Annotated in this window: 102 protein-coding genes and 1 pseudogene (2 of these 103 only partly in view); 62 read left to right on the forward strand and 41 right to left on the reverse strand. The window is 72.2% G+C overall.

What is annotated here, in order from left to right:
• On the forward strand, positions 1 to 148 hold the 3' end of the coding sequence (locus tag D0Z67_RS00230) for a DUF4235 domain-containing protein (protein WP_031183373.1). 158 nt of this gene lie to the left of the window's left edge; only the last 148 of its 306 coding nucleotides appear in the window; the start codon falls outside the window, past its left edge; it ends in the stop codon at positions 146 to 148.
• Between the two features lie 63 nt (positions 149 to 211).
• Here D0Z67_RS00230 and D0Z67_RS00235 read toward each other — a convergent pair whose 3' ends face one another.
• Together D0Z67_RS00235 and D0Z67_RS00240 are read right to left on the reverse strand one after the other, a co-directional pair.
• Positions 212 to 604: a VOC family protein gene (locus D0Z67_RS00235; RefSeq protein ID WP_031183372.1), complete on the reverse strand. Its 393-nt coding sequence runs from the start codon at positions 602 to 604 to the stop codon at positions 212 to 214.
• Between the two features lie 90 nt (positions 605 to 694).
• Positions 695 to 1,654, reverse strand: a complete 960-nt coding sequence (locus D0Z67_RS00240; RefSeq protein WP_031183371.1) for a Dyp-type peroxidase — start codon at positions 1,652 to 1,654, stop codon at positions 695 to 697.
• 325 nt (positions 1,655 to 1,979) lie between these two features.
• Here D0Z67_RS00240 and D0Z67_RS00245 point away from each other — a divergent pair, with 325 nt between their 5' ends.
• The 8 genes from D0Z67_RS00245 to D0Z67_RS00280 all read left to right on the forward strand — a co-directional run bounded on the left by D0Z67_RS00245 (position 1,980) and on the right by D0Z67_RS00280 (position 12,519).
• Positions 1,980 to 4,565 carry a Pls/PosA family non-ribosomal peptide synthetase gene (locus tag D0Z67_RS00245; RefSeq protein ID WP_031183370.1) on the forward strand — a complete coding sequence of 862 codons (2,586 nt, stop codon included), beginning with the start codon at positions 1,980 to 1,982 and terminating at the stop codon, positions 4,563 to 4,565.
• 13 nt (positions 4,566 to 4,578) lie between these two features.
• Positions 4,579 to 7,800, forward strand: coding sequence for a non-ribosomal peptide synthetase (locus tag D0Z67_RS00250; RefSeq protein WP_031183369.1), 3,222 nt, complete (start codon positions 4,579 to 4,581; stop codon positions 7,798 to 7,800).
• Positions 7,801 to 7,847: 47 nt separating this feature from the next.
• On the forward strand, positions 7,848 to 8,852 hold the full coding sequence (locus tag D0Z67_RS00255; RefSeq protein WP_031183368.1) for a TauD/TfdA family dioxygenase: 1,005 nt from the start codon (positions 7,848 to 7,850) through the stop codon (positions 8,850 to 8,852).
• Positions 8,849 to 9,916, forward strand: coding sequence for a 2,3-diaminopropionate biosynthesis protein SbnB (sbnB, locus tag D0Z67_RS00260; RefSeq protein WP_031183367.1), 1,068 nt, complete (start codon positions 8,849 to 8,851; stop codon positions 9,914 to 9,916). Before D0Z67_RS00255 ends, sbnB begins: the two co-directional genes overlap by 4 nt.
• Before the next feature lie 35 nt (positions 9,917 to 9,951).
• A complete protein-coding gene (gene sbnA / locus D0Z67_RS00265) occupies positions 9,952 to 10,977 on the forward strand; it encodes a 2,3-diaminopropionate biosynthesis protein SbnA (protein WP_031183366.1) in 1,026 nt (341 codons plus the stop codon).
• Positions 10,978 to 11,107: 130 nt separating this feature from the next.
• The gene (locus tag D0Z67_RS00270; RefSeq protein ID WP_031183365.1) at positions 11,108 to 11,524 is read left to right on the forward strand and encodes a phage holin family protein; all 417 of its coding nucleotides are present in this window, start codon (positions 11,108 to 11,110) and stop codon (positions 11,522 to 11,524) included.
• Positions 11,521 to 11,904, forward strand: a complete 384-nt coding sequence (locus tag D0Z67_RS00275; RefSeq protein ID WP_031183364.1) for a DUF3618 domain-containing protein — start codon at positions 11,521 to 11,523, stop codon at positions 11,902 to 11,904. The genes D0Z67_RS00270 and D0Z67_RS00275 overlap by 4 nt, the downstream gene beginning before the upstream one ends.
• A gap of 189 nt (positions 11,905 to 12,093) precedes the next feature.
• Positions 12,094 to 12,519, forward strand: coding sequence for an ATP-binding protein (locus tag D0Z67_RS00280; protein ID WP_031183363.1), 426 nt, complete (start codon positions 12,094 to 12,096; stop codon positions 12,517 to 12,519).
• Positions 12,520 to 12,528: 9 nt separating this feature from the next.
• Here the strand turns inward: D0Z67_RS00280 and D0Z67_RS00285 are convergent, their stop codons facing one another.
• Complete coding sequence (locus tag D0Z67_RS00285; RefSeq protein WP_051888090.1) at positions 12,529 to 13,944, reverse strand: sugar porter family MFS transporter; 1,416 nt, start codon at positions 13,942 to 13,944, stop codon at positions 12,529 to 12,531.
• 389 nt (positions 13,945 to 14,333) lie between these two features.
• Between D0Z67_RS00285 and D0Z67_RS00290 the strand changes: the two genes are divergently transcribed.
• Complete coding sequence (locus D0Z67_RS00290) at positions 14,334 to 14,780, forward strand: hypothetical protein (RefSeq protein ID WP_031183361.1); 447 nt, start codon at positions 14,334 to 14,336, stop codon at positions 14,778 to 14,780.
• 74 nt (positions 14,781 to 14,854) lie between these two features.
• On the opposite strand, the gene D0Z67_RS00295 is transcribed toward D0Z67_RS00290, so the two are convergent.
• The 3 genes and pseudogenes from D0Z67_RS00295 to proP form a co-directional block, all read right to left on the reverse strand.
• Positions 14,855 to 16,066 carry a beta-1,3-glucanase family protein gene (locus D0Z67_RS00295; protein ID WP_031183360.1) on the reverse strand — a complete coding sequence of 404 codons (1,212 nt, stop codon included), beginning with the start codon at positions 16,064 to 16,066 and terminating at the stop codon, positions 14,855 to 14,857.
• A 103-nt stretch (positions 16,067 to 16,169) separates the two neighbouring features.
• Positions 16,170 to 17,042 (reverse strand): annotated as a pseudogene (locus tag D0Z67_RS00300) (glycoside hydrolase family 16 protein); the annotation flags it as partial.
• A gap of 379 nt (positions 17,043 to 17,421) precedes the next feature.
• A complete protein-coding gene (gene proP / locus D0Z67_RS00305; protein WP_107059647.1) occupies positions 17,422 to 18,900 on the reverse strand; it encodes a glycine betaine/L-proline transporter ProP in 1,479 nt (492 codons plus the stop codon).
• Positions 18,901 to 19,241: 341 nt separating this feature from the next.
• On the opposite strand from proP, the gene mgrA reads away from it, so the two are divergent.
• From mgrA to D0Z67_RS00335, 6 genes are all read left to right on the forward strand, one after another.
• Positions 19,242 to 20,288, forward strand: a complete 1,047-nt coding sequence (gene mgrA / locus D0Z67_RS00310; RefSeq protein ID WP_031183357.1) for an L-glyceraldehyde 3-phosphate reductase — start codon at positions 19,242 to 19,244, stop codon at positions 20,286 to 20,288.
• Positions 20,289 to 20,412: 124 nt separating this feature from the next.
• Entirely contained in the window at positions 20,413 to 20,898 is a 486-nt protein-coding gene (locus tag D0Z67_RS00315; protein ID WP_031183356.1) for a cation:proton antiporter regulatory subunit, read from the forward strand.
• Positions 20,899 to 20,903: 5 nt separating this feature from the next.
• Positions 20,904 to 22,148, forward strand: a complete 1,245-nt coding sequence (locus D0Z67_RS00320) for a cation:proton antiporter (protein WP_031183355.1) — start codon at positions 20,904 to 20,906, stop codon at positions 22,146 to 22,148.
• A gap of 57 nt (positions 22,149 to 22,205) precedes the next feature.
• The gene (locus D0Z67_RS00325; protein WP_031183354.1) at positions 22,206 to 22,835 is read left to right on the forward strand and encodes a DedA family protein; all 630 of its coding nucleotides are present in this window, start codon (positions 22,206 to 22,208) and stop codon (positions 22,833 to 22,835) included.
• Between the two features lie 94 nt (positions 22,836 to 22,929).
• On the forward strand, positions 22,930 to 23,103 hold the full coding sequence (locus D0Z67_RS00330) for a CsbD family protein (RefSeq protein ID WP_131589595.1): 174 nt from the start codon (positions 22,930 to 22,932) through the stop codon (positions 23,101 to 23,103).
• Between the two features lie 238 nt (positions 23,104 to 23,341).
• Positions 23,342 to 23,776, forward strand: a complete 435-nt coding sequence (locus D0Z67_RS00335) for an ATP-binding protein (protein WP_131589596.1) — start codon at positions 23,342 to 23,344, stop codon at positions 23,774 to 23,776.
• 158 nt (positions 23,777 to 23,934) lie between these two features.
• Here the strand turns inward: D0Z67_RS00335 and D0Z67_RS00340 are convergent, their stop codons facing one another.
• From D0Z67_RS00340 to D0Z67_RS00355, 4 genes are all read right to left on the reverse strand, one after another.
• Complete coding sequence (locus D0Z67_RS00340) at positions 23,935 to 24,960, reverse strand: MASE1 domain-containing protein (protein ID WP_051888086.1); 1,026 nt, start codon at positions 24,958 to 24,960, stop codon at positions 23,935 to 23,937.
• A 48-nt stretch (positions 24,961 to 25,008) separates the two neighbouring features.
• Positions 25,009 to 25,869, reverse strand: a complete 861-nt coding sequence (locus tag D0Z67_RS00345) for a PP2C family protein-serine/threonine phosphatase (protein WP_031183351.1) — start codon at positions 25,867 to 25,869, stop codon at positions 25,009 to 25,011.
• Between the two features lie 94 nt (positions 25,870 to 25,963).
• Positions 25,964 to 26,284 carry a hypothetical protein gene (locus tag D0Z67_RS00350; protein ID WP_031183350.1) on the reverse strand — a complete coding sequence of 107 codons (321 nt, stop codon included), beginning with the start codon at positions 26,282 to 26,284 and terminating at the stop codon, positions 25,964 to 25,966.
• 60 nt (positions 26,285 to 26,344) lie between these two features.
• Positions 26,345 to 27,553: a hypothetical protein gene (locus D0Z67_RS00355; RefSeq protein ID WP_234312905.1), complete on the reverse strand. Its 1,209-nt coding sequence runs from the start codon at positions 27,551 to 27,553 to the stop codon at positions 26,345 to 26,347.
• 173 nt (positions 27,554 to 27,726) lie between these two features.
• On the opposite strand from D0Z67_RS00355, the gene D0Z67_RS00360 reads away from it, so the two are divergent.
• The 3 genes from D0Z67_RS00360 to D0Z67_RS00370 all read left to right on the forward strand — a co-directional run bounded on the left by D0Z67_RS00360 (position 27,727) and on the right by D0Z67_RS00370 (position 31,116).
• Entirely contained in the window at positions 27,727 to 29,181 is a 1,455-nt protein-coding gene (locus D0Z67_RS00360; protein WP_031183348.1) for a glyceraldehyde-3-phosphate dehydrogenase, read from the forward strand.
• 154 nt (positions 29,182 to 29,335) lie between these two features.
• The gene (locus D0Z67_RS00365) at positions 29,336 to 29,905 is read left to right on the forward strand and encodes a TetR/AcrR family transcriptional regulator (RefSeq protein ID WP_031183347.1); all 570 of its coding nucleotides are present in this window, start codon (positions 29,336 to 29,338) and stop codon (positions 29,903 to 29,905) included.
• Between the two features lie 32 nt (positions 29,906 to 29,937).
• Positions 29,938 to 31,116, forward strand: coding sequence for a GDSL-type esterase/lipase family protein (locus tag D0Z67_RS00370; RefSeq protein ID WP_031183346.1), 1,179 nt, complete (start codon positions 29,938 to 29,940; stop codon positions 31,114 to 31,116).
• A 16-nt stretch (positions 31,117 to 31,132) separates the two neighbouring features.
• On the opposite strand, the gene D0Z67_RS00375 is transcribed toward D0Z67_RS00370, so the two are convergent.
• The gene (locus tag D0Z67_RS00375; RefSeq protein WP_031183345.1) at positions 31,133 to 31,762 is read right to left on the reverse strand and encodes a class F sortase; all 630 of its coding nucleotides are present in this window, start codon (positions 31,760 to 31,762) and stop codon (positions 31,133 to 31,135) included.
• 114 nt (positions 31,763 to 31,876) lie between these two features.
• On the reverse strand, positions 31,877 to 32,464 hold the full coding sequence (locus D0Z67_RS00380; protein ID WP_031183344.1) for a hypothetical protein: 588 nt from the start codon (positions 32,462 to 32,464) through the stop codon (positions 31,877 to 31,879).
• 337 nt (positions 32,465 to 32,801) lie between these two features.
• Between D0Z67_RS00380 and D0Z67_RS00385 the strand changes: the two genes are divergently transcribed.
• From D0Z67_RS00385 to D0Z67_RS00400, 4 genes are all read left to right on the forward strand, one after another.
• The gene (locus D0Z67_RS00385; protein WP_031183343.1) at positions 32,802 to 33,668 is read left to right on the forward strand and encodes a fructosamine kinase family protein; all 867 of its coding nucleotides are present in this window, start codon (positions 32,802 to 32,804) and stop codon (positions 33,666 to 33,668) included.
• A 203-nt stretch (positions 33,669 to 33,871) separates the two neighbouring features.
• The gene (gene tgmA / locus D0Z67_RS00390; RefSeq protein ID WP_031183342.1) at positions 33,872 to 34,063 is read left to right on the forward strand and encodes a putative ATP-grasp-modified RiPP; all 192 of its coding nucleotides are present in this window, start codon (positions 33,872 to 33,874) and stop codon (positions 34,061 to 34,063) included.
• Between the two features lie 16 nt (positions 34,064 to 34,079).
• The gene (gene tgmB, locus D0Z67_RS00395; protein WP_031183341.1) at positions 34,080 to 35,063 is read left to right on the forward strand and encodes an ATP-grasp ribosomal peptide maturase; all 984 of its coding nucleotides are present in this window, start codon (positions 34,080 to 34,082) and stop codon (positions 35,061 to 35,063) included.
• A gap of 35 nt (positions 35,064 to 35,098) precedes the next feature.
• Entirely contained in the window at positions 35,099 to 35,986 is an 888-nt protein-coding gene (locus D0Z67_RS00400) for a Gfo/Idh/MocA family protein (protein ID WP_031183340.1), read from the forward strand.
• Here the strand turns inward: D0Z67_RS00400 and D0Z67_RS00405 are convergent.
• Positions 35,983 to 36,888 carry a GNAT family N-acetyltransferase gene (locus D0Z67_RS00405; RefSeq protein WP_031183339.1) on the reverse strand — a complete coding sequence of 302 codons (906 nt, stop codon included), beginning with the start codon at positions 36,886 to 36,888 and terminating at the stop codon, positions 35,983 to 35,985. The two genes, D0Z67_RS00400 and D0Z67_RS00405, sit on opposite strands and share 4 nt — an antisense overlap.
• 228 nt (positions 36,889 to 37,116) lie before the next feature.
• Between D0Z67_RS00405 and D0Z67_RS00410 the strand changes: the two genes are divergently transcribed.
• Together D0Z67_RS00410 and D0Z67_RS00415 are read left to right on the forward strand one after the other, a co-directional pair.
• Positions 37,117 to 38,223, forward strand: coding sequence for a PP2C family protein-serine/threonine phosphatase (locus D0Z67_RS00410; protein ID WP_031183337.1), 1,107 nt, complete (start codon positions 37,117 to 37,119; stop codon positions 38,221 to 38,223).
• Between the two features lie 115 nt (positions 38,224 to 38,338).
• The gene (locus D0Z67_RS00415) at positions 38,339 to 39,574 is read left to right on the forward strand and encodes a serine hydrolase domain-containing protein (protein ID WP_031183336.1); all 1,236 of its coding nucleotides are present in this window, start codon (positions 38,339 to 38,341) and stop codon (positions 39,572 to 39,574) included.
• Here D0Z67_RS00415 and D0Z67_RS00420 read toward each other — a convergent pair.
• Positions 39,510 to 41,249 carry a helix-turn-helix domain-containing protein gene (locus D0Z67_RS00420; RefSeq protein WP_078873633.1) on the reverse strand — a complete coding sequence of 580 codons (1,740 nt, stop codon included), beginning with the start codon at positions 41,247 to 41,249 and terminating at the stop codon, positions 39,510 to 39,512. The two genes, D0Z67_RS00415 and D0Z67_RS00420, sit on opposite strands and share 65 nt — an antisense overlap.
• 260 nt (positions 41,250 to 41,509) lie before the next feature.
• On the opposite strand from D0Z67_RS00420, the gene D0Z67_RS00425 reads away from it, so the two are divergent.
• The 3 genes from D0Z67_RS00425 to D0Z67_RS00435 all read left to right on the forward strand — a co-directional run bounded on the left by D0Z67_RS00425 (position 41,510) and on the right by D0Z67_RS00435 (position 44,267).
• Positions 41,510 to 42,130, forward strand: coding sequence for an L-threonylcarbamoyladenylate synthase (locus D0Z67_RS00425; protein WP_031183334.1), 621 nt, complete (start codon positions 41,510 to 41,512; stop codon positions 42,128 to 42,130).
• Between the two features lie 49 nt (positions 42,131 to 42,179).
• Positions 42,180 to 42,935: a dienelactone hydrolase family protein gene (locus D0Z67_RS00430; RefSeq protein WP_031183333.1), complete on the forward strand. Its 756-nt coding sequence runs from the start codon at positions 42,180 to 42,182 to the stop codon at positions 42,933 to 42,935.
• A gap of 135 nt (positions 42,936 to 43,070) precedes the next feature.
• A complete protein-coding gene (locus tag D0Z67_RS00435) occupies positions 43,071 to 44,267 on the forward strand; it encodes a glycoside hydrolase family 64 protein (protein ID WP_037775953.1) in 1,197 nt (398 codons plus the stop codon).
• Positions 44,268 to 44,331: 64 nt separating this feature from the next.
• On the opposite strand, the gene D0Z67_RS00440 is transcribed toward D0Z67_RS00435, so the two are convergent.
• Complete coding sequence (locus tag D0Z67_RS00440; protein ID WP_031183331.1) at positions 44,332 to 46,749, reverse strand: M4 family metallopeptidase; 2,418 nt, start codon at positions 46,747 to 46,749, stop codon at positions 44,332 to 44,334.
• 331 nt (positions 46,750 to 47,080) lie between these two features.
• Here D0Z67_RS00440 and D0Z67_RS00445 point away from each other — a divergent pair, with 331 nt between their 5' ends.
• A complete protein-coding gene (locus D0Z67_RS00445) occupies positions 47,081 to 48,445 on the forward strand; it encodes a sensor histidine kinase (protein WP_031183330.1) in 1,365 nt (454 codons plus the stop codon).
• Positions 48,442 to 49,107, forward strand: coding sequence for a response regulator (locus tag D0Z67_RS00450; RefSeq protein ID WP_031183329.1), 666 nt, complete (start codon positions 48,442 to 48,444; stop codon positions 49,105 to 49,107). Before D0Z67_RS00445 ends, D0Z67_RS00450 begins: the two co-directional genes overlap by 4 nt.
• Before the next feature lie 13 nt (positions 49,108 to 49,120).
• Here the strand turns inward: D0Z67_RS00450 and D0Z67_RS00455 are convergent, their stop codons facing one another.
• From D0Z67_RS00455 to D0Z67_RS00465, 3 genes are all read right to left on the reverse strand, one after another.
• The gene (locus D0Z67_RS00455; RefSeq protein WP_031183328.1) at positions 49,121 to 50,095 is read right to left on the reverse strand and encodes a TauD/TfdA dioxygenase family protein; all 975 of its coding nucleotides are present in this window, start codon (positions 50,093 to 50,095) and stop codon (positions 49,121 to 49,123) included.
• 106 nt (positions 50,096 to 50,201) lie between these two features.
• Positions 50,202 to 50,663 (reverse strand): peroxiredoxin, encoded by a 462-nt coding sequence (locus D0Z67_RS00460; RefSeq protein ID WP_031183327.1) that lies wholly within the window; start codon positions 50,661 to 50,663, stop codon positions 50,202 to 50,204.
• Positions 50,660 to 51,034, reverse strand: coding sequence for a DoxX family protein (locus tag D0Z67_RS00465; RefSeq protein WP_031183326.1), 375 nt, complete (start codon positions 51,032 to 51,034; stop codon positions 50,660 to 50,662). Before D0Z67_RS00465 ends, D0Z67_RS00460 begins: the two co-directional genes overlap by 4 nt.
• Before the next feature lie 182 nt (positions 51,035 to 51,216).
• Here D0Z67_RS00465 and D0Z67_RS00470 point away from each other — a divergent pair, with 182 nt between their 5' ends.
• Together D0Z67_RS00470 and D0Z67_RS00475 are read left to right on the forward strand one after the other, a co-directional pair.
• Positions 51,217 to 52,185 (forward strand): ATP-dependent DNA ligase, encoded by a 969-nt coding sequence (locus D0Z67_RS00470; RefSeq protein ID WP_031183325.1) that lies wholly within the window; start codon positions 51,217 to 51,219, stop codon positions 52,183 to 52,185.
• Positions 52,186 to 52,294: 109 nt separating this feature from the next.
• Positions 52,295 to 53,071, forward strand: a complete 777-nt coding sequence (locus tag D0Z67_RS00475; RefSeq protein ID WP_031183324.1) for an NPP1 family protein — start codon at positions 52,295 to 52,297, stop codon at positions 53,069 to 53,071.
• A gap of 25 nt (positions 53,072 to 53,096) precedes the next feature.
• Here D0Z67_RS00475 and D0Z67_RS00480 read toward each other — a convergent pair whose 3' ends face one another.
• A complete protein-coding gene (locus D0Z67_RS00480; protein WP_031183323.1) occupies positions 53,097 to 53,618 on the reverse strand; it encodes a hypothetical protein in 522 nt (173 codons plus the stop codon).
• Between the two features lie 357 nt (positions 53,619 to 53,975).
• On the opposite strand from D0Z67_RS00480, the gene D0Z67_RS00485 reads away from it, so the two are divergent.
• Together D0Z67_RS00485 and D0Z67_RS00490 are read left to right on the forward strand one after the other, a co-directional pair.
• Positions 53,976 to 54,767, forward strand: coding sequence for an RNA polymerase sigma factor SigF (locus D0Z67_RS00485; RefSeq protein ID WP_031183322.1), 792 nt, complete (start codon positions 53,976 to 53,978; stop codon positions 54,765 to 54,767).
• Between the two features lie 210 nt (positions 54,768 to 54,977).
• Complete coding sequence (locus D0Z67_RS00490) at positions 54,978 to 55,790, forward strand: VOC family protein (protein WP_031183321.1); 813 nt, start codon at positions 54,978 to 54,980, stop codon at positions 55,788 to 55,790.
• A 58-nt stretch (positions 55,791 to 55,848) separates the two neighbouring features.
• On the opposite strand, the gene glgX is transcribed toward D0Z67_RS00490, so the two are convergent.
• Both glgX and D0Z67_RS00500 read right to left on the reverse strand, forming a co-directional pair.
• On the reverse strand, positions 55,849 to 57,990 hold the full coding sequence (gene glgX, locus D0Z67_RS00495) for a glycogen debranching protein GlgX (RefSeq protein WP_107059645.1): 2,142 nt from the start codon (positions 57,988 to 57,990) through the stop codon (positions 55,849 to 55,851).
• A complete protein-coding gene (locus D0Z67_RS00500; protein WP_031183319.1) occupies positions 57,987 to 58,490 on the reverse strand; it encodes a pep a2 in 504 nt (167 codons plus the stop codon). The genes glgX and D0Z67_RS00500 overlap by 4 nt, the downstream gene beginning before the upstream one ends.
• Positions 58,491 to 58,792: 302 nt before the next feature.
• On the opposite strand from D0Z67_RS00500, the gene D0Z67_RS00505 reads away from it, so the two are divergent.
• From D0Z67_RS00505 to D0Z67_RS00550, 10 genes are all read left to right on the forward strand, one after another.
• The gene (locus tag D0Z67_RS00505; RefSeq protein WP_031183318.1) at positions 58,793 to 59,092 is read left to right on the forward strand and encodes a DUF5133 domain-containing protein; all 300 of its coding nucleotides are present in this window, start codon (positions 58,793 to 58,795) and stop codon (positions 59,090 to 59,092) included.
• A 112-nt stretch (positions 59,093 to 59,204) separates the two neighbouring features.
• Positions 59,205 to 61,196, forward strand: coding sequence for an alpha-1,4-glucan--maltose-1-phosphate maltosyltransferase (locus D0Z67_RS00510; protein WP_131589597.1), 1,992 nt, complete (start codon positions 59,205 to 59,207; stop codon positions 61,194 to 61,196).
• Positions 61,193 to 62,911: a maltose alpha-D-glucosyltransferase gene (treS, locus tag D0Z67_RS00515; RefSeq protein ID WP_131589598.1), complete on the forward strand. Its 1,719-nt coding sequence runs from the start codon at positions 61,193 to 61,195 to the stop codon at positions 62,909 to 62,911. Before D0Z67_RS00510 ends, treS begins: the two co-directional genes overlap by 4 nt.
• Positions 62,912 to 62,942: 31 nt before the next feature.
• A complete protein-coding gene (locus tag D0Z67_RS00520) occupies positions 62,943 to 64,307 on the forward strand; it encodes a maltokinase N-terminal cap-like domain-containing protein (protein ID WP_031180680.1) in 1,365 nt (454 codons plus the stop codon).
• A 3-nt stretch (positions 64,308 to 64,310) separates the two neighbouring features.
• Positions 64,311 to 66,527, forward strand: a complete 2,217-nt coding sequence (gene glgB / locus D0Z67_RS00525) for a 1,4-alpha-glucan branching enzyme (protein ID WP_031180679.1) — start codon at positions 64,311 to 64,313, stop codon at positions 66,525 to 66,527.
• A gap of 254 nt (positions 66,528 to 66,781) precedes the next feature.
• Entirely contained in the window at positions 66,782 to 68,686 is a 1,905-nt protein-coding gene (locus tag D0Z67_RS00530) for an AMP-dependent synthetase/ligase (protein ID WP_031180678.1), read from the forward strand.
• 147 nt (positions 68,687 to 68,833) lie between these two features.
• On the forward strand, positions 68,834 to 69,268 hold the full coding sequence (locus tag D0Z67_RS00535) for an ATP-binding protein (RefSeq protein ID WP_031180677.1): 435 nt from the start codon (positions 68,834 to 68,836) through the stop codon (positions 69,266 to 69,268).
• Positions 69,269 to 69,469: 201 nt separating this feature from the next.
• Positions 69,470 to 70,864, forward strand: coding sequence for an NAD(P)/FAD-dependent oxidoreductase (locus D0Z67_RS00540; RefSeq protein ID WP_037774662.1), 1,395 nt, complete (start codon positions 69,470 to 69,472; stop codon positions 70,862 to 70,864).
• 126 nt (positions 70,865 to 70,990) lie between these two features.
• Positions 70,991 to 73,246: an FUSC family protein gene (locus tag D0Z67_RS00545; RefSeq protein WP_031180675.1), complete on the forward strand. Its 2,256-nt coding sequence runs from the start codon at positions 70,991 to 70,993 to the stop codon at positions 73,244 to 73,246.
• Between the two features lie 17 nt (positions 73,247 to 73,263).
• Positions 73,264 to 73,761 carry a GNAT family N-acetyltransferase gene (locus D0Z67_RS00550; RefSeq protein WP_234312688.1) on the forward strand — a complete coding sequence of 166 codons (498 nt, stop codon included), beginning with the start codon at positions 73,264 to 73,266 and terminating at the stop codon, positions 73,759 to 73,761.
• Here the strand turns inward: D0Z67_RS00550 and D0Z67_RS29885 are convergent.
• Together D0Z67_RS29885 and D0Z67_RS29890 are read right to left on the reverse strand one after the other, a co-directional pair.
• Complete coding sequence (locus tag D0Z67_RS29885; RefSeq protein ID WP_051887582.1) at positions 73,730 to 74,578, reverse strand: SigB/SigF/SigG family RNA polymerase sigma factor; 849 nt, start codon at positions 74,576 to 74,578, stop codon at positions 73,730 to 73,732. The two genes, D0Z67_RS00550 and D0Z67_RS29885, sit on opposite strands and share 32 nt — an antisense overlap.
• A gap of 57 nt (positions 74,579 to 74,635) precedes the next feature.
• Positions 74,636 to 75,073: an ATP-binding protein gene (locus D0Z67_RS29890; protein ID WP_031180672.1), complete on the reverse strand. Its 438-nt coding sequence runs from the start codon at positions 75,071 to 75,073 to the stop codon at positions 74,636 to 74,638.
• A gap of 151 nt (positions 75,074 to 75,224) precedes the next feature.
• On the opposite strand from D0Z67_RS29890, the gene D0Z67_RS00560 reads away from it, so the two are divergent.
• Both D0Z67_RS00560 and D0Z67_RS00565 read left to right on the forward strand, forming a co-directional pair.
• Positions 75,225 to 75,479: a hypothetical protein gene (locus tag D0Z67_RS00560; RefSeq protein WP_031180671.1), complete on the forward strand. Its 255-nt coding sequence runs from the start codon at positions 75,225 to 75,227 to the stop codon at positions 75,477 to 75,479.
• A 261-nt stretch (positions 75,480 to 75,740) separates the two neighbouring features.
• Positions 75,741 to 76,196 carry a cyclic nucleotide-binding domain-containing protein gene (locus D0Z67_RS00565; protein ID WP_031180670.1) on the forward strand — a complete coding sequence of 152 codons (456 nt, stop codon included), beginning with the start codon at positions 75,741 to 75,743 and terminating at the stop codon, positions 76,194 to 76,196.
• 6 nt (positions 76,197 to 76,202) lie between these two features.
• Here the strand turns inward: D0Z67_RS00565 and D0Z67_RS00570 are convergent, their stop codons facing one another.
• Together D0Z67_RS00570 and D0Z67_RS00575 are read right to left on the reverse strand one after the other, a co-directional pair.
• A complete protein-coding gene (locus D0Z67_RS00570) occupies positions 76,203 to 77,531 on the reverse strand; it encodes an MFS transporter (RefSeq protein ID WP_107059546.1) in 1,329 nt (442 codons plus the stop codon).
• A gap of 70 nt (positions 77,532 to 77,601) precedes the next feature.
• Complete coding sequence (locus tag D0Z67_RS00575) at positions 77,602 to 78,219, reverse strand: LysE/ArgO family amino acid transporter (RefSeq protein WP_031180668.1); 618 nt, start codon at positions 78,217 to 78,219, stop codon at positions 77,602 to 77,604.
• 66 nt (positions 78,220 to 78,285) lie between these two features.
• Here D0Z67_RS00575 and D0Z67_RS00580 point away from each other — a divergent pair, with 66 nt between their 5' ends.
• Positions 78,286 to 79,170, forward strand: coding sequence for a LysR family transcriptional regulator ArgP (locus D0Z67_RS00580; RefSeq protein ID WP_031180667.1), 885 nt, complete (start codon positions 78,286 to 78,288; stop codon positions 79,168 to 79,170).
• Here D0Z67_RS00580 and D0Z67_RS00585 read toward each other — a convergent pair.
• The gene (locus D0Z67_RS00585) at positions 79,136 to 79,858 is read right to left on the reverse strand and encodes a TetR/AcrR family transcriptional regulator (protein ID WP_037774659.1); all 723 of its coding nucleotides are present in this window, start codon (positions 79,856 to 79,858) and stop codon (positions 79,136 to 79,138) included. The two genes, D0Z67_RS00580 and D0Z67_RS00585, sit on opposite strands and share 35 nt — an antisense overlap.
• 142 nt (positions 79,859 to 80,000) lie before the next feature.
• On the opposite strand from D0Z67_RS00585, the gene D0Z67_RS00590 reads away from it, so the two are divergent.
• Positions 80,001 to 81,221, forward strand: coding sequence for a saccharopine dehydrogenase family protein (locus D0Z67_RS00590; protein WP_031180665.1), 1,221 nt, complete (start codon positions 80,001 to 80,003; stop codon positions 81,219 to 81,221).
• A 3-nt stretch (positions 81,222 to 81,224) separates the two neighbouring features.
• Here D0Z67_RS00590 and D0Z67_RS00595 read toward each other — a convergent pair whose 3' ends face one another.
• From D0Z67_RS00595 to D0Z67_RS00605, 3 genes are all read right to left on the reverse strand, one after another.
• Positions 81,225 to 82,655 (reverse strand): M1 family metallopeptidase, encoded by a 1,431-nt coding sequence (locus tag D0Z67_RS00595; RefSeq protein ID WP_031180664.1) that lies wholly within the window; start codon positions 82,653 to 82,655, stop codon positions 81,225 to 81,227.
• Between the two features lie 115 nt (positions 82,656 to 82,770).
• Positions 82,771 to 84,444 carry an FAD-binding dehydrogenase gene (locus tag D0Z67_RS00600; RefSeq protein ID WP_031180663.1) on the reverse strand — a complete coding sequence of 558 codons (1,674 nt, stop codon included), beginning with the start codon at positions 84,442 to 84,444 and terminating at the stop codon, positions 82,771 to 82,773.
• Positions 84,445 to 84,480: 36 nt separating this feature from the next.
• Positions 84,481 to 85,095 (reverse strand): TetR/AcrR family transcriptional regulator, encoded by a 615-nt coding sequence (locus D0Z67_RS00605; protein WP_031180662.1) that lies wholly within the window; start codon positions 85,093 to 85,095, stop codon positions 84,481 to 84,483.
• Between the two features lie 121 nt (positions 85,096 to 85,216).
• On the opposite strand from D0Z67_RS00605, the gene D0Z67_RS00610 reads away from it, so the two are divergent.
• Both D0Z67_RS00610 and D0Z67_RS00615 read left to right on the forward strand, forming a co-directional pair.
• Positions 85,217 to 85,846: an alpha-ketoglutarate-dependent dioxygenase AlkB gene (locus D0Z67_RS00610; RefSeq protein WP_031180661.1), complete on the forward strand. Its 630-nt coding sequence runs from the start codon at positions 85,217 to 85,219 to the stop codon at positions 85,844 to 85,846.
• Positions 85,847 to 85,902: 56 nt separating this feature from the next.
• Positions 85,903 to 86,649, forward strand: a complete 747-nt coding sequence (locus D0Z67_RS00615; RefSeq protein ID WP_031180660.1) for an MBL fold metallo-hydrolase — start codon at positions 85,903 to 85,905, stop codon at positions 86,647 to 86,649.
• Between the two features lie 4 nt (positions 86,650 to 86,653).
• On the opposite strand, the gene D0Z67_RS00620 is transcribed toward D0Z67_RS00615, so the two are convergent.
• Positions 86,654 to 87,538, reverse strand: a complete 885-nt coding sequence (locus tag D0Z67_RS00620) for a universal stress protein (RefSeq protein WP_031180659.1) — start codon at positions 87,536 to 87,538, stop codon at positions 86,654 to 86,656.
• Positions 87,539 to 87,701: 163 nt separating this feature from the next.
• Between D0Z67_RS00620 and D0Z67_RS00625 the strand changes: the two genes are divergently transcribed.
• From D0Z67_RS00625 to D0Z67_RS00635, 3 genes are read left to right on the forward strand one after another with little or no spacing between them, the layout of a single operon-like run.
• Positions 87,702 to 89,378 carry an NAD(P)/FAD-dependent oxidoreductase gene (locus D0Z67_RS00625; protein ID WP_031180658.1) on the forward strand — a complete coding sequence of 559 codons (1,677 nt, stop codon included), beginning with the start codon at positions 87,702 to 87,704 and terminating at the stop codon, positions 89,376 to 89,378.
• Positions 89,375 to 90,844, forward strand: a complete 1,470-nt coding sequence (locus tag D0Z67_RS00630) for an ATP-binding protein (protein ID WP_031180657.1) — start codon at positions 89,375 to 89,377, stop codon at positions 90,842 to 90,844. The genes D0Z67_RS00625 and D0Z67_RS00630 overlap by 4 nt, the downstream gene beginning before the upstream one ends.
• Positions 90,841 to 91,191, forward strand: a complete 351-nt coding sequence (locus tag D0Z67_RS00635; RefSeq protein WP_031180656.1) for a UBP-type zinc finger domain-containing protein — start codon at positions 90,841 to 90,843, stop codon at positions 91,189 to 91,191. The genes D0Z67_RS00630 and D0Z67_RS00635 overlap by 4 nt, the downstream gene beginning before the upstream one ends.
• Before the next feature lie 7 nt (positions 91,192 to 91,198).
• On the opposite strand, the gene D0Z67_RS00640 is transcribed toward D0Z67_RS00635, so the two are convergent.
• Positions 91,199 to 92,407 (reverse strand): SGNH/GDSL hydrolase family protein, encoded by a 1,209-nt coding sequence (locus D0Z67_RS00640; RefSeq protein WP_031180655.1) that lies wholly within the window; start codon positions 92,405 to 92,407, stop codon positions 91,199 to 91,201.
• 145 nt (positions 92,408 to 92,552) lie between these two features.
• Positions 92,553 to 94,349, reverse strand: coding sequence for a M4 family metallopeptidase (locus D0Z67_RS00645; RefSeq protein ID WP_031180654.1), 1,797 nt, complete (start codon positions 94,347 to 94,349; stop codon positions 92,553 to 92,555).
• A gap of 314 nt (positions 94,350 to 94,663) precedes the next feature.
• On the opposite strand from D0Z67_RS00645, the gene D0Z67_RS00650 reads away from it, so the two are divergent.
• The 6 genes from D0Z67_RS00650 (at position 94,664) to D0Z67_RS00675 (ending at position 100,947) form a co-directional block, all read left to right on the forward strand.
• A complete protein-coding gene (locus D0Z67_RS00650) occupies positions 94,664 to 95,878 on the forward strand; it encodes a serine hydrolase domain-containing protein (RefSeq protein ID WP_031180653.1) in 1,215 nt (404 codons plus the stop codon).
• A 72-nt stretch (positions 95,879 to 95,950) separates the two neighbouring features.
• On the forward strand, positions 95,951 to 96,628 hold the full coding sequence (locus D0Z67_RS00655; RefSeq protein ID WP_031180652.1) for an AIM24 family protein: 678 nt from the start codon (positions 95,951 to 95,953) through the stop codon (positions 96,626 to 96,628).
• Between the two features lie 176 nt (positions 96,629 to 96,804).
• Positions 96,805 to 97,845 (forward strand): tetratricopeptide repeat protein, encoded by a 1,041-nt coding sequence (locus tag D0Z67_RS00660; RefSeq protein WP_031180651.1) that lies wholly within the window; start codon positions 96,805 to 96,807, stop codon positions 97,843 to 97,845.
• Positions 97,842 to 98,840, forward strand: a complete 999-nt coding sequence (locus D0Z67_RS00665; protein ID WP_031180650.1) for a polyprenyl synthetase family protein — start codon at positions 97,842 to 97,844, stop codon at positions 98,838 to 98,840. Before D0Z67_RS00660 ends, D0Z67_RS00665 begins: the two co-directional genes overlap by 4 nt.
• A gap of 132 nt (positions 98,841 to 98,972) precedes the next feature.
• Positions 98,973 to 100,007, forward strand: coding sequence for a hypothetical protein (locus tag D0Z67_RS00670; protein ID WP_131589599.1), 1,035 nt, complete (start codon positions 98,973 to 98,975; stop codon positions 100,005 to 100,007).
• A 328-nt stretch (positions 100,008 to 100,335) separates the two neighbouring features.
• Positions 100,336 to 100,947 carry a DUF2238 domain-containing protein gene (locus D0Z67_RS00675; RefSeq protein WP_031180648.1) on the forward strand — a complete coding sequence of 204 codons (612 nt, stop codon included), beginning with the start codon at positions 100,336 to 100,338 and terminating at the stop codon, positions 100,945 to 100,947.
• On the opposite strand, the gene D0Z67_RS00680 is transcribed toward D0Z67_RS00675, so the two are convergent.
• Positions 100,944 to 101,438: a DUF6328 family protein gene (locus D0Z67_RS00680; protein WP_031180647.1), complete on the reverse strand. Its 495-nt coding sequence runs from the start codon at positions 101,436 to 101,438 to the stop codon at positions 100,944 to 100,946. The two genes, D0Z67_RS00675 and D0Z67_RS00680, sit on opposite strands and share 4 nt — an antisense overlap.
• A gap of 65 nt (positions 101,439 to 101,503) precedes the next feature.
• Positions 101,504 to 102,388: an SDR family oxidoreductase gene (locus D0Z67_RS00685; RefSeq protein ID WP_031180646.1), complete on the reverse strand. Its 885-nt coding sequence runs from the start codon at positions 102,386 to 102,388 to the stop codon at positions 101,504 to 101,506.
• A gap of 136 nt (positions 102,389 to 102,524) precedes the next feature.
• On the opposite strand from D0Z67_RS00685, the gene D0Z67_RS00690 reads away from it, so the two are divergent.
• Positions 102,525 to 103,409, forward strand: a complete 885-nt coding sequence (locus D0Z67_RS00690; protein WP_031180645.1) for a LysR family transcriptional regulator — start codon at positions 102,525 to 102,527, stop codon at positions 103,407 to 103,409.
• A gap of 1 nt (position 103,410) precedes the next feature.
• Here D0Z67_RS00690 and D0Z67_RS00695 read toward each other — a convergent pair whose 3' ends face one another.
• The 5 genes from D0Z67_RS00695 to D0Z67_RS00715 all read right to left on the reverse strand — a co-directional run bounded on the left by D0Z67_RS00695 (position 103,411) and on the right by D0Z67_RS00715 (position 108,406).
• Positions 103,411 to 103,977 (reverse strand): TetR/AcrR family transcriptional regulator, encoded by a 567-nt coding sequence (locus tag D0Z67_RS00695; protein WP_031180644.1) that lies wholly within the window; start codon positions 103,975 to 103,977, stop codon positions 103,411 to 103,413.
• Positions 103,974 to 105,461, reverse strand: a complete 1,488-nt coding sequence (locus tag D0Z67_RS00700) for an MFS transporter (protein WP_031180643.1) — start codon at positions 105,459 to 105,461, stop codon at positions 103,974 to 103,976. Before D0Z67_RS00700 ends, D0Z67_RS00695 begins: the two co-directional genes overlap by 4 nt.
• 107 nt (positions 105,462 to 105,568) lie before the next feature.
• Entirely contained in the window at positions 105,569 to 106,780 is a 1,212-nt protein-coding gene (locus tag D0Z67_RS00705) for an FAD-dependent monooxygenase (protein ID WP_199812159.1), read from the reverse strand.
• 96 nt (positions 106,781 to 106,876) lie between these two features.
• On the reverse strand, positions 106,877 to 107,578 hold the full coding sequence (locus D0Z67_RS00710; RefSeq protein ID WP_031180641.1) for a ribonuclease H family protein: 702 nt from the start codon (positions 107,576 to 107,578) through the stop codon (positions 106,877 to 106,879).
• Positions 107,579 to 107,611: 33 nt separating this feature from the next.
• The gene (locus D0Z67_RS00715) at positions 107,612 to 108,406 is read right to left on the reverse strand and encodes a VOC family protein (RefSeq protein ID WP_031180640.1); all 795 of its coding nucleotides are present in this window, start codon (positions 108,404 to 108,406) and stop codon (positions 107,612 to 107,614) included.
• Positions 108,407 to 108,529: 123 nt separating this feature from the next.
• Here D0Z67_RS00715 and D0Z67_RS00720 point away from each other — a divergent pair, with 123 nt between their 5' ends.
• On the forward strand, positions 108,530 to 109,432 hold the full coding sequence (locus D0Z67_RS00720; RefSeq protein WP_031180639.1) for an aminoglycoside phosphotransferase family protein: 903 nt from the start codon (positions 108,530 to 108,532) through the stop codon (positions 109,430 to 109,432).
• Positions 109,433 to 109,449: 17 nt separating this feature from the next.
• On the opposite strand, the gene D0Z67_RS00725 is transcribed toward D0Z67_RS00720, so the two are convergent.
• A complete protein-coding gene (locus D0Z67_RS00725; RefSeq protein WP_031180638.1) occupies positions 109,450 to 109,932 on the reverse strand; it encodes a VOC family protein in 483 nt (160 codons plus the stop codon).
• Positions 109,933 to 110,221: 289 nt separating this feature from the next.
• Here D0Z67_RS00725 and D0Z67_RS00730 point away from each other — a divergent pair, with 289 nt between their 5' ends.
• On the forward strand, positions 110,222 to 111,112 hold the full coding sequence (locus D0Z67_RS00730) for an RNA polymerase sigma factor SigF (protein WP_031180637.1): 891 nt from the start codon (positions 110,222 to 110,224) through the stop codon (positions 111,110 to 111,112).
• 215 nt (positions 111,113 to 111,327) lie between these two features.
• Here the strand turns inward: D0Z67_RS00730 and D0Z67_RS00735 are convergent, their stop codons facing one another.
• Positions 111,328 to 111,514, reverse strand: the end of a protein-coding gene (locus D0Z67_RS00735; protein ID WP_031180636.1) for an ATP-binding protein. The gene runs 272 nt beyond the window's last position; 187 of the gene's 459 nt are visible here — the last part of the coding sequence; its start codon lies beyond the right edge, outside the window — the gene reads right to left on this strand; its stop codon occupies positions 111,328 to 111,330.

A 111,514-nucleotide genomic window follows, 5' to 3' on the forward strand; every position in this document is an offset into this window, starting at 1 on the left:
CCGCGGCTGGGGCGAGGTGCTGCTCGCGGCGGCCGTGCAGGGCGCGATCTTCGCGGTGGTGCGCAGCGCCGTGGACCGTACGGGGGCCAAGGCCATCGAGCGGTCGACGGGTGTGTGGCCGGTGGCCGAGAAGGGCGGCCGGGACTGAGCACACGAAGACCGGAGGCGGCGGGCCGACGCGATGCCCGCCACCCCCGGTCTTCGTGTGTGCTCAGCCCTGCTTGGGCGCGGTCGGCGGGTTGAGCCGCACCGTGAAGGAGTGGCCCGACGGGTCGGAGTAGCCGCGCTCCTCGTGCGGACCCACCGCGTCCCGGGTCTCGATGGGGCGGCCGCCGAGCGAGACGATGCGCCGCTCGGCCGCGTCGAGGTCGTCCACCATGAACTCGACATGTGCCTGAAGGGAGTTCTCCGGGCGGGGCCAGCTCGGGGGCGTGGCGTTCACATCGCGGCGGAAGGCGATGCGGAAGCCGTCCGCACCCCGTATCTGCACCAGGTTGGCGGAGGCGACGGTCTGTTCGCCGTCCAGCAACTCCTCGTAGAACGCGGCCAGTTTCTCCGGCTCGGCACAGTCGAGCACCACCACGCCCGCTTTGACCAGCGTCATGCTTCCTCCCAGAAAGTCGCCTCACCCCTGCGACTGTCCCGGCCGCCCCGATTCAGTCCGTGCTCTCCCGGGCGGCCGGGTTCCGGGTGTTCAGTCCGCGAGGTCGACGAGGAACTTCCGGGGCGGGCAGAAGAAGGTGACGCCGGTGACCGCCCGTGAGTAGTCGAGGATGCGGTCGTGCAGCGGCGGCGGGTCCCCGATGAACATGCGCTCCAGCATCTTCTCGGTGACCCACAGGTGCCGGGAGTAGCCGATGAAGTAGGTTCCGTACTCGCCCTTGCCGGGGGTGGCGAACGGCATGTTGTCGCGGAGGATGTCGTGCTCGCCCTCGGCGTCCTGGATGGTGCACAGCGTCTTGTGCGACTTCTGGCCCTCGGTCGCGTCGGGGAGTTCGATGTTGTCGAACTTGGTGCGGCCGATGATCTGTTCCTGCGTCTCGGTGGTCTGGGCGCGCCAGTCCTTGAGGTCGTGCAGGTATTTCTGGATGACGACGTAGCTTCCGCCCGTGTACGCCGGGTCCTCCTCGCCGACCAGGGTGGCGGCGGGCAGGGAGAGGCCGATCGGATTGGCGGTGCCGTCCACGAATTCCAGGAGGTCGCGGCCGTTGTAGTAACGGAATCCGGTGACGTCGTCCACGGCCGTCACGGAATCACCGAACGCCTCCAGGAGGATTTTCTCGAATTCCACGACGAGATCGACCGAATCGGCGCGGATGTGGTAAAAGAGATCGCCCTCGGTGGCGACCGCCGTGTGCTGGGCGCCCCGGATCTCCTGGAAAGGCTTGAGTTCCTTCGGCAGCGGTTTCCGGGTCAGCGGTTCCCAGGCGTGGTGCGAGATACCGAGATTCGCGGTGAAGATCCCGGTGTTCACCTGGATCTTGATGTCTTTCAGCAGGTCCTCGATGCTCGCCACCACCGACCGCGCCTTGTCCATGGCCTCGTCGCCGTCGTTGATGTTCAGCACCAGGAAGGCGGCCGCGGAGGTCAGCGGCGCGTCGATGTACTGCGGCTCGGTCTTCAGGTCGTGCTTGGCGACGGCGCTGTAATCCATGGCCTCTCCCGGTGGGCGGCCCGCGGGATCACGCGGGCAGGGCGGTGCGTGGCAGGCGGAATCCGGCCCGTCCAGCATCCGACACACCGGGGCGGTCCGCCACCGGCGCCGGGTTCGTAAAAGTCCGCCAAACAGGTGATCCCAGATGGGCCGGACACGTGCGGCTGCCCAGAAACCACGGGCCCGCCGGGTCTTTTCCGGCGCCCGGGTTGATCGATTCGAAGTGGCAGCCTCACCGCGCCGGGCCGACACTGAATCAGCAGTTCGTGATCAGAGAAGAGCACGTGGCCGAGCAAGCGATCCAGACGTTCTCGCAGGAGATCACATGGTGGAACAGTCCTCGGACGTCCATATAGAAGGAACGGACGACGAAACCCTCATAGGCCGGCGTGACGGCGGCCCGGTGGCGGTGAAGACCGAAACGCGGCTGGCGGATGTGCTGGCCGACGTCATGGGTGTGGAGAACGTTCCGGCCGATGCGCACTTCTTCGAGGCTCTCGGTGCCAATTCCCTGGTCATGGCGCAATTCTGTGCCCGGGTGCGGAAGCGGGAGGATCTGCCTTCCCCGTCCATGAAGGACATCTACCGGTATCCCACGGTCCGCGCCCTGGCGGAGGCGCTCGCACAGTCCGCCCCGGCTCCCGCCGACGCCCTCTCCCCCGCCCCCGCGGTGCTGCCGCCGGAGCCGGTGCGACGGGCGAGCACGATGTCCCACACCCTGTGCGGAACGGCCCAGTTGCTGATCTTCCTGGGATACTCGCTGGTCGCCGGTTTCGTCACCGCGAGCGGTTACGAATGGGTCGCCACCGGCAGGGGTGTGTGGGACGTGTATCTGCGCTCCCTGGTCTTCGGCGGTGTCGGGTTCGTGGCCCTGTGTGCGTTCCCGGTGGTCGCCAAGTGGGTGCTGGTCGGGCGCTGGAAACCCGGGCAGTTCCCGGTCTGGGGCCTCGCCTACCTGCGCTTCTGGGTCGTCAAGGCGCTCCTCCATGCCAATCCGATGATCCTGTTCATCGGCAACCCGCTGTATGTGTTCTATCTGCGGGCGCTCGGCGCCCGGATCGGCAAGGGCGTCACGATCCTCACCCACTCGGTGCCGGTCTGCACGGACCTGCTGACGATCGGCTCCGGCACGGTCATCCGCAAGGACTCGTTCTTCCTGGGCTACCGGGCGCACGCCGGGTACATCCAGACCGGCCGGATCAGCCTCGGCCGGGACGTGTACATCGGTGAGAAGACCATCCTGGACATCGACACCGCGATGGGCGACGGCGCCCAGCTCGGGCACTCCTCGTCGCTGCACCGGGGCCAGTCGATCCCGGCCGGTGAGCACCGGCACGGCTCCCCCGCGCAGGTCACCGACGTCGACTACCTGCGCGTCGCGCCCGCCCGGTGTGGCACCGGGCGCCGGGCCTGGTTCGGACTCGCCTCGCTGCTCCAGCTGTTCCTGCTGTACATCCCGCTCGGGGTGGGCGGCCTGTACATCCTGTTCAACGCGGTGCCGGCGGTCCGCAGACGGCTGGACCCCAAGACGGCGCTCCCCCTCGGAGAGCTGGTGACCGACGCGCTGGTCCTCTCGCTGTTGCTGTTCACCGGCTTCGTCGTCCTGGGCCTGGCCCTGCTGTGCACCCTGCCGCGCCTGCTGAACCTGGTGGTCCCGCCGGACCGGGTGTTCCCGCTCTACGGCTTCCGGTACGCGGTGCACCGGGCGTCCGCGCGGATGACCAACATCAAGTTCTTCGCCTGGCTCTTCGGCGACAGCTCGTACATCGTGCACTACCTGCGCGGCCTCGGGTACGACCTCTCGCACGTCGAGCAGACCGGGTCGAACTTCGGCACCGAGATCCAGCACGAGAACCCGCTGCTGGTCACGGTGGGCAGCGGCACGATGGTGGCCGACGGGCTGTCCGTGATCAACGCGGACTACTCGGCCACGTCGTTCCGGGTGTCGCGGACGACGATCGGGGCGCACAACTTCCTCGGCAACAACATCGCCTACCCCATCGGCGGCCGGACCGGCGAGAACTGCCTGCTGGCGACCAAGGTGATGGTGCCGCTCGACGGGGAGGTCCGCGAGGGGGTCGGGCTGCTCGGTTCGCCGTCCTTCGAGATCCCTCGGTCGGTGGAGCGCGACAGCCGGTTCGACAAGTTCCGGTCCGGCGCCGAGCTGCGCCGGAGCCTCGCCACGAAGAACCGTTTCAACCTGCGCTCGATGGCCTTCATGCTGTTCGTGCGCTGGCTGCACGTGTTCGGCCTCACCATGCTGGCCCTGGCCACGGTGGAGCTGTACGGCGTGCTCGGGCACGTGGTGATCGCCACCTACATGGCGCTGACGCTGGCCCTGTCCACGCTCTACTACGTGCTGCTGGAGCGCTGCCTCACCCGCTTCCGCCGGCTGCGCCCGATGCTGTGCTCCATCTACGACCCGGCCTTCTGGGCGCAGGAGCGCCTGTGGAAGGTGCCGGACCGGCATCTGAACATCTACAACGGCACCCCCTTCAAGGCCCTGGTCTGGCGCCTGATGGGTGTCCGCATCGGCCGCAGGGTGTTCGACGACGGCTGCTACATGACGGACCGCACGCTCGCCGTCATCGGCGACGACTGCACCCTGAACGCCGGCAGCAAGGTCCAGTGCCACTCGCAGGAGGACGGCACCTTCAAGTCCGACATCAGCATCCTCGGCACGGGCTGCACGCTCGGCGTCGCCTCGCACGTCCACTACGGCGTGACCATGGGCGACGGCGCGCGGCTGGCGCCCGACTCCTTCCTCATGAAGGGCGAGGAGGTACCCGCGCACGCGCGCTGGGGCGGCAACCCCGCCGTGGAGATGCCGGAGGAAGCGGTGCTGCCCGCCGGTGCCGGCCGCAGGACCCCACCGTCCGTCGACAGCGCCGCCACGGCGTCCGTGAACTGAGGGAGAGCATCCGATGGTTACGCGTGTGCAGGCGGACCGGGAGTTCTGGAGCGGCGTGCTGACCGCCGGCGGATTCACCGCGGTACCGCGCTGGGCCGAGGTGCCGGTCTCCGGCACGGCCGAGCACGAGGTGCCGTTGCCCGTTTCGCCGGGCGACCTGGCGCGACGGCTCGACGTGCCGGTGGACGCGCTGCTGCTGGCCGCCCACGCCAAGGTGCTCTCCGCCCTGACCGGCGAGCAGGACGTGGTCACCGGGTACGCCGCCGACGGCGAGCCCCTGCCGTGCCGCCTCACCGTGTCCCCCGGGACCTGGCGCACTCTCGCCCGGGCGGCCGGGCGCGCGAAGGCGGGGGTGCTGGCGCACCGGGACTTCACCGTGGCGGACCTGCGCCGTGAACTGGGCCTGACGGAACCGGCGTTCGAGGTGACGTGCGGCCCGGTGGACAGCCCCCTCTCCGGTGACCGTGTCCTGCACGTGCGCTGGTCCGGGGGGCGGCTGGTCCTCCGGTACCGCCGGGACGTCCTGGACGCCGAGAGCGCCGGCCGGATCGCCGGGTACCACCTGCGGGCGCTGGGGCTGATGGCGGCCGACCCGGACGCCGAGCACACGCGGGAGAGCCTGCTGTCGGCCGGGGAGCGGCACGAGCAGCTGGAGGAACTGGCTGGTCCCGAGCGGGAGTTGCCGGACATGCGGGCGCACGAGCTGTTCGAGCGGCGGGTGCGGCAGCACCCGGACGCCGTGGCGGCGGTGCACGCCGGACAGCGGTGGACGTACGGCGAACTGAACCGACGGGCCAACCGGCTGGCGCGGGCGCTGGTGGCGCGCGGGCTGGGCCGGGAGGACGTGGTGGCCGTGGTCACCGAGCGCAACCTCGACTGGCTGGCCGCCACGCTGGCCGTGTTCAAGGCGGGTGGCGCCTACCTGCCGATCGAGCCGCACTTCCCGCCCGGCCGGATCGCGGCGACCCTCTCGCGGGCCGGGTGCCGGCTGGTGCTGACGGAGTCGGGCAGCACGGGCACGCTCGACGAGGCGCTGGCCGAGGTGCCGGGCGCCGGGCGGCTGCTGGTGTCGGACGCGTACGCGGAGGGGCACGCCGAGGACGACCTCGGTGTGGCGGTGGACCCCGGCCAACTGGCCTACATCTACTTCACCTCCGGCTCCACGGGTGAGCCGAAGGGCGCGATGTGCGAGCACGCGGGGATGCTCAACCATCTGTTCGCCAAGATCGACGACCTCGGCGTCGGCGAGGGCGGGGTGGTGGCGCAGACGGCTCCGCAGTGCTTCGACATCTCGCTGTGGCAGCTCGTCTCGGCGCTGCTGGTGGGCGGACGGACCCTGCTGGTGGAGCAGGACGTGCTCATGGACGTGGAGCGGTTCGCCGACACGCTCGTGAACGACCGGGTCGGTGTCACCCAGCTGGTGCCCTCCTATCTGGAGGTCCTGGTCACCTACCTGGAGCAGCACCCGCGCGGCTTCCCGGACCTGCGCTTCGTGTCGGTGACCGGCGAGGCGCTCAAACCGGAGCTGGTGCAGCGCTGGTTCGCCGTCCAGCCGGACATCAAGCTGGTCAACGCCTACGGTCTGACCGAGACGTCGGACGACACCAACCACGAGATCATCGACGGGCCCTGCGACCGCGTCCTGCTCGGGCGCGCGGTGAACAACGTCCGCGTCCTGGTCGTGGACGAGCGGCTGGAGCTGGTGCCGCTGGGCGCGCCGGGGCTGATCGCCTTCTCCGGCGTCTGCGTAGGCCGGGGCTACGTCAACGACCCCGAGCGCACCCGTGAGGCGTACCGGGAGGACCCGTACCGGCCCGGTGAGCGGCTCTACCTGGGCGGTGACTGGGGGCGCTGGCATCCCGGCGGCAAGCTGGAGTTCCTGGGGCGCCGGGACAACCAGGTCAAGATCCGGGGCTTCCGCATCGAGATCGGCGAGATCGAGAACGCGCTGCTGCGGGTTCCGGGCGTGCGGGACGGCGCGGTGGTCGTGGCCGAACGGGCGGGACAGGGCAAGCAGTTGGTGGCCTTCTACGCGGGGCGCGAACGGTCCGTGGACGAGCTGCGGGACGCGCTGGGCGCGGGGCTGCCCGCCTACATGGTCCCCGCGGCCTTCCACTGGCACTCCGCGCTGCCGCTGACGGCCAACGGCAAGATCGACCGCAAGGCGCTCACCGCACTGGCCGAACAGAGCACGCCGGCCGCGCACGACGGCGCCAAGGAGCGGGAGCCGCGTACCCCGGCCGAGCGGCGGCTCGCGGCCGTCTGGGCCGGGCTGCTGGGCGTCCCCGAGGAGCGGATCGGCCGTACGGACCATTTCTTCGACTCCGGTGGCACCTCCCTGACGGCGGTGAAGCTGACGATCGCGCTGGAGCGCGCGGTATCCCTGAAGGACATCACCCGCAACCCGGTCCTCGCCGACCTCGCCGCCCTGCTGGACGGCGCGGCCGAGCCGGACGGGCAACTGCTCCAGCCGCTGGCGGAGGCCGGCGGGACGCCGGAGTGCGCGCTGGTCTGCTTCCCGTACGCGGGGGGCAACGCGGTCAACTTCCAGCCGATGGCGAGCGCGCTGGCGGGCGGCGGGACGTCGGTGCTCGCGGTGGAGCTGCCGGGGCACGACCTGGCCGGGCGGCAGGAGCCGTTCGCGTCGGTCACCGAGGTGGCGGAGCGGGTCGCGGCGGAGATCACCGCGCGTGGGCTGACCCGGGTAATGCTGTGGGGTCACTCGTCCGGCGCCGCGCCGGCCGTGGAGACCGCCCGCAGGCTCCAGGGGCGCGGGGTGGAGGTGACGCGGCTGTTCATCGGCGCGCAGTTGCTGGGCACCGCCGCCGAGCGGCATGCGGCCGCGGAGGCGCTGTCGGTCCGCGACGACGCCGAGGTCGCCGCGCGGCTGGCCGAGGAAGGTGGTTATGTCGAGCTGGCGGAACTGAACGCCCGGCACGCCGAGCGCGTCGGCGCCGCCTACCGTCACGACTGCCTCTCCGCGCACCGGTACTTCTCCGGCGCCCTGGAGAACCCTCCGGCCGAGCGGCTGTCGGCGCCGGTGTCGGTGGTGGTGGCCGCCGACGACCCGTACACGGCCGGGTACACCGGGGCCCACCGGGACTGGCTGCTGCTGGCCGACCACGTCGACCTGCACGAACTCCCCGACGGCGGGCACTACTTCCCGCGCCTGCGCCCCACCGAGGCGGCGAAGGCCGTACTGACCGCCGTGGAGCCGCTGGCCTCCTCCTCCTGACGTTCCTCCCTTCAGCCCAATGGCGGGCGACCGAAAGGAAATCCGAGATGTCGACCTCATCCCTGGCAGCCCCGCTCGATGTGGAGCTGCGGCCGGGCAGACCGCCGGTGGCCCGTATCGACACCCCGCCGGACGTGGCGGGCTGGGCGGCGCAGTACCGCGACGTGCTGCGCACGCTGGTCGCCGAGCACGGGTCGCTGTTGGTGCGGGGCCTGGGGCTGCGGGACCCGGAGCAGGTCGGTGCCGTGTTCGCCCGGCTGACCGGCGGGCTGATGACGGAGCGGGAGTCCTTCGCACCGCGCGAGACCTTCGGCTCGGGGCTGTACGTTTCCACCACCTGGCCGGCCAACCAGCCGATGTGCATGCACCACGAGCTGAGCTACACCCAGGAGCCGCCGTCCCTGATGCTCTTCGCCTGCCTGACCGCGCCCGAGGACGGCGGAGCGACGGCGGTCGCGGACGCGGCGGAGGTGCTGCGGGAGCTGCCCCCCGAGGTGCGGACGCGCTTCGAGCGGGAGGGCTGGCTGCTGACCCGGTCCTACAACGACGAGATCGGGGCGTCCCTGGAGGAGTCCTTCGGGACCGCCGAGCGCGCCGAAGTGGAGAGCTACTGCCGGGCGCACGGCATCGACTTCGCCTGGCAGCCGGACGGTTCGCTGCGCACCACGCAGCGGCGCCCGGCCGTGGTCCGGCACCCGGTCACGGGCGAGGCGTGCTGGTTCAACCAGATCGCCTTCCTCAACGAGTGGACGCTCGCCCCCGAGGTCCGCGAGTACCTGGTGGACATCTACGGCGCGGACGGCCTGCCGTTCAACACCCGCTTCGGGGACGGCACCCCGATCGGCGAGGACGTCGTCGAGCTGCTCAACGCGACGTACGAGAAGCACACCCGGCGTGAGCCGTGGCAGGCCGGCGACCTGCTCCTCGTCGACAACGTGCGCACCGCGCACAGCAGGGAGCCCTACACCGGGGACCGGCAGGTGCTGGTCGGCATGGCCGACCCGCGCCGACTGGACGCCGGTGCCACGAACTCGGAGGCGAGCCAGCGATGACCGACCTGTTGCCCACCACCGCGCAGCCGGCCCACCCCGACCCGGCCTCGCCGACGTTCGCGGTGATCTCCGGTGAGCAGGTGCAGAAGGCGCTCACCGGGCGCGAGCGGGAGATCACGGACCTGGTCGAGGCGACCTACCGGGTGCACGGGGCCGGGGACTCGGTGAACCCCCCGTCCTACTTCCTGCGGTTCCCCGACCGGCCCAGCTCGCGGATCATCGCGCTGCCGGCCTCGGTCGGCGGGTCCGTCGGCGTCGACGGCATGAAGTGGATCTCCAGCTTCCCGGACAACGTCCGGTCGGGGCTCCCCCGCGCCTCGGCGGTGCTGATCCTCAACGACCCCACGACGGGCTACCCGTTCGCCTGTCTGGAGAGCTCCATCATCAGCGCGACCCGGACGGCCGCGTCCGCCGCGCTGGCCGCCGACTGGTTCAGCCGCAACCGGCCGCGTCCGACCCGGGTCGGGTTCTTCGGCACCGGGCTGATCGCCCGCTACATCCACACCTTCCTCGCGGGCACGGGCTGGGACTTCGAGGCGGTCGGGGTGCACGACCTGGCCGCCGACAGCGCCGCCGGCTTCTGCGCCTACCTGCGGCAGAGCGGGACGGACGCCGAGGTCACCGTCCACGACAGCGCGGCGGACCTGATCCGCTCCAGCGATCTGGTGGTCTTCGCCACCGTCGCCGGACAGCCGCACGTCACCGACGCCTCGCTGTTCGCCCACAACCCCCTGGTCCTGCATGTGTCGTTGCGCGACCTGGCCCCCGAAGTGCTGCTGGCGTCGGCGAACTTCGTCGACGACGTCGAGCACTGTCTGAAGGCCGACACCTCCCCGCACCTGGTCGAACAGCGCACCGGCAACCGGGACTTCCTCAACGGCACGCTGAACGACGTGATGCTCGGCCGGGCCGCGCCACCGCCCGACCGGCCGATCGTCTTCTCGCCCTTCGGTCTCGGCGTCCTCGACCTCGCCGTCGGCAAGTACGTCTACGACGAGACGGCCGCCGCGGGAAACCTCGGCCTCATCGACAACTTCTTCCACGACCTGCGCCGGTACGGCTGAGAGCGCTGCCCTTCCCCGGTACCAGGAGGCCCATCGTGCCCGTCATATCCGCTCCTCATGACTTCAACGAAGGCCATCTCTTCGTCGACCTCAAGTCGGTCCTCGGCTGTCCCCTCTACCTGAAGTGCGAGGGCTTCAACTTCGCCGGCTCCATCAAGCTGAAGGCCGCGAACGAGATGGTGGAGAGCGCCGAGCGGGAGGGCATCCTCAAGCCGGACTCCGTCATCGTGGAGTCCTCCTCCGGCAACCTCGGCGTGGCGCTCAGCATGATCGCCGCGAGCAAGGGCTACACGTTCCTGTGCGTCACGGACTCGCGCTGCAACCTGTCGACCCGGCTGCTGATGGAGTCGCTCGGCAGCAAGGTGCACATCGTGGCCGACCTGGACGAGAACGGCGGGTTCCTGGGCACGCGGATCGAGTACGTCCGCTCGCTGTGCGCCTCCGACGACCGGTACGTGTGGCTCAGCCAGTACACCAACCCCGGGAACTGGCAGGCGCACTACCGCACGACCGCCCGGCAGATCGCCCGTCAGTTCCCGCGGCTGGACGTGCTGTTCGTCGGCACGGGCACCGCGGGAACGCTGATGGGGTGCGCCCGGTTCTTCCGGCAGTGGCACCGTCCGGTGCGCATCGTGGCGGTGGACAGCGTGGGCTCGGTCGCCTTCGGCGGGGAGCCCGGCCGCCGGATGATCCCGGGCCTCGGGATGAGCATGCGGCCACCGCTGCTCGACGAGTCGTACGTCAACGAGGTGATCCGGGTGGAGGAGGCCGACACCATCCGGGCCTGCCACCGGATGGCCCGGCGCGGCTTCCTGTTCGGCGGGTCCACCGGCACGGTGGTCAGCGGCGCGGCGCACTGGCTGGCCCGCCACGACACCCGCGACATGACGGCCGTCGCCATCGCCCCCGACCTCGGCGAGCGGTACCTCGACACCGTGTACCAGACCAACTGGGTCCAGGACCTGTTCGGTGACGAGATCCTCGACCCGAGCCACCCGGCCACCCCCTTCGAGACGGAGGACCCGGCCGCCCGCGAGGCGGACCGCTGGCCACAGCCGTAACACCTTCCTCACCTGCCCCGTCCATCTCGGTGCCGCCCGTGTGAGGGCCCTGTGGAACAGGGCCCTGGCAGGCGTCCCACGGCGTAACCGGGGCATCCGGATTTCCGGATACGCAGGAGGGGTGATGGTCATGTTCGAACCCGACCGCGAACAAGCGGTGGCCCGTGAGGAGCCGGTCGGCGAATTGGTGCAACGCGCCTCGCAGCAGCTCACCGAGCTGGTGCGCGGTGAACTCCGTCTCGCACAGGCGGAGATGAAGGAGAAGGGCAAGCGCTACGGCAAGGGCGGCGGGTTCTTCGGAGGCGCCGGCCTGGTCGGATTCCTCACGCTCCAGGCCCTCGTGGCCACGGCGATCGCCGGTCTTGCCGTACCGCTTCCGGTGTGGGCCGCGGCCCTCATCGTCACCGGCGTCCTCGGCGCGGTCACGGCGGTTCTCGCCCTGACCGGCAAGAAGGAGGTCGGCATGGCCGCCCCGCCCGCCCCGGAGCAGACCATCGACAGCGTGAAGGCCGATGTGGCCGAGATCAAGGAGAGTGCCAAGCGATGACACAGCAGCCGTTCGAGGAGTCCTCCTCCGCGAGCCCCCAGGAGCTTCGGGAGCAGGTCGAGCGGACCCGCCATGAGCTCGGGGAGACCGTGGAGGCGCTCACCGACAAGGCCGACGTCAAGGCCCGCGCCCAGGAGAAGGCGGCCGCGCTCAAGGTGCAGACCGCCGAGACCGCGCAGAAGCTGGCGGAGAAGGTGCCGGACCCGGTCAAGGAGAAGGCCACCCTCGCGGCGACCCAGGTGAAGGCCAAGGCCGGACAGGCCGAGCAGCTCTGGCAGGAGCGCGCGCCCGAGCAGGTGCGCGACAAGCGCAAGCTGCTGGTCGCCGGTGCGGTCGCGGTGGTCGCGCTGACCCTGCTGAGCCGCCGCAAGCGCCGCTGACGCGCGCCTTCAGCGCCCAACAGGTCCCGGTCCAGCGGTAGTTCCGCTCGGCCGGGGCCAGTTTTTCCGGCTGCGTCGGGCTGACCGGCCGGGCGTACGACGAGGGTGTGGACGCCGGCCCTGCGGCCGGGCGCGACCGGGGTTGGGGTTCGGCGGGGTGCGGGCGCGATCGCGGGGAAGGCGGGTGGCATGAGCGTCGATGAATCTTCCTTGAGCGGGTCCTCCCTGCGCGCCGTGGGCTGGGCGCGTTCGCTGCCCGTCAGCAGTGGGGTGAAGGCTGCGCGGGACTGGACGCGCGGTCATCTGGAGAGCCTGGACTGGGCGCGGAGCGCGCCGGACACGGTGGACGCGGTGCTGCTGACCGTGTCCGAGCTGGTCACCAACGCCCACGTGCACGCACGGGCCACCGCGCAGCTCGTGCTGACCTGGGACAGCGAGTGTCTGCACGTCACCGTGCACGACGCCTCGCCGGAGCTGCCCGAGCAGCGCAAGCCGTCCACCGGGGCGACCGGCGGCCGGGGCATGCTGCTGGTGGACGCGCTGGCCGACAGCTGGGGCGCGCGACCGTGTCCGCGCGGCAAGGAGGTCACGGCCTGCTTCCGGCCGGTGAGTTGAGGGCGCGGTTCAGGAGCGGGCGAAGTCCTCGGGCTGGAACTCGTCGTTCTTCAGGTGCTGTTCGATGTCCTCCAGGCTGTGCCCGGTGAGTTCCGGCATCTTCCACCAGACGAACAGCCAGGCGGCGACGTTGAAGAAGGCGTAGATCCAGAAGACCTGGCCCACGCCGAACGCGCTGATCATGCTGAGGAGTGTGAGGGTGATCAGCAGGTTGGTGCTCCACAGGGTGGCCGACTGGACGCTGGTGGCGGCGGCCCGCACGGTCAGCGGGTAGATCTCCGAGCCGGTGAGCCAGCCCATGAGCTGGAGGCCGCCGGCGTTGAAGAACATGAAGGCCAGCAGGCAGGCGATGATGGCCGGGACGTAGGCGCGGGTGCTGTGGCCGGTGATGTAGAAGCCGCCCAGTACGAACAGGCTCACGGCCGCGCCGGGCACCATGATCAGGGTGAGACGGCGGCGGCCGACCTTGTCGACGATCCACAGGCCGATGATCATCATCACCAGGTAGACCACGCCGAGCGCCACGCTGACCCGGAGCGCCGAGGAACGGGAGAAGCCGTTGTCGGTGAGGATGGTCGGGGCGTAGTAGATGATCATCTCGATGCCGGAGAGCTGGGTGAAGACGGCGATGCCGCAGCCGACGACCAGTGCCGGGCGCACCCACTTCTGCCGCAGCCCGCGCCAGCCCTGGTGGTCGCGGTCGGTGCGCTGCTGACGGCGGCCCAGGGCGCTGATCTCGTCCAGCTCGGAGTCGACGTCGTAGCCCGCGGGGCGTACCTGCTTCAGGACCTTCTCCGCCCCCTCCACGTCACTCTTGCGCAGGATCAGCCAGCGGGGGCTCTCGGGAAGCCGCAACTGGCCCAGCAGCATGAGCAGGGCCGGCGCGGCGGCCGCGCCGATGGACACCCGCCAGGACACGGCCTCGCTGGCGCCGACGATGGTGGCGATGACGATGCCCGCGCCGATGGCGAGCTGGAAGCAGAGCACCAGCCGGCCGCGGATCGCCCGGGGCGCGAGTTCGGCGACGTACATCGGCACCGTCTGGGTGGCGCCGCCGACGGCGAAGCCCAGCAGGACGCGGGCGAGGGCCAGGCCGACCGCGTTGGGGGCGACCGCGCAGGTCAGGCTGCCGGCGATGAACACGCAGCAGATCAGCAGAATGGTGCGGTGCCGCCCGTAGCGCTCGCACAGCAGGCTGCAGCTCAGCGAGCCGATGACGGCGCCCAGCAGGATTCCGGCGGCGATGGTCTCCTTCATGGTGTTCCCGATGTGGAACTCCTCGGAGATCTGCAACAGCGCGCCGGAGATGATGCCGGTGTCATAGCCGTAGAGCAGCCCACTGATCGCCGACACCACGGCCGCCATCAGCATGTGCCCGTTCAGACCCTTGGTGGTGCCGGGCGCCTGACCCGCCGTATGCGTCATCGTTCCTCCAGGGCACTCTAGACCGTTCCCGCCAGCCGAAACCGTACGTCGGAGGGGCTCCCGGAGCCGGGACGGCTCGCGTCGGCGGGGCGAGTCGACTGAACCGGTCACTCCACGGGCCCGGTTGTGGGGGATGGAGGATGCTCTGATGCGGGAGTCGTTTGCTCGGCTTTGCGGAGCAAGCTTTCTGGAGTGGGTTGCTGAAACGGTTCGTAGTGCGAAAGGACGATGGCGGGTACGCGTGTGCGCCCCCGGAGCGAGCCGGGTCGGGCTCGATGACCGGAATCGCCCTACAAGAGCAGCTGGGCCGGTCGGGACGATGGGTTCAGCCTTCGGGACCGGCGCCTTCCGCGGCGCTGGGCCGGGGCAGGATCAGGGGGAATTTCATCATGAGCGTGCGCAAAGTTCTGGCCGTGACCGTGGCCGCCGTTGCGCTGGCGGGGAGTCAGTTGCTGGTCGGGAGTGCGGCGGCGGCGGGTGGGGTGCAGGGGCGGATCGACGGCTATCTGGCCGCCCACCCCGGGGAGCGGCAGCTCTCGGCGGACAAGGTGACCATGCCCGGCGGGACGGTGACGTTCGCCGCCGCCGGCACCGCCGCGATCAGTTGCGGCTCCGGGCATCTGTGCATCCAGGACGGGAACGGCAAGCGCTACGACTACTACTACTGCGGCTACTACGACTTCTACGGAATCGGGGACGGCTACTTCAACAACAGCCAGAGCAGCGGCACCGTGGCCCGGTTCTACAACGAGAACGGCACCGAGCGGTGGAGCAGCCGGGCCCCGCAGAGCGGCACCGCGTCCTGGACGCCGGTCTGGCACATCCGCCCCTGCTGACCACCGGCGACGAAACGGCACTGCTCCCCGCCTTGAGCCGAGGCGGGGAGCAGTGCCGTCGCGGTGAGGGTGGATCAGAACGCCGTCAGGGTCAACGTGAAGCCGGAGGGCGCCGTGTCCTGGATGAAGGAGGCGAAGTCGGCGACGTCGTCGAAGGCGAACCCGTACGCCTTGCCGTCCTTGGTGGCCGCGTGGATGGCCTTGGAGTAGTGGTTGGTCAGCTCGCCCTGGTAGAAGGCGGCCGGGTCGGTGCTGGGCTGCGCGGTGTCGGTGAGCAGCGTCGACCGGTTGAACCCGGCGCCGAGGACGGCGGCGACGGGGCCCGTCGTGCCGTCGTTCGGGGCGGCGAGGTTGCCGTCGCAGAAGAGGACGTCACGGGTGGACGGCTTGGCGAAGGACACCGCGGCCGGCCCGTCGAAGGTGAAGCGGTCGCCGCGGACCCGGCCGGTGAAGGTGCCGGCGTTGGTGGTGATCTTCAGGTCCTTGCCGGTGAAGGTGGACCACACCTCGTCGATGTACGGCGCGAAGTAGTCCTTGGCGAACAGCCCGGCGTCCAGCCCGTGACCCGGCGCGATGATGCGCTTGTCGTCCACGACCAGCTTGGAGAACTCCGCGACCTCCTTGACCGCGGCGAACGCGGCGGCGCGGCCCCCGTCCCGGATGCTGCCGGTCGTCTGGTCCTTCTCACCGGTGAGCCGGATGCTCATCGGCACGCTGAACATGTCGACCATCGTGGTGTTGCAGAACATGCCGGACGCGTTGTACGTGAACTCCGCACAGTCGTGCAGCACACCGAAGTTGGGGTCGGACTCGACCCAGCCGGCCGGGAACTGCAGCGCCGCGTTGCCGTTGCCGTCGGTGACGGCCTTCATCTTCAGCTTGTCGCCGAGCGAGACGTAGATACGGCCCGACATGAACGGCAGGGACAGCTTGGTCTCGCCGCTGCCCGCGAGCGGTATCGCGTAGTCGGTGAAGCCGTCGGCGCCGTTGTCGGAGACGGCGATCGGCGCGAGGGTGCCGTCCTGCTTGAGGCGGACCTGCTTGCCGTCGACGTTGCCCACCACGTAGACGTTCACGGACCCGTTGCCGAACGAACCGCTGTTGTTGACGACGGTCACCGGCAGCGAACCCGAGGCCGCGCGGGTCTTGTTGCCGCCGCTGTCGCCCGGCTGGTCGGCGAGGGCGAAGGGCGCGATCGCGGCGCCCGCGGGGATGGCCACGGCCGCACCGCCCAGGGCGAACATCAGCTTGCGGCGGGTCAGGTTGCGCTGGTGACGAGGCGACATGCGGGGAGCTCCTTGCAGTGGGGGACGCACCCGGCCGGGGCCGGGACAACACGGGGACGGTCAGGGGGGCCAGGGGTTGGCGACTCCCGGCCCCGGGACCTCAGTTCTGGGCGGAGACGTGGACGTAGTCCACGGTCATCGTCTGCGGGAAGGACGTGCCGGCGTCGGGGCTGCCGGGCCAGTCACCGCCGACCGCGAGGTTGAGGATGATGAAGAAGGGGTGGTCGTAGACCCACTTGTTGCCGTTCACGTCGGCCGGGGTGCGGGTCTGGTAGTTCTGGCCGTCCACGGACCACGTGATGCCGGACGGGCTCCAGTCCACCGCGAAGGTGTGGAAGTCGTCGGCGAACGGCTTGCCGTCGGGCAGGTTGTACGCGGCGCCGATCCCGCCCGCGCCGGAGTAGCCGGGGCCGTGGATGGTGCCGTGGACCGTGGCGGGCTCCTTGCCGACGTTCTCCATGATGTCGATCTCACCGCTGCCCGGCCAGCCGGTACTGCCGAGGTCGTCGCCCAGCATCCAGAAGGCGGGCCAGATGCCCTGTCCGCGCGGGATCTTGATGCGGGCCTCGAAGTGGCCGTACTTCTGCGTGAAGGTCTGCGCCGTGTTCAGCCGCGCGGAGGTGAACTGGCAGGGGCCGTTCCAGCAGTTCAGGTTGGGGTCGGTGTTCTTGCGGGCGGTGATGACCAGGTTGCCGTTGCCGTCGAGGGCGGCGTTGTCGGTGCTGTTCGTGTAGTACTGCAGCTCGTTGTTGCCGTTGCCGCTGCCGCCCGTCTCCAGGGTCCAGCGGGAGCTGTCCGGCGCGCTGCCCGCGGCGCCGTCGAAGTCGTCGGACCAGCTCAGCGCGGCCGCCGGCGCGGCGTCGGCACGGTGGGCGCCGGGGCCCGTGGTGTTGAGCAGCACACCCGCGGCGAGCGCGGCGGCGCTTCCGCAGATCAGTCCGCGGTAGGACCAGCGACGTAAACGATGACCAGCCATGATCTGAACACACCCTGTTCTCTGTGGGGGGACGTACGGGGCACGCCCTCGACCGTGGGGGACGGGACGAGCGCCGGAAGAGCACACCGCACACACCGGACCCGAGGGTCTGAGAGCGCTCTCACGAATGCGGCGAGCACCACCGGCTGGCCCCGACCATACGCCTCGGCCCCACCCGCTCCAACCACCCCGACGACCTCTCAAATCGCCCATGAGCAACGGGATTCCGAACAAACGACAGCCTCACCGGGCGATGTTTAATGCTCGATTAACCTCCTCTTAAGTCCCGCCCCAGGAGCCGGAGTTGCGCCCTGACATGCGAAGACCCCCCTTCGCCACGAGGGCGACGGGGGGTCTGCGGGGGGCTGAGGAGGGGTGGCTAGCCCCGGTCCGCCGCAGGGCGGTCCTTCGCCAGGTCGTACAGCTCCTTGGACGTCGTGATCAGCTCGCGGCGTTCCTCGTTCGAGCCCACCATGGGCTGCGAGCCGCGCAGCGGGACCTGGGCGCTCTCGGGGAGGAACTTCACCGTGATCAGACCGATGACACCGGCCAGCATCAGGTAGTACGCGGGCATCAGGTCGTTGCCCGTCGCTCCCACCAGCGCGGCGGTCACCAGCGGGGTCGTACCGCCGAAGGCCGCGACGGCGAAGTTGAAGCCGATGCCCATCGCCGCGTACCGGACGGCGGTCGGGAAGAGGGCCGGCAGGGTGGCCGCGCTCGGCGCGGCGAAGCAGGCCAGCAGGGTGGAGAGGATCAGCACGCCGAGGATCGGCATCCAGGTGCCCGTCGCCTTGATCAGCAGGAACGCCGGGATCGCCAGGATGATCATGGCGACGGCGGCCCAGCCGTACAACGGGCGCCGGCCGATCCGGTCGCTGAGCCGGCCGAGGAAGGTGATCAGGATGACGATCCACACCATGCCGATGAGCACCAGCACGTCGGCCGAACTGCTGGACCGGCCGAGCGTCTCGGTCTGGTACGTCGGCAGATAGCCCGTGACCATGTAGTTGGTGACGTTGTACAGCAGCACCAGCCCCATGCAGATGAGCAGCGGGGCCCAGTGCTTCTTGATGATGTCCTTGAACTCGCTGCCCGCCGACTCCTGGGCGAGGCTCTTCTCGTGCTCGTCGAGCTGCTGCTGGAACGCCGGGGACTCCTCCAGTTTCAGCCGCATGTAGAGGCCGATCACACCGAGCGGCCCGGCGACCAGGAACGGGATGCGCCAGCCCCAGGAGAGCATCTCGGCGTCGCTCAGCAGCAGGTTCAGCACGGTGACCAGGGCGGAGCCGAGGGCGTAACCGACGAAGGTGCCGAAGTCGAGCCAGCTGGAGAGGAAGCCGCGTCGCCGGTCGGGTGAGTACTCCGCGACGAAGGTGGTCGCGCCGCCGTACTCGCCGCCGGTGGAGAAGCCCTGCACCATGCGGGCGACCAGCAGCAGGATGGGTGCCGCGATGCCGATGGTGGAGTAGCCGGGGATCACGCCGATGGCGAAGGTGCCGATGGCCATCATGATCATGGTGGTGGCCAGCACCTTCTGCCGGCCGAGCCGGTCGCCGAGCGGTCCGAAGACCAGCCCGCCGAGGGGGCGCACCACGAAGGCGGCGGCGAAGGTGGCGAAGGAGGAGATCACCTGGGCGGCCGGGGAGGCGCCGGGGAAGAACACCTTGCCGAGGGTGGCGGCAAGGTAGCTGTAGACCCCGAAGTCGAACCACTCCATGCAGTTGCCGAGCGCCGAGGCGCCGACGGCTCGCTTGAGCAGGGGGGATTCGACGACCTGGACGTCGTCCTTGCGGAAGGCGCCCCGATTGCGCCGCAGTCGGTGGGTCAGCTCCTCGCGGACCTGATGGGGAAGGTCCATCACGGCCTGCGAGGCCTTCCTCGTCTTTATGCCTGAGGGCCGCTCGCCGTCGGACAGGGCATCACTCACTGCCGCTCCTTTCGCCGTCGGTGTCACCGGGATGCGCTTTCTCCGGCCGCACCGGGCATCAGCCCCGTGTCCCATCCTGCTGCCCAACGCCCCGCACGTCACACCGGCCACGTGCACATGGGCGAATGCCGAGGTCAGCGAGGGGGTGATTAAGAAACAAGGCAACTCAATCCCATGACGTACGACGGTTGGACTTAGCGCTGCCGAGGGCGCAGGGTGGATCAGCCCCGCTTCCCGGGGGCACCCCTACGGCATCACCCGGAGATCACCCGATGAACCATGTCGCGGACCCCGCTCGTTACGACGGCACCATGCGCTACCGGCGCACCGGCCGCTCGGGACTCGACCTGCCCCTGCTGTCGCTGGGCTACTGGCACAACTTCGGTGACGACCGGCCCTTCGAGACCCAGCGCGAGATCGCGCTGCGCGCCTTCGACCTGGGGATCACCCACCACGACCTGGCGAACAACTACGGCCCGCCCTACGGCTCGGCGGAGATCAACTTCGGCCGGCTGATGAAGCAGGACCTCGCGCCGTACCGGGACGAGCTGGTGGTCTCCACCAAGGCGGGCTGGGACATGTGGCCGGGCCCCTACGGCCAGGGCGGTGGCTCGCGCAAATATGTGCTGGCCTCACTGGACCAGTCGCTGAAGCGTATGGGCCTGGACTATGTGGACATCTTCTACTCCCACCGGCTGGACGCGAGCACGCCGCTGGAGGAGACGATGGGCGCGCTCGACACCGCCGTCCGCCAGGGCAAGGCGCTCTACGTGGGCATCTCGTCCTACGACGCCGAGCGCACCCGGCAGGCCGCGGCGATCCTGCGCGAGCTGGGCACGCCGATGCTGATCCACCAGCCCTCGTACAACATGCTCAACCGCTGGATCGAGACCGAGGGTCTGCTGGACGTGGCCGAGGAGGAGGGCTTCGGTGTCATCGGCTTCACGGCGCTGGCGCAGGGCCTGCTGACCGGCCGCTACCTGGACGGCGTGCCCGAGGACTCGCGGGCGGCGGCGGGTACGTCCTTCGACCGGTCCTGGCTGACCGAGGACATGCGCGGCCGACTGCGCGCCCTGAACGACATCGCGGCCCGGCGCGGCCAGTCCCTGGCCCAGATGGCGCTGGCCTGGGCGTTGCGCGACGAGCGGGTGACCTCGCTGGTGATCGGCGCCTCGCGCACCGAGCAGCTGGAGCAGAACGTCGCTGCGCTTCAGAACCTGGAGTTCGGCGCCGAGGAGCTGGCCGAGATCGACAAGTACGCCACGGACGGCGGGGTCGACCTGTGGGCCGACGCCCGGCAGGGCAACCTCGGCGGCTGAGCGGCGTACCCGGCGTGAGGTGACCCCCCTGAGAGCCTGGCTTCCGTGTGGCCATGCACCGTCAAGCTAGGGTGTAGGCAATGGTTGCACCAAGAAACAGTCAAAAGAATCAGGGGGGGCTGCCGTGGGCGCCGCACGTACGAGTAGGACGCCGCTGCCGGGGATCGGCGTCCGGTACGACCTCACCACCCGCGAACACCGCCGTCTGTCCGTGGTGGCCCACCGGGACGGCGCGCGGACGCTGAGCGCCTACCGCGAGGACGACCCCGACGCCTGCGCGCTGTCGGTCCAGTTGACCGGCGGGGAGGCGGAGGCCATCGCCGGGGCGCTCATGCCGACGCATCAGAGCCCCACTCTGCTGTCCACGACCGAGCTGGGCCTGGTCGCCGAGCGCATCTCGCTGTCCTCCGTCTCGCACTGGAACGGACGGCTGCTCGGGGACACCCGGATGCGCACCGAGACCGGTGTGTCGATCGTGGCCGTGCTGCGCCGCGCCGACGCCATCCCCTCCCCCGGGCCGGGCTTCCGGCTCGCGGGCGGTGACACGCTCATCGTGATCGGCACCCGCGAGGGCGTGGACGCGGCCGCCGAGATCCTCGGCAGGGAGTGATCCGGATGCACTCCTCCGCGGTCTTCCTGATCGAGTTCGGCGCCATCATCCTGGCTCTCGGCCTGCTCGGCAGGCTCGCCGCGCGGCTCAGGTTCTCCCCCATCCCGCTGTATCTGCTCGCCGGGCTGGCCTTCGGCGAGGGCGGGCTGCTGCCGCTGGGCGCCAGTGAGGAGTTCGTGGCGATCGGCGCCGAGATCGGCGTCATCCTGCTGCTGCTCATGCTGGGCCTGGAGTACACAGCCGGTGACCTGGTCTCCAACCTCAAGACGCAGTACCCGGCCGGTCTGGTGGACTTCGCGCTCAACGCGGTGCCGGGCGCCGTGATGGCGCTGCTGCTGGGCTGGGGTCCCATCGCCGCCGTGGTGCTGGCCGGCATCACCTGGATCTCGTCCTCCGGTGTCATCGCCAAGGTCCTGGGCGACCTGGGCCGCATCGGCAACCGCGAGACCCCGGTGATCCTCAGCATCCTGGTGCTGGAGGACCTGTCGATGGCGGTCTACCTCCCGCTGGTCACCGCCCTGCTGGCCGGTACGGGCTTCGTCGCGGGCGGCATCACGCTCGCCATCGCGCTCGGCGTGGCCGGTCTGGTGCTGCTGCTGGCGGTGCGCTTCGGCCGGGTCATCTCCCGCTTCGTCTCCAGCGACGACCCGGAGAAGCTGCTGCTGGTGGTCCTGGGCCTCACCCTGCTGGTGGCCGGACTCGCCCAGCAGCTCCAGGTCTCGGCGGCGGTCGGTGCCTTCCTGGTGGGCATCGCGCTCTCCGGCGAGGTCGCCGAGGGCGCGCACAACCTGCTGGCACCGCTGCGGGACCTGTTCGCGGCCGTGTTCTTCGTGTTCTTCGGCCTGCACACCGACCCGGCCAGCATCCCGCCGGTCCTGCTGCCCGCGCTGGCTCTCGCGGTCGTCACCGCGCTCACCAAGATCGCCACCGGTTACTGGGCGGCACGGCGCGCGGGTGTCTCCGTGCGGGGCCGCTGGCGGGCGGGCGGCACGCTGGTGGCGCGCGGCGAGTTCTCGGTGGTCATCGCCGGTCTCGCGGTCACCTCGGGCATCGACTCCCGGCTGGGCCCGCTGGCCACCGCGTACGTGCTGATCCTGGTGGTCGTCGGCCCGCTCACCGCGCGCTACACCGACCAGATCGCCCGGGGCATCGCCACGTGGCGCCGGTCCCGTACGGCTCCCGCCGGGCCTGCGGCCGAGCCGTCCGCCCCGGCCGAGGTACGCGATCAGGACGCGGTGGGCCGGCCCTGAGGGGCCTTCACGCAGGTCACGGAGGGACGGGGAAGCGGTGCGGCGTACGGTGATGCCATGCCGCCTCCCCTCCCCGGCCCGCTGGCGCCGCTGGCCCCGCTGCTCGGTCACTACGGCTACTGGGCCGTCGGCGCGGTCGTCTTCCTGGAGGACTTCGGCGTCCCGGCGCCGGGCGAGACGATCCTGCTGGCCGCCGGGGTCTACGCCGGGGCGGGCGAGCTGAACATCGTCGCCGTGGCGGCCATCGCGTTCACGGCGGCGGTCGTCGGCGACAACGTCGGATATCTGATCGGACGCACGGGCGGCCGGGCGTTCGTGGAGCGCTGGGGCCGGTACATCCTGCTGACGCCGAAGCGCTTCGAGGCGGCGGAGGCGTTCTTCCGGCGGCACGGCGGCAAGATCGTCACGGTGGCCCGGTTCGTGGAAGGGCTGCGTCAGGCCAACGGGATCATCGCGGGCACCACCGGGATGCCCTGGCCGCGTTTCCTCGCCTTCAACGCGCTCGGCGCGGCCCTCTGGGTGGGCCTGTGGTCCTCGCTGGCATACCTGGCCGGCAGCCACATCACGGCGGTGTACGACGAGATTCTCCGCTATCAGCGATACGTGCTCATCGCCGTCGGATTGCTGGTGGCGGCGCTGGCCGTCAGGCATCTGGTGCGACGCGGGCGGGCCCGTCCGGGTGACTGAGGTCCATGAATTTCGGCTTTTCTGGTTTGGTCCGCCGCGGTGTGGATAACCGGATGGCGACCACGCACCGATAACGTTGGGATGTGAATACCCCATGGCTGGTGACCAGAAGGGCAAGGCCAAGGCGGAGCAGCTCAAGGGCAAGGTCAAGGAGACCATGGGCAAGGCCGTCGGTAATGAGGGCATGGAGGCCGAGGGCCGCGTCGAAGGCGCGAAGGGCGATGCCCGCCAGGCCAAGGAAAAGGCGAAGGACACGTTTAAACACTGAGTCGGTGCGATGCCGTACCGGGGCGGGCCCGGAAATCCCCTTCGTGGATTTCCGGGCCCGCCGCTTTGTGCCTGGTGTTTTTACCCCCCGCGCCTCGTCGTCCTCATGCGTCCGGGGGATTCCCGTAGTTACGCCCCTTGATCGGCGGTGCAGGGGGTAGCCGGGTGGAGAAGGGACGATCCTCCGCGATCGCACGACGGGGCCTTGACCGGCCACCACGGGAGAAGGGCGATTCCGCATGGACCTCCCCCTCACGACAGACACGATGACGCGGACCACGCCGGACCTGCCGCGCTACAGCCGCCGCTGGGACGCCGACACCGCGTCCCTCCCGGAGACGAGGAACGCGATCGCCGATCTGCTCGCCCGGGTCCGCCCCGCGCCGGCGGCGCGTGCCGTGCAGGACGCGCAGCTCGTCGCGAGCGAGCTGGTGACCAACGCGCTCAAGCACGCGCCGGGGCCGTTCACGCTCCACATGGAAGTGGTACCGGACCCGCCGGCGCTTCGGATCAGCGTCACGGACTCCTCGCCCCGGCCGCCCCGGCACCGCCCGGCCGACCCGGAGCGGGTGGGCGGGCACGGGCTGCGGCTGGTGAACCTGCTCTGCGGCGCCCTGGAGGTCACCCCGCTGGGCCACGGCAAGCGGGTCACGGCCTCGGTCGCGTTGACCTAGGGCCTCTCGTTTGGATCAGGCCGGGCTCGCGTGCCCCGGCACCGCGCCTCGCCGCGTTGTCGTCACTCGCCATGGCTCCGCCATGACTCCCTCCTCCGCCTTGCGATCCACGGCACCGGACCCCGCTCCCTGATCCGGCCTGATCCAAACGAAAGACCCTAGGGGGCCTCCGGGGGCCGCCGCCCGTCATCGCCGGGGAGCAAGGGGTCGGCGTCCTCCAGGGGCGGACGGGGTGGCGGGGCCTCGCCCGCCGTGAGGTGTTCCAGCACCTCGACCAGCTCCTCGCAGGCCCGCTGCACCGAGCGCCGGGTGTGCCGCTGCTCGGCGATGACGGCGGACAGCAGCAGCGCGGTCAGCGCCATGGTGCCGTTGAAGCCCTGGAGCTTGGCCATGATCTCGACGCGGCTCAGCCCCCGGAAGCCGCCCGCCTCGCTGTTGGCCGCGAGCGCGGCCAATACGGAGGTGGCCAGGGCGCAGATCATGCTGCCGACCAGCTCGAAGCGGAGCGCACCCCAGATGATCAGCGGGTACACCAGGAACAGCAGGCTGTAGTGGCTGTAGACGGCGAACGGCACGATGCCGAGGACGGCGACGGCCAGCGCTCCCGTCTCCCACCGGCGGGGTGTCGGCCGCAGCCCCCGGGCGTGGCTGAGCATGAGCAGGATCGGGGTGACCAGCAGGACCCCCATGGCGTCGCCCACCCACCAGGCGAGCCACACCGTCCAGAAGGCGTGCGCGGGCATCCGGTCGGTCACGACGAGCAGGACGACGCCCACGGTGGAGCTGATCAGCATGGCGCTCAGCGCGCCGAAGAACACCAGCGCGAGCCCGTCCCGCAGCCGCCTGAGGTCGGTGCGGAACCCGGCCCGGCGGAGCAGCGCCACCGCCACCACGGGGGCCAGGGTGTTGCCGACGAGATAGCCGAGCGAGTAGAGCACAGGCGTGTCGAGCGACAGGACGATGAGGTACGCGCCGATCGTGACGCCGGGCCAGTAGCGCACCCCGAGGATGAGCAGGGCGGCGACGGCCACGCCGGTCGGCGGCCAGATGGGTGTGACGACGGCACCGTCGACGGTGAGCTTGCACAGCAGCCCGAGGCGTCCGGCAGCGAAGTAGCAGACCGCGACGGCGAGGACCAGGGCGACATGGCCGCCCGGCCGACGCGCTTCAGGGAATGCCACCACCCGGCAACTCTCACACCGGCCGGCCGGGGGCGGCGAGGCGAACGGCCCCTATGGCGTAACGGCGCGGGGCCGCGCGGGCGGTGCCGGGGTGTTCGGGCCGTCGTGGCCGACGACGAGCACGGCCGCGTCGTCGTCGTGGCCCACGTTGTCGGCGCCCTTGATCACGGCGGCGGCGAGCGCGTGCACCTTGAGGCCGGCGACGGCGGCGATGCCCGCGAGGCGGACCACCTGGGCGAGGCCGTCCTCGACGTGCAGCGAGGGCCCCTCCACCACGCCGTCGGTGAGCAGGACGAAGACGCCGCCGGTGGAGAGCCGGTGCCGGGTGACGCGGTAGTCCATGCCGGGCTGGATGCCGAGCGGCGGGCCGCCCATGTCGTGGACGACGCCGGACTTGCCGTCGGCCGTGGCCCATACGAAGGGGATGTGCCCGGCCCGCGCGCTCTCCAGAACGCCGGTGACGGGGTCCAGCCGGAGGAAGGTGCAGGTCGCGAAGAGGTCGCTGCCGAGGGTGAGCAGCAGGTCGTTGGTACGGGCGAGAAGTTCGCCGGGTTCGCTGGTGACGGAGGCGAGCGCGCGCAGCGCGGCCCGGACCTGGCCCATGAAGGCGGCGGCCTCGATGTTGTGGCCCTGGACGTCGCCGATGGTGAGGCCGATCCTGCCGTCCGGCATGGCGAAGGCGTCGTACCAGTCCCCGCCCACGTTGAGGCCCTGGTTGGCGGGGGCGTAGCGCACCGCGAGGTGGAGGCCGGGGCGGCTGGGGAGGTCGCGCGGGAGCATGCCGCGCTGGAGGGCGATGGCCAGCTCGACCTGGCTGCGTTGCTGTTCCGCGCGCTCGCGCGCCTGGGCGGTGAGCGAGCTGAGTCTGGCCAGCAGCTCGTCGCCGTCGTCCGTGGAGCGCTTGCGGAACATCGTTCACATCCGGTGGGCGGTGATCCTGGCGGGCCGTTGTCTGGATTTTACCCATTCGGACGCTTTCGGCCTCCGGGACGGCCCGCCACACCCGTCAGTGCACCTGGGAGTCGATCCCGGTGATCACGGCGGGCCCGAGCGGCGCCGTGTTCTCGTCCAGTCCGACGGCCTTCAGAGCCTCGTCCGCGAGGCGGCGGGCCTCCTGCTCGGCGTGCTTGTTGTTGTCGGCCTCGACGGTGAGGTGCAGGGTGAAGGTACCGTCGTCGTTCACGTTGACGGTGTCGAGGTCCTCGGCGCTGCCCAGGTCGGTCTCGTGCGGGTCGGCCGGACGCAGGGCCCTGCCCAGCCGGGCGCGGGTGTCGGCCTCGATGTCCCCGGTGAAGGTGCCGGGCACGGTGATCACGTAGGTCGTCATGGTCGTCCTTTCCTCGAAGCCCCCGCCTACCCGCTTTCCGGGCCTTCGCACCGGCACCGCTCAGAGGGGTGAATGGACGAGCACCGTGACGTAGGCGCCGTACGGCACGGAGACCGCGGCCAGGGCGCCGCCGACCAGGAGGGCCGCCGCCGGACGGGTGCGCCAGGTGCGGGTGAGGGCGCGGGCGGCCGGGATGAGCAGCGGGAAGGCCGGCAGCAGGAAGCGCGGCTTGGAGGAGAAGGAGCCGGAGCCGAAGACCACCAGCAGCACCAGGACGCCGGCGAAGGCGACCAGGACCAGCGGGGCGCGCTCCAGGCAGAGCAGCGCGAACAGCACCAGGCTGATCAGCACGAGGGCGAGGGCGACCGGATAGATGACCTGGCCGCCATGGGCGAGGAGCGCCCCGACGAAGCGGGCGGCCCCGGCTCCGAAGTCGATCCGGGAGCCCCAGGCGCCCTGGACGGCGAAGTAGCCGCCAGTCAGGTCGCCCGTGCACCAGCCGACCCAGAGGACATAGCCGAGCCAGCCCAGCGGGGCGAGCAGCGCGGCCACCCATACGTCGGGGGTGACCCGTCCGCGCCGCAGCCAGAGCTCTCGCGCGACGGCGGTGACGACGGCGGCGGCCACGGCGAAGCCGGTGGGCCGGGCGAGGCCCGCCAGGAGGGCGAGCGCGCCCGCCCACAGCCAGCGGTCCCTGAGCACGCAGTACAGGGACCAGGCGGCCAGGGCGGCGAAGAGGGACTCGGTGTAGGCGATGGTCAGCTCCACCGCGTGCGGCAGCGCGGCCCACAGCGCGACGAGGGCGGTGGCGGTGGCGCGGCCGTGGAGGTGGTGACCGATGAGGTAGATGCCGTAGGCGGCGACGACGGCGGCGGCCCAGGACAGGAGCAGCGCCGCGGCGGCCGGGGTGAGCGGGAGGACGGTGTCGGCGGCCCGGACCAGGGCCGGGTAGAGCGGGAAGAACGCCCAGTCGCTCTGCACTCCCCCGGTGGGCGTGATCCAGATGAGCCGGCCGTAGCCGTGGGCGGCGATGTGGAGATACCAGCGTGAGTCCCAGGAGTGGGCGAGGTTGCGTACCAGCGGGCGGTCGGTCAGCGCGTTGGTGGCGATCACGGCGGCGATGCCCGCCGCGCGGACCGCGGCGAACAGCGCGAGGGCGAGGAGGGCGCCGTGCCGTGCGCGATGGCGGACGAGCCGGGGCAGGGCGCGGCGGCGCGGCGGACCGGGGGCGGTGGCCGCTCCGGGCCGGGGTGCGGAAGACGTGATCACGCTCCGACCATGGTCACGCGGTACGGGCGGTGCAATGCGGTGCCAGGGTGTCGCGCGTTCTTCCACCCTGATTCAGGAACGGCGCCCCGGCCGACCCCCCTGAGGGGCGGCTCTGGTGATCAAAGTAGGGTGTGCCTACCATATGAGCGCCGCCTAGCTCGAAAGATAGATCTGTGACTGTCAACGACGACTCGTTCACGAACTGGATGCACCGCGAGGAGATCGCGGAGTCGATGATCCCGCTCATCGGGAAGCTGCACCGCGAGCGGGACGTGACCGTCCTGCTGCACAGCCGCTCCCTGGTGAACAAGTCGGTGGTCAGCATCCTCAAGACCCACCGCTTCGCCCGGCAGATCGCGGGAGCGGAGCTGTCGGTCACCGAGACGATGCCGTTCCTCCAGGCGCTGACCGCCCTGGACCTCGGCCCCTCCCAGATCGACCTCGGCATGCTGGCCGCGACCTACAAGGCCGACGACCGGGGACTGAGCGTGGCGGAGTTCACCGCCGAGGCGGTCGCCGGGGCCACCGGTGCCGAGAAGATCGCGCGCCGCGCGCCGCGTGACGTCGTGCTGTACGGCTTCGGCCGCATCGGCCGGCTGGTCGCGCGCCTGCTGATCGAGAAGGCCGGTTCGGGCAACGGTCTGCGGCTGCGGGCCGTCGTGGTCCGGGGCGGTGGCGCCAAGGCCGCCGGCGACCTGGTCAAGCGGGCCTCACTGCTGCGCCGCGACTCGATCCACGGCCAGTTCCAGGGCACCATCACGGTGGACGAGGACGCGAGCACGATCATCGCCAACGGCAACGAGATCACGGTGATCTACGCCGACGACCCCTCGTCCGTGGACTACACCGAGTACGGCATCCGCGACGCCATACTGATCGACAACACCGGCAACTGGCGTGACCGCGCGGGCCTGTCGAAGCACCTGCGGCCCGGTATCGACAAGGTCGTGCTGACCGCGCCCGGCAAGGGTGACGTGCCGAACATCGTGCACGGCGTCAACCACGACACCATCAAGCCGGACGAGCAGATCCTGTCCTGCGCGTCCTGCACCACCAACGCCATCGTCCCGCCGCTGAAGGCCATGGACGACGAGTACGGGGTGCTGCGCGGCCACGTGGAGACGGTGCACTCGTTCACCAACGACCAGAATCTGCTGGACAATTACCACAAGGCCGAGCGCCGCGGCCGGTCCGCGCCGCTCAACATGGTGATCACCGAGACGGGTGCCGCCTCCGCCGTGTCGAAGGCGCTGCCGGACCTGAAGGCGCCGATCACCGGCAGCTCGATCCGGGTGCCGGTGCCGGACGTCTCGATCGCCATCCTCAACCTGCGGCTCGGCCGCGAGACCACCCGCGAGGAGGTCCACGACTACCTGCGCGAGGTCTCGCTGACCTCCCCGCTCAAGCGCCAGATCGACTTCACCACGGCGCCCGACGCGGTCTCCAGCGACTTCATCGGCTCCCGCAACGCCTCCATCGTCGACGGCGGCGCCCTCAAGGTCGACGGCGACAACGCGATCCTCTACCTCTGGTACGACAACGAGTTCGGCTACTCCTGCCAGGTCGTGCGGGTCGTCCAGCACGTCTCGGGGGTTGAGTACCCGACGTATCCGGCGCCGGAGGTCTGAGAGACCCGCTAGCCGCTGAGGACGGCCGTCGACCGCACCCCGGTCGGCGGCCGTCGGCGTTCCCGCCTCCATCTGACCACCTACGCCTGACCCACATTTGCCTAAACCTTTTAGGCAAATACATAATCGGTCAGGTAACCGAGGAGGCGGATTCATGGTGCGTGCGGGGCTGAGTACCGAGCGGCTGGTGCTGGCCGGGGCGGAGCTGGCCGATGAGGCCGGGTTCGAGCAGGTGACGGTGTCGGCGCTGGCGCGGCGGTTCGACGTGAAGACGGCGAGCCTGTACTCGCACCTGCGCAACTCGCACGACCTGCGCACCCGGATCGCGCTGCTCGCCCTGGAGGAGCTGGCCGACCGCGCCGCCGAGGCCCTCGCGGGGCGGGCCGGCAAGGACGCGCTGGTCGCCTTCGCCAACGCCTACCGCGACTACGCCCGCGCGCACCCCGGCCGCTTCGAGGCCGCCCGGTACCGGCTCGACCCGGAGACCGCCGCCGCCAGCGCGGGCGTCCGGCACGCGGCGATGACCCGGGCGATCCTGCGCGGCTACGACCTCGCCGAGCCCGACCAGACCCATGCCGTACGCCTGCTGGGCAGTGTGTTCAGCGGCTATGTCGGTCTGGAGTCGGCGGGCGGATTCGACCACAGCGCGCCCGGTTCGCAGGAGTCCTGGGACCGCGTGCTCGACGCGCTCGACGCCCTGCTGCGCAACTGGCCCGCCTCCTGAACCCCCCTGCCCCTACTGCCGACGGACCCCCGATGACCACCGACTGGACCACCACCTCCCTGACCGCCGACCTCGTCCGGGGCGCCCTGGAGCTGGAGCGCACCGGGCGCGGCCTGCTCCCCCACCGGCTGCCCGCGCGGGCCCGCGCCCAGTGCGCCGACCCGCAGCTGCACATGGTGGAGTCCCAGCCGTCCGGCGTACGGCTGGTGTTCCGCACCCGTGCCACCGCGATCGAGCTGGACACCGTGCCCACCAAGCGGGCCTACCTCGGAGCGCCGCCCCGCCCGGACGGCGTCTACGACCTGCTGGTGGACGGACGCCCGGCGGGCAGCGCCTCCGTCACCGGCGGCGACACCCTGACCGTCGACATGACCACGGGCACCGCCGAGCTGACCTCCGGCCCGGTCGGCACCGCCCGCTTCACCGGGCTGTCCGCCGAGGACAAGACGGTGGAGATCTGGCTGCCGCACAACGAGACGACCGAGCTGGTCGCCCTGCGCACCGACGCCCCCGTGGAGCCCTCCCCCTCGTCGGACCGCCCGGTGTGGCTGCACCACGGCAGCTCCATCAGCCACGGCTCGGACGCCGCGAGCCCGACCGGCGTCTGGCCCGCCGTCGCCGCCTCGCTCGGCGGGGTCGAGCTGGTCAACCTGGGCCTCGGCGGCAGCGCCCTGCTGGACCCGTTCACCGCCCGCGCGCTGCGTGACACCCCGGCCGACCTGATCAGCGTCAAGCTGGGCATCAACCTGGTCAACACCGACCTGATGCGGCTGCGCGCGTTCGGGCCCGCCGTGCACGGGTTCCTGGACACCGTGCGCGAGGGGCACCCCGACACACCGCTGCTCGTGGTCTCCCCCATCCTGTGCCCGATGCACGAGGACACCCCAGGCCCCACCATGCCGGACCTCTCCGCGCTGAGCGAGGGCCGGCTCGCGTTCCGCGCGGCCGGGGACCCGGCGGAGGCCGCCCAGGGCAAGCTGACGCTGAACGCCGTACGGGCGGAGCTGGCCCGGATCGTGGCGCGGCGCTCCGCCGAGGACCCGCGTCTGCACCTGCTCGACGGGCGCGAGCTGTACGGCGAGGCCGACTTCGCGGAGCTGCCGCTGCCCGACGGGCTCCACCCGGACGGGGCGGCGCACCGGCGGATCGGCGAGCGGTTCGCGAAGCTCGCCTTCGCGTCCGACGGACCCCTGGCGCCCCGCGCCCGCTGAGCGCGGGGCCGCCGGATCAGACGAGGTGGCCGAAGACGACCAGGTTCTCCGTGTAGTCCTTGGCCGAGTGGTCGTAGTCCCCGGCGCAGGTGATGAGCCGGACCTCGGGGCGCTTGGCGTCGGCGTACACCCGCTCGCTGGGGAAGTCGTCCTTGGCGAAGGTGTCGGCGCTGTCCACGACGAAGTTCGCGGTGCTGCCGTCGGCCCGCTCCACGGAGAAGCGGTCGCCCGGCGTCAGGTCGTCGAGGTTGGCGAAGACGGCCGCCGACGTGGTCGTGTCGACGTGGCCGGCGATGACCGAGGTGCCCTTCTCGCCGGGCGAGGCGCCCTTGCTGTACCAGCCGACGAGGTTGGTGTTGGCCGCGGGCGGGGGCTCCAGCTGGCCGGTGGAGGCGAGCACCAGGGCGGTGAAGGGCGCGTCCACGCCGATCTTGGGGATGCGGAGCCGGGTCGGCGCCGAGCGGGGCAGCGGTGCCCCCGCCTGGACCGCGCCCGCCGTCGCGCTCTTGGAGCGGTCCGTGCCGGCGCCCGCGCCCGTGCCGTGGTGGCCGCCGAAGACGCTGAGCGCCAGGATGACGATGGCCACCCCCCACAGCGTCAGCCGGCCGCCCCGGCCCGCGTTGTCACCGGAAGGGTCTGCTGCCATCGGACACCACCTCGCTCGGGCACGGCAGCACAGGGATCTGGATCAAGGGGGGGCGCGGGCCGCCGACGCGGTACGGCGTCGACGGCGGCCACGGCCCCTGGGGTTCGGGGACGGTCAGGAGGCCGAACCGGCGGCCTTCTTGCGGCGCAGCGCGTAGGCGCCGACGGCACCGGCGGCGAGGACGGCGACGCCACCCGTGGTCACGCCGCCGGAGCCGGCGAGGGCGCCGCCACCGGTGTGCATGCCGCCGCGCGGCTCGTCGGAGTCGCCCTTGCCGCCACTGTCCTTGCCACCGCTGTCCTTGCCGCCGCTGCCGCCCCCGTCGCCCTTGTCCTTGTAGCTCTCCGGGTCGAAGCGGCTGTCGTCGCCGGAGTCGGAGCTCCAGGTGTCGCTGCGGACGGCCGCGAGGGCGCCGCCGCCGGTGTGCATGCCGCCGCGCGGGCCGTCGCTGTCGGAGTCGTAGGAGTCACGGCCGGAGTCCTTGCCCCCGGAGTCCTTGCCTCCGGAGTCCTTGCCTCCGGAGTCGCGGCCACCGGACTCCTTGTCGCCGGAGCCCTTGTCCCGGTCCGAGCCGCTGTCCTGCTGCTTGTTGTAGCCGGAGTCGTCCCGGCCTCCGTCGTCCCCGGCGAGCGCGGCGCCGGGCGCCAGGGCGAGGGCGGCGGACGCGGCCGCCGTGGCGAGAAGAATGCGGGCAGAGCGCATGTCGGTGTCCTTCCGCCGCGGCCGGGCAGCGGATTCCTCATCGGCTGACATGACCCGGCCTCGACATGATCCACCGTCGGACCGCCCGCCGCCGCGCACCATCCGGGCCGTCCAGCCGGGTCAGCTCTCCACCCGTCTGTCGCAGCGACACGCCGGTACGGCCCCCGAACGGGCCAGCCGATTACTCGTCCGGCGGGCGGCCCGGGGTCCCGGCCGTACCTCGGGGGCGAAACGGATGTCACTGCCTGGCATTCCGGGCAAACTTGGCCGAAAACCGTCGTAGCAATGCTCCAAGTTCCGGCCGTGGCGGGGCTTTTGCGGGCCTTACGCTGAGGCCGTGGTCGAGCGAGTCGAAGATCCAGCGCTGACGGCGTCCCGGCTCACCGGGCGCCGGGTCACGGGCGGCCCGGTGGGGTCGGGGTCGCCCGCCGAGGTGACCCTTGAGGACGGTACGACGGTGATGGTCAAGCGCGGCGACGGTCCCGGCGCGGTGCGCGCCGAGGCGGCCGGGCTGCGCTGGCTCGGCGCCGCGCGTGCGGTGCGGGTGCCGGAGGTGCTCGGGTACGACGAGTGGTCCCTGGTCAGCGAACGGGTGCCGACCGGCGCCGCCGGCCCCGGCGCCGCGACGCGTTTCGGCCGCGCGCTGGCCGCCCTGCACGCCTCCGGCGCCCCCGCGTTCGGCGCCGCCCCGCCGGACGGCCCCGAGGAGGCGTACATCGGCCGCGCTCCGATGCGCAACGTCCGGGGCGACGACTGGCCCTCCTGGTACGCCGAGCACCGGGTGCTGCCGTACCTGCGGTCCGCCGTCGACGCGGGGACGGTCCGGCCGGGTGAGGCCGGGGTGATCGAGGCGGTGTGCGAGCGGCTGCCCGCGCTCGCCGGGCCCGCCGAGCCGCCCGCCCGGCTCCACGGCGACCTGTGGCAGGGCAACGTCCTGTGGGGCACCGACGGCGAGGTACGCGTCATCGACCCGGCCGCGCACGGCGGTCACCGGGAGACCGACCTGGCGATGCTCCGCCTCTTCGGCTGCCCGTACCTGGCGGAGCTGCTCGGCGGCTACGAGGAGGCGAGCCCCCTCGCCGACGGCTGGCAGGGCCGGGTCGGCGCGCATCAGCTCTTCCCGCTGCTGGTGCACGCGGCGCTGTTCGGCCGGGGCTATGCGGAACAGGCCCTGTCCGTCGCCCGCGCCACCTTGGCCGGGTGAAGCAGGCTCGTATCCGGCGCCTTCGGGGCAGACGAATGTGCGGTGGGGCGCAGCCACCGCGCCCCGCGCGGCGTCCTTCCTGCTGACCCATCGGTTCACGGTGCCTCCCTCCGGACCCTCCGGGCTCTGGTCACGGAGTGTGAGGAAACCAACCACTCGTTCGATTCGTATAAGGACGTGAAGGACGAAACAGGGGAGAGACCATGCAACCGTTCACGCTCAACTACGCACGGCCTGCCGGGCAGTTGGATGTCACCGCTCCGTACGCGTACGACTCCGCGCTGCAGTTGAACGTCCTGCCGGACGGGCGGATCGCCGCGACCGACCACGCGATCCTGCTCACCCTGGGGACCACCACCTCCACGGCGGGCTCCAAGACGCACTTCGACGACTGAGCGCGGGCCCCCGACGATGACCGTGCTCATCCTGACCAGCGACGAGGACGTCACGGCCGACATGGTGGTGCTGCGGCTGGGCGAGACGGGCGTGCCCGTCGTCCGGTTCGACCCCGCCGACCTCACCAACGGGGTGGCACTCACCGGCGAGTACGCCGGGGAGGACCTCGGTGGCCAGTTGTCCGTCGGCGGGCGTCTGGTCGGGATGAGCGGCCTGCGCTCCATCTGGGTGCGCAGGCCGGGCGAGGCGGCAGCCCGTGCCGCCCAGCCGTCCTCCTGGCTGACCCAGGAGTCGGCGCAGGCGCTGTACGGGATGCTGCGGTGCAGCGAAGCCCGCTGGATGAATCATCCGGACGCGGCCCGCCGGGCCCGGCACAAACCGTGGCAGCTGCGGCTCGCCCAGCGCAGCGGGCTGGCGGTGCCGCCCACGCTGATCACGACCTTCCCCGACACCGCGCGGGAGTTCGCCGAGCGGCACCGGGACGTGGTGGTCAAGCCGGTCTCCGGCGCGCATCCGCAGGAACCGCCGCGCGCGGTCCCGACCAGCCGGGTCGCGCCCGGCACCGACTTCAGCGCGGTGGCCTTCGGGCCGACGCTGCTCCAGCGCCGGGTGGCCAAGCGGGCCGACATCCGGCTGACGGCGGTCGGCGAGCGGCTGCTGGCGGCCCGCAAACCGGCCGATCCGGACGCCCACCCCGACCATGTGGACGTCCGTTTCGCCCCGTCCGTCTCCCCCTGGCTCCCCGCCGAGGTGCCCCCACAGGTGGCCGCGTCGGTACGGCGCTACCTCATGGGCGCCGAACTGGCCTACGGCGCCTTCGACTTCGCGGAGGACGCGGACGGCACCTGGTGGTTCCTGGAATGCAATCAGTCGGGCCAGTTCGGTTTCGTCGAGCTGGACACGGGTCAGCCGATCGCGGAGACGATCGCCCGCTGGCTGGCCGGAGACGACCGGCCGGTGGAGCCGTATACCCACGAGAACAGGGACGCCGTGCCCTGATGTCCTGGGGCACGGCTGGGAGAAGGGAGCGCTCGATGCGCATCGGACTGCTGGGAACGGGCCCCTGGGCGCGCGCCGCACACGCCCCGGCGCTGGCCGGTCACCCCGGAGTGGAGTTCGCCGGGGTGTGGGGACGCCATCCGGAGGCGGCGGCCGAGCTGGCCGGGGGGTACGGGGTGCGGGCGTACCCGGACGTGGACGCGCTGCTGGCCGATGTGGAGGCGGTGGCGGTGGCGCTCCCGCCGTCGGCGCAGGCGGAGCTGGCGGTGCGCGCGGCGCGGGCCGGGCGGCATCTGCTGCTGGACAAGCCGCTGGCGCTCGGCGTGACGGAGGCGCGGGCGGTGGCCGAGGCGGCGGAGCGGGCCCAGGTGGCGTCGGTCGTGTTCTTCACCACCCGGTTCCAGAAGGAGCCGGAGGCGTGGATCGAGGAACAGGCCGCCGAGGCGGGGTGGTTCACGGCGCGGGCGCAGTGGCTGGGCTCGGTGTTCACCAGCGACAGCCCGTTCGCGGCGTCGGCCTGGCGGCGGGAGAAGGGCGCGCTGTGGGACGTCGGCCCGCACGCGCTGTCGGTGCTGCTGCCGGTGCTGGGTGACGTACGGCAGGTGCTCTCGGCGGTGCACGGGCCCGCCGACACCGTGCATCTGGTGCTTGACCATGCGACGGGGGCGTCGAGCACCCTGACGCTGAGTCTGTCGGCGCCGCCCTCGGCGGCCGGGGCCGATGTGGAGCTGCGGGGCGAGTCGGGGGTGACGCTGCTGCCGAGGAGCTCGGAGGGCGCGGTGCCCGCGCTGGCCCGCGCTGTGGACGCGCTGACGGCCGCCGCCCGCACCGGCCGCCGGCACGCCTGCGACGCCGCGTTCGGACTCCGGGTGACGGAGATCCTCGCGGCGGCGCAGGCGCGGCTCGGCGAACAGGCCGACTAGGCGGCCGGTCCCCGGTCGGCCCAGAAGTTGACGCGTTCCCGGACCACGGGATAGCCGGCCTTGGTGAAGTGGGCCGCCATCGGGAAGTTGCCCTGGTCGGTGGCGGCCGCGATGAAGTCGGCGCCCTGGCCGGCGAGGAAGCGGGTGCAGTCGGCCAGCAAGTCGTAGGCGTAGCCGTGGCCGCGCTGTTCGGGGACCACGCCGATGAAGCCGACGCAGGGCCCGGAGGGGTTGCGGGCCGGGATGTGGATGCCGGCGGTCTCGCCCTCGGGGGTGCGGGCGAGACGCCACCACTCTCTCGGCGACGGGCACCAGTGGAAGAAGTCCAGCTCCTCCCGGGCGGCCAGGTCGACGCCGCCCTTCTCGATGGCTCGGCGGGCGTGGGCGTCCAGGGTGACGGAGTGGATGCGGCGCAGGACGTCGAGGAAGACGGCGTCGTCCGGCTCCGGGGTGTACTCCAGGCGGCCGGGCTGCTCGGGCAGGCCCAGGTCGGGGGTCCAGCGGTAGAGGAAGCGCTCGACGAGCGGCTCGTAACCGGCGAGGCGGGCGGCTTCGGTGCGGGTGGCGACGGCGGCGGCCAGGGCCGGGTCGTCGCGCCAGCCGGGCGGGAGGTCGAGTTCGAGTTCCTGGGTGGTCCAGGGGGCGGTGCGCAGCAGTTCGGCGCCCGCCGCCTCCTCGCCCTCGGCCACGTCGAGCCAGTTGATCAGCAGCGGGGCGGGGTCCTCGGCGCGGGCCCACCAGGCGGCGCGGGCGACGGGGCGTCCGTCGCGCAGGGCGACGCGCTGCCATTCGGGCCGGTACTCGGTGGTGCGGTGCCGCTCGCTCAGGCCGAGCGGGTCGGGCAGGTCGTGGAACAGGTGGGCGCTGCTCGGGTCGAGCGTGCGGATGACCGGTGCGGTCAAGGTGTCCTCCGGGAGATGTGCCTGCGGTGGCGGCGCTCCCGGTCCGGTCAGGGGCACACCCGGATGACGGAGTGGAGGGAGCGCGCGTGCGGGGTGATGTCCATGACGCTCGCCTCCTTCCCGGTCCGTCTCGGGGCGTGCCCGCGCCACGTTAGGGGGACGTCCGCGCGGGCGTCCAGGGGTTTTACGGGGCGGGCGGCGGGGGCGGGCGCGGCGTAGCGTGGGCGTGTGAGATCGCTGCGTGGCTGGTCGCCGGGCCGAACGCGGGAGCGGCGCGGCTGGCTGCGGGGTGCTCCCCCGCCGCCGTGGGTGCGGGTGCTTCCGGTGCTGCTGCTGATCGCGGTCACGCTGGCCACCCTCGTCACCCCGCACGCGAGCGATCTGGGTTTCCTGCTCGGCGCGATCCCGCCGCTGGCGGTGCTGTCCTACGGGCCGCTGGCCACGGCGGTGCTCGGCGTGCTGGTGATCACGTCGCTGCTGGTGCCGCTGACCCACCTCGACCGGCCGGGCGACACCGACCTGCTGACCATCGCCTTCGTGGCCCTGCTGAGCGTGTTCGTGTCCTACGTACGCAGCCACCGGGACGCCCAGCTGGACACCGAGCGGGAGATCGGGGAGGCGGTGCAGCGGGCGGTGATGCCGCCGTTGCCGGAGCGGGTCGGAGACCTGCGGTGCGTGGGGTTCAGCCGGGCCGCGCAGGACGGGACGCTGCTGGGCGGGGACTTCTTCGACGTCCGGGACGGCCCGTACGGGGTGCGGGCGGTGATGGGGGACGTGCAGGGGCACGGGCTGGCGGCGGTGCGGACGGTGGTGGCGCTGCTGGGCGCGTTCCGTGAGGCGGCGCTGGACCAGCGGGCGCTGGAGGCGGTGGCCGCCCGGATGGACCGCAGGCTGGTGGTGGACTCGTCCGGGGTCCGGCACGCGGAGCTGTTCGCCACGGCGGTGCTGCTGGAGTTCTCCGCCGACACCCGGACGGTACGCGTGGTGACCTGCGGGCATCCGCCGCCGCTGCTGCTGCGCGCGGGACGGGCCCGGGAGCTGACGGTCGCACCGGGCCCGCCCCTGGGCATCGGCCTGCTCGGGGTCGAGCCGCCGAAGGAGGTCACGGTGACGCTGGACCCGGACGACTGTCTGCTGATCGCCACCGACGGGCTGTGGGAGGCGCGGGACACGGCCGGCCGCTTCTACCCGCTGCCCGAGCGGCTGGCCGCCCTCGCGGACACCGGCACCGCCGCGCTCCCGGACGCCCTCTGGGAGGACGTACGCCACCTCGGCCACCGTGTGGACGACGACGCCAGTGTCCTGGTCCTGACCCCGGAGCGCTCGCCGCGCTGAGCCCGGCCGCTCACCCGGACGGCCGACGGGCGGGGCGGGAGGAGCGCTCCTATGCTGAGAGCCCGGGGTGTCGGCCCCGCCGCAGCTCCGGCCCTCACGTGCTTGGAGTCAGCCCATGTCCCGTTCCCCGGCACGCCTGCGCAGGAGGCTCGCCACCGCGGCCGCCCTCGGCGCACTCGTCGTCCCGCTCACCGCGGCCCCCTCTCTGGCGGCGCCGCCCGCCGCGCCTTCCCCGAGCCCCTCCCCCACGGGGGCCGACGTACGGACGCTCACGCCCGAGGTGAACCGGCAGATCGACGACGCCGTGCAGCGGGTGATGCGCGAGGCGGACGTCCCCGGGGTCACGGTCGGGATCTGGACCCCCGACAAGGGCACTTACGTCCGCTCCTTCGGCGTCGCCGACAAGAGCAGCGAGCGCCCGATGTCCCCGGACCTGTACATGCGGATCGGCAGCGAGACCAAGACCTTCACCGTCACCGCGCTGCTGCAACTGGTCGACCAGGGCAAGGTGGACCTGGACGACCCGATCGGCCGTTACATCGCCGGCGTACCGAACGGCGACAAGATCACGCTGCGCCAGCTCGCCGACATGCGCAGCGGGTTGTTCAACTACTCCCAGGACCCGGACTTCTTCAAGGCGCTCACCTCCGACCCGCAACGCGCCTTCACCCCACAGCAGTTGCTGGACTACTCCTTCAAGCACCCGGTGCAGTTCAAGCCGGGCGCGAAGTTCGAGTACTCCAACACCAACCTCATCCTGCTCGGCCTGGTCGTGGAGCAGCAGAGCGGGCAGAAGCTCGGGGGCTACATCCAGCGGCACATCCTGGACCCGGCCGGAATGAAGCACACCTCGTTCCCCGAGGGCAGCGAGTTCCCGAAGCCGCACGCGCAGGGGTACACCAACCAGACGGCGGACGGGAAGGTCGCGGAGACGGCCGGCTGGAACCCGTCCTGGGGCTGGGCGGCCGGCGCGATGGTCTCGAACCTGGACGACATGCGGGTGTGGTCCCGCACGGTGGCCACCGGTCGCCTCCCGGACGGGGCGCAGATGGTCTCCCCCGCCACCCAGCGCCAGCGCCTGCTCACCCCGCCCACCGGCTACCCCGACGCGGGCTACGGCCTGGGCATCTTCAATGTGCACGGCTGGATCGGCCACAACGGCTCACTGCCGGGGTACGAGTCGCTGACGGTGTACCTGCCCTCGGCGCGCACCTCGCTGGTGGTGCTACTGAACACCGACATCGCGCACGACGGCCAGGAGCCGAGCACCCTGTTCGGACAGGCCGTCACCAAGGTGATCTCCCCCGGCAACGTCTTCGAACTGCCGGCGCAGAACGGCGGGCAGCACTGAGCCCGTTACCGAGGCGCGGGCACGCGAGAGGGGTACGACCGGTCCCCCGCTCCGGTCGTACCCCCGCTGGACTGCCGAACTTAACCGCAGGGCCCGGCGCCGGCCATCGCAGCGGTGCCCGGTCGGTGCCGCTGAGCACGCACCCGTGCACGGGTGCGTCCGCTTGGTCCCCGTTCGCGTCCGCCCCGGGGGCCGCGAGGGTTCCGTCGGCGAGATGGGCGAGGACCACCTCGTAGAGGTCGCTGCCGCCCGCGAGGAGCTGGCGTTCCAGGACGGGCTCGGCGGCGCGGACGTGTTCGCGGACCGTCTGGGCGTGCACGCCCCGCTGTCTCGCGGCGCGTTCGGCGTTGGCGCCGGCCGCGATCCAGGCACTCAGGGTGGCGCGCAGGTCGCGCCCGTCGCCGTCCAGCCGGCCGAGCAGGTCGCGGGCCCAGTCGCGCAGCGCGGCGGAGTCCAGCAGGTCGGTGAAGCGGAGCCCGGTGTGCGCGGGCAGGGTGGTGGCCGGGTCGTACGGGCCGTGCGCCGCCTCGGTGAGCAGGGCGAGGCGGACGGCGGTGCGGGTGGTGAGGTCGGTCAGGTCGGTGCCGAGCAAGGTCTGGAGCCGGTCCATGCGGGCGCGGACCGTGTTGCGGCTGACCCCGAGCACCTTGGCGGCGCTGACCGCGGTGAAGTCCAGGCCCAGCCGGGTGGTGGCCAGCAGCTCGGCGCGGGTGTGGTGGGGCAGGGTGTCCAGCGGGCGCAGCGTCCGGGCGGACCAGACGCGCAGGGCGGCCGGGTCCAGCAGGCGTTCGGGGTGGGTGCGTTCGGCGTACACGGCGCAGCGGCGGGGGCTGAACCGGGCGACGGCGAGGGCACTGACGGCCTGTCCGTAGGCGGTGGCGGTCCGGGCGAGGCGCTGGTGGAGGCTGCCGCCGAGGTAGGTGCCGGGGCGGTCGGCGACGAGGGCGCGCAGCCGTTCCCCCGGTGCCGGGGCGGGGCTGACGACGATGACATGGCCGTCCACGGCGGGGCAGCGTACGACCAGTGCGCTGCCCTCGGTGACGTCGGCGCACTCCTCGGCCAGGGCGTCGCGTCCGGCGGGCGAGCCCTCGACGACGTAGACGCGGGCGGTGTCCCGTTCGAGCAGGCCGGGCCAGAGTCCTGCGGCGACACGGCGGGCGGAGACCACGTCCTCCACCATGAGCAGTTGCAGGATGGCGAGGCGCAGGTCGGCCGAGGCGCGGCCCAACCGGCGCGCGGAGCGGGTGAGTTCACCCTCTCTGAGCAGCAGGCCGAGGACTCCGGCGGTGCGGTGGACGATCTCGGCGGCGCGCCGGTCGAAGGGTCCGGGCCGGGCCACGGTGAGCACGGCCCCGGCCGCGCGACCCGGCCCGGGGTGGCGGATGCCGACCAGCTGGACATGGCGTCCGCCGTCCTCCAAGGCGGCGGCGGAGATCTGTCCCGTGGCCACGTCGGCGCGGACGACCGGATCGGCGGGGAGGCGGTCACCGGCGAGGAGCCGGCCGTCGGCGTCCTCCAGGCCCACGGTGGCGTGGACGGTGCGGGCGAGCCAGGCGATGATCCGGCGCGGGTGCCGTACGGCGGGCCGCAACTGGTCGAGCAGTTCTTCCGCCCAGGTGGCGGCGGTGTCGTAGGGCGGTGGGGCGTGGGTGCCCTCGCCGGCTCGGGCGGCCACGTGGTGCACCTCGTCCCCGTCTCGGCCTCGGCGTCCGGCGGCCGACGTTACCCGACGCCTCCGCCGAGCGTCCCTCGGTGAAGACGGGCAGAGCTCCGCCGGTGGCCTGGGGGGCGTTGGCCACCGGCGGAGACGGCGGGGCCCGGAGCTGGGGGGAGTGCTCCGGGTGCCTCGGTGTGCGGGTGCCCCGGTTCTCCCGTCCTACGCCCGGCCGGGTGGGGGTGCGCGAGTGACGGACGGTGACGGCTTAAGCTCGGCGGATGGCCAAGTACTTCGACGTGCACCCCGACAACCCGCAGCCCCGCGCCGTGGCGCAGATCGCGGACGCGGTCCGGTCGGGGTCGCTGATCGCATACCCCACGGACTCGTGCTACGCGCTCGGCTGCAAGCTGGGCAGCAAGGACGGCATGGAGCGCATCCGTGCCATCCGGAAGCTGGACGACCGGCACCACTTCACGCTGATGTGCCAGAACTTCGCGCAGCTCGGCCAGTTCGTGCGCATCGACAACGACGTGTTCCGCGCGGTGAAGGCGGCGACGCCCGGCAGTTACACCTTCATCCTGCCGGCCACCCGCGAGGTGCCGCGCATGCTGCTGCACCCGAAGAAGAAGACCGTGGGCGTGCGCATCCCCGACCATGTGGCGACCCAGGCGCTGCTGGCCGAGCTGGGCGAGCCGCTGGTGTCCAGCACGCTGCTGCTCCCGGACGAGGAGGAGCCGCTGACCCAGGGCTGGGAGATCAAGGACCGCCTCGACCACGTGGTGGACGCGGTGGTGGACTCCGGCGAGTGCGGCACGGAGCCGACCACGGTGGTGGACTTCTCCAGCGGCGAGGCGGAGATCGTACGGGTGGGCGCGGGCGACCCCGCGCGGTTCGAGTAGCCCCGGACCGACCCCGACCGACCAAGAGCGACCAGGAAGCATGCCGATCATGACCGACGTACAGGGAACGACCGTCACCATCCCCACGCGGGACGGCGACGCCGACGCCTATCTGACCCACCCGGCCGACGGACGGCCGTACCCCGGCGTCCTCTTCTACCAGGACGCCTACGGGCTGCGGCCCTGGCTGAACGGGATGGCCGACCGGCTGGCCGCCGAGGGGTACACCGTGCTGGTGCCCAATGTGTTCTACCGGCAGGGCACGGCCCCGGTGGTGGACCTGCCCGAGTTCATCGACCCCGAGGCCGACCCGACGATCTGGGAGCGGCTCGGCCCGCTGCTGCACTCGCTGACGCCCGAGCAGGCGGAGGTGGACGCGGACGCCTTCCTGGGCTGGCTGGAGGAGTCCCCGCTGGTCGCGGCCGGGCCGGTGGCGGTGACCGGGTACTGCATGGGCGCCCGGCTGGCGCTGCGTGTGGCGGCCACGCACCCCGAGCAGGTGGCGGCGGCCGCCGGCTTCCACGGCGGCAACCTGGCCACCGAGGCCCCGGACAGCCCGCACCTGGGCGCCGGCCGCATCACGGCCGAGCTGTACTTCGGCCACGCCGACCAGGACTCCTCGATGCCCGAGGAGCAGATGCGCCGGCTGGACGACGCGCTCACGGCCGCCGGGGTGCGCCACACCAGCGAGGTCTACGAGGGCGCCCCGCACGGCTACACCCAGAAGGACACCCCGTCCTACGACGCGGCGGCCGATGAACGTCACTGGGCGGCGCTCGACTCCCTTCTGCGGCGCACCTTCTGACGCTCGCTCACGTCACGGAACGTGTTCGGTTCAACTGATTGACACGTCCGTGACACACAAGCACTCTGAGAGCGCTCTCAAAAAGGTACGGACCAGTATCCGTGCCGCCCCGAACCCCCACACGGAGGTGGAGAGTTGACTCGAAGAATCGCTCGCTCCGCGCTGTCGGCCACGGCCACGGCCGCCCTGGTCGGCTCGGTGCTGACGTTCGGCGCCGCCGGCCAGGCAAGTGCCGCCGTGCCGGACACGATCCCGCTCCAGATCACCAACAACTCGGGCCGCTCCGAGCCGGTGTACATCTACGACCTCGGCACCCAGCTGTCCTCCGGGCGGCAGGGCTGGGCCGACTCGGGCGGGACCTTCCACGCCTGGCCGGCCGGCGGCAACCCGCCGACCCCGGCACCGGACGCGTCCATCGCCGGGCCAGGTCCGGGCCAGTCGACGACGATCCGGATACCGAAGTTCTCCGGCCGGATCTACTTCTCCTACGGCAAGAAGCTCGACTTCCGGCTCACCACCGGCGGTCTGGTGCAGCCGGCCGTGCAGAACCCCTCGGACCCGAACCGGGACATCCTGTTCAGCTGGTCCGAGTACACGCTGAACGACGCCGGGCTCTGGCTCAACAGCACCCAGGTCGACATGTTCTCGGCGCCCTACGCGGTCGGCGTCAAGCGCGGCAACGGCCAGGTCGCCACCACCGGCCACCTGAAGTCGGGCGGCTACTCGGCCGTCATGAACTCGCTGAAGAGCAAGTCGGGCTGGTCGGGCCTGGTGCAGACCCGCTCGGACGGCACCGTGCTGCGTGCCCTCTCCCCGCTGTACGGCGTGGAGACCGGGGCGCTGCCCTCCAGCGTGATGGACGACTACGTCAACCGGGTCTGGTCCAAGTACTCCTCGCAGACCCTGACCGTGACCCCGTTCACCGACCAGCCGAACACCAAGTACTTCGGCCGGGTGTCGGGCAACGTCATGAACTTCACCAACTCCTCCGGCGCGGTGGTGACCAGCTTCCAGAAGCCGGACGCCGCCAGCATCTTCGGCTGCCACAAGCTGCTGGACGCGCCCAACGACCAGGTGCGCGGCCCCATCTCCCGCACCCTGTGCGCCGGTTACAACCGCTCCACGCTGCTGAGCAACCCCAGCCAGCCGGTCAGCTCCGACGCCGGTTTCTACCAGGACGGGGTCACCAACCAGTACGCCAAGGCCATCCACGCGCAGATGGCCGACGGCAGGGCGTACGCCTTCGCCTTCGACGACGTCGGCAACCACGAATCGCTGGTCAACGACGGCAACCCGCAGCAGGCGTATCTCACGCTGGACCCGCTGAGCTGACGGGGAACGCGAAGGGTCCCGCACACACCGTGTGCGGGACCCTTGCCGTGCGGGGAGGTGCGGATCAGCCCGTCGTCAGGGCGGTGTCGTCGACGACGAAGCTGGTCTGGAGCGAGGAGTCCTCGACCCCGGTGAACTTCAGGCTGACCGTCGAGCCCGCGAGCGAGGACAGGTCGATGGTCTTCTGGACGTACCCCGTGGCCTTGTTGAGGTTGGAGTAGGTCGCCAGGGTGGTCGAGCCGGCGGTGAGCGTCAGCTTGTCGTACTGGGTGCTGGTGGTGGTCTCCGCCGAGTCCACGTGGAGCCAGAAGGTCAGGGTCGCCTTGCAGCCCGCGGGGATCGCGACCGACTGGGCCAGGGTGTCGGTGTGCGTGGCTCCGTAGCCGTCCAGCCATGCCTTGTACGAACCGCCGTGACTGGCCTGGCCGCTGTCGGTGGTGATGACTCCGCTGCTCGCGGTCCAGCCGGTGTTGCCGGACTCGAAGCCGGGGTTGGCGAGCAGTTGGGTCGCCGAGCAGCCGCCGCCGGTGGCGCTGACCGTCCAGGTGAAGGCGGCCGTGCCGGTCTTGCCCGCGGAGTCGGTGACGGTGACCGTGGTGCTGGAGGAGCCCGCACCGGTCGGGGTGCCGGATATCAGGCCGGTGGAGGCGTTGATCGACAGCCCGGCCGGGAGTCCGGTGGCGCTGTAGCTGAGCGCGCCGCTGTTGGTGCTGCTGGCCTGGATCTGGAGGCTGACGGCCTTGCCCACCGTGGCGGACTGGTTGCCCGGGTTGGTGACGGTCACCCCGTTGGCCGGCGGGTTGATGTGGCTGCCGACGTTGATCCCGGCGAAGGCGTTGCCGACGGCCGCGTACTCGGCGGAGTTGGCGCCGTACAGCGCGGTGGCCGCGTTGAGGGCGGCGGTGCGGGCGGCGGCGTAGTTGGTGCTGGACGTCATGTACGTCGTCAGCGCCTTGTACCAGATCTGGAGGGCCTTGTCCCGGCCGATGCCGGTGACCGCGACGCCGTCCGACGTCGGGCTGTTGTAGGTGACGCCGTTGATGACCTTGGTGCCGCTGCCCTCGGAGAGCAGGTAGAACATGTGGTTCGCCGGGCCCGAGGAGTAGTGCACGTCGAGGCCGCCGAGGCTGGAGGACCAACTGTCCTTGGACGCGCCGTCCTTGCTCGGCTTGTCCATGTAGCGCAGCGGGGTGCCGTCCCCGTTGATGTCGATCTTCTCGCCGATGAGGTAGTCACCGGGGTCGGTGGTGTTGTTCGCGTAGAACTCCACACCGGTGCCGAAGATGTCCGAGGTCGCCTCGTTCAACCCGCCGGATTCCCCGGTGTAGTTGAGTCCGGCGGTGTTGGAGGTGACGCCGTGGCTCATCTCGTGCCCGGCCACGTCCAGCGAGGTCAGCGGGTCGTTGTTGCCCGTGCCGTCGCCGTAGGTCATGCAGAAGCAGGAGTCGTCCCAGAACGCGTTCACGTACGCGTTGCCGTAGTGCGCGCGGGAGTAGGCGCCGACGCCGTCGTTCTTGATGCCGCTGCGGCCGAACGTGTTCTTGTAGAAGTCCCAGGTCTCCTGGGCTCCGTAGGCCGCGTCCGCGCCGGCCGTGGCCGCGTTGGACGTGGTGCCGTTGCCCCAGGTGTCGTTGGTCTGGGAGAACAGCGTGCCGGTGCCGGAGGTGCCGTGGTTCAGGTTGTACGTCTTGTGGCCGCCGCGCGTGCTGTCGGTGAGGGTGTAGTTGGACCCCGACTGCGCGGTGGTCAGGCTGACCTGGCCGCTGTACTGGGTGTTGCCGATACCGGTCTGGATCGCCTGGTAGCGGTACAGCTCCTTGCCGGTGGTGGCGTCGGTGACGACGTGCAGCTTGCTCGGGGTGCCGTCGTCCTGGAAGCCGCCGATCACGGACTCCCAGGCCAGCGTCGGCGTGCCGGAGCCGGCCCAGATCACCTTGCGCGCGCTGTCGGCGGCGGGCTTCTCGGCCTTGAGGGCCTTGGCCGTCCTGAGCGCCGTGGACTGCGCGGCGGACTTGGAGACGGACGCCGTGATGGAGGCGACCTTGATGGTCCGCTTGCTGTTGAAGGTGGTGCTCACCGTGCCCTTGGCCAGCGAGGCGGGCGGGGTGTGCACCACGAGGTCGCCGCCGAGGACCGGCAGGCCCGCGTAGGTGCGCTCGTAACGGGTGTGCACGGTGCCGTCGTTGTCCTTGACGACGTCCCGGACGACCAGCTTCTCCTTGGCGCCGAGGCCGAGGGAGCGGGCGGTGTCGTCGGTGCCCTGCTTGGCGGTCTTGAGCAGCGCCGCGTGCTGGGCGGGGCTGAGCCGGGCCTCCAGGGCGCCGGTGCGCAGCGGGGCGTGGGGGGCGGCGGGCCGGGCGGCCGCGGGGGTCGCCTGGACGGCCACGGCGAGGAGCGCCGCCGTGGACAGCAGGGCGGCTCCGACCGTGGCTCCCTTGCGGGAACCCTTGAGAGAAAGGGATCTGTGGGGAAGGCGTCTCACTCGTACTCCTCCTGTGAAGGGAGTGGGGAGGATGCGCGTACGGGGCGAGAATGGCACCTTGACTAGGTCATGTCACCAAGCGCCGGGGCAAGCGAGGGTTTTCCCTAGGGGAGCGCCCGGGTTCCGGTGATTCAATTCGACCTCAAACCTCGCTGTGTAAAACCTTTTTGACAACCGGACAAAGAAATTGCCATGACCGTCCGCATTCCGGAGCGTCTGTTTTTCCGAGCGAATCCTCGCGGGGTACCCCGTCTCCTCCCTGAGACGGACCCCCGAGAACCCACCTGAGAGGGGACGACCGCGCCCCCGCCCTCCGCCTACCGTCTCTCCCGTGACCGATACGACGCACACCCAGCCGATACCGCCGGGCCGGACCGCGCGGGAGCGCAGCCCCGAGTTCCGGTTCGCCGTGGACGCCCTGCGCGGGCTGTGGCAGGACCTGTTCCACGACGCCTTCGCCTACCGCCCGCTGCCGCCCACCGAACCCGGCGGCCGCTTCACCCGGAGCGGCTCCGCGCGCATGCGGGAGTACGGGGCCTGGGCGCCGCACGCGGCGGTGATCGCCCTCGCGGGGCTGTCGGTGTTCGTCACTCTGGTGAGCACCTGGAACGGCGGCCCGTTCGGCCTGCTGTGCGCGCTGCTGGTCGGGGCGCCGGTGGTGCTGACCCTGTCGCGTCCGGTCGGGGCCTTCTGGATCGCCCTGGCGGCGAACACCGTGGCCCTGTTCCTCGACGGGGGTGATGCGGGCGAGTCCCCCTGGCTGCCCGGCGCCTTCCTCGCGCACCTGGCCGTGGTGACGCTCGTCGCGATGCGCACCCGTCCCCGGACGGCCTCCTGGATGTGGCTGCTGACCGCGGTCTACGGGTTCTCCGCCTACGGTCTGTTCGACCGGAGCGACTACTACGGCCACACGTCCGATCTGGGGCCGATGCTGTTCCTCACCGGCGTGGCCCTGCTGATCGTCTCGGTCCGGCAGACCCTGGGGCAGGCCCGGCGCGAGGTGAGCGTCCACCGGACCGTCACCGCGCACGAGCGTTCGCAGCGCACCCTGCTGGAGGAGCGCACCACCATCGCCCGCGAGCTGCACGACGTGGTCGCCCACCACATGTCGGTGGTCGCCATCCAGGCGGAGGCCGCCCCCTACCGGGTGGAGAACCCGCCGCCGGAGCTGGAGAAGGCCTTCGCCATCATCCGGGAGAACGCGGTGGCGGCGCTGACCGAACTGCGCCGGGTCCTGGGTGTGGTCCGCGCACAGGACTACGAGGCACCGGACGCCCCCCAGCCCACTCTCGCGGATCTGGACGCCCTGCTCGCCAACGTGCGGGACGCCGGGCTCGACGTCACCAGGACGGTGACCGGCGCGGTGCGCGAACTCCCGCAGGGCGTCGAGCTGTCGGCGTACCGGATCGTGCAGGAGGCGCTCAGCAACACCCTGCGGCACGCGCCGGGCGCGGACGCCAGGGTGGAGATCGGATACGTGCTCGGCAGTCTGGGCCTGCGCGTGGTCAACGGGGCGCCGCCCGCGCCGAGTCTGATCAAGCCCTCCCCCGGCGCCGGGCACGGCATCACGGGCATGCGGGAACGCGTCTCGATGCTGAACGGCGAGATGACGGCGGCCCCGACGGCCGAGGGCGGCTACGAGGTGGCCGTCTTCCTGCCGGTCCCGGCGGCTTCCCCGGCCGAGGGCGACGCATGACGATCCGCGTGGTGATCGCCGACGACCAGATGATGGTCCGCGAGGGCTTCTCGGTGCTGCTGAACGCGATGCCGGACATCGAGGTCGCCGGCGAGGCGGTCAACGGCCGGGAGGCGGTCGCCCGGGTACGTGAACTCGCCCCGGACGTCGTGCTGATGGACATCCGCATGCCGGAGATGAACGGCATCGAGGCGACCCGCGAGATCATCGCGGCCGACGCGACGGCGAAGGTCCTGGTACTCACCACCTTCGACCTGGACGAGTACGTGTACCAGGCACTGCGGGCCGGCGCCTCCGGCTTCCTGCTCAAGGACGCCTCAGCCCGCCAACTCGCGGACGGTGTGCGGGTGGTGGCCTCCGGAGAGGCGCTGCTCGCGCCCACGGTCACCAAGCGGCTCATCCACGAGTTCTCCCGCCTCTCCGAGGCCCCGCGCCTGATGCCGGCCGCCCACGCGGCCTACGGCGAGCTGACCGAGCGGGAGACGGAGGTGCTGGTGCTGATCGCACAGGGCCTGTCGAACTCCGAGATCGCCGGGCGGCTGGTGGTGGCCGACTCCACCATCAAGACCCATGTGAGCCGCATCCTGGTGAAGCTGGGCCTGAGGGACCGCACCCAGGCGGCGGTGTTCGCCTACGAGGCGCGGCTGGTCACCCCGGGGTGACCAGCCAGGGGGCCTACCAGCGCCCGGGTTCCGTCCCCACCAGCGACTTGGAGGCGATGCCGTCCACGCCCACGGGCACATCGCCCTGGAGCATCACCCGGTGCATGATCCGGGGGTGGCCGACGTGGGCGGTGTCGCCCGGGGCGAGATGGACGGTGGCCCGGTTGTCCCAGAAGGCGACGCTGCCGGGCTCCCAGCGGAAGCGGACGGTGTACTCCGGCCGCACCACCTGCTCCAGCAGCATCTCCAGCAGGGCCGCGCTCTCCGGCCGGGAGACCCCGGAGATCTGCTCCAGGTAGTACCCGTTGACGAACAGCACCCGCTCCCCCGTCTCCGGGTGCACCCGCACCAGGGGGTGCTCGGAGGCGACCTGATGGTCCAGCAGATGCCGCAGGTACGCGTCGTCGCCGGGCCGGGGCTGGTAGCCGACCCCGAGCCGGTGCTCGGCCCTGAGCCCGTCCACGAAGGCGCGTACCGGCGCGGAGAGCCCGGCGTAGGCGGCGGCCAGGTTGGCCCAGGTGGTGTCGCCGCCGTACGGGGGCACGGTCTCGGCGCGCAGGATCGTCGCGGCGGGCGGGTCGATCCGGGCGCCGTGGTCGCAGTGCCAGCCGCGCAGCAGGGTGTGCCGGCGCCGGCGCAGCCACTCCTCGTGCTCCATGCCGAACCGGCCGCCCAGCTCCAGCCGGTCGGCGGTGGTCTCCACCTCGGGGAACCCCTCCGGCGAGGCACTCCCCCGCTTGCGCAGCACCACGGGCTCGCCGAAGCGGCGGGCGAAGGCGACGTGCCCGGCGTGGTCGAGCCGCTGGTCGCGGAAGAAGACCACCTTCCAGCGCAGCATCGTCTCCCTGATCAGCGCCACCAGGGAGTCGTCGAGCGGCGCGGCGAGGTCGACGCCGGTGATCTCGGCACCGATGTGCCCGGCGACCGGTTTCACCGCCACGCCCGCGAGGCGCTCGGGCCGCTCGGCCGAAGTGCTGTCCGTGGTCATGTGTGCGCTCCCGAGGGTCGTCGTACGGGCCTCACCGTGATCGTGACAGCCGGGCGGCGCCCTTGGCGAGCGCCGACCGCTGACACCTGCCGCGCAAAGACAGCGCTCAGCCCTTCGCCGCCCGCAGCGCGGCCAGCGCCCGGTCGGCGTGGGTGTTCATGCGCAGTTCGCTGCGGACGATCTCCAGGACCGTGCGGTCCTGCCCGATGACGAAGGTGACCCGCTTGGTGGGCGCGAGCGTGAACCCCCGCTTGACGCCGAAGCGTTCACGGATCGCGCCGTCGGTGTCGGAGAGCAGGGGCATGCCGAGGGTGTGCCGCCCGGCGAACTCCTGCTGCTTCTCCACGGTGTCACCGCTGACGCCCACGGGTTGAGCACCGGCGGCGGCGAACTCGCCCGCCAGGTCCCGGAAGTGGCACGCCTCGGCGGTGCAGCCGGAGGTGAGGGCGGCCGGGTAGAAGAACAGCACGACCGGGCCGCCGGCCAGCAGTTCGGTCAGCCGGCGTTCGGTGCCGGTCTCGTCCGGCAGGGTGAAGTCCTCGACGGTGTCGCCGACTTGGAGGCTCATGACTGTCCCTTCGCGGTACGGGCGACGCCCCGGGCCCACAGCACCAGCGGCACCTGGAGAGGCAGCCGGGCGAGGGAGGCGGTGCGCTGCGGGGTGGGGCGGTGCCGCCAGTCGACGGCCATCTTGACGTTGGCCGGGAAGACCCCGACGAAGAAGGCGGCGGCGGCCTTCGCGGCGGGCGCGCGGGTCGCGGGCACGGCGACCCCGGCGGCGAGGGCGAGTTCGGCGACTCCGCTGGCGTAGGTCCAGCTGCGGGGCGAGCCGGGCAGGGCGCGGGGGACGAGCCCGTCGAACATCTTGGGCGCGGCGAGGTGGGCGATCCCGGCCGAGGCCAGCAGACCGGCGAGCAGCAGGGGCGAGCGTGGGGGCACGATGTCTCCTTCGAGAGCCTGCCGCCGGATATTACTTGACGGTAGGGGCGGGTCGGCGGCTCGGGTGCGGGCGCGGCGGCGGCAGCCGTTCGGGCGAACCCTCGGCGCGGGGCGCGTGGTGGCGTCCGGCACGGTCGACATGTTCTGCCGTGACCGTCGCCCCGCTGCCGTTCGTCCGCCCCATGCTCGCCACCCCCGGCACCCTGCCGCAGCCCGCCCAGGACGCGCGCTGGGCGTACGAGACCAAGCAGGACGGGCAGCGGGTGATGGCCTACCTGCCCGGCGACGGGACCCTGCTGCTGCGCGCCCGCTCCGGGGACGACATCACCGCCGCCTATCCCGAACTCGGGCCGCTGGCGGACGCCTTGGGGGACACTCCCGCGATCCTGGACGGCGAGGTGCTGGCGCTGGACGCGGAGGGCCGGGCCGACTTCCAGGCGTTGCAGAACCGGATGGGCCTCGCGCACACCCCGGCCCTGGCGGCACACCGGGCGGCGCGGACACCGGTCCACCTGGTGCTGTTCGACGTGCCGTACCTCGCCGGCGCCCAGGTGGCGACCCCGTACGCGCGGCGCCGCGAACTGCTCACGGGGCTCGGCTTGGACGGTCCGCGCTGGTCGGTGCCGGGGGCGGTGGTGGGGCACGGCGCCGAGGCGCTGCGGATGACGCGGGAGCACGGCCTGGAGGGGGTGGTGTGCAAGCGGCTGGACTCGGTGTACGAGCCGGGCGTCCGCTCCCGGAACTGGATCAAGATCCGGAACACCCGGAGCGCGGACGTGATCGTCGGCGGCTGGCTGCCCGGCAAGGGGCGCCTGTCCGGGCTGCCGGGCGCGGTGCTGGTCGGTCAGCGCGCCGGAGGGCGGCTGGTGTACGCGGGCCGGGTGGGCACCGGGTGGAGCGAGGGTGAGCGCACCGAGCTGGCCGCGCTGCTGGCGGCCTCGGCGAGCGAGCGGTGCCCCTTCGATCCCGTGCCCCGGATTCCGGGGGCGCGCTGGGTGCTGCCCCGGCTGGTCGGCGAGGTCGGCTTCAGCACCCGGACGCGGGCTGGGCTGCTGCGCCAGCCGAGCTGGCTGCGTCTGCGCCCGGACCTGACCCCCGAGGACTCGGCGGCGGACCAACCCGAGGGGGCGGACCTTCCCGAGGAGCCGTGAGCGCCCGGCTGACAGGATTTCATCTGTGGGACAGGTGGGACGGCTTCACAGCGGGCCCTCCGGCCGGGATGCTGAACTGCCCTGTCCCCCACAGCAGTTGGAGATTGAAGTGGGTTCGTCCACGTCCCGCCGACGGCGCGGCAGATGGCTCGCCACGCTCACCGGCGCCGCCACCCTCGTGATCGCCTTCCCGGCCGCGGCCTTCGCCGCTCCCCCGCTCGCCCTCCCGGTCAACGCCACGGCCGAGGAGCTGAAGTACCAGCCCGCGTTCGACTACGACACCGACGGCTGCTACTCGACGCCCGCGATCGGCCCCGACGGCACGGTCAACCCGGGCCTGAAGCCGACCGGCGCGCTCAACGGCAACTGCCGTGACGCCTCGGACCTGGACAACACCAACGGCTACTCGCGGGCCAAGTGCAACAACGGCTGGTGCGGCTATCTCTACGGCCTGTACTTCGAGAAGGACCAGGCACTGCCCGGCAGCAGCATCGGCGGCCACCGCAACGACTGGGAGCACGTGGTGGTGTGGGTCCAGGACGGGCAGACGCGGTACGTGTCGACGTCCAACCACGGCTCCTTCACCGTGCACCCTGCCTCCGAGGTCCGCTTCGAGGGCACGCACGCGAAGGTCGTCTATCACAAGGACGGCATCGGCACGCACTGCTTCCGGCTGGCGAACACCAACGACGAGCCGCCGGAGAACCACAAGCACACCTGGCAGTACCCGGCGCTGGTCGGCTGGGACGGATACCCGCCCGGTCTGCGCGACAAGCTGAGCACCTATGACTTCGGCAGCGCCAACTTCGGCCTGAAGGACGCGAGTTTCGCCTCGCACCTGGCGTCGGCGAAGCCGTCCGGCATCCCCTTCGACCCGAACGCCTGACCCTTTGAGGCCGGCCCGGCGCCCGTCAGGCGCCGGGTTCGGTCCGTTCCTCCAGGTACGCGGTGAGCTGGTGCGCCAGACTGTCCGGCCCGCAGGCCGCGGCGGTGGCCACCTGGGCGGTCTCGGTGAGGCCGATGCCGCCGGCCCACAGCCGGCGGTCGGTCCACTCGTCGTCCACCCGCAGATGGACCTGGACGTCGACATGGGTGAGGGCGTCCTCGGCGGCGGCCGCGTGGACCACGGCGGTGGCGCGGCGCAGCGGGTACACGTCGAAGCCCTCGATGAACTGCGAGTTGCGCCAGTCGATGAAGGCGCCCTCGCCGTCGGCGCCGACCCGGACGTCGATCTGACCGTCCTCGAGCTGGACGCTGCACGGGCGGGTGCCCCGGTTCTCGATCGTCACCCGGACGCTGAAGTACGTCAGCCCGGCCGCGGCGTCGTCGCGCCCCCGGGGCGGTTCGGCCGTCTCCAGACGGTGGACGCGGACCCGCAGACCGGCGTGTTCGCCGTATTCCTGCCAGTCACCGACCACGTTCGGCTCGTACACAGTGCCCCTCTCGACCATCCGCGAGCTGCTGTCTATCCGTGTGCTCAGCACACTGTCAAATGAGCGGAATGCCACATGGCCAGGCGGTTCGCCCGCTTCGCTCGGTGATCAAGCCGTGCCCAGGAGAAACCGTCCGGGCGGGTGCGCGGACACCGCTCGCGCGCGTGCCGCACATCACTCCGGGCGACCGCCTCTCACGGCCCGCGTCCATGGAGCCACCCACTCCAAAACCGGGTCAAGACCGACACGGGTTTCGTCCCTTATTGGCATGTTTGTTTGTTTTTGCCGCACACTGGGGATGAGGGATTGCAGTGCCGAATGTGCCTGTCGTCCCAGCCCGCGAGAGAAGTGCACGCGATGTCTGTAACTGGCAGCACGAAAACCCACCCGCACGACGACGCCCCCGACACCGCCCACGCCTTCGAGCGCCTTTCCGGACTGCCCGAGGGCCCCGAGCGCGCGGCGCTCCGGGACGAGCTGGTGCGGCTGTGGCTGCCCATGGCCGAGCGGATCGCCGTCCGCTTCCGCGGCCGCGGCGAGTCCCTGGAGGATCTCTACCAGGTGGCCGCCCTGGGCCTGGTCAAGGCGGTGGACCATTACGACCCCGAGCGCGGCCGGGCCTTCGAGGCGTACGCCGTGCCGACGATCACCGGCGAGATCAAGCGTCACTTCCGGGACCACATGTGGACCCTGCACGTGCCGCGCCGGGTGCAGGACCTGCGCAACCGGGTCCGCAGCGCCGGCAAGGAACTCGCGCAGACCATCCCCGGCCGGCCGCCCACCGTGGCGGAGCTGGCGGCGCACACCCGGCTCAGCGAGGACGAGGTGCGTACCGGCATGGAGGCGCTGGAGTGCTTCTCCGCGCTGTCCCTGGACGCCGACGTGGCCGGCACGGACGGATACGCGCTCGGCGACTCGCTGGGCGAGCCCGACCCCGGCTTCGACCTCGTGGTGGACCGGGCGGCCGTCAAGCCCTGCCTCGCGGCACTGCCCGAGCGCGAGCGCACCATCCTCTACCTGCGCTTCTTCGGCGGTATGACACAGAGCGGGATCGCGGAGCAGCTCGGCATATCGCAGATGCACGTCTCCCGGCTGCTGAGCGGCTGCTTCGACCGGCTGCGCGAGGAGCTGCTCACCGAGTCCGGCTGAGGCCGCGTCTCCCCCGCATCGCCCTACCTTTCACTCTTTCGGGCGAGAGCCGCCCACCGTCGTGACGCCCCGGACGCGCTGCGTGGCCGGGGGATGCCGGCGCACATCAGGGCCCTTCCGCGGGGTAGTCGGGAGGCAGCCGACCCCCTTCCGGCCGGACACTGGTCGAGACCGGTGGCCGCCGGGCCCCGAGAGCAGGACGCGACCGTCATGAATCACCACACATCCGTCAGCGGTGGCTTGAGGAAGAAGAAGGACGCCGTCTCGACGCACTCCGTCTTCGGCGCCCCCTGCTGGGTGAGCCTGACCAGCCGCGACCTCGACGCCACCGAGGAGTTCTACAGCGCCGTGCTCGGCTGGCGCTGGCGCGACGCCCGCCTCGGCGACCACTTCCGGATCGCGCTGGCGGACGGCGTGCCGATCGCCGGGATCGCCGCGGTCGCCGGGATGTGGCAGACGGCGGTGGCCTGGACCCCGTACTTCGCCGTCCCCGACGCCGACGTGGCGGTGGCCCGGGTGCGGGAGCGGGGCGGCACGGCGGCCGTGGGCCCGCTGTCCTTCCCGCCCGGCCGGGGCGCGCTGCTCGCGGACCGGGACGGGGCGACCTTCGGCATCTGGCAGGGCGAGCTGTTCTCCGACTGGGAGTCCTGGCGCCGCACCGCCCCCGCCTTCATCCGCCTGCACACCCGCAACGCCTTCGACTCGGCGATCTTCTACGGCGAGGTGCTGGACTGGGCCACCGGGAAGCCGGGCTGCTGCGAGGTCGAGTACGAGGGCGGCGAGGTGGTGCTGCGCAGCCAGGGCACGGTGGTGGCGCGGATCGACTCCGGCGCGGTGGAGGCGGCCCCGGACCCCTCGGTGCGGCCGCACTGGCAGGTCCACTTCTCGGTGGACGACGTGGCGCGCTGCGCCCGCAGCGCCGAGAAGCACGGCGGCAGCGTGCTGAGCGAGAGCGAGCTGGAGGCGGTCCTGCGGGACCAGGACGGCGCCCAGTTCACCGTGACCGCGCGCGACCCGCGCTGACGGACAGCGAAGAGGGCGCCCACCGGATCTCCGGTGGGCGCCCTCTTCGCTGTCCCGCTCAGCCGTCGCGGGACGGCCGGGACAGCAGGATCAGGCTCCGCGACTCGACCCGCAGCCGGGTGCCCGCCTTGCGCTCCCGCTCGTCGGGCACGCCCTCGGGGTCGGCGGTGTCGATCAGGGTCGTCCAGCGCTCGCCGTAGGACGCGGCGGGCAGCCGGAAGTCGACCGGCTCCCAGAAGCCGTTCAGGAGCAGCAGGAAGGAGTCGTCGACGACCCGGCCGCCGTAGGCGTCCCGCTCGGCGATGGCGTCGCCGTTGAGGAAGACGCCCACCGAGTGCGCGTCGCCGCGCCGCCAGTCCTGGTCGTTCATCTCGCGGGCGTCGGGCCGCAGCCAGATCAGGTCGGGCAGCGGCTGCTTGCGCCGGGTCTCGGTCTCGCCCCGGAAGAAGCGGCGCCGGCGCAGCACGGGGTGCTCGGCGCGCAGGCCGATCAGGCGCCGGGTGAAGTCGGCGAGGGCGCGCTGCTCGTCGGTGAGGTCCCAGTCGATCCAGGAGATCTCGTTGTCCTGGCAGTAGGCGTTGTTGTTGCCGCGCTGGGTCCGGCCGAGTTCGTCGCCGTGGCCGAGCATCGGGATGCCCTGGCTGAGCAGCAGGGTGGCCAGCAGGTTGCGCTGCTGGCGGGCCCGCAGTTCGAGCACGGCCGGGAGGTCGGTGTCGCCCTCGGCGCCGCAGTTCCAGGACCGGTTGTCGCTCTCCCCGTCCCGGTTGCCCTCGCCGTTGGCCTCGTTGTGCTTGTCGTTGTACGACACGAGGTCGCGCAGGGTGAAGCCGTCGTGCGCGGTGACGAAGTTGACGCTGGCCCGGGGCCTGCGCCTGCTGGCCTGGTAGAGGTCGGAGGAGCCGGTGAGCCGGGACGCGAACTCGCCCAGCGAACCGGGCTCGGCCCGCCAGAAGTCCCGTACGGCGTCCCGGTACTTGCCGTTCCACTCCGACCAGAGCTGGGGGAAGTTGCCGACCTGGTAGCCGCCCTCCCCCAGGTCCCAGGGCTCCGCGATCAGCTTGACCCGGCTGATCACCGGGTCCTGCTGGATGAGGTCGAAGAACGCCGACAGCCGGTCCACCTCGTGGAACTGCCGGGCCAGGGTCGCCGCGAGGTCGAAGCGGAAGCCGTCGACATGCATCTCGGTGACCCAGTACCGCAGCGAGTCCATGATGAGCTGGAGCACGTAGGGGTGCCGCATCAGCAGGCTGTTGCCGGTGCCCGTGGTGTCGTAGTAGTGCGCCCAGTCGCCGTCGACCAGGCGGTAGTACGAGGCGTTGTCGATGCCCCGGAAGGAGAGGGTGGGGCCCATCTCGTTGCCCTCGGCGGTGTGGTTGTAGACCACGTCGAGGATGACCTCCAGGCCCGCCGCGTGCATCGCCTTGACCATGGCCTTGAACTCGTTGACCTGCTGGCCGCGCGAGCCGAGGGCGGCGTAGGCGTTGTGCGGGGCGAAGAAGCCGATGGTGTTGTAGCCCCAGTAGTTGGACAGGCCCCGGTCGCGCAGCACACCGTCCTGCGCGAACTGGTGGACCGGCATCAGCTCGACCGCGGTGACGCCGAGCGAGGTCAGGTGCCCGGTGACCGCGGGGTGCGCCAGCCCGGCGTAGGTGCCGCGCAGCCGTTCCGGCACGTCCGGGTGGGTCGCGGTCAGGCCGCGCACATGGGTCTCGTAGATGACGGACTCGGAGTACGGGCGACCCGGCGGGCGGTCGTCGCCCCAGTCGAAGTAGGGGTCGGTGACGACGCCCAGCATCGAGTGCCCGGCGCTGTCGGCGGGGGCCGGGCCGTGCGGGTCGCGCTCGTACAGCGAGGCGTCGTTGTCCATCTGGCCGTCGACGGCGCGGGCGTAGGGGTCGAGCAGCAGCTTGGCCGGGTTGCAGCGGTGGCCGAGGGAGGGCTGCCAGGGTCCGTGCACCCGGTACCCGTAGCGCTGGCCGGGCCCCACCTCCGGCAGGTACCCGTGCCAGACGGAGCCGTCGACCTCGTGGAGGGGTACGGGCGTCTCCGCGCCCGTGTCGTCGACGAGGACCAGCTCCACGCGTTCGGCTACCTCGCTGAACAGCGCGAAGTTGGTGCCCTGGCCGTCGTAGGAGGCGCCCAACGGACAGGGGTGCCCGCTCCACACGGGCACCCCCTTCCGGGACTTCCTGGCCGTCACCGGGCGCCCACCGGAGTGCGGGGCACCTCGGCGGCCCGTTCGGGCACCGGGACCGCGCGGGGTACGCGCAGCATCCGGCGGATGTGCGGCGAGGGAGCGGTCGGGACCAGCGGAACCCGCTGGCCGGCGCGGGCACGCTGCGAGAACCAGATGATCCTGGCCCCGGTCTCGGTGGCGCAGCAGCCCCACCCGTCGCTCATGGCGGCGATGTCCGCGAGGCAGGCGCGCAGACCCTCGTCCGGGGCGAGGTCGCGGTCGCCGCCGCCGATGGCGGTGATGAGGTGCTGGCCGTTCCACCACATCTCGATGGAGGTGGTGGTGGCCGGGGCGTGCTGGTCGATGGCGCGCAGCAGAATCTCGGTGCCGCGACGGACGGGGTCCACGAGATTGTCGAGGTCCCAGTGGCTGAGGTGGGCGGCCAGGATGCGGCTGACCTGTCCCACCCGTTCCGGGCTGACTTCCACATCGAGGTGGTAGTAGCGAGGCACTCCGGTCTCCATTGTCGCTTGCTCCTCACCGGCGAAGCTCCTGCTCCACGGCCGTCCGGCGGGATCACCGGACACTCAGCGTGAACGTCAGTCGCTTCTGAGTCACCACCCACACTGCGGCTGCTACGCCATTCGTGCAACACGAGCATCACGAACGGCGGGGTCGTTGAAGATCCAACAGGACGGAGTGTGTTTACCCGTGCACCATGAGTGAAAGCCCTCGAACGCCGTAACGGTTCCGCGCCCTCCCGTGCCCGGACACCACCCGACCGTCGGGAACGCGACGTCGAGAGCCGTGGAAGGTGAAGGGGACCATGCTGCTACCCGCCAAGGCCGAAGTGGCCCGGCAGTTGCGGCGTTACCGGGCGTGGGAGCGCGTGATGCTCGCCTCGCCCCACGACCGCACGGTCCGGAGCACCTTCGAGGACTCGGGCTACACGTTGTGCGTTTTGATGGGAAAACGCTGCGCCAGGGAGGCGGCGGACGCCGCGGAGCGTTATCTGCGCTCCACCCCGCCCGGCCGGCTGAGCGAGCAGGACGGGCGGCCGCAGCCCGGACGGACGGCGCGACGCGCGCAGTCACCGGAGCGGCGATCCACGGCGCCAAGCCCCTGACCTGGCACCGTACATGGCGTTCCCCTACGGGACGGCACCTGCCGGCCCCGTATCCAGGACCGCGAAGCCGGGCCCCGTGTGCCCGGCTTCGCGCACGGCGGAGGTGAGATCCATGCGCAGGACCCCGGCCATCGGCCGCGTACCGGTACGTGATGTCCGGCCGGCCGTGGAGTGCGGCAGGCGCCCGGCGAAGGCGGTGGCCGGGGAGACGTTCCAGGTGACCGCGACCGTGTTCCGCGAGGGACATGACGCGGTGGGCGCCAATGTGGTCCTGCGTGGCCCCAAGGGCCGGCGCGGCCCGTGGACCCCGATGCGCGAGCTGTCCCCCGGCAGCGACGTGTGGGGCGCGGACATCACCCCGGACGCCACCGGCCGCTGGACCTACCGCGTGGAGGCGTGGTCCGATCCGGTCGCCACCTGGCGGCACGCGGCCGGCATCAAGATCCCGGCCGGGATCGACACCGGCCTGGTGCTGGAGGAGGGCGCGGAGCTGTACGAGCGCGCGGCCGCCGCAGCGCCCCGGGGTCCGGAGCGCGACCTCGTCCTGGCCGCCGCCCACGCCCTCGGCGACGACACCCTCTCGGTGAACCACCGGCTGAAGGACGCCCTGGGCCCGGAGGTGGCGGCGGTCCTCGCCCGGTATCCCCTGCGCGATCTGGTGACCGCCTCGGACCCGATGCCGCTGCTGGTGGAGCGCGAGCGCGCCCTCTACGGCTCCTGGTACGAGTTCTTCCCCCGCTCGGAGGGCACCGTCGACCAGCCGCACGGCACCTTCCGGACGGCGGAGAAGCGTCTGGAGGCCATCGCGGAGATGGGCTTCGACGTGGTGTACCTCCCGCCGATCCACCCGATCGGGACCACGCACCGCAAGGGCCGCAACAACACCCTGACCGCGACCCCGGACGACGTCGGCGTGCCGTGGGCGATCGGCTCCCCCGAGGGGGGCCACGACGCCATTCACCCGGATCTCGGCACCCTGGACGACTTCGACCACTTCGTGGGCCGGGCAGGCGAGTTGGGCCTCGAGATCGCCCTGGACTTCGCCCTCCAGTGCTCCCCGGACCACCCCTGGGTGGAGAAGTACCCCGAGTGGTTCCACCACCGCACGGACGGCACCATCGCGTACGCGGAGAACCCGCCGAAGAAGTACCAGGACATCTATCCGATCGCCTTCGACGCGGACATGGACGGCCTGGTCACCGAGACCGTGCGGGTGCTCCGGCACTGGATGGAGCACGGTGTCCGCATCTTCCGCGTCGACAACCCGCACACCAAGCCCGTGGTGTTCTGGGAGCGCGTGATCGGCGAGATCAACCGCGCCGACCCCGATGTCATCTTCCTGGCGGAAGCCTTCACCCGTCCCGCGATGATGCACACCCTCGCCCAGGTCGGCTTCCAGCAGTCGTACACCTACTTCACCTGGCGCAACAGCAAGCAGGAGCTCACCGAGTACCTGACCGAGCTGTGCGGCGAATCGGCCGCCTACATGCGGCCCAACTTCTTCGCCAACACCCCCGACATCCTGCCCGGCTACCTCCAGCACGGCGGCCGGCCCGCCTTCGAGATCCGGGCCGTGCTCGCGGCGACGCTCTCTCCCGCCTGGGGCATCTACAGCGGCTACGAGCTGTGCGAGAACCAGGTGCTCCAGCCGGGCGGCGAGGAGTACCTCAACTCCGAGAAGTACCAGCTGGAGCGCCGGGACTGGGAGGCGGCCGCCCGCGAGGGCCGGACCATCGCGCCTCTCATCACCCGCCTCAACGAGATCCGCCGCGCCCACCCCGCGCTGCGTCAGCTGCGCAACCTCAGCTTCCACCGGACCGACAACGACGCGGTGCTCGCCTACAGCAAGCGCACCGGTGACGACACGGTCCTGGTGGTCGTCAGTCTCGACCCGCACCACACCCAGGAGGCCACGGTCTCGTTGGACCTGCCGCGACTCGGCCTGGACTGGAACGACGCCCTGTCCGTGCACGACGAACTGACGGGCGAGACCTACCACTGGGGCCGCGACAACTACGTGCGCCTCAGCCCCGGCCGCGCCCCCGCGCACGTCCTGCGTGCCGAGCCGGCGACGTCCCAGATCGGAGGGCCTTCAGCGTCATGACCGTGAACGAACCCGTGCCGGACACTTTCGAGGACACTCCGGCCAAGGACCGGGACCCCGAGTGGTTCAAGCGCGCCGTCTTCTATGAAGTGCTGGTCCGCTCCTTCCACGACAGCGACGGCGACGGTGTCGGCGACCTGAAGGGTCTGACGGCCAAGCTCGACTATCTCCAGTGGCTCGGCGTGGACTGCCTCTGGCTCCCGCCGTTCTTCAAGTCCCCCTTGCGGGACGGTGGTTACGACGTCGCGGACTACACCTCCGTCCTCCCGGAGTTCGGCGACCTGGCCGACTTCGTGGAGTTCGTGGACGCGGCCCACCAGCGGGGCATGCGGGTCATCATCGACTTCGTCATGAACCACACCAGTGATCAGCACCCGTGGTTCCAGGAGTCCCGCGCCAACCCCGAGGGCCCCTACGGCGACTACTACATGTGGGCCGACGACGACAAGCAGTACCAGGACGCCCGGATCATCTTCGTCGACACCGAGGTCTCCAACTGGACCTTCGACCCGGTGCGCGGACAGTACTTCTTCCACCGCTTCTTCTCGCACCAGCCGGACCTCAACTACGAGAACCCGGCGGTGCAGGAGGAGATCCTGGCCGCCCTGCGGTTCTGGCTGGACCTCGGCATCGACGGCTTCCGGCTCGACGCGGTGCCGTACCTGTACGCGGCCGAGGGCACCAACTGCGAGAACCTGCCCGCCTCGCACGCCTTCCTGAAGCGCGTCCGGAGCGAGATCGACGCCCAGTACCCGGACACCGTGCTGCTGGCGGAGGCCAACCAGTGGCCCGAGGACGTGGTCGACTACTTCGGCGACTACTCCACCGGCGGCGACGAATGCCACATGGCCTTCCACTTCCCGGTCATGCCCCGCATCTTCATGGCCGTCCGCCGCGAGTCCCGCTACCCGGTCTCGGAGATCCTCGCCAAGACCCCCGCCATCCCCACCAACTGCCAGTGGGGCATCTTCCTGCGCAACCACGACGAGCTGACCCTCGAAATGGTCACCGACGAGGAACGCGACTACATGTGGGCCGAATACGCGAAAGACCCGCGTATGCGCGCCAACATCGGCATCCGCCGCCGCCTCGCCCCCCTCCTCGACAACGACCGCAACCAGATCGAGCTCTTCACCGCCCTGCTGCTCTCCCTGCCCGGCTCGCCGATCCTCTACTACGGCGACGAGATCGGCATGGGCGACAACATCTGGCTCGGCGACCGCGACGCCGTCCGCACCCCCATGCAGTGGACCCCCGACCGCAACGCCGGCTTCTCCTCCTGCGACCCCGGCCGACTGTTCCTGCCGACCATCATGGACCCCGTCCACGGCTTCCAGGTCACCAACGTCGAAGCCTCCATGTCCTCCCCGTCCAGCCTCCTGCACTGGACCCGCCGCATGATCGAGATCCGCAAGCAGAACCCCGCCTTCGGACTCGGCTCGTACACCGAGCTGGTCTCGTCCAACCCGGCGGTGCTGGCCTTCCTCCGCGAGTACGGCGACGATCTGGTGCTGTGCGTGCACAATTTCTCCCGGTTCGCGCAGCCCACCGAACTCGACCTGCGGACCTTCGACGGGCGGCACCCGGTGGAGCTGATCGGTGGGGTGACGTTCCCGGCGATCGGTGAGCTGCCGTATCTGCTGACCCTCGCGGGCCACGGTTTCTACTGGTTCCGGCTCACCCGACCCGCATCCCGCATCGGCCGCCGCCGCTGAGCGCCCGGCGCCGAGGAAAGGACGCGTCACCATGCCGAAGACCATCACCCTCAGCCCCCCGGCGGCGACCGGTGCCGACGGGCTCCTGGCCTCGCTCGGCGGCCTGCTCGGCGAATGGCTGCCCCGGCAGCGCTGGTTCGCGGGCAAGGACCGCCCGGCCACCGACCTGTCGGTGCTGTCCGTCACCGAGCTGTTCCCGGGCTGCCTGCACCTGCTGGTGAACGCCTCGCACGCACCCGTGCCCACGCCCGGCGGCACTCCCCCGCCCGGCGACTGCTACCAACTGCTGCTCGGCCTGCGCGAGCGGCCGCTGCCGAGCCTGGACCGGGCGTACATCGGGCGCGCCGAGCACGGCCCGCTGGCCGGGTTCGCCGTGTACGACGCGCTGCACGACCCGCGCTGCGCGCACCTGCTGCTGGAGCGGCTGCGGCGGCCCGGCACGGCGGGGCCGCTGCGCTTCGAGGTGGACGAGGCCGCCCACGTGCCCGGCGGCCTCGCGCCCCGGCTGCTGACCAGCGAGCAGTCCAACTCGTCGATCGTGTACGGCGACGCGTACATCCTCAAGCTGTTCCGCCGTATCCAGCCGGGCGTCAACCCGGATCTGGAGGTACCGCAGGCGCTGGCCGCGCAAGGGTGCGCGCGGGTGCCCGCGCCGGTGGCGTGGTTCTGCACCACCGCGCCGCGCCCGGCCACGCTGGGCGTGCTCCAGCCGTACCTGCCGGACGCGGTCGACGGCTGGGAGCTGGCCCTCGGGGCGCTGGCCCTGGGGGACGACTTCACCGCCGAGGCGACCGAGCTGGGCGGCGCCATGGCCGAGGTGCACCTCGCGCTGGCCGGGGCGTTCCCGCCGGCCGGCGGGGACGAGAACGCCGTCACGGCCGACGCGATGTGCGGACGGCTGGACGCGGCGGCGCGTGCGGTGCCGGGGCTGCGGCCCTATGTGCCGGGCCTGAGGGCCGCGTTCGGGGCGCTGGCCGCCCGCGACTCGGGGCCGGCCGCCCAGCGTGTCCACGGTGACCTGCATCTGGGCCAGGTGCTGCGCGCCGGGTCCGACTGGTTCGTCATCGACTTCGAGGGCGAGCCCTCCCGTCCGCTCGCCGAGCGGCGGACCGCGCAGTCCCCGGTGCGTGACATCGCCGGGATGCTGCGCTCCTTCGACTACGCGGCGCGGCAGCGCCGCCCCTGGCGGCCCGAGTGGGCGAGCCGCTGCCGGGAGGCGTTCTGCGCGGGCTACGCGGCCCGCGCGGGCTGGGACCCGCGCGAGGAACACGCGCTGCTGCGCGCGCACGAGACGGACAGGGCGGTGTACGAGGTCCTGTACGAGGCGAGACACCGGCCGGACTGGCTTCCGGTCCCGATGGCGGCCATCGAGCGGCTCGCCGAGTGGAGAGGCTGAACCATGGCACTGCGCGACACTTCGCTGCCCGAGACCTCGGGCCCCGTCCGCACCTCGGACATCGCCCTGAAGGGCGAGGAGCGCGACCGTCTGCTGGGCGGCGCGCATCACGACCCGCACTCCCTGCTGGGCGCCCACCCGGTGCCGGACGGCGTGCTGTTCCGTGCCCTGCGCCCGAACGCGCGGGAGGTGAGCGTCCTGGCCGACGGGGTGCGCTCGCCGCTCGTCTCGGAGGGTGGCGGTCTCTTCTCGGCCGTGCTGCCCTACCGGGACATCCCTGCCTACGAGTTGGTGGTCGGCTACGAAGACGGGGGGGCGGGCGAGCAGACGGTGCACGACCCGTACCGTTTCGCGCCCGCGCTCGGTGAGCTGGATCTGCATCTGATCCGGGAGGGCCGGCACGAGGAGCTGTGGAAGGCGCTGGGCGCCGAGCCGATGACCCACGAGGGCGTCGCGGGCACCCGGTTCACCGTGTGGGCGCCGAACGCCCAAGGGGTGCGGCTGGCCGGTGAGTTCACCTTCTGGGACGGCACGCAGTACCCGATGCGCTCGCTGGGCGCGGCCGGGGTGTGGGAGGTGTTCCTGCCGGGGATCGGCGAGGGCGCGAAGTACAAGTTCGAGATCACCTCGCGCCACGGCCACCGGTTCCTGAAGGCGGACCCGATGGCCCGGCTCACCGAGGTGCCGCCGGACACCGCCTCGGTCGTCACCTCCTCCCGCTACGCGTGGGACGACGCCGAGTGGATGGCGCACCGGGGCGACACCCCCGTGCACCAAGCGCCGATGTCGGTGTACGAGGTGCATCTGCCGTCCTGGCGGCCGGGGCTGACCTATCGCGAGCTGGCGGAGGAACTGCCCGCGTACGTAAAGGACCTGGGCTTCACGCATGTCGAGCTGATGCCGGTGGCCGGGCACCCGTTCAGCGGGTCGTGGGGCTACCAGGTCACCTCGTACTACGCGCCCACCCCTCGGCTCGGTTCACCGGACGACTTCAAGTTCCTGGTGGACGCGCTGCACCGGGCGGGCATCGGCGTGATCATGGACTGGGTGCCGGCCCACTTCCCCAAGGACGACTGGGCGCTGGCCCGGTTCGACGGGGACCCGCTGTACGAGCCCGGGGACTCCCGGCGCGCCGAGCACCCGGACTGGGGGACGTACGAGTTCGACTTCGGCCGGACCGAGGTGCGGAACTTCCTGGTCGCCAACGCGGTGTACTGGTGCGAGGAGTTCCACATCGACGGGCTGCGCGTGGACGCGGTGGCCTCGATGCTCTACCTGGACTACTCGCGGGATTCCGGCCAGTGGGCGCCGAACGTCTTCGGCGGGCGCGAGGACCTGGACGCGGTGGCGTTCCTCCAGGAGATGAACGCGACCGTGTACCGGCGCTGCCCGGGGGTGGTGACCATCGCCGAGGAGTCGACGGCATGGGAGGGCGTGACCCGGCCGACCGACAGCGGCGGTCTCGGGTTCGGGCTGAAGTGGAACATGGGCTGGATGCACGACTCGCTGGAGTACGTGCAGAAGGAGCCGGTGCACCGCAAGTACCACCACCACGACATGACGTTCTCGATGGTGTACGCGTACAGCGAGAACTACGTGCTGCCCATCTCGCACGACGAGGTGGTGCACGGCAAGCAGGCGCTGGTGTCGAAGATGCCCGGCGACTGGTGGCAGCGGCGCGCGAACCACCGGGCGTACCTGGGCTTCATGTGGGCTCACCCCGGCAAGCAACTGCTTTTCATGGGACAGGAGTTCGCGCAGGGCGCGGAGTGGTCGGAGAAGCACGGGCCGGAGTGGTGGCTGCTGGCCGACGACTACCACTCGGCGGCCGACCACCGGGGCATGCGGGATCTGGTGCGGGACCTGAACACGGCGTACCGGGACGCCCCGGCGCTGTGGCAGCGGGACACCGATCCGGGCGGCTTCCAGTGGTCGGTGTGCGACGCGGCCGACGACAACGTCTTCGCCTTCGTCCGGTACGCCGAGGACGGCACTCCCCTGCTGGCGGTGTCCAACTTCTCGCCCGTGGTCCGGGAGGACTACCGGCTCTGGGCGCCCGAGCAGGTGCCCGCCTGGCAGGAGGCGCTCAACACCGACGCGGCGGCCTACGGCGGCAGCGGCATCCAGGTGGGCGACGCGGGCAAGCTCTGCCCGGAGGACGGCCGGCTGCGCCTGACGCTGCCGCCGCTCGCCACGGTCTGGCTGACGCCCGCCCGCTGAGCCCGCGCGACCGGCGCCCGACACGGGGCGGCCGGGGTCAGGACGACCCCGGCCGCCCTTTCGGCATGCCCCGGCGGCCCCACCGATACCGGTACGGAACGGCGGCACCCGGGGCCCACCGGACACCCGCAGGTCATCAGGGGATCACGACTTTCTCCTTCCCCGCACCGAAACCGCTTCCCCGCGCTACATTCGTGCACCGCCGACACAGAGCCGATCGGCGGGGTCACCCTCCGTACTTCCAGGAGCAGCGCATGCGCGACGTCGCCTCCGCTCCGGCAGCGTTCCCGCCGCCCGCCGGCGGGCTCGCCGACACCGTCTTCGAAAGGGCCGAGGAGAACCCCGGCCTCCCGCTGCTCGCCCGGCACGCCAAGGGCGCCCCCGGCGGCTGGGAGACGGTCACGGCCGGCCGGCTCCGCGACGAGGTGCTCGGGCTGGCCAAGGGGCTGGTGGCCGCCGGGATCTCGCCGGGCCACCGGGTCGCCCTGATGGCCCGCAACCGCTACGAGTGGACGGTGCTGGCGCACGCGCTGTGGACCGTGGGCGCGGAGGTCGTGCCGATCCATCCGACCTCCTCGCGGGATCAGGTCGAGTGGATCCTGCGGGACGCGGGCTGTGTGGCCGTGGCGGTCGAGGACGAGCTGGGCGTGATGACGGTCGGCACGGTGTGCGCGGTGCTGCCCCGGCTCCGGCACGTGTGGCAACTGGACGCGGGCGCGCTGGCCGAACTCACCGAGCGGGGCGTGGACATCCCGCTGACCACCGTGGAGTCGCTGCGCCGGATCGTGCTGCCGGACTCCACCGCCGCCGTCACCTACACCTCCGGCGCCACCGGCCGCCCGATGGGCTGCGCGCTGAGCCACCGGGGTCTCGCCTACCCCTGCGACGTGCTGCTGGCCGGCTGGGGCCACACGGCGGCGCAGCCGGGCGAACAGCCCTCGGTATTGGCGTTCCTGCCGTTCTCGCACGTGTACGGGATCATGATCCAGACGATGTGCCTGCGTGGCGGCATCCTGATGGCGCACGAGCCGGAGATGACCGAGGAGGCGCTCGCCTCCGCGCTGAGCACCTTCCGGCCGACGTACCTCTACGGTGTCCCGTCCGTGTTCGAGAAGCTGTACAAGACGTTCCTGAGGGCCGCTCAGCAGGCGGGCAGGGGTGCGCTGTTCGAGCGGGCGGCGCAGACCGCGCGGGACTTCGCGGAGGCCGAGGAGCGCGCCCGGCTCGGCATCGGCACCGGCCCCGGGCTGGATCTGCGGCTGCAACACGCCCTGTACGAGCGGACGGTGTACCGCAAGCTCCGCTCCGCGCTCGGCGGCCGGGCCCGGCGGGGCACCTCGGGCGGGTCCTCGCTGAGCCGCGAACTGTCGCTGTTCTTCGAGGGCATCGGGCTGTACATCCACGACGGGTACGGGCTGACGGAGACCTCGGGCGGGATCACCATGCAGCCGCTTGGCCGGGAGAAGTCGGGCACGGTGGGCGTGCCGCTGCCGGGCACCGACGTCCGGGTGGCCGAGGACGGGGAGATCCTGGTGCACGGCCCGTCGGTGTTCCAGGGGTACATCGGCGACGAGGCGCGTACCCGGAGTGTGCTGCGCGGGGGCTGGCTGTCGACCGGGGACATCGGGCGGCTGGACCGGGAGGGGTATCTGACCATCACCGGCCGCAAGAAGGACCTCATCGTCACCTCCAGCGGCAAGAGCGTGGCGCCCGCCCCGCTGGAGCAGCGGCTGCGGATGCACCCCCTGATCCATCAGGCGGTGGTGGTCGGCGAGGACCGGCCCTGCATGGGCGCGCTGATCACCCTGGACCCGGAGTTCCTCTCGCACTGGCGGGCCGCGCTGGCGCTCCAGGGCGACTTCGAGGGGCGGGAGAGCCGGGAGGAGAGCGCGCTGCGCGAGGAGCTGGCCCGCGCGATCGCCTCGGCCAACAGCACGGTGTCGCGCGCCGAGTCCATCCGGGTCTACCGGGTCGTGCAGGAGCCGTTCGCCCCGGACAACGGGTTGCTGACGCCCTCGCTGAAGCTGCGCCGGGACGTCATCGCGCGGCACTACGCGGCCGAGATCGACGCGATGTACAAGGCCCGTTCGCGTGCCGCGCGGGGCGGGCGGACCCCGGAACCGGCGGACTGGGACGAGCCGGACGACGTATTCCGGTGAGCCACTTCCCCGTCGGGTGGCCCGACCACGCGTAATCCGCCTCGCGCTGGGAACCCGCCCTGGTGAACTGACCAGCGACGATGACCGCCCCGGAGCGCGGGGCCCGCACCCGGGCCCGCTCCGGGAGACCGGGCCGGGGAATGCGAGATGGCGACAGAGCGGCGTTGGGACGGCACACCTCCCTCCGAGAGGGCGCACGAGCGTGCCTACTCCTTTCCCGGCGAACTTCCGAACGTCACGGGCGCGCGGCTGGCGGCGGAGGAGTTCCTGCGCAAGCTCGCCCGGGACGCGCCGCCCACCGCGCCGGAGTACTGGGACGACATCCTGCTGGTGGTGACGGAGCTGGCGGCCAACGCGGTGCAGTTCGCGCCGGGCCCGTTCGGGCTGCGGATGCGGCGCACCTTCGACGGGGTGCACGTCACCCTGCACGACACCAGCACGGTGGTGCCCGAGCCGCGCCCGTTCAGGCCGAGTTCGGGCGGCGGGGGCATCGGCTGGCATCTGGTGCACACCCTGTGCGACCAGGTGAGCGTGGTGGTGGTCGGGGACGGCAAGGACATCCACGTCTTCCTGCCCTGGTGAGGGCGCCGGAAGGTGTACCGGTGCGGAATCGGGTTACTCCGGTGCGTGGAGGGGCAGGCTGCTGCCCACGCGTCCGCCGCCGGGCGCTTCCGACTGGCGGAACGGCTCGGGGCGCGGTGGGATCGGGTGTGGTGGCAGTGGTCCCGGGCATGCGAACGGCGTCCACCCGGACCGACGGGAGCCGCAGAAGGGAACAACACCGTGACACGACGACCCAGGATTCTGGTGATCGGCGCAGGCTTCGCCGGAGTCGAGTGCGTCCGCCGGCTGGAGCGCAAACTCGGCCCCGACGAGGCGGACGTCGCCCTGGTGACGCCGTTCTCCTACCAGCTCTACCTTCCGCTGCTGCCCCAGGTCGCCTCCGGCGTGCTGACGCCGCAGTCGATCGCCGTCTCGCTGCGCCGCAGCAAGAAGTACCGCACCCGGATCATTCCGGGCGGGGCGATCGGGGTGGACCTGGCGGCGAAGGTGTGCGTCATCCGTACCATCACCGACGAGATCGTCAACGAGCCCTACGACTACCTGGTGCTGGCGCCGGGCAGTGTGACCCGCACCTTCGACATCCCGGGCCTGGCCGAGCACGCCTTCGGCATGAAGACGCTCGCGGAGGCCGCGTACATCCGTGACCACGTCATCTCGCAGCTCGACCTCGCGGACGCCAGCGACGACCCCGAGGAGCGGGCGGCGCGGCTGCAGTTCGTGGTGGTCGGCGGCGGCTACGCGGGTACGGAGACGGCGGCCTGCCTGCAGCGGCTCACCCATGCGGCGGTCCGGCGCTATCCGCGGCTGGACCCGAGCCTGATCCGCTGGCATCTGATCGACATCGCGCCGAAGCTGATGCCGGAGCTGGGCGACCGGCTCGGCAAGCAGGCGCTGAAGATCCTGCGCGACCGGGGCATCGACGTCTCCCTCGGGGTGTCCGTGGCCAAGGTGACCGAGGACGAGGTCACCTTCACCGACGGCCGGGTGATCCCGACCCACACCCTGATCTGGACGGCCGGTGTGGTCGCCAGCCCGCTGATCGGCACGCTGGACGCGGAGACGGTGCGCGGACGGCTCGCGGTGACCCCGGAGATGACCGTGCCGGGGCACGACGGGGTGTTCGCACTCGGTGACGCGGCGGCCGTGCCGGACCTGGCCAAGGGCGAGAAGGACGCGATCTGCCCGCCCACCGCGCAGCACGCCATGCGGCAGGGCCCGAAGGTGGCGGACAACATCATCCACGCGCTGCGCGGCGAGCCGCTGGAGCCGTACGTCCACAAGGACCTCGGTCTCGTGGTGGACCTCGGCGGCAAGGACGCTGTGTCCCGGCCGCTCGGCATCGAGCTGCGCGGCATCCTCGCCCAGGCCGTGGCACGCGGCTACCACTGGTCGGCGCTGCGCACCGGGGTCGCCAAGGCGCGGGTGATGGTGAACTGGCTGCTGAACGCCATCGCGGGGGACGATTTCGTCCGTACGGGCTTCCAGGCCCGCAAGCCCGCCCAGCTCAAGGACTTCGAGTACACGGACTCCTATCTGACGCCGGACCAGGTCCGCACCGAGGTGCGCACGGCCGAGGCCGAGGGCAAGGTGCGCGGAAAGGTGACCGGGGGCTGAACCGGGTGAGCCGGGCTGCCGGAGGCCGCCGTCCCGTGCCGGGGGCGGCGGCCTCCGGCAACTTCGGCCGTCGTGACATCCTGGGTCGTAGATCATGATCCGGCACGGAAGAAAGAGCGCGGCGGCGTGAAGGCAAGGGGACGGGCGCTTCTGGTACGGCTGTGGGACCGGCTCGCCGCGTCCGATCCGGGACTGCTGCGGCTGATCGCCGGGCTGCGTACGGTGGCCGCGATCGCGCTGACGCTGGTCCTGCTGGCGTCGCTGCGCTTCCCCGTCCCCCAGCTGGTCGCGGGTGCGATGGCGGCGATGGCGGCGACCTTCGCCGTCCGGGAGACCGAGCGCGCCAAGCAGGCCGTCACGGTGGCGCTGGCGCTGCCGGTGGCGCTGGCGTCGGTGTCGGCGGGGGCGGTGCTGAACCGCTGGCCGCTGGTCAGCGACGTCTCCTTCCTGCTGATCATCTTCGCGGCCGTCTATCTGCGCCGGTTCGGCGACCGGGCCACCGGGCTCGGGCTGATCGGCTTCCAGGTCTACTTCCTGTCGCTGTTCGTGCGGGCGACGCCGCCGATGCTGCCCTCGCTGTACATCGTGATCACGGTGGCCGTCGGGTGCAGCGCGTTCGCGCGGTTCGTGCTGATGCCGCAGACCGAGGCGGGCACGCTGGACCGGCTGCGGCGGGCCTTCCGGGCCCGGCTGGGACAGTTGCTGGGCACGCAGATCGAGCTGCTGGACGCGGGTCCGGACGACGTCGACAAGGTCGTGGAGGACCTGCGCACGGGTACCGCCCGGCTGCACGAGACGGCGCTGATGATCCAGGGCCGGCTGGAGGGCGGTGCCTCGGACGACGCGACGGCCCGGCTGGTGCAGCGGCGTGTCGCGGACGCCGAGATCGCCGCCGAGCGGCTCGGGCTGATGCTGCTGACCGCGCGCAGCGCCGAGCGGACCGACACCCTCACCCTGCATCTGCCGGGCGCACAGCTGCCGTCCGGCCGGATGCTGCCGGTGCGGGACCCCTCGACGGAGACGATGCGCCGGGATCTGCGGGCGCTGCGGCTGCTGGTGCTGCGTCCGGTGGGCGAGACCTCGGGGACGGCGCTGGCCCAGGTGCGCAACCGGCTGCTCGGCTACCGCGAGGAGGACAATCTGCCGGACGCGTCCCCGGCCGTGCAGGACGTGTTCCGGGGCATCGGTGAGGCGGCGCGCGCGGTGCTGGGTCTGCGGACCGCGCTGGACGGACCGCAGGACGAGTCCGACGACACCCCGGCGACCAGCAGGTCCCGTGAGGAGCTGGACGCCGAGGACGCGGCGATCGAGATCAGCGAGGAGCCCGATCCGGAGACACCCGAGGAGACCGGTCTGCGGCGCCCCACGACGCGGGCGGCCATCCAGGTGGCGGTGGGCGCGTCGCTGGCCATCGTGGGCGGTGAGCTGCTGTCCCACCAGCGCTGGTACTGGGCGGTGCTGACCTGCTGGATCGTGTTCATCAACACCACCTCCACCGGGGAGATCCTGGTGAAGGGCGGCCGGCGGCTGCTCGGCACCGTCCTCGGGGTGGTCGCCGGTATCGGTCTCGCCGGTGCGGTCGGGCACCACACGTGGACGGCGTTCGCGCTGGTGCTGGTGTGCGTGTTCGCCATGTTCTACACCGCTCCCCTGTCGTACACGCTGATGTCGTTCTTCGTGACGGCGGCGCTGGGACTGCTCTACACGCTGCTGAACACGTACAGCATGTCGGTGCTGGTGCTGCGGGTGGAGGAGACGGCGCTCGGCGCGGCCTGCGGGGTGATCACGGCGGCGGTGGTGCTGCCGGTGCGTACCGACCGGCGTACCAACGAGCTTTTGGTGGCGGTGCTGGACAAGCTGGCCGAGCTGACGCAGGCGGCCGTGGACCAGCTCAGCGGGCGGCCGCACACGGATCTGGTGGACCAGGCCCGCGAGCTGGACCAGGCGCTGGCCGACCTGCACGCCGCGACCAAGCCGCTGACGCACCCGGTCACCCCCTTGCGCTCCCGCCGGGACACCGCGCGGTACGTGGTGGCGCTGCTGGAGACCTGCGCGTACCACGGGCGGGCGCTGGCGGCCACGGCGGAGCTGCTGCCCAGCAACCCGTCGATCGCGGCCGATCCCCGGCTGCGCGGGGTGTGCAGCCGGATCGTGCACAACATCGAGGCGATCGCCGACCACGTCCGCGACCCGCACTCCTCCGCCGAGCTGGAGACCGGCCCGAGCATCGCGTCCATGCTGGAGCCCGGCACCCTGGCCACCCCCCGCTGGGGCCGCGTCACCGACCGCGTCCTCCGCCACCTCCAGCGCCTGGACGAAGCCGTCTCCGGCCTCGCCCGCCCCCTGGGCGTCCCGGTGAAGGTGGAGGCGGCGAAGAAGTGACGGCGGAGGGGGTGGCGGTGATCTCGGCACACGGTCTGCTGCTGCGGGAGTGGACGCCGGAGGATCTGCCCGTCCTGCGCGCGCTGTTCGACGATCCCGACGTCGCGTACCGCACCCCGCTGGCGGCACCGTTCGACGCGGCGGCCGCACGGGCCTACCTGGACAGCGCGATCGGGGCGCACCGGCGGCTCCATCTGGCGATCACGACGGACGGCCGCACCGCGCTGGGCGAGATCCTGCTCGACCGGGACCTCGGCGGCATCGGCTACGTGGTCGGCGCCGCCCACCGGGGCCGGGGGCTCGCGGCGCGGGCGCTGCGAGCGATGACGGAGCACGCGCACCGGGCGGAGGGGATGGACCGGGTGCTGCTGGAGATCGAGCCGGACAACGCGGCCAGTGTCGCCGTCGCCCGCTCCGCCGGTTACCGCCGGGCGGCGGTGGCGGCGGAGACGGTCACCGACAAGGGGCGGACCTATGAGCTGCTCACCTGGGAGCACCTGGCACCGGCCGGCTGAGGGGCGCGTCGGCTCCGGGGTCCTGGGTCTCGGTGCGGACTCGGGCGCAGATGTGCTGCAGGAGGCGGGAGACGTGCATCTGGGAGATGCCGAGGCGGGCGGCGATGCGGCTCTGCGAGAGGTCCTCGAAGAAGCGCATGTAGAGGATGTCCCGGTCGCGTTCGGGCAGCCGGCTCAGACTGCGCCGGGCGGCCTCGCGGTCGACGACGACGGAGTAGGCGGGGTCGGGGGCGCCGAGGCTGTCGGTGAGGGCGCCGCCCTCGCCCGCCGGATCGGCGTCCAGGGAGAGCGTGCTGTAACTGTCCAGCGCCTCCAGCCCGGTGGTGACCTCCGCCTCGGTGAGCCCGGTGTGCCCGGCGATGCCCGCGACGCTGGGCGTCTGTCCGCCAGGCCGGTCGGTGAGGTCGCGGCGGGCGACGCGGACCCGGTTGCGCAGCTCCTGCACCCGGCGCGGAACCCGCAGCGCCCAGGTGCGGTCCCGGAAGTGCCGCTTGACCTCGCCGGTGATGGTCGGCACGGCGTAGCTCTCGAAGGCGCCGCGTTCGGGGTCGAAGCGGTCGATGGCCTTGACCAGGCCGAGCGCGGCCACCTGGCGCAGGTCCTCCACGTTCTCGCCCCGGTCGCGGAAGCGGCCGGCGATGCGGTGGGCCATGGGCAGCCAGGCGGTGGTGAGCTCGGCGCGCAGGGCGTCGCGCTCGGGGCCGGCCGGCAGTGCGGCGAGCCGGGTGAAACGGGCTTCGGTCCCGGGCGCGTCGTCGTGCGTCCGCCGGGGCCGCGCGGCCTCGGTGGGAGGGGTGTTCGAGCGGTGGGTCGGCATGAACGAGCGCTCCAGACGGTGGCGGGTGCGCGGCCGGGAAGGGGCCGTGTTCAGCGTTCAGCGCAGGGGCACGACGGCGGTGACGCACTTGCCGCCGCGCGGGAGTCCGGCCACCCGTACGTCGCGGGCCAGCAGGCTGACGATGGGCCAGCCCCGGCCCCCGGTGCGGCCGCGGTCGGCCTCGGTGTCCAACCGGGCGGTGGTGTCGGGGAGTTCGTCGCTGCGGTCGCTGACCGAGAGCCGTACGCCGCGGGTGTCGACGTCGACCTCGAAGCCGGTGATGCCGCCGCCGTGCAGGATGGCGTTGGCGGTCAGCTCGGAGGCGACCAGCAGGGCGTCCTCAAGGGTCTCGTCGGCGCACGTGAGCGCGCGCTCGCGACAGCGTTCGGTGACGGCGCGGCGCACATCTCTGCGGGCGTCCGCCGGGCGGTACGCCATGCTCCTGCGGCTCTGCCGGGGCACGGCCGGGGTGCTGGTCGCGTACTGGTCACGCATGATGTCGTCCATCCCTCCCTGCGCGGTGCCCGGTCTCTCATGGGGCGGTGCCCGGACGGCCGGGGGTCTTCCATGCGGCTCACCGCTGGCGGCGATGTCAAACACGGGGTGCGGATGCCTTTTCCGGCTCCCGGACGGGTAGGAGCCCCGCATGAGCGAAGTCGTGGACGCGGACGAACTGTTGCGGCGCATCCGGCGGGGCCGGGATCTGGCCGCCGAGGAGGAGCGGGTGTGGCTGGAGCGGGCGCAGAGCCTGACGGCCACCGATCCCGACCGGGCCCGGGAGGCGACCGAGCGGGCGCTGACGTATCAGGTGGTGGCCGGGGTGCTGACGGAGATCGTCGCGCCGGGCAGCCGTCCGGCGGACGGCGGGACGGGTGCGGCGGGAGTGAGGCACGTCACGTGATGTCGGATTCCCATACCGGTCGGACGCCCTGTGGTTTATCGTTCATCCATATCGGGGCGCGACCGGGACCGGGAATCCGAGTGTCACGCGCGCTTCCGCATTGACTGCCCTGGCTGGCTTCCCCCGTCCAGCCAGGGCTTTTTCCTGCCCTCGGCACGGCGGGCCCGCGCGCTGCCGCCCCTTCGAGGTGCCTCTCGCGGCGGCAGCGGCTCCAATGGGCTTAGGGAACCACCCGAACGGCCGCCGGTGAGGAGCCCGCGTATGACGAAAGCGATCAAACTGCCGACCGCTCTGCCACAGGCCCAGCGGGAACGGCTGATGGAGCTGGCCAAGGAGGTCTCCTTCCCGGAGGACACCCGTGTGTTCGAGGCGGGCGGCGTCGCCGACCGGTTCTGGGTGATCCGGTCGGGCGCCGTCTCCCTGGACCAGCAGGTGACCTCCCGGCAGTACATCACCGTGGCCACGCTCGGCGCCGGTGACCTGCTGGGCTGGTCCTGGCTCTTCCCGCCGTACGAGTGGGACTTCGGGGCGGTGGCGTTCAGCAACGTCCGCGCCTACGAGTTCGACGGGCCCTCCGTGCTCGCGCTGTGCGTGGAGGACCCGCTGCTCGGGCTGTCGCTGGTGCGCACGGTGGCCGAGATCCTGGCCCACCGGCTGGAGACCACCCGCGGCAAGCTGATGGACCAGTACGCGATCCGACGGAGCGCCCCCCTGTAGGCCGGGTCAGATCCGGTAGCGGCGCAGTGCGGGCATGGCGGCGGCCAGCGCCAGCATGACGACGACCACCAGTGCCCCACCGCCCGCGACGGCGGCGCGAGGGCCGAACAGCGACCCGGCGGTGCCGTGCAGCACGTCGGCGAGGCGGGGCCCGCCGGCGACGACCACGGTGAAGACGCCCTGCATCCGGCCGCGCATCTCGTCGGTGGCGGCGGAGAGCAGGATGGCGCCCCGGAAGACCATGGAGACCATGTCGGCCACACCGCCGGCGGCGAGGAAGGCGGCGGCCACCCAGAGGTTGCCGCTCAGCCCGAACCCGACGACGGCGAGCCCCCAGCCGACCACCGAGCCGATGACCATGAGCCCGTGCCTGCGGGCCCGCGAGAAGACGCCGGAGAACAGCCCGCCCAGCACCGCGCCGACCGGGATCGCGGCGAAGAGCAGACCGAGCGCGAACCCCGGGCCCCAGGAGCCGTAGGTCTGCGCGGCCAGCTCCGGGAAGAGGGCGCGGGGCATGCCGAAGACCATGGCGACGATGTCGGCGAGGAAGGACAGCAGCAGCACCTTGTGCCCGGCGATGTACCGGAACCCGGCCGCGATCTCCCGCACCCCGGCGCGGCGGGCGACGGTCTCACCGAGCGGGGGCAGGGCGGGCAGCCGGAAGACGGCCCACACGGTGAAGGTCAGCGCGACGGCGTCGACGAGGTACAGCTCGGGCAGTCCGATCACCGGGATCAGCACACCGGCGAGCAGCGGCCCGGCGACCGCGCCGATCTGCATGACGGTGGTGCCGAGCGCGTTGGCGGCGGGCAGTTCCCCGGCCGGGACGAGCCGGGCGATGGAGGCGCTGCGGGCAGGCTGGTTGAGGCCGAAGAACGCCTGCTGGGCGGCGAGCAGGACCATCAGCACCGGCACCGAGTCCAGCCCGGTGACGGCCTGGACCCAGAACAGCAGCGAGGTCACCGCGATGCCGATGTTGGTGACCAGCAGCAGCTTGCGCCGGTCCACGGTGTCCGCGACGGCCCCGCCCCACAGCGCGAAGACCACCATCGGCACGAGCCCGGCAAGGCTGGCGTAGCCGACCCACGCCGAGGACTGGGTGATGTCGTAGATCTGCTTGGGTACGGCGACCGCGGTGAGCTGGCTGCCGACGGCGGTGACGATGGTCGACGACCACAGGCGCCGGTAGGCGGGGATGCGCAGGGGGCGGGTGTCCATCGCCCAGCGGCGCCAGCCGCGTGCGGGCGGGTCCCCGCCGGGCTTCTCGTCCTTGCCCGCGTCGGTGGTGCTGCTGCTCTCGCTCGTGTCCACGGAGGTCCTGGTTGCTCGATACATCTTTCGATTTCGAGCCTCACTATCGCAGCAACGCCCGGCGAAAGCCGAACCCTTTGCCGCCTGGCTTGCCTCAGGTGCCGATCAGCAGCATCGCCCCGAGGCCGAGCATGGTGACGGCGACCAGCCCGTCCAGCACCCGCCAGGCGGCGGGCCGGGCCAGGACACGGCCGAGCAGCCGGGCGCCGAGGCCGAGGGCGGCGAACCAGCACAGGCTGGCCAGCGCCGCGCCCAGCCCGAAGGTCCAGCGCAGCGGGCCCCGGTCGGCGGCCAGCGAGCCGACCAGGAAGACGGTGTCCAGGTAGACGTGCGGGTTGAGCCAGGTCATCGCCAGGCAGGTGAGCACCGCGCGCCGGATCGACCCGGCCGCCTCGCCGTCCGTGCTCAGCCCGCCGGTGCCGGGGCGCAGGACGCGCCGGGCGGCGAGGGCGCCGTAGCAGAGCAGGAAGATCCCGCCGACGATGCCGACCGCCCGTACCGCGTCCGGCCAGGCCACCACGATCGCGCCGACCCCGGCGACGCCGAGGGCGATGAGCACGGCGTCGGAGATTGCGCAGATGCCCACCACGGCGAGGACGGCGTGCCGGCGGACCCCCTGGCGCAGGACGAAGGCGTTCTGGGCGCCGATGGCGACGATGAGGGAGAGGCCGGTGCCGAAGCCCGCGGCCGCGGCGGTGAGCGCGTGGTTCATGCCGTCGACGCTACGGACCGGATCACCGCGCGTACAGCTAAAGATTCTTACGTAACATTAGCGCTCGTGATGAACGAGCTTCCTCTGGACCAGGTGCGCACCCTGCTGGCCGTGGTGGACGAGGGCACCTTCGACGCGGCCGCCGCCGCGCTGCATGTGACGCCGTCGGCGGTGAGCCAGCGGATCAAGGCGCTGGAGCAGCGCACCGGCCGGGTGCTGCTCCAGCGCACCAAGCCGGTCCGGCCGACCGACTCCGGCGCGGTGCTGGTGCGGTACGCCCGTCAGCTCGCCCGGCTGGAGCGCGACGCGCGGGACGAGCTGGGGATGAGCGGTGCCGGGGAGCCGACGCGGGTGTCGGTCGCGGTGAACGCGGACTCGCTGTCGACCTGGTTCCTGGACGCGCTCACCGAGGTGCCGGGGCTCAGTTTCGAGCTGCGCCGGGAGGACGAGGACCACACGGCGGCGCTGCTGCGCGAGGGGCTGGTGATGGCGGCGGTGACGGGGTCGGCGGAACCGGTGCCCGGCTGCTCGGTGCGTCCGCTGGGGCGGCTGCGGTATCTGCCGGTGGCGGCGCCGGAGCTGGCCGCGCGGCTGCCGTCCGGTCCGCTCGCCGAGGCGCTGGGCGCGTTGCCGGTGATGGTCTTCGACGACAAGGACGACCTCCAGGACGCCTTCGTACGGGGGCTCGGCGGGCCGGGCGCGGGGCCGGTGCGGCACTACGTGCCGACCTCGGAGGGGTTCGCTGAGTCGGTGGCGCGCGGGCTCGGCTGGGGGATGGTGCCGGAGTCCCAGGCGGAGCCGCTGCTGGCGGCGGGCCGGGTCGTGCCGCTGGCGCCGGGGCGGTGGCTGGACGTGGCGCTGTACTGGCAGCAGTGGCGGCTGGACTCCCCCGCGCTGGCGGCGCTCGCCGAGGCGGTCAGCGCGACGGCGGCGCGGGCGCTGCGCCGCTGAGCCGGGCGGCCGCGCTGTCCAGCAGCATCTCCAGCGCGGTCGGGTAGGCGCTGTGCACCATCTGCCGGGCGAGCAGCGGGGCGGCCTCGGCGATGCGCGGGTGGGTGGAGCGGGGCAGCCGGGCGTAGGTGGAGTGCCACTGGTCCTCGTCGGCCCGCTGGGAGGCGCTGGGCAGGGCCAGGGTGGCCGCGTCCAGGGCGGCGAAGGCGAGGGTCTGGTCGATGAAGGCGTGGTAGACCCGTACCGCCTCGGGCAGCGGGAACCCGGCGCGGGCGAGGACGTCGAGGACCGCCTCGTCGGCGGCGAGTTCATGGGCGCGGCCGGTGACCCGGCTGACGGTCAGCAGCGCGGCCTGGGGGTGGGCGACGTAGGCGGCGTGGATGCGGGTGCCGACGGCGCGCAGGTCGGCGCGCCAGCGGCCGGTGCGCCGCCAGCCGTCGAGGGCCTGACCGATGAGGGCGTCGCCGATGGCCAGGGTGAGGTCGTCCATGCCTCGGAAGTACCGGTAGAGGGTGCTGGGGTCGCAGTCCAGGGCGAGGCCGAGGCGGCGGGCGGTCAGGCCGGCGCTGCCGTGCTCGCGCAGCAGGCGCAGCGCGGTGGTGACGATCAGCTCCTCGGTGAGCACGGTGCCGCTCCGGGTGGGCCGGCGTCTGCGGCGCTTCTCCTCGGGCACGACGGGTTTGGGCACGGCGGAGGCCCTCTCTGCGGTCTTGGTGGCGGCGCTTATGCCAACGCCATTGACCTTAACTCGGACCGGGGCGTTGGATGCGGGGCAAGGCGCGCCTGTCCCGTTCTCGTTTCCCGTCCGTGTCAGGCAGGGAGTTTCCGTCATGCGTGTACTGCTCGTGGGGGCCGGTGGTGTGGGCACCGCCGTCACCCGGATCGCGGCCCGCCGTCCGTTCTTCGACCTGATGGTGGTGGCCGACTACGACCCCGCCCGCGCGGAGGCGGCCGTCGCGGCGCTCGGCGCGGACGCGGGCCGGTTCACGGCCGAGCGGGTGGACGCGGCCGACGAGGCGGCGGTCGCCGGACTGCTCGCCCGGCACGGCTGCGACGTGCTGCTGAACGCCACCGACCCCAGGTTCGTGATGCCGCTGTTCCGGGCGGCCCGCGCGGCCGGCGCCACCTATGTCGACATGGCGATGTCGCTGTCCCGGCCGCACCCGGAGCGTCCGTACGAGGAGTGCGGGGTGAAGCTCGGCGACGAGCAGTTCGCGCTCGCCGCCGACTGGGAGCGCGCGGGCGCGCTGGCGCTGGTCGGCATGGGCGTGGAGCCCGGCCTCTCGGACGTGTTCGCCCGGTACGCGGCGGACGAACTCTTCGACACCGTCGAGGAGATCGGTGTCCGCGACGGCGCGAACCTGACCGTGGACGGCTACGACTTCGCGCCCTCCTTCAGCATCTGGACCACGATCGAGGAGTGCCTGAACCCGCCGGTGGTCTACGAGGAGGGGCGCGGCTGGTTCACCACGGAGCCGTTCAGCGAGCCGGAGGTGTTCGACTTCCCCGAGGGCATCGGCCCGGTGGAGTGCGTGAACGTCGAGCACGAGGAGGTGCTGCTGATGCCGCGCTGGACGGACGCGCGGCGGGTCACCTTCAAGTACGGGCTGGGCCGGGAGTTCACCGACACGCTGCGCACGCTGCATCAGCTGGGCCTGGACCGCACGGTCCCGGTGACCGTGCCGGGTCCGGACGGTCCGGTCGCGGTCTCCCCGCGTGACGTGGTGGCCGCCGGGCTGCCCGACCCGGCGACGCTGGGCGACCGGATGCGCGGCAAGACCTGCGCGGGCACCTGGGTGCGGGGCACCAAGGACGGGGCGCCGCGCGAGGTGTACCTCTACCACGTGGTCGACAACGAGTGGTCGATGGCCGAGTACGGCTCCCAGGCCGTGGTCTGGCAGACGGCGGTGAACCCGGTCGTCGCCCTCGAACTCCTCGCCACCGGCGCCTGGTCGGGCGCGGGCGTGCTGGGTCCGGAAGCCTTCCCGGCCCGCCCGTTCCTCGACCTGCTGACCGCGTACGGCTCCCCGTGGGGGCTGCGCGAGCAGTGACCGTCAGACGGTCTTCTTCGGCTTGCCCTTGGTGTACAGCCAGGTGTGCAGCACCGGGGCGACCTTCTTGCCGGACTCCTTCTCGGCGAGCCGGATGAACTGCTCGGTCGTGCCGTGGCCGTCTCGGTGCTGGGTGGCCCAGGCGCGCAGGATGCGGAGGAAGGCGCGGTCGCCGACGGTCCTGCGCAGCTCGTGCAGGGCCATCGCGCCCCGGTCGTAGACGGGGTCGCCGAAGATCTTGCCGCCGTCGCCGGGGTTGCCGGGCGGGTAGGCCCACAGCTTGTCCTTGGCCGGGTGGGCGTAGAGGCCGTCGAAGGTCTTCTGGGCGCTGTCGCCGCCGTGCTGCTCCTCGTAGAGCCACTCGGTGTAGCTGGCGAAGCCCTCGTTGAGCCAGATGTCCTGCCACTTGGTCAGCGAGACGGAGTCGCCGAACCACTGGTGGGCGCTCTCGTGCACGAGGGTGTCCAGGTCGGGCGCCGAGTCGTACACCGGGCGGGTCTGGGTCTCCAGGGCGTAGCCGACGTCGGGGGCGTGGTCGACGATCGAGCCGGCGGCGCGGTACGGGTAGGGGCCGAAGAGTCCGGCCTCCCACTTCAGCACCGAGGGCAGCTTCTTCATCACCGGGTCGGCGGCGCGGGCCTCCCTGGGGTCGACGGCGTCGTAGAGCTGGACGCCGCCGGGCAGGGTGCTGCGCCGGACGGTGAAGGTGCCGACGGTGGCGGTGGCGAGGTAGGCGGCCATGGGCTCGGCCTGGTGCCAGCGGAAGGTGGTGCGGCCGTGCTCGGTGCGCTGCCCGCGCAGCACGCCGTTGGCGACGGCGGTACGGCCCTTGGGGACGGTGATCGTGAAGTCGTACGACGCCTTGTCCAGCGGGTGGTTGTTGGCCGGGTACCAGGTCATGGCGCCCTGCGGCTGGCCCGCGACGAAGGCGCCGTCGTCGGTGGGGATCCAGCCGTCGGTCGAGCCGTCCGGGTCGGTGACCGGCTTCGGCTTGCCCTGGTAGCGGACGGTGACCTTGAACTCCTGGCCCTGGCGCAGGGTGTTCTTCGGGGTGACGACGAGCTCCTGGCCCTTGCGGGTGAAGCCGGCACCGTCGCGGCCGACGCGCACGGAGGTGACGGTGAGCCCGCTCAGGTCCAGGTCGAAGCGGCTGAGGCGCTGGGTGGCGCGGGCGGTGAGCACGGCGGTGCCGTCCAGGTGCCGGGAGGACGTGTCGTAGCCGAGGGTGAGGTCGTAGTGGCTCACGTCGTAGCCGCCGTTGCCGCTGAGCGGGAAGTACGGGTCTCCGGCGCCCGCCGCTCCGGTGGTGCCGGAGCCGAGCGGGGCGGCCGCGCCGAGGAGGGCGGCGACCGCCAGCGGGATCGTGGCGAGGACCGTCTCGCGACGGAGGAGGGCGGTGCGGCGTCGTACGGCCGGACGGCGGGAGGACGTCACGTGCGCTCCTTCGGGGACGGCGATGATCGCTCCGCACAGATTAGGGCGCCGGTGCCCCGCTTGTCCTGCGCTCCGGATCATCCCCGGGACCTCCTTTGCCGCTCGGCCGGCGCCTTCAGCCGGTCTGCCGGGCCGCCGCCCTGCCCGCGGCGCGGCCGGAGAAGAGGCAGCCGCCGAGGAAGGTGCCCTCCAGGGCGTTGTAGCCGTGCACCCCTCCCCCGCCGAAGCCGGCCACCTCACCGGCCGCGTAGAGCCCGTCGACCGGGCTGCCGTCGAGGCCGAGGGCGCGGGAGTCGAGGTCGGTCTGGATGCCGCCCAGGGTCTTGCGGGTCAGCACCCGCAGCCGGACCCCGATCAGCGGACCCGCCTCGGGGTCGAGGACGCGGTGCGGGGCGGCGACCCGGCCGAGCCGGTCCCCGATGTAGCGGCGGGCGTTGCGGATGCCCTGGACCTGGGAGTCCTTGCTGTAGGGGTTGGCCATCTGGAGGTCGCGGGCCTCGATCTGGCGGCGCACCTCGGCCGGGTCGAGCAGGGCTTCGCCGGTGAGGCCGTTCATCTTGCCGACCAATTCCTCGATCGTGCCGGCGGTGACGAAGTCCGCGCCCTTGTCGAGGAACGCCTGCACCGGTCCCGGGGCGCCCTTGCCCAGCACCCGGTCGCGGAGCACGGCCTTGCGGTCCTTGGCGGTGATGTCCGGGTTCTGCTCCGAGCCGGAGAGCGCGAACTCCTTCTCGATGATCTTCCGGGTGAGGACGAACCAGGAGTGGTCGTGGCCCGCGATGTCCTCGGTGGTGCGCAGATGGCGCAGGGTGCTCAGCGTGTCGTAGCCGGGCAGGCAGGGGTCGGGCAGGCGGCGGCCGAGGGCGTCCAGCCAGACGGAGGACGGGCCGGGCAGGACGCGGATGCCGTGGCCGAGCCAGACGGGGTCCCAGTTGGCGAGGCCCTCGGTGTAGTGCCACATGCGGTCCCGGTTGACCAGGCGCACCCCGGCCTCGGCGCTGATGTCGAGCATCCGGCCGTCGACGTAGGCGGGGACGCCGGTGACCATGTCGGCCGGGGGCGTGCCGAGCCGCTCGGGCCAGTAGCGGCGGACGATGTCGTGGTTCGCGCCGATGCCGCCGGTGGTGAGGACGACGGCCTGCGCGGTCAGCTCGAACTCCCCCGCCGTCTCCCTGCTGGAGGCGACACCGCGCGGCGAGTCGTCGGGGGCGAGCAGGGTGCCGCGTACGCCACGCGCGGTGGTGCCGTCGATGAGGAGTTCGTCGACGCGGTGCCGGTGGTGGAAGGTCAGCAGCCCGTCCCGCGCGGCCTGCCGGGCGTACCGCACGAAGGGCTCGACCACGCCGGTGCCGGTGCCCCAGGCGATGTGGAAGCGGGGTACGGAGTTGCCGTGGCCGTCGGCGCGCAGGTCGCCGCGCTCGGCCCAGCCGACGGTGGGCAGCAGCTCGATGCCGTGGCCGCGCAACCAGGACCGCTTCTCGCCGGCCGCGAACTCGACGTAGGCACGGGCCCAGCGCACCGCCCAGGAGTCCTCGTCGTCCAGGCGGTCGAAGCCGGCGCTGCCCCGCCAGTCGTTCCAGGCGAGGTCGAGGGAGTCCTTGACGCCGAGGCGGCGCTGTTCGGGCGAGTCGACCAGGAAGAGCCCGCCGAAGGACCAGAACGCCTGGCCGCCCAGGTTGGCGGCGTTCTCCTGGTCCAGCAGGGCCACCTTCCGGCCCCGGCTGGTGAGTTCGTGCGCCGCGACCAGGCCGGCCAGGCCCGCTCCCACGACTATGACGTCCGCGTCCATGGAGTCCTCGTCCTTCCTTCCAGGGTTCGTACAGGGTCATGCCGGCTCGCCGCCGCCGGACAGCAGGGGCGTGAGCAGGTGTTTCAGCCAGTCGCGGGCGGCGTCGACGTCCTTGTCCAGCAGGAGCTGGACGGTGACGCCGTCGTAGGCGGCGACGACCGCGCGGGCGGCGGCGTCCACCCCGCCGGGCGGGGTGGCGGTGGCCTCGGCCCGGCGCAGCCGGTCGGCGACGGCCTCGCGCAGCCGGGCCCGGTGGCGGAGCAGCGTCTCGGCGACCTCCGGGTCGCGGGCGGCGTGCACCAGGAAGTCGGTCTTCACCAGCAGCCAGTCCACGTCGAGGAGGAGTACCTCGGCGACCCGGTCCACGGAGGCGGCCACGTCCAGCGCGGGGCCGTCCTGGGCGAGCGCCTCGGCGACCTGGGAGGCGATGAGGTCGGCGCGCTCCTGGTAGAGGGCGAAGAACAGCTCGTCCAGCGTGGCGAAGTTCGAGTAGAAGGCTCCCCGGCTGTATCCGGCGGCCTCGCAGACCTCCTCGATGGAGACCCGCCCGAACCCCTTGGCCGCGAACACCGCGAAGGCGGCGGCCAGCAGCTCGGCCCGCGTACGCGCCCGCCGCTTGGTCACGCGCGGCGCCCTCTGGTCGGCCGTCATCACCCGCACCTCCGTCTTGATACATGAATGTATCCGATACAGAAATGTATCGAAAGGGCCCCGCAGACAGGCACCTCTTGATCAATAGAACGCATTTTCGATTCAGGAGTACGCTGGCCCCATGCCCACGCACCTCCAGAGTTCGCTGTTCGACCAGACCGACGAGCTGCGCCTCAACCCCCTCGACGGGCCGGCGCGGACCACGCTGGGCTCCGGGGCCTGGATCGACGTGCTGCCGGGCTGGCTGAGCGGGGCCGACGCGCTGTTCGAACACCTCGCCGCCGAGGTCCCCTGGCGGGCCGAGCAGCGCCGGATGTACGACAACGTGGTGTCCGTACCGCGCCTGCTCTCCTTCTACCGGAGCCGGGACCCGCTCCCCCACCCGGTGCTGGACGAGGCCCGCGAGGCGCTCTCGGCGCACTACGGGCCGGAGCTGGGCGAGCCCTTCGTCACGGCCGGGCTGTGCTACTACCGCGACGGCCGGGACAGCGTGGCCTGGCACGGGGACCGGATCGGGCGGGGCAGCCGGGAGGACACGATGGTGGCGATCCTGTCGGTCGGCGCCCCGCGCGATCTGCTGCTGCGTCCGGCGGGCGGTGGCGCGGTGGCGGTGCGCCGGCCGCTCGGGCACGGCGACCTGATCGTGATGGGCGGCTCCTGCCAGCGCACCTGGGAGCACTGCGTCCCCAAGTCGGTGCGGGCCGCCGGGCCTCGGATCAGCATCCAGTTCCGCCCTCGTGGGGTGCGCTGACCCGGCATCTGATTGGCTGGCGCCGGTCAGGTCATCGGCCGGAATCCGAGGGGAACATGCGGGCACAGGCAGAGCAAGTCGCGGACGGCGTCCACCTGGTGCGGGGTCACCACGTCAACTGGGTGATCCTGAAGGACGGTGCGGACGTCACGCTCATCGACACCGGGTATCCGGGAGACCGGCAGGCACTGCTCGACTCCCTCGCGGCCGTGGGGAGTTCACCGGAGGCGGTGACGGCGGTACTGATCACCCACGCGCACAACGACCACCTGGGCTCGGCCGAGTACCTGCGCGACACCCACGGCACGCCGGTGCTGCTGCATCCGGCCGAAGTGCCGCACGCCCGGCGGGACTTCCTCCAGCAGTGCTCCATCGGCGACGTGGTCCGCAACGCCTGGCGGCCCGGTGTGGTGCCGTGGGCGGCGCAGGTGATCAAGGCGGGCGGCACCGAGCACAACCCGGTGGTGAAGCCCGAGCCGTTCCCGGCCGAAGGTGCCCTCGACCTGCCGGGGCGCCCGGTGCCCGTGCACACGCCCGGCCACACCGACGGGCACTGCGTCTACCACCTGCCCGAGGCGGGCGTGGTGATCTCCGGGGACGCCCTCATCACCGGGCACGCGACCTCCCGCACCCGGGGCCCGCAGATGCTGCACGGCTTCTTCCACCACGAGACGGACCGGGCCGTGACCTCGCTGGCGCTGATCGCCGGGCTGACGGGCGACCTGCTGCTGCCCGGCCACGGCCCGCTGTACCGGGGCCCGGTGCGGGCCGCCGTCGAGCAGGCCCGCGACCGGGCTTCCTGAGCGGTCAGGCCGGGTCGGCGCCGGGCCGGTCCTGCGGGACGACGGCGACCGGGCTGCCCGCGTGGTGCAGCACGCCGTGCGCGACCGAGCCGATCCGGGCGCCGACCGCCGTACGGCGCGCGCGTCGGCCCACCACGAGGAGCTGGGCCCGCGTGGCCTGGGAGACCAGCACCTGCCCGGCGCTGCCCATCTCGATGTGCTCGGTGACCGGCACGCCGGGGAACCGCTCGCGCCAGGGCGCCAGCGCGTCGGCGAGCGCCCGCTTCTCGTACGGTTCGAGGCCGCCCGCCTCGTCCAGCAGCTTCAACGAGCCGGGGCTGTGGGCGAAGACGGGCGGCAGGGTCCAGGCGCGCACCGCGCGGAGGGTCGCGCCGCGGGCGGCCGCCGTCTCGAAGGCGAAGCGCAGCGCGGCGGCGCTGTCCTCCGGGGTGCCGTGCTGGCCGACGACGATCTCCCGTCCGGCGGACTCGGCCTCCGGGCGGTCCCCGGCGCGCACCAGGATCACCGGCCGGGTGGTCTCCGCGACGACCCGGAGGCCGACCGAGCCGAGCAGGAAGCCGACCACCGCCCCGTGCCCGCGGGTGCCGAGGACCAGTTCCTCGGCGTCCGCGCCGGCCGCGAGCAGCGCGTCCACCGCGTCGTCCTCGGTCAGTTCCAGCGTCGCGTGCAGGCCGGGGTGCCGTTCGGTGAGGGAGCCGACAGCGCGGCCGATGCCCTCCTCGGCCCAGGCCCGCTGGGTGTCCCGGTCGGCCGGGAGTTCGCCGATCTCCTCCCAGGCGTGCACCACGCGCAGTGGCAGCCCCCGGCGTACGGCCTCGCGGGCCGCCCAGTCCAGCGCCGCCAGGCTTTCGTCGGTACCGTCCACCCCTGCCGTGATCGGGCGTGTCATGCGGTGAGCCTCCTCGTCGTCCGGCCTGTTCCGTCGTCGCCATGACCCTGCCACAGCGGGCGGGCGCCTCCGCCACCCGTCGCCCGGAGCACACCGGGGCGAAGCGGGAGAAACGCACATACGATGGGCGGGACGTGCACCCGACCGCCCGGGGTGAGAACGCATGGCAGAACCGACCGACGCGGCCCGGACCGTCCTGCTGACCGTGGACGACGATCCGGGCGTGTCCCGCGCGGTCGCCCGCGATCTGCGGCGCCGCTACGGCGCCGCGTACCGCGTGGTGCGCGCCGAGTCCGGTCGGTCGGCGCTGGAGGCGCTGCGCGAGCTGAAGCTGCGCGGCGACTCCGTGGCGGTGCTGCTGGCGGACTACCGGATGCCGGTGATGAACGGCATCGAGTTCCTGGAACGCGCGATGGACGTCTACCCGGGCGCGCGGCGGGTGCTGCTGACGGCGTACGCGGACACCGGGGCGGCGATCGACGCGATCAACGTGGTGGATCTGGACCACTACCTGCTCAAGCCCTGGGACCCGCCGGAGGAGAAGCTGTACCCGGTGGTCGACGACCTGCTGGCGGCCTGGCGGGCCGGGGACCACCGGCCGGTGCCGTTCATGAAGGTGGTGGGCCACCGCTGGTCGGCGCGGTCTTCGGAGGTGCGGGAGTTCCTGGCCCGCAACCAGGTGCCCTACCGCTGGTACTCGGTGGAGGAGCCCGAGGGCCGGCGCCTGCTGGCGGCGGCCGGGCAGGACGGGCTGCGGCTGCCCCTGGTGATCACCCCGGACGGCGGGGTGCTGGTCGAGCCCGAGGCTCCGGAGCTGGCGGCCCGGGTCGGTCTGGCGACGACCCCGACGGCCGACTTCTACGACCTCGTGGTGATCGGCGGCGGCCCGGCCGGGCTGGGCTCGGCGGTGTACGGGGCGTCGGAGGGCCTGCGCACGGTCCTGGTGGAGCGCTCGGCCACGGGCGGCCAGGCCGGGCAGAGCTCCCGTATCGAGAACTACCTCGGCTTCCCCGACGGCGTCTCCGGCGCCCAGCTCACCGACCGCGCCCGCCGCCAGGCGACCCGGTTCGGCGCGGAGATCCTCACCGCGCGCGAGGTGACGGGACTGGAGGTCAACGGCGCGGCGCGGGTCGTCCGGTTCGCGGACGGCTCGGCGATCGGCGCGCACAGCGTGATCCTGGCGACCGGGGTGCAGTACCGGCGGCTGACCGCCGAGGGCTGTGCCGGGCTGACCGGCTGCGGGGTGTTCTACGGGTCGGCGCTGACCGAGGCGCCGTCCTGCCAGGGGCACGACGTGTTCATCGTGGGCGGCGCCAACTCGGCCGGGCAGGCGGCGATGTACCTGTCCCGGTTCGCCAAGTCGGTGACGCTGCTGGTGCGCGGGCCCGACCTGTCGGCGTCGATGTCGCACTATCTGGTCCAGCAGATCACCGAGGCCCCGAACATCACGGTGCGCGCCCGCACGGAGGTGGAGGCGGCGCACGGCTCGGACCGGCTGGAGCGGCTGACCCTGCGCCGGGTGGACACCGGTGAGGCGGAGCAGGCCGAGGCGCAGTGGATGTTCGTGTTCATCGGCGCCGCTCCGCTGACCGGCTGGCTGGACGGGACCGTGCGCCGGGACGGGCGGGGGTTCATCCTGGCCGGCCCGGATCTGACCGTGGACGGGGAACTGCCGGAGGACTGGGATCTGGACCGGCCCCCGTACCACCTGGAGACCAGCGTGCCGGGCGTGTTCGTGGCGGGCGACGCGCGCGCCGAGTCGGCCAAGCGGGTCGCGTCCGCCGTAGGAGAGGGAGCCATGGCCGTGATGCTCGTCCACCGTTATCTGGAGCAGTCGTGAGCGGGCGGCCGCTGCCGTGCAGCCCCGGCGAGATCGGCACGCTGTTCCTCTTCGAGCGGCTGTCACCCGAGCAGGTGGGACGGCTGTGCCGGGACGGCCGGGTGGAGCAGTTCGAGCCGGGCCCGGTGTACACCGAGGGTGACCCGGCGACCTGCTTCTACGTGCTGATCGAGGGCGCCGTCGTGCTCTCCCGGCGGATCGGCGCCGAGGACGTCGAGGTGTCCCGGACCAGCCAGCGCGGGGTGTACGGCGGCGCCATGCAGGCGTATCTCGGGGACCGGGTGCGGCAGTTGTACAACAACTCGATGCGGGTGACGGAGCCGACGCGGTTCTTCGTGCTGCCCGCGTCCGTGTTCGCGGAGGTGATGCGGGCCTGGTTCCCGATGGCGGTGCATCTGCTGGAGGGGCTGTTCTTCGGCTCCAAGAGCACGCAGGCGGCCATCGGGCAGCGCGAACGGCTGCTGGCGCTGGGCTCGTTGTCGGCCGGGCTCACCCATGAGCTGAACAATCCGGCGGCGGCCGCGGTGCGGGCCACCTCCACCCTGCGGGAGCGGGTGGCCCGGATGCGGCACAAGCTGGGGGTGATCGCGGAGGGGCCGTTCTCCCGTGACGCGCTGGCGAGTCTGATCGAGATCCAGGAGCGCACCGCCGAGCGGGTCGCCAAGGCACCCGTGCTCGGCCCACTGGAGGCGGCCGACCGCGAGGACGCGCTCGCGGACTGGCTGACCGACCACGGCATCGAGGACGGCTGGCGGCTCGCCCCGGTGTTCGTGCAGGCGGGCCTGGACGCCGACTGGCTGGAGCGGGTGGCCGCCACGGTGGACCAGGAGATCCTGGGCGGCGCGGTGGGCTGGCTCAACTACACCATCGAGACCGAGCTGTTGATGAACGAGATCGAGGACGCCACCACCCGCGTCTCCCAACTCGTCGACGCCGCCAAGCAGTACACCCAGCTGGACCGGGCCCCGTTCCGCGTGGTGGACGTGCACGAACTCCTCGACAGCACCCTGCTGATGCTCTCCGGCAAACTCGGCCCGCACATCGAGGTGGTGCGCGCCTACGACCGTACGCTGCCCTCGCTGCCGGGCTATCCGGCGGAGCTGAACCAGGTGTGGACCAACCTGATCGACAACGCGGTGTCCGCGATGACCGAGGACGGCGGCGGAGGCACGCTGACCGTGCGGACGGCGCGGGACGGGCGACTGGCCCTGGTGGAGTTCGCGGACACCGGGCCCGGGGTGCCCCCGGAGATCCGGGAGCAGATCTTCGACCCGTTCTTCACCACCAAGCCGGTCGGCGCGGGCACCGGTCTCGGGCTGGACATCTCCCGGCGGATCGTCGTCGACAAGCACCACGGCACCCTGCGGCTGGAGTCCGCCCCCGGCGACACCCGCTTCCAGGTCCGCCTGCCCCTGACCGCGGACACCCCGTCCGGCGAGACCCCGAGAGCCCAGGAGGGCGCATGAGTGAGGACAGCCCGATCGATCCGTCCGTGCCGCCGAGCGGTACGGGGTGCGTGGAGTGCGAGCAGGCGGGCAGCTGGTGGTTCCACTTGCGCCGCTGCGCGCGGTGCGGGCACATCGGGTGCTGTGACGACTCGCTGGGCAAGCACGCCACCGCCCACTACCGGGACACCGGCCATCCGGTGCTGCGCAGCTTCGAGCCCGGCGAGGACTGGTTCTGGAACTACGCGACGAAGGAACTGTACGAGTCCGGCCCCGCCCTTGCCCCGCCCGAGAGCCACCCCGCCGACCAGCCGGTACCGGGCCCGGCCGGACGGGTCCCGGCCGACTGGACCCAGTTGCTGAGCTGAACCGGCGTCAGCGCCGGCAGTTCCGGCTCGGGGGGTCGACCGCCCCGGCGATGGCGCGCATGCCGTCGTCGTCGGGGTGGAGGTGGTCGCCGCTGTCCAGGTCGGGGCGCAGCCGGGCGGGGTCGCGGGGGTCGCGCAGCGCGCGGTCGACGTCGGCGACGGCGTCGAAGTCGCCGCCGGTGCGCACCTGGTGGTTGACCTCCCGGCGGACCGCCTCGGCGGCCGGGTCCCACTGGAGCCAGCCCTTGAAGGGGGCGACGGTGGCGCCGACCACGCACAGGCCCGCCGCGTGGGCCCGCTCGGTGATCTCCCGGTACCCCGCGACGATCTCGGCCGCGCTCGCGCCGTGGTGCGCCTTGAGGTCGTTGACGCCCTCGTAGAGGATCACCGTGCGCACGCCGGGCTGGGAGAGGACGTCCCGCTCCAGCCGCCGCCCGGCGCTCGGGCCGCCGTCGTCGTCGCTGAGGACCCGGTTGCCGGAGATCCCCTCGTTGGCGACGCCGGTGCCGTCCGCGCGCAGTCGCCGGGCCAGGTCGTCGGGCCAGCGCCGGTCGCGTCCGGGCGTGGACCCCCACCCGTCGGTGATGGAGTCCCCGAGCGCGACGACCGCGCCGGTACGGGGGTGCGCGGGGCGTACGGAGATGGCGTCGAGGTACCACCAGGAGCCGGTCGTCGGCGCCCAGCCGGTGTCGCCGGCGCCGCCGGGGTCGGCGTCCCGGCCGAGGTAGGAGGTGGTGAGGGCCAGTTCGTGCCCGGTGGCGGGCCCCCGGGCGTCCGGGGTGCGCAGGCTGACGGCGAGGCGGGCCCCGGCGGCGACCCGGCCGGGCAGCGGGTCGCTCCAGACGGTACCGCCCGCCGGGACGGTGACGGTGTGCTCGCCGTCGAAGGTGAGCGCCCGGTTGCTGCCGGGCTTCAGGGAGGCGCCCTCGGCCTGGAGGCCCGCGTGGGCGCCGTCGACGGTGAGCGGGCGGTCCCCGAAGGCGTTGGAGAGCCGGACGCGCAGGTCGGTCCCGCCCGCGCTGACCTTCACGATCAGCCGGTAGGCCCGGTCGGCGCCCTCTCCGACGCGCTGGGCGCTCGCGGCCCAGGTGACCACGCCGGTGCCGCGCACGGTGGCCCCGGCCGGCGGGGTGACCGCGAGAGCGGGCGTCGCCTGGCCGGCGAGGACGAGCAGCAGGACGGCGGCCGCCCGGCGCGCTCTCCCCCGGCCGCTCACCCGGCCGGTTCCTTCGTCTGGCCCATGCCTGCGATGGTCCCGCCGACGCGGGTGCCCCGCACCTCGGTACGTTCCGTGTCCGGGCGTGCACAATGGCCCCGCCCCGCGCGAGGCGGGACGGGGCCCTGTCGGAGCCGGTGCTACGTCAGTGGTTCGCCGGGGTGTTGGCGGCCTTGACGTTGACCGCGGCCCAGGCCCGGTCGACGGTCCGGTACTCGGTGCTCGTCGCGCCGTACAGGTCCCTGGCCGCGTTCAGCGTCGCCACCCGGGCGTCGTGGAAGTCGGTGGTGGAGACCATGTAGCGGGTCAGGGCGCGGTAGAAGATCGCCGTGGCCTTGGCCCGGCCGATGCCCTTGACGGCACCGCCGTCGTAGGTCGGCGAGTCGTAGGAGACGCTGCCGATCTTCTTCTTGCCGCTGCCCTCGGCGAGGAGGTAGTACGCGTGCGAGGAGACGCCGGACCCGGCGTGCACCTCGGTGTCGTACGTGGCCTTCGACCAGTAGTCGACGGTGCCCTCCAGCCTGTCCAGGGAGGGGTGGTCGAGACGGCGCAGGAACTTCTGCGCGAGGCCCAGCTTCTCGCCGATCAGGTAGTTCGGCGGGTTCTTCGCGTTGGCGGCGAAGAACTCCACGTTGGAGCCGAAGATGTCGGCGAGGGACTCGTTGAGCGAGCCCGGTTCGCCGTACTGGTTGCCGTCGCGGTCGACGTAGGTCGGCTCCAGCTTGGCGGTGGCGTCGACCACGCCGTGGGTCAGCTCGTGACCGGTGACGTCGAGCACGACCAGCGGCTTCTTGATCATGTCGTCGCCGTCGCCGTACAGCATGCAGCCGCACGCCGGGTCCCAGAAGGCGTTGCCGACGCCGCGGCCCCAGTGCACCATCGCGCGGGCGGCCTTGCCGTTGTTGGCGATGCCCGACCGGTTGAAGGTGCTCTTGTAGAAGTCCAGCGTCTTGGTGATGCCGTACTGGGCGTCGGCGGCCGCGCTGTTGCGGTTGCTCGTGCTGCCGTTGCCCCAGACGTTGCCGGTACCGGTGATCGCGGTACCGCTGCCGAAGGACTCGCTGTACTTGCCCTTGGCGTCCCGCGTCTCGGTGTTGTACCGGGTCGGGTCCTTGAGCTGGAAGTGGCCGCGCGAGGTCTGCGTGGTGGTCAGCGGGACGCTGCCCACGAACAGGGTCTTGCCGGTGCCCCGCGCGGTCGCCGGGTAGCCCGAGGCGCCGGAGGTGATGCCCGCGAGGAGGCTCGGCGCGCTCTGGCCGGAGGTGGCCGGGGTGACCGTCTCACCGCGCGACCGCAGCGCCTTGCGGAGCTTCGGCGAGAGGAACTCGTCCGCGTCCGGGGCGTTGCTGCGGACCTCGCCGGTGACGGCGTCCACGACGACCGTACGGGTGCCGCTCGCGCCGTCCAGGGCACTGCCGGTGACGGTGACCCGGTAGGCGAGGGCGGTCTCGCCGTCGCGCGCGTCGACGACGAGTTCGGCGGTCCCGGCGGCACCCTCGGCGGCGTCGGCCGCCTTGGCGGCTGCCTGCCTGGGGGTGATCCGGGCGTCGGAGGCGGTGGCCTGTACGGACTGGCCGGCCGCGGTGGTCACGCCGGTGTAGGCGAGCTGCCGGTCGAGGTGGACGACGAGGTCGCCGCCGAGCACCGGCATGCCGCTGTGGGCGCGCTGGAAGCGGACGTGACGGCCGCCCTCGGGGTCGAACATGACGTCCTGCACGCGGAGTTCGTCACCCGTGCCGACCCCGGAGGCGTCGGCGTGGGCGAGCGCGGCCGCGCGGGCCGCGTTCACCACGGGGGCGGTCCGTGCGGCGGTCCGGACGCCTTCGGCGGCCGTGTGGGCCGTCAAGGGCGCGGGGCGGGCGAAGGCCGTGCCGGCCAGGCCCGTGGCCGCCGTCGCCACCGCGACGGCGACGGCCACACTGCGTATGTGCGGTCTGCGCACCAGGGGTTGTTCCTTCGTTCGACGGCGGCCGGGCGCGCCGGCCGCCGTGACACATGGCGCCGTTGGGCGGCCATCGGGGCAGGCGGGTCGCGCCCCGAAGGTTCACCCTTTCGGATGAGTCATGGCCACGTAAAGAAGGAATGATCCATTTCGCTGCTCTCCGGGACAATCCTTTACCCAAAGGACACCCCGGAGTGATCGCCACCTGGCCGACTGTGTGTCGACTGGGGAGACGGGCCGTCAATCCCCTAGGTTCCAGGCCGGAATGTGACGCATGTCGCATCAACGGCGGTGTGGACGGGAGTGGTGCCCTGATGGTCTCGGCAACGGTGGGCAGGAGCGCGGTACTCGGAGCGGTGGCGCTGTCGCTCCTCGTCGTCCCGGCACAGGCGGCGACCGGGGAGAAGGGCGCCGCGGCCGCGCTCCCCGCACCCGACACGGCGGGCGTGGACGGGGTGCTGCGCACGGTCCGCACCCAGGGCGCGCCGGCCGCGCTGGCCCGGATCGACGACCGGGGCCGCAGCCATCTGATCAGCCGGGGCGTCGCCGACCGGGGCACCGGCCGCGCGGCCAGCACCGCCGACCGGTTCCGCATCGGCAGCGTGACCAAGACCTTCTCCTCGGTCGTCCTGCTCCAACTGGCCGACGAGGGCAAGCTGGACCTGGACGCCCCGGTGAACCGGTACCTGCCGAAGCTGCTGCCGAGCGACGCCATCACCGTGCGCCATGTGCTGAGCCACCGCAGCGGGCTGTACGACTACACCAACGACATGTTCGCCCAGAGCGTCTCCGGCTTCGAGGCCGTGCGCAAGAAGGTGTTCACCTACCCCCAGTTGGTCGCGCTCTCCTTGAAGAAGCCGCGCGTCAACGCGCCCGGCGCGGCCTACTCGTACTCCAACACCAACTTCGTGGTGGCGGGCATGCTCATCGAGAAGCTCACCGGACGCCCGGTCAAGGAGGCTTACCAGAACCGGATCACGGGCCCGCTAAAGCTGCGGGACACCTTCTACGTCCACCCGGACACCCGGATCCCCGGCCGGTTCGCGCGCGGCTATCTGACCCCGGACCGCTCCGGCGACCCGCTGGTCGACGCGACCGAGCAGACCGCGTCGTGGGCGCAGAGCGCGGGCGCCGTCATCTCCACCGCCAAGGACCTGAACACCTTCCTCGCGGCGCTGCTCGGCGGCAGGCTGCTCTCCGCCGCGCGGCTCGCGCAGATGGAGCGCTTCACCAAGGTCGACGACACCACCGCCTACGGCCTCGGCCTGCGCCGCCGGGACCTGTCCTGCGGGGTGTCGGTGTACGGGCACACGGGCGCGGTGCAGGGCTACTACACGTACGCCTTCGCCACGAAGGACGGCAAGCGGGCGCTGACGGCGGTGGCCACCACCTCCAACAACGGCAAGGTGCTCAACGCGCTCGCGGGCGCCCTGGAGCCGGCCTTCTGCGGCAAGAGTGCCAAGCAGCGGCGCGGCCCGGCGCTGGTGGAGCGCGACGCGGACATCGCCCCGGCTTCCCCGGCGCGCTGAACTCCCCGTCCCGGACGGCCCGTCAGGCCCGTGATCTTGGCGGAACCGGTCCGTCCGGGACACCATGCGCTCATGAAGGGTGACCTCTTTTCCAGTGAGCACATGGTCCGTCCGGCGGTAGAGCCGGGAATGGCGATAGAGAACGGCAAATGCGTCAGGTACACGGTGGACGGTGAGATGCTCGCCCGCCAGGGCGCGATGATCGCCCACCGTGGCAGCCTCCAGTTCGAGCGCAAGGGCCAGGGCGTGGGCGGCATGCTCAAGCGCGCGGTGACCGGCGAGGGGCTGCCGCTGATGTCGGTGCGCGGGCGGGGCGAGGCGTGGTTCGCGCACGAGGCGCAGAACTGTTTCATCGTCGAGGTCGAGCCCGGCGACCAGTTCACCGTCAACGGCCGCAACGTGCTGTGTTTCGACGCCTCGCTGTCCTACGAGATCAAGACGGTGAAGGGCTCCGGCATCGCCGGTGGCGGCCTGTTCAACAGCGTGTTCAGCGGGCACGGCCGGCTCGGCCTGATCTGCGAGGGCAACCCGCTGGTGATCCCGGTGTCCGAGCAGGCGCCGGTGTACGTCGACACGGACGCGGTGGTCGGCTGGACCGCGAACCTGCGCACCTCGCTGCACCGCTCGCAGTCCATCGGCTCGATGCTGCGGGGCGGTTCGGGCGAAGCCGTCCAGCTCATGCTCCAGGGCGAGGGCGTCGTGGTGGTCCGGCCCAGCGAGGCGACCCCGCAGAGGCCCCAACAGCACTGATCCCGTACGGGGGTTCCCCGCGCCACCCGGAGTGATCCGCGTCGCACGGGCAACCCCCGTCGCCGTACCCGCGTCTTGCCCCACGACCGACCACGCCCCGCCTCCCCCGGTGGACCGGGGCGTTCGCCCGCATGCTATACGCGACGCGTATACACGTGGTGTATAGAAAGGTTCACATGTACGGCAAGGCTTTCGCCCCGGAGTACCAGGGCGCCCTGACCACCCTGTCCGTCAATTCCTCGCTGACCGAGGTGCTCGCCGAGGGCCTGGAGCGGCTGCGCGAGGCCGAGCGGGCCGGGAGCCCCGCCGAGGTGGCCCGCTGCGGTCTCGCGGTGGCCGAGGCGCACCGCCGGCTCGGCGACACGGCGGAGGCCGACCGCGCGTGGAAGGCGAGTTACCGCGCGGCCCGTACGGCCCAGGACACCGGGGCGATGGCGTGGGCGCTGTGGAGCGGGGGCACGCTGGCCCGGCAGCGCGGGGCGTTCCCGCTGGCCTGGCGGCTGCTGGGGCTGGCCGCCGAACTCGGCGAGCGCGGCGGCGACATCGTGGTCCGGGGCTACTCGCTGGCCGGGCTCGCGGAGACCGGCCGCATCCAGGGCGACTACGCGGCGGTCGGCCGGCTGCACGAACAGCTGCTCGCCGAGGCCCGCAGGCGCGGCGAGGCCCGGCACACGGTGTGGGCGCTGGAGGGCATCGCCCAGATGCACCGCAACACCGGCGACTTCGGGCGGGCGTACGCGCTGTTCGAGGAGGCGGCGGAGATAGCCGAACGCGCCGACGACCGGCGCGGACACGCCTGGGCGCTGCGCGGGCTCGCGGACATCCTCTCGGCGCGCGACGGGGACACCGGCCGGGCGCTGGAGCTGCTGTCGCGGGCGGAGGAGACCTGCCGGACGATGAACCTGTCCAGCGCGCTCGCCTACAACCACAAGATGCGCGGCAACGTCCTGTACCGCGCCGGGCGTTACGAGGAGGCGCGGGACCTGTACGGACTGGCGCTCTCGGAGTTCCGCACGATGGACGAACCCCGTGGCGAGGCGCTGTCCCGGCTCGGGCTGGCCAAGTCGCTGGCCCGGCTCGGCCGGGACCCTCAGGAGACGGCGGCCGAACTGGTCGATCTGGCGGCGGTGTTGGAGCGTGCGGGGCTGCGGCACACGCGGGAGATGGTGGCGCGGGCGCAGGCCGAGTTCGTGCCCGAGACGGAGGGCGCCCGGTGACGGCGGTGTTCCGCGCGGAGCGGATCTCGGCTCCTCAAGTCCTGGTCGAGACACGTGACTTGGTGCGGCCTGCGTTGCAGGAGGCGGTCGCCGGGCTGCATCCGTGGCTGGCCGAGATGGCCGCGTACTCCTTCGGCTGGCGCGAGGGCGCGGAGGCGGGCGGCAAGGGGGTGCGGCAGGCGCTGACGGTGCTCGGGGCGCGGGCGGCCGGTGCGGACGCCGGGGCGGGGGTGCCGGGCGCGGTCGCGGTGGAGCTGGTGCACGCCTTCTCGCTGCTGCACGACGACATCATGGACGGCGACGCCACCCGGCGCGGCCGCCCCGCGCTGTGGAAGGCGTACGGCACGGGTCCCGCCGTCCTCGCCGGGGACGCCCTGTTCGCGTTGGCCGTCGGCGTCCTGGCCGATGTGCCCGGCGGGGTGCGGCTGCTCTCGGGCGCGCTGGCCGACGTGCTGCGGGGGCAGGCCGACGACCTGCTGTTCACCTCCCGCCCGTGGACCGGCCCGGAGGCGGTGACGCCCGAGGAGTACCGGGTGATGGCGGAGGGCAAGACGGGGGCGCTGCTGGGCTGTTCGCTCGCGCTCGGCGCGCTGCTGGGCGGGGCGCCGCGTCCGGTCGTCGCCGCGCTGGACCGGGCCGGACGGCACGCGGGGGTCGCCTTCCAGCTCGCGGACGACGTGCTGGGCATCTGGGGCCGCCCGGAGGTCACCGGCAAGCCGGTGGGCGGTGACCTGCGCGAGGGCAAGAGGACGTATCCGGTGCTGGCCGCGCTCGCCGCCCCCGAGGGCGCCCGTCTGCCGGGCCTGCTCCGCCGGCAGCGTACGGCTCAGGCGGCGGCGCTGATCGAGGCGGCGGGCGGCCGGGACGCGGCCCTGACGGAGGCTCGTGCGCACATGGCCGCCGCCCGTACGCTGCTCGACGGGCTGCCGCTGGAGCCGGGCGCGGCGGCCGAGCTGGGCGCCCTGCTGGACGCGCTGGCGGACCGGGAACGCTGAGCGGGCCGGGAACGCCGAGCGGGCGGGTACCGGCGGCGGCCAAACATCGCCTATCGGGCCATATAGGCTGCCCTCGGCGCCCGGCCGGCCGGGTGACCGCCCCATCGAGTCCCCGTACGCAGGAGAGCATCCGTGACCCTGGCCATCGACCCCTCCGAGAGCACCGCCGACGCCCCGGCGCCCCTGTCCGACCTCGTGGCGCGTGACGCCCGCGAGTTCGGGGTGTACGCGCGCACCGGCGGCTGGGCCTTCGCGCTGATGGTGGCGCGCAGTGTGCGGCCGGGCGGGCAGGCGGCCGGGGAGACGCCCAAGGTGTCCGCGAAGGAGTTCGCGGAGCTGGCGGGGTGCTCCCCGGAGCGGGTCATGCGCTACTACCGGGCCTGGGACCGGGCCGCCGACGACGGCCTGGTCCCGCAGTTCGAGACGCTCCAGCCGGGCCAGGAGGTGCAACTCCCGGACTCGGACGTCTGGTTGAGCTACTACTCCGCCCGCAGCAGCGCCACGTCCGAGCGCGGCACGGCCATCGCGGAGGCCGCCGAGGCCGAGGGCATCCGTCCCACCAAGGCACTGGAGGTGGCCGAGAACCCGACCGCGCTGCGCGCCGCCATCCTGGCCGACCCCTCCACCGCCCGCGCGGCCCGCTCCGCCCTGCTGGACCGGATCAAGGAGGACCCGGAACTCCAGGCCGAGCTGGCGCGGGACGTGGTGCGCACCGACGACCTGAAGAAGGCCGTCGCCACCGAGAGCCGCGCCGCCGACAAGATCGGCTACGTCCGGCAGATCGCCGAGTCCGGGCAGATCAGGACCCCCGCCGGGCAGACCGTCGACGCCCCCGCCGAACTGCGCGAGGAGGCCGAGCGCCATCTGTCGCTGATCGAGGAGCTGGACGACGACGAGGACACCGGCGAGTGGGCGGTGGAGGCGTACGACACGCTGAAGACGCTGGTCGCCGACACCGTCGAAGCCGACCCCGAACTCCGGGTGCAGGAGCGGCGGACCAGGTTCTACGGCAGCCTGCAGAAGGCGACCCGCGCCTTCGAGGAGCTGACCTTCGACGACGCCCAGGACTTCTACGAGGACGACATGGTCCGGCGCCTGGAGGAGTTGCAGCAGGCGATCGGCTCCTGCCTCACCGCGCTCCGCGGCGCCGTGGGCGACAAGCCCTAGGTCGTGTCCGGAAAGTGGCGCCGTCTGCCCGGAGGGCAGGGCTCGCGGCGTCTGGTGCGTGCGCTCGCAAGGCGGAGGGTCGTCCTCGTACTGGGCGTACGAGGGCGATCCCGACAACGCCGCGAGGGCGCGTGCCAGGCGTCGCGAGCCAGGCGGGACTTTCCGGACACGGCCTAGGGGGGTGTCTTGTCGATCGCGCGGGGCTTGAGTACCGGTACTCATGTCCCCGCGCGCCGGGCGGCCGCACGATGGGGCGACCGACATCGTCCAGCCTCTGGAGCCCGCCGTGACCGCAGTCCACCCCGACCTGCCGGGCGCCCGCCGCACGGTGCCGCCCGTCGTGTTCGCCGGCGTGGCCGCCGTGGGCCTGGCCGTCTCCGCGTGGGGCGCGCGGGACCGTACGACGTGGTTCCTGGAGACCTTCTGGGTGCTGATCGGGCTGCCCCTGGTGGTGCTGCTCCGGCGGCGCTTCCCGCTCACCGGACTGCTGTGCGGTCTGCTCGCCGCGCACGCGCTGGTGCTGGCGGTCGGCGGCCACTACACGTACGCGCAGGTCCCGGCGGGCGACTGGGTGCGGGACACCCTGCACCTGAGTCGCAATCCGTACGACCGGTTCGGGCATCTGATGCAGGGCTTCGTCCCGGCGATCCTGGTACGGGAGCTGCTCAGCCGTACCTCACCGCTGCGCGGCAGCCGCTGGCTGGCCCCGCTGACGGTCTGCGCCTGCCTCGCCTTCAGCGCCTGCTTCGAGCTGCTGGAGTGGCTGGCCGCCGTGATCGGCGGGCACGGAGCGGACGCCTTCCTCGCGACCCAGGGCGATGTGTGGGACACCCAATGGGACATGTTCTGCGCCCTGATCGGCTCCGTGCTCTCCCTGCTGCTGCTCAGCCGGGTCCACGACCGTTCGATGGCGGCCCTCGCGGCCCGGACCGCGCGCTAGCGGTCCTCGGGGTCGGTGTACCGCAGGCGGGTCCAGATCGGCAGGCCGTACCAGCAGACCAGGTACCAGCAGACGACCGAGCCGACCAGCCAGGGCACGTAGCCGTCGTGGGTGGCGACCCGGAGGATCAGCAGCAGCGAGCTGGCCATGGTGATCAGGAGCAGCACCAGGCCGACGAAGGTCAGCGCCCCGGCCAGCTTCACCGCCTGCGGTTTCACCCGGCGCCCGGAGACCAGGCGGTGCAGGGAGACCGGCCCGATGAGGGCGCCGGTCGCGCAGGCCCCCAGGACCACGGTGACGATGTAGATGAGCTGGTCGGTGTCGGACAGCCGGGCGTACTTGGGCTGGAAGACCACCGTCAGCAGGAAGCCGAACAGGATCTGTACGCCGGTCTGCGCGACACGTACCTCCTGGATCAGTTCCCCCCACTTGCGGTCGGCCCGCTCGTCCCTGGTCTCGTCCCGCCCCCTGAGCGGTGCCTCCTCGGTCATGCGGTGCAATTAACCGCGCAAACGTTCTTTCAAACCGCTCACTTGATCGGGCCTACTGTGCAGGTTCAGTCGAAGTAGTGGCCCTCGTCCAGATCGGCGAGAAGTCCGGGCCCGGTGGGCCGCCAGCCGAGCCGTTCGCGGGTCGCGGCGCTGGAGGTGGGGTTGTCCACCCCGGCGAACCGGCCGAGGAACCCGAAGTGCTCCCCGGCCCGCTCCGCCGGCACGCTCACCACGGGCACGTCCAGGTGGCGGCCGATGACCTCCGCGAGGTCCCGGACCGGCACGCCTTCCTCGTCGGCCGCGTGCCACCGGGTACCGGCCGGGGCCTGCTCCAGCACCAGCCGGAACAGCCCGGCGGCGTCGGACCGGTGGACACCGGGCCAGCGGTTGGCGCCGTCGCCGATGTAGGCGGACTCGCCCTTCTCGCGGGCGATGCGGATGAGGTGCGGGACGAAGCCGTGGTCGCCGCGCCCGTGCACGGAGGGCGCGAGCCGCACCACCGAGGCGCGCACGCCCCGCTCGGCCAGCGCGACGGCGGCCTCCTCGGACGGGGTGCGGTGGGTGCCCGGGGCGGGCGCGTCGGTCTCGGTGACGAGGCGGCCCGACGGGGCGATCGCGGTGCCCGAGGTGACCACGAGCGGGCGGTCGGAGCCCGCCAGGGCGGCGCCCATCGCCTCGATCGCCCGCAGGTCGGTGGCGCCGGCCGCGTCGAAGTCGGCGAAGTCGTGGACGAAGGCCAGGTGGATCACCCCGTCGGCGCCGTCCGCCGCGCGGGCCAGGCCCTCGGGGTCCTCCAGGCTGCCCCGGAACACCTCGGCGCCCGCTTCCTTGAGCGCGGCGGCCCCGTCGTCCGACCGGGCGAGGCCGACGACCTCGTGCCCGGCGCCGATCAGTTCGGGCACCACGGCGGAGCCGACGAACCCCGTGGCCCCGGTGACGAAAACACGCATGTGAAGCTCTCCTCGAATGGTCGGTGGGAGTTGCTCCATCGTCGGCCGGGCGGAACCCGCGCGTCCAAGGCTTCTTCCGCATGGCGCAATACGTTCCGGGCATCACCGCTGGTGCGAGCGCCGTACGCTGGAGGGCATGTCCGATTTCGCGGATCTCGATCTCCGGCTGGTCCGGCACTTCACGGTCGTCGCCGAGCACCGGCACTTCGGCCGCGCGGCCACGGCCCTGCACATCACCCAGCCCTCGCTCAGCCGTCAGGTACGGCGGCTGGAGCGGGAGCTGGGCGTCGAGCTGCTGGACCGCACCCCGCAGGGCACCCGGCTCACCGAGGCGGGCGAGGTCTTCCTGCCCCGCGCCAGGGCACTGCTGCGGGCCGCGCACCAGGCCGCGACGGAGGCGAGGGCGGCGGCCGAGCCCAGCCGGATCACCGTCGGCTACACCACGGGCGTGCTGGTCACCCCGGCCGTGCGGGAGCTGCGGCGCACGTTCCCGGACGCGGACGTACGGGCCGCGCACCTGCGCTGGCACGAGGCACGGGAGGCGTTGCTCGGCCACCGGGTGGACGCGCTGGTGGCCCGGCTGCCGTTCGCCACCGACGGGCTGCGGGTGAGCGTGCTCTACGACGAGCCGCGCGTGGTGGTGGTCCCGCTGGACCACCGGCTCGCGGGCAAGGAGTCGGTGACGCTGGACGACATCGCGGACGAGCCCCTCCCCCGCGTCCCGGACCCGCTGTGGGACGCGTTCTGGCGGATCGACCCGCGCCCGGACGGGCGGCCCGCGCCGGACGGCCCGTTCATCGGGGACATCGAGGACAAGTTCGAACTGGTCGCCTCCGGCCAGGCGTTGGCGATCGCGGCGGCCGCGCCCGGGATGCCGGCCCGGCCCGACCTGACCGCGATCCCGCTGCACGGCGTGGAGCCCTGCCATGTCGCGCTGGCCACCCGCGCGGGCGACAACGGCCGCCTGCTCGCCGCGTTCCGCCGCTGCGCGGCGTCACTGCTGACCGGGCCCGAGGGATGAGTCAGGGCGTCAACTGGGCCTGCACCAACGGGCCGTAGCGGTCGGCCACCTCGTCCGGGCCGCTCTCGCACAGGTGCGGTCCGCGGGCGATGCCGTACATGACGCCGACGCCGATGAGCGCGGCGACGGCGAGTTCGGCGCGCAGGCCGGCGTCGGGGCCGGTGAGCCGGGCGGCGAGGCGGTCGGTGACCTGGGCGCGGAAGTTGGCGCGCAGGACGTCGCCGTGGTCGCCGTGCAGCGGGGCGAAGGCGATGCGCAGCAGCGGGTCGGCGCCCCGGTCCCGCTGGCTGGCCAGGACGTGCCGGACCATGTGCCGCCCGAGGTCGCCCAGCGGTGCGTCGAGGAGGTCGTCGGCGTCGGTGTCGAAGGACATGACGCGGGCGAACAGGGCGTCCTTGTTGCCGAAGTACTTCAGCACCAGCGGCGGGCTGACCCCGGCCCGCTCGGCGACGGCCTTGAGGGTGATGTCGGCGTGTGCGTGGCGGGCCAGCAGATACCGGGCGGCCTTGAGGATGGCCGCCTTGGTGGTCTCGGCGTCCCGGCGCGCGGGGGCGGGTGCGGTGGTCACGCCTCCTCCAGGGCACGGGCCCCCGGAGTGGCGCCCTCGGCACGGGGGGTGTTCTCGGGGGTGCTGTCGCCGGGGATGGTGAGCGCGGCCGCGCAGGCCGCGAGCGCGACGGCGCCGGCCATGCCGAAGGCCAGCAGATACCCGTGCAGGGTGGGCACCGGCAGCCCGCCGACGCGGCTGGTGTGGTGGACCAGCACGGCGGCGACGGCGGCGCTGGAGACGGCCTGACCGATGGTCCGCATCAGCACGTTGACACCGTTGGCGGACGCGGTCTGGGCGGCCGGTACGGCGCGCAGGATCAGGGTGGGCAGCGCGGAGTAGGCGAGGGTGGTGCCGGTGGCCACCACGGTCGCCCCGAGGATGATCATCCACAGGTCGCGGCTGTCGGCGATGCGCAGCGCGTAGCCGCAGGCGATGACGGCGGCGCCGAGCGCGAGGGTGATCCTGGGCCCGCGCCGGGCGGAGATCCGCGCGGACAGCGGCGAGAAGAGCAGCATGGTCACGCCGCCGGGCAGCAGGCAAAGGCCGGTGGCGACGATGGACAGCCCGAGCCCGTAGCCGCTGGCCTTGGGCGCCTGGACGAGCTGGGCGGTGACGAGCGAGTTGGCGTAGAACGCGAAGCCGGTGAGCAGGGCCGCCACATGGGACAGGCCCACCCTCGGCCGGGTAACCAGCCGCAGGTCGACCAGCGGCCGGGCGGCGCGGAGCTGCTGGCGCCACCACAGGGCCAGCACCACGGCGAAGGCGGCGAACAGCCCGAGCACCGCGGGGCTGGTCCAGCCCCACTGGCCGCCCTGGGAGACGGCGAGCAGCAGGGACACCAGCGCCACGGCCAGGCCCAGCGCGCCGACCACGTCGAACCGGCCGGGCTCGCGCACCGGCGACTCCCGGACCGCCCACCAGGTGGCCGCGACCCCGAGCGCGCCGAGGGCGCTGGTCAGCCAGAACATGGTGTGCCAGTCGGCGTACTGCACGACGAGCGCGGCCAGCGGCAGGCCGAGCGCGGCGCCGATGCCGACGGTGGAGCTCATCAGCGCGACCGCCGACCCCCGCCGCTGGGGCGGGAGTTCGTCGCGCAGGATGCTGATGGAGAGCGGGACGACGGAGGCGGCGGCGCCCTGGAGGGCGCGGGCGACGATGAGCACGGTGATGTCGGAGGACAGCGCGCACAGCACAGAGCCGACGGTCATCAGGGCGAGCGCGGAGGTCAGCACCCGGCGCTTGCCGTACATGTCACCGGCGCGGCCGAGGACCGGGGTGAGCACGGCGCCGGAGAGCAGGGTGGCGGTGACCATCCAGGAGACGGCGGCCGGCGAGGACCCGGTGAGCCGGGGCAGGTCCGGCAGGAGCGGGACGACCACGGTCTGCATGACGGCCATGAGGATGCCGCCCGACGCCAGCACGGGGACGGTGAGGCGCTCCCGCAGCCGGGGCGGCGCCGCGAGGGTGCCGGACGGCTCGGGTATGGGGGCGGAGGGGTCCATCGACGCTCCTGCGGGTGAATGTGCGTGGCTGGTGAATAGCCATTCACTCTATCCAGTGAATGGCTATTCACCAACCGGTGCCCTGCCCCGAGCTGGAGCGCAGGGGCTCAGCGGGAGCGGTCGGGGGTTCGTGCGGCGTGCAGGGCGCGGGCGGCGCGGGGGCCGAGCCAGCGCTTGAGCCGGCGCAGCGGTCCGAGCTGTCCGGCGGCCTTGTCGAGGCCGTAGTAGAGCTGGGGCGGGACATAGGGCAGCAGCGGGGAGTGGCGCTGGCCGAGCAGGGCGAACATGCGGTGCGGGGGCAGCTCGATGTACCGGGGCAGGCTCTCGTACCAGCGGGCGCTGTAGCGGGCGGCGCTCTGCGCGGAGAGCAGCTCGGAGCGGCGGCGTTTCTCGTAGGCGGCGAGCGCGTCGGGCAGGGCGGGGTGTTCGCCCAGGGCGGTGGCCAGGGCCATGGCGTCCTCCAGGGCGAGGGTGGTGCCGGCGCCGATGGAGTAGTGGGTGGTGTGGGCGGCGTCGCCGAGCAGGACGAGGCCGTCGTGGTGCCAGGTGCGGTTGGTGAGGGTGCGGAAGTTCAGCCAGGGGACGCTGGTGCCGTCGGACGCGCGGCCGATGAGGGGGTGCCCGTCGAGGAGGTCCGCGAAGAGGCGCTCCAGCAGGGCGAGCCCGTCGCCCTCGTCGGCGCTGTGCAGGCCGAGGCCGGTGAGGGTCTCGGGCGAGCACTCGATGACGCAGGTGCTGTGCCCGGTGTCGTAGGGGTATCCGTAGGCCCAGATCCACCCGTGCAAAGTCTCGACGAAGGCGAAGGTGAAGGCGTCGAAGACCTTGGTGGTGCCGAGCCAGAGGAAGTGGTTGCGGCCGTGGGCGACATGGGTGCCGAACGCGTCGGCGTACCGGGTGCGCAGGGCGCTGCCGATGCCGTCGGCGGCCACCACCAGGTCGGCCTCTGGCGGGAGTTGGGTGATCTCGCTCTCGAACTCCAGCCGTACGCCCAGCTCGCGGGCTCGTTCGGCGAGCAGTTCGAGGAGACGGTGGCGGCCGATGCCGGAGCCCTGGTCACCGGGCTGACGGGTGCTCATGTCCCGTACGTGGGCGACGCCTTCGTACCAGTGGACGGAGTTCTTCGCGATCGCGTCCGCCGACTCGGGGTCGTGGGCACGGAGGCGGTCCATCAGGCCCTGCCAGTAGGTGACGCCCCAGCCGTACGTGGAGCCCTCGGGGGCGCGTTCGTGGACGGTGATGTCGTGGGACGGGTTCTGCCGCTTGAGCAGGATGGCGAGGTACAGGCCGGCCGGCCCGCCCCCGACGCAGACGACCTTCACGCACACACCCCTGGAAGTCACCGGACGTAGTCGTTCGGCCTCGCAGGGTAGCAGCGTCCGGGTGCGGCCGGGGCCGAAGGCATCCGGCGGGGCCGGTCAGCCGGTGGCGGTACGGCACTCCGGGTGGCCCCAGCCCTGCGCGTTCTTGGCGATGGACTCGCCGGCGGCGTAGGAGCGGCCGCAGAGGCAGCGGCCGGCGAACTTGGCCTTGATGGTCCGCGCGGAGGCGGACCCGGAGCCGCCGGTGGCGCGCCGGGGCGCCTTGCGGCGGGCGGAGGGGGCCGGGGTGTCGGGCGAGGGCGGCGGCTCCGGCGAGCCGTGGGCGCTGCCCGCGGCCTCCTGCACGACGGCGGCCTGGCTGGCGGCGCGGTCGGCGAAGTCGTTCAGCGGATCGCCGTCGACCTGGTGGGCGGGGACGTACCGGAACTCGACCGAGCGGCCGTCGAGCAGCGCGTCGATGCGGACCACGAGGTCCTGGTTGGCGACCGGCTTGCCCGCCGAGGTCTTCCAGCCGTTGCGCTTCCAGCCGGGGAGCCAGGTGGTGACGGCCTTCATCGCGTACTGGGAGTCCATCCGGACCTCCAGCGCGACGTCCGGCTCGACTGCGGTCAACAGCCGCTCCAGCGCGGTGAGTTCGGCGACGTTGTTGGTGGCCCGGCCGAGCGGGCCGGACTCCCAGCGGGCCGGGGTCCGCTCGTCGTCGCCCGAGACCACCCACGCCCATCCGGCCGGTCCGGGGTTTCCCTTCGAAGCCCCGTCGCACGCGGCCACCACACGTTCACGCATGTGCCCGATCATGCCATGGCCGCGCGCGGGGTCCGACCGGCCGGGTCAGGCGTCCTTGAACTCGGGCATGCCGCCGTCCGTGGTGGCGACATCGATCACCGAGAAGCTCGCGCCCTGCGGGTCGCTGAGGGCGGCGAACCGGCCGAAGGGGCTGGTCATCGGGCCGAACCGGAGTACGGCGCCCCGCTCGACGGCGCGGGCCACGGCCGCGTCGCAGTCCTCGACGGTGAAGTACACGTTGACGTAGGAGGGGACCTCGGGCGGGAACTCCTCCCCCATCCGCATCCGGCCGAGCACCGGGTCGGCGCCCAGGTCGAACAGCCGGAAGTCGATGTGCTCGTCCGCCATCTGCTTCATCCGGTACGGGAAGACGGCCGGCAGGAACGCGTCCGCCTTCTCCGGCTCGCGGGTGAACAGTTCCGCCCAGCAGTAGGCGCCGGGCTCGGCCACCGCCTCGAAGCCCTCGTGGGCGTCGCCCTGCCAGATGCCGAGGACGGCGCCGCTGGGCTCGCGGACGATGGCCATGGTGCCGAAGTCACCGACCCGCATCGGCTCCATCAGCACCTCGCCGCCGTTCTCCTTGACCTTCGCGGCGGTGGCGGCGGCGTCCGGCGAGGCGAAGTAGAGACACCACTGCGAGGGACTCTCCTGGCCGGGCATGGGCGGGACGATGGCGGCGACGGCCTTGCCGTCCGCGTACGCCTGGGTGTAGTTGCCGTGCTCGGACGACGACTCGCCGAAGGTCCAGCCGAGGACGTCGCCGTAGAACTGCTTGGCGCCCTCCAGGTCGGTGAACATCGCGTCGGCCCAGCAGGGCGTTCCTTCGGATCGCACGGCCATGGTCGGCCCTTTCGTGTTGGTGGTTCGTCCCGGATCGTCACGTCAGCCACTCGGTGGGCGGAACGCTCGGGGACGGTGTGGTCCGTTTTTTTCGGTCGACAGCGGGGACGCGCCGGCCCTTGGATGGGGCCGGTGAGTACCCAGAAGATGCGTGACGGTGAACTCGACATCGATGCCCCGCTGGTGGAGCGCCTGGTGGCGCGGCAGTTCCCCGCGTGGGCGGAACTGCCGGTGACCCGGCTGAGGTCGTCCGGCACGGAGAACGCGATGTTCCGGCTGGGCCCGGAGCTGGTGGTACGGCTGCCCCGCCATCCGGGCGCGGTGGCGGACGTGACGCACGAGCGGGACTGGCTGCCCCGCCTGGGCCCCGGTCTGCCGGTGGCCGTTCCCGAGCCGGTGGGCTCCGGGGAGCCGGACGGCGGCTTCCCGTGGCCCTGGTCGGTCTACCGCTGGCTGGACGGCGCCAACCCGGTCGCGGGCGCCGTGGCGGAGCCGGAGCAACTGGCCAAGGAACTGGGCATGTTCGTGGCCGCCCTGCGCCGGACCCCGGCCATGGACGCGCCCCGGAGCCACCGGGGCGCCCCGCTCGCCGGCCAGGACGAGTCGACCCGCGAGGCGCTGGCCCAGCTCGCCGGGCGTATCGACACGGCCGGGGCGACCGCGCGGTGGGAGCGGGCACTGACCGCCCCCGTGCACACCGGCCCGCCGGTCTGGGCGCACGCCGACCTCTCCCCCGGCAATGTCCTGGTCACCGGCGGGGGCCGGCTGAGCGCGGTGATCGACTTCGGCTGCGCGGGGGTGGGCGATCCGGCCGTGGACCTGATCGCGGCCTGGAACCTGCTGCCCGCCTCCGCCCGGGGCGTCTTCCGCGACGCGGTGGGCGCGGACGACGCCGAGTGGGCGCGCGGCCGGGGCTGGGCCCTGTCCGTCGCCCTGGTCCAGCTCCCCTACTACTGGCGCACCAACCCGGTCCTGGCACAGAACGCCCGGCACACGATCGGCGAGGTGCTCGCCGAACGCGTGTGACCGGGCGCCGGTCCGGGTCATTCGCCCGCGTACGCCTTCTCCAGGGCGGCGAGGTCGAGCTTGTGCATCTTCATCATGGCGCTGAAGGCGCGGGCGGCCTTCTGCGGGTCGGCGTCGTTGGTCATCTCCAGCAGACGCTCGGGGCAGACCTGCCAGGAGACGCCGTACTTGTCCTTGAGCCAGCCGCACGGGCCGCCCTCGCCCCCGTCCTCGGTGAGCCGCGTCCAGTAGTGGTCGATCTCCCGCTGGTCGGCGCAGATGATCATGAACGAGACGGCCTCGCTGAACGTGAACTCGGGGCCGCCGTTCAGGGCGACGAACTTCTGGCCGTTGGCGGTGAACTCGACGGTGAGCACGGTACCGGGCTCACCGGGGCCGGCCTCGCTCCAGCGGGTGACCCGGCCGATGCCGGAGTCCTTGAAGACGGAGACGTAGTAGTGCGCCGCCTCCTCGGCCTGGCCGTCGAACCAGAGACACGTGGTGAAACCGCCGTGGGACATGGGGACCTCCTGTACGGGGCGCGGCGCCTGTCGCGCGCTCACACCTGTATGGACCGACCCCCGGCCCCGGACTCATCGGTCGTGGATCGATAAGATCGAGCCACTTCGGCGATTTCGGGCCACGTCGAAATTCGCCTGCATGCGTCGCGTGACCGGGGGTACCCGGCCCGTGAGAGAAGACGTGCATGGGGCGGGGATCTCCGGGTATCCGGGGACCACGCGGCAACCGTGGCCCCGGGAGACCGGGCCGCGGAGCAGTCGTAGCACCGTGACTTACTTGGGAGAGGTAATGGACACCGCCGTCGGCATCCGGTCACAGGCAGAGGTCGCGGAGAGGACCGCGCAGGACAGGACGGACGAGGAGATCCTTCCTGGTATCGCGGACCCCGCATCCGTCGCTCCGCGTGACGCGCGGGCCCTGTCCCGCCAGTTCTTCCGCCGGCTGGCGGAGCTGGAAGAGGGCACGCACGAATACCAGTACGCACGCAACACCCTGATCGAGATGAACATGTCTCTGGTCCGCTTCGCCGCCGGGCGTTTCCGGGGCCGGGGCGACGACATGGAGGACATCGTCCAGACCGGCATGATCGGCCTGATCAAGGCGATCGACCGGTTCGAGATCTCGCGCGAGGTGGAGTTCACGTCCTTCGCGCTCCCCTACATCGTGGGTGAGATCAAGCGGTTCTTCCGCGACACCACCTGGGCGGTGCACGTGCCGCGCCGGCTCCAGGAGCTGCGCGTGGAGCTGGCCAAGGCCCGTGAGGAGCTGTCGAGCCGGCTGGACCGCGACCCGACGGTGGCCGAGCTGGCCACGCTGATGAACATCACCGAGGAGCAGGTCGTCGAGGGCCAGCTCGCCTCGAACGGCTACAACTCCAGCTCGCTGGACGCCGCCCTCACCGGCGACGGCCGCGAGGACGGCGAGGCGGTCCTGGCGGACTTCATCGGCGTCGAGGAGGAGGGCCTGCGACTGGTGGAGGACTTCCACGCCCTCGCCCCGCTGATGGCCGAGCTGAGCGACCGTGACCGTCAGATCATCCACATGCGGTTCGTGGAGGAGGCCACCCAGGCGGAGATCGGCGAGAAGCTGGGCTGCTCGCAGATGCACGTCTCCCGTCTGATCAAGCGCATCATCGCGCGGCTGCGCCAGGGCATGCTCGGCGAGCTGGGCTGCGCCTGAGCATCACGCGCTGACACCTTCGAGCTCTGACACCTTGAGGTAGAGAGGGCGGTCCGGTTCGGCCGGGCCGCCCTTCTTCATGCCCTGCTCCACTCTTCATGTCTTCATGCCCTGCTCCGCGGCGGCCGCGCGAGGGCCGGCTTCCGGACACACGAAGACGCCGACCGGATCACGGTCGGCGTACATGGGTTCAGCAGGGCCGGGAAGCGGTCCGCTCAGCCGTCCAGCCGGATCAGGGCGCGCACACGCTTGCCCACCGGAACCCGGTCCACGGAGATCTCCGAGGCGACCGCGCGCACGATCTCCAGCCCGTGATGGCCGATCCGCTCGGGGTCCTTGGGGAAGAAGCGGGGCAGGGCCGCACTGCTGTCGTACACCGAGACGCTGACCGCGCTGTCGGTG

Origin of the sequence: Streptomyces seoulensis (assembly GCF_004328625.1) — a bacterium.
GTDB lineage: Bacteria > Actinomycetota > Actinomycetes > Streptomycetales > Streptomycetaceae > Streptomyces > Streptomyces seoulensis.

Excerpts from the sequence above, each read along its gene's own strand:
- D0Z67_RS00605 (WP_031180662.1), bottom strand. The coding sequence starts at position 85,095 with ATGACGGCCGACCAGAGGGCGCCGCGCGTGACCAAGCGGCGGGCGCGT.
- D0Z67_RS00610 (WP_031180661.1), top strand. The coding sequence starts at position 85,217 with ATGCCCACGCACCTCCAGAGTTCGCTGTTCGACCAGACCGACGAGCTG.
- D0Z67_RS00680 (WP_031180647.1), bottom strand. The coding sequence starts at position 101,438 with ATGACCGAGGAGGCACCGCTCAGGGGGCGGGACGAGACCAGGGACGAG.
- tgmA (WP_031183342.1), top strand. The coding sequence starts at position 33,872 with ATGCAACCGTTCACGCTCAACTACGCACGGCCTGCCGGGCAGTTGGAT.
- D0Z67_RS00470 (WP_031183325.1), top strand. The coding sequence starts at position 51,217 with ATGCTCGCCACCCCCGGCACCCTGCCGCAGCCCGCCCAGGACGCGCGC.
- mgrA (WP_031183357.1), top strand. The coding sequence starts at position 19,242 with ATGAACCATGTCGCGGACCCCGCTCGTTACGACGGCACCATGCGCTAC.
- D0Z67_RS00710 (WP_031180641.1), bottom strand. The coding sequence starts at position 107,578 with ATGATCGGGCACATGCGTGAACGTGTGGTGGCCGCGTGCGACGGGGCT.
- D0Z67_RS00270 (WP_031183365.1), top strand. The coding sequence starts at position 11,108 with ATGTTCGAACCCGACCGCGAACAAGCGGTGGCCCGTGAGGAGCCGGTC.
- D0Z67_RS00565 (WP_031180670.1), top strand. The coding sequence starts at position 75,741 with ATGACGAAAGCGATCAAACTGCCGACCGCTCTGCCACAGGCCCAGCGG.
- D0Z67_RS00560 (WP_031180671.1), top strand. The coding sequence starts at position 75,225 with ATGAGCGAAGTCGTGGACGCGGACGAACTGTTGCGGCGCATCCGGCGG.
- D0Z67_RS00505 (WP_031183318.1), top strand. The coding sequence starts at position 58,793 with ATGCTGCTACCCGCCAAGGCCGAAGTGGCCCGGCAGTTGCGGCGTTAC.
- D0Z67_RS00725 (WP_031180638.1), bottom strand. The coding sequence starts at position 109,932 with ATGTCCCACGGCGGTTTCACCACGTGTCTCTGGTTCGACGGCCAGGCC.
- D0Z67_RS00350 (WP_031183350.1), bottom strand. The coding sequence starts at position 26,284 with ATGACGACCTACGTGATCACCGTGCCCGGCACCTTCACCGGGGACATC.
- D0Z67_RS00450 (WP_031183329.1), top strand. The coding sequence starts at position 48,442 with ATGACGATCCGCGTGGTGATCGCCGACGACCAGATGATGGTCCGCGAG.
- D0Z67_RS00720 (WP_031180639.1), top strand. The coding sequence starts at position 108,530 with ATGGGGCCGGTGAGTACCCAGAAGATGCGTGACGGTGAACTCGACATC.
- D0Z67_RS00570 (WP_107059546.1), bottom strand. The coding sequence starts at position 77,531 with ATGTATCGAGCAACCAGGACCTCCGTGGACACGAGCGAGAGCAGCAGC.
- D0Z67_RS00620 (WP_031180659.1), bottom strand. The coding sequence starts at position 87,538 with ATGACACGCCCGATCACGGCAGGGGTGGACGGTACCGACGAAAGCCTG.
- D0Z67_RS00730 (WP_031180637.1), top strand. The coding sequence starts at position 110,222 with ATGGACACCGCCGTCGGCATCCGGTCACAGGCAGAGGTCGCGGAGAGG.
- D0Z67_RS00530 (WP_031180678.1), top strand. The coding sequence starts at position 66,782 with ATGCGCGACGTCGCCTCCGCTCCGGCAGCGTTCCCGCCGCCCGCCGGC.
- D0Z67_RS29885 (WP_051887582.1), bottom strand. The coding sequence starts at position 74,578 with ATGCCGACCCACCGCTCGAACACCCCTCCCACCGAGGCCGCGCGGCCC.
- D0Z67_RS00460 (WP_031183327.1), bottom strand. The coding sequence starts at position 50,663 with ATGAGCCTCCAAGTCGGCGACACCGTCGAGGACTTCACCCTGCCGGAC.
- D0Z67_RS00500 (WP_031183319.1), bottom strand. The coding sequence starts at position 58,490 with ATGGAGACCGGAGTGCCTCGCTACTACCACCTCGATGTGGAAGTCAGC.
- D0Z67_RS00600 (WP_031180663.1), bottom strand. The coding sequence starts at position 84,444 with ATGGACGCGGACGTCATAGTCGTGGGAGCGGGCCTGGCCGGCCTGGTC.
- D0Z67_RS00335 (WP_131589596.1), top strand. The coding sequence starts at position 23,342 with ATGGACCTCCCCCTCACGACAGACACGATGACGCGGACCACGCCGGAC.
- D0Z67_RS00425 (WP_031183334.1), top strand. The coding sequence starts at position 41,510 with ATGGCCAAGTACTTCGACGTGCACCCCGACAACCCGCAGCCCCGCGCC.
- D0Z67_RS00255 (WP_031183368.1), top strand. The coding sequence starts at position 7,848 with ATGTCGACCTCATCCCTGGCAGCCCCGCTCGATGTGGAGCTGCGGCCG.
- D0Z67_RS00240 (WP_031183371.1), bottom strand. The coding sequence starts at position 1,654 with ATGGATTACAGCGCCGTCGCCAAGCACGACCTGAAGACCGAGCCGCAG.
- treS (WP_131589598.1), top strand. The coding sequence starts at position 61,193 with ATGACCGTGAACGAACCCGTGCCGGACACTTTCGAGGACACTCCGGCC.
- D0Z67_RS00400 (WP_031183340.1), top strand. The coding sequence starts at position 35,099 with ATGCGCATCGGACTGCTGGGAACGGGCCCCTGGGCGCGCGCCGCACAC.
- D0Z67_RS00245 (WP_031183370.1), top strand. The coding sequence starts at position 1,980 with ATGGTGGAACAGTCCTCGGACGTCCATATAGAAGGAACGGACGACGAA.
- D0Z67_RS00295 (WP_031183360.1), bottom strand. The coding sequence starts at position 16,066 with ATGTCGCCTCGTCACCAGCGCAACCTGACCCGCCGCAAGCTGATGTTC.
- D0Z67_RS00650 (WP_031180653.1), top strand. The coding sequence starts at position 94,664 with ATGGTCTCGGCAACGGTGGGCAGGAGCGCGGTACTCGGAGCGGTGGCG.
- D0Z67_RS00345 (WP_031183351.1), bottom strand. The coding sequence starts at position 25,869 with ATGTTCCGCAAGCGCTCCACGGACGACGGCGACGAGCTGCTGGCCAGA.
- D0Z67_RS00325 (WP_031183354.1), top strand. The coding sequence starts at position 22,206 with ATGCCGCCTCCCCTCCCCGGCCCGCTGGCGCCGCTGGCCCCGCTGCTC.
- sbnB (WP_031183367.1), top strand. The coding sequence starts at position 8,849 with ATGACCGACCTGTTGCCCACCACCGCGCAGCCGGCCCACCCCGACCCG.
- D0Z67_RS00685 (WP_031180646.1), bottom strand. The coding sequence starts at position 102,388 with ATGCGTGTTTTCGTCACCGGGGCCACGGGGTTCGTCGGCTCCGCCGTG.
- D0Z67_RS00365 (WP_031183347.1), top strand. The coding sequence starts at position 29,336 with ATGGTGCGTGCGGGGCTGAGTACCGAGCGGCTGGTGCTGGCCGGGGCG.
- D0Z67_RS00635 (WP_031180656.1), top strand. The coding sequence starts at position 90,841 with ATGAGTGAGGACAGCCCGATCGATCCGTCCGTGCCGCCGAGCGGTACG.
- D0Z67_RS00290 (WP_031183361.1), top strand. The coding sequence starts at position 14,334 with ATGAGCGTGCGCAAAGTTCTGGCCGTGACCGTGGCCGCCGTTGCGCTG.
- tgmB (WP_031183341.1), top strand. The coding sequence starts at position 34,080 with ATGACCGTGCTCATCCTGACCAGCGACGAGGACGTCACGGCCGACATG.
- D0Z67_RS00655 (WP_031180652.1), top strand. The coding sequence starts at position 95,951 with ATGAAGGGTGACCTCTTTTCCAGTGAGCACATGGTCCGTCCGGCGGTA.
- D0Z67_RS00330 (WP_131589595.1), top strand. The coding sequence starts at position 22,930 with ATGGCTGGTGACCAGAAGGGCAAGGCCAAGGCGGAGCAGCTCAAGGGC.
- D0Z67_RS00235 (WP_031183372.1), bottom strand. The coding sequence starts at position 604 with ATGACGCTGGTCAAAGCGGGCGTGGTGGTGCTCGACTGTGCCGAGCCG.
- D0Z67_RS00700 (WP_031180643.1), bottom strand. The coding sequence starts at position 105,461 with ATGGACCCCTCCGCCCCCATACCCGAGCCGTCCGGCACCCTCGCGGCG.
- D0Z67_RS00275 (WP_031183364.1), top strand. The coding sequence starts at position 11,521 with ATGACACAGCAGCCGTTCGAGGAGTCCTCCTCCGCGAGCCCCCAGGAG.
- D0Z67_RS00660 (WP_031180651.1), top strand. The coding sequence starts at position 96,805 with ATGTACGGCAAGGCTTTCGCCCCGGAGTACCAGGGCGCCCTGACCACC.
- D0Z67_RS00490 (WP_031183321.1), top strand. The coding sequence starts at position 54,978 with ATGAATCACCACACATCCGTCAGCGGTGGCTTGAGGAAGAAGAAGGAC.
- D0Z67_RS00575 (WP_031180668.1), bottom strand. The coding sequence starts at position 78,219 with ATGAACCACGCGCTCACCGCCGCGGCCGCGGGCTTCGGCACCGGCCTC.
- D0Z67_RS00280 (WP_031183363.1), top strand. The coding sequence starts at position 12,094 with ATGAGCGTCGATGAATCTTCCTTGAGCGGGTCCTCCCTGCGCGCCGTG.
- D0Z67_RS00590 (WP_031180665.1), top strand. The coding sequence starts at position 80,001 with ATGCGTGTACTGCTCGTGGGGGCCGGTGGTGTGGGCACCGCCGTCACC.
- D0Z67_RS00250 (WP_031183369.1), top strand. The coding sequence starts at position 4,579 with ATGGTTACGCGTGTGCAGGCGGACCGGGAGTTCTGGAGCGGCGTGCTG.
- D0Z67_RS00625 (WP_031180658.1), top strand. The coding sequence starts at position 87,702 with ATGGCAGAACCGACCGACGCGGCCCGGACCGTCCTGCTGACCGTGGAC.
- D0Z67_RS00485 (WP_031183322.1), top strand. The coding sequence starts at position 53,976 with ATGTCTGTAACTGGCAGCACGAAAACCCACCCGCACGACGACGCCCCC.
- D0Z67_RS00535 (WP_031180677.1), top strand. The coding sequence starts at position 68,834 with ATGGCGACAGAGCGGCGTTGGGACGGCACACCTCCCTCCGAGAGGGCG.
- D0Z67_RS00285 (WP_051888090.1), bottom strand. The coding sequence starts at position 13,944 with ATGACGCATACGGCGGGTCAGGCGCCCGGCACCACCAAGGGTCTGAAC.
- D0Z67_RS00370 (WP_031183346.1), top strand. The coding sequence starts at position 29,938 with ATGACCACCGACTGGACCACCACCTCCCTGACCGCCGACCTCGTCCGG.
- proP (WP_107059647.1), bottom strand. The coding sequence starts at position 18,900 with ATGGACCTTCCCCATCAGGTCCGCGAGGAGCTGACCCACCGACTGCGG.
- D0Z67_RS00375 (WP_031183345.1), bottom strand. The coding sequence starts at position 31,762 with ATGGCAGCAGACCCTTCCGGTGACAACGCGGGCCGGGGCGGCCGGCTG.
- D0Z67_RS00380 (WP_031183344.1), bottom strand. The coding sequence starts at position 32,464 with ATGCGCTCTGCCCGCATTCTTCTCGCCACGGCGGCCGCGTCCGCCGCC.
- D0Z67_RS00320 (WP_031183355.1), top strand. The coding sequence starts at position 20,904 with ATGCACTCCTCCGCGGTCTTCCTGATCGAGTTCGGCGCCATCATCCTG.
- D0Z67_RS00520 (WP_031180680.1), top strand. The coding sequence starts at position 62,943 with ATGCCGAAGACCATCACCCTCAGCCCCCCGGCGGCGACCGGTGCCGAC.
- D0Z67_RS00690 (WP_031180645.1), top strand. The coding sequence starts at position 102,525 with ATGTCCGATTTCGCGGATCTCGATCTCCGGCTGGTCCGGCACTTCACG.
- D0Z67_RS00510 (WP_131589597.1), top strand. The coding sequence starts at position 59,205 with ATGCGCAGGACCCCGGCCATCGGCCGCGTACCGGTACGTGATGTCCGG.
- D0Z67_RS00430 (WP_031183333.1), top strand. The coding sequence starts at position 42,180 with ATGACCGACGTACAGGGAACGACCGTCACCATCCCCACGCGGGACGGC.
- D0Z67_RS00615 (WP_031180660.1), top strand. The coding sequence starts at position 85,903 with ATGCGGGCACAGGCAGAGCAAGTCGCGGACGGCGTCCACCTGGTGCGG.
- D0Z67_RS00455 (WP_031183328.1), bottom strand. The coding sequence starts at position 50,095 with ATGACCACGGACAGCACTTCGGCCGAGCGGCCCGAGCGCCTCGCGGGC.
- glgB (WP_031180679.1), top strand. The coding sequence starts at position 64,311 with ATGGCACTGCGCGACACTTCGCTGCCCGAGACCTCGGGCCCCGTCCGC.
- D0Z67_RS00715 (WP_031180640.1), bottom strand. The coding sequence starts at position 108,406 with ATGGCCGTGCGATCCGAAGGAACGCCCTGCTGGGCCGACGCGATGTTC.
- D0Z67_RS00415 (WP_031183336.1), top strand. The coding sequence starts at position 38,339 with ATGTCCCGTTCCCCGGCACGCCTGCGCAGGAGGCTCGCCACCGCGGCC.
- D0Z67_RS29890 (WP_031180672.1), bottom strand. The coding sequence starts at position 75,073 with ATGCGTGACCAGTACGCGACCAGCACCCCGGCCGTGCCCCGGCAGAGC.